Below are 114,165 nucleotides of genomic sequence, written 5' to 3'. Positions count from 1 at the left end.
CTGATCGGTCTGCGCGAGGGCCTGGAAGCCAGCCTCGTCGTCTGCATCCTGATCGCCTACCTGGTCAAGACCGGCCGCCGGGACGCCCTGAAGCCGATCTGGACCGGCATCGGGATCGCGGTGGCCATCGCGATGGGCTTCGGGTGCGTTCTCGAATTCGGCTCGGAGGAGCTGACGTTCAAGGCACAGGAGGCGCTCGGCGGGTCCCTGTCGGTCCTCGCGGTGGGCCTGGTGACCTGGATGGTCTTCTGGATGCGGCGCACCGCCCGGCATCTGAGGTCGGAGCTGCACGGCAAGCTGGACGCGGCCCTGGCCATGGGCACGGGCGCGCTGGTGGCGACGGCGTTCCTGGCCGTGGGCCGGGAGGGCCTGGAGACCGCCCTGTTCGTGTGGGCGTCCGTGCACGCGGCCAGCGACGGCACCCCGCGCCCGCTGGTCGGCGTGGCGCTGGGCCTGGCCACGGCGGTGTTGCTGGGCTGGCTGTTCTACCGGGGCGCTCTGAAGATCAACCTCGCCAAGTTCTTCACGTGGACCGGCGGCATGCTGGTCGTGGTCGCGGCGGGCGTGCTGGCGTACGGCTTCCACGACCTGCAGGAGGCCGGGATCGTCCCGGGTGTGACGGACCTGGCCTTCGACATCAGCGGCACCATCCCGCCGGACAGCTGGTACGGCACCCTCCTCAAGGGCGTTCTGAACTTCCAGCCCGATCCGACGGTGATCCAGGTCACGGTGTGGCTGCTGTACCTGATCCCCACGCTCGCGCTGTTCCTCTCCCCGGTAGGGTTCGCCTCCGGGAAGGGGAAGGTGAACGTACCTGATGACCAGGGATCGCAGCCCTCGCAGGCTCCGCAAGCGTGACCGGAGCGCGCTCATAGCGGCCTCGCTGAGCGCTTTGTCGCTGACGGCGAGCGGATGCGTGGTGGTGCACGGGGAGCGCGAGGTGCTCCCCGCCGCCACCCGTGCCGAGGCCGCGAAGGCGCTGAAGCAGTTCACGGACGCGTACAACAAGGCCGACAAGGCGTACGACAGATCCCTGGACGCGAAGTACGTCACCGGCGCGTTCGCCGACATCGACGGGGCCCGGTTGAAGGCCGGGCACGTGAACAGCCCGGGCGGCAACGCCGGGCACACGCCGCTGAAGCTGTCGGACGCGAAGTACACCATCGTCAAGAAGGCCGGCTGGCCGCGCTGGTTCGTGGTGGACGCCGCCGCCAACAAGGGCGGCGACGCGCGCTGGCTGTTCGTCTTCACCCGCGACGACCTGGCCAAGGCCTGGCAGGTGGCGTACGTGACGCTGGTGACCCCCGACAGCGTGCCCGAGTTCAAGAAGGACAAGGACGGCTGGGGCGAGGCCGTCCCCGCGAACTCCGCCTCACTGGCCGTCAGGCCGCAGGCGCTGAGCCAGAAGTACGCGACGTACCTGAAGAGCGGCGGGCCGGCCTTCGCGGACGGCACGCACACCAGCGGGTGGCGCGCGGACCGCGTCAAGGGCGCCAGGAAGCCGGGTCTGGTCACGCAGTACATCGACGAGCCGCTGACCAGCGGCGACTACGCACCGCTGGCGCTGCGCACGGCCGACGGCGGGGCGCTGGTGTTCTTCACCACGCACCACTACGAGAAGGAGACCGCCGCCGCCGGCACCTCCGTGCCCGTCCCCGGCAAGGACGTGCAGGCCCTGACCAAGGGCGAGGTCAAGCAGTCGCTGACGCTGGAGCTCGTCTCCAACGAGGTCGCGCTGGACCCGAAGGCGGGCGGCAAGGTGTCGGTGCTGGGCCGGATCCAGGGACTGACGGCGGCACAGGGCGGATAGCCCGCGCGCTCAGTGCCGCAGCGGCCAGGCCGACGCCGGGTGGCCGGGTTCCTCGCCGGCGTGGCGGGCGCAGGCGTCGGTGAGGGCCTCCAGCAGGCTCAGCGGGTCAGGCAGCGGATGCTCCGGGCCGCGTACCCAGCGCACGGTCCGGCCGTCGCCCGGCAGCCGGGCCGGCGGGACCAGCACGTACGAGCCCCGGCAGTGCCAGCGCAGGCCCGGGTGCTCGTCCATGGTCTCGGGGTGGCAGTCCAGCTCACACGGCCACCACTCGTCCTCGTCCTCGGGCGTGCCCCGGGTGAGGGCGAAGAACAGCATGCGGCCGTCGTCGCTCTCGGCGACCGGCCCGACCTCGACGCCGGAGCCGAGCAGCCTCTCGAGCGCCTCCCGCCCGGCCTCCAGGGGCACGTCCAGGACGTCGTGCACCATGCCGGTCGCGGTGACGAAGTTGGCCTGCGGCTGGTGCCGGGCCCAGCGCTCGATCTGGGCGCGGTCGGTGGTGGACTGCGTCTGCCAGGCGAACGACACCGGGTGCCGGGCCGGGGTGGGACAGCCCACGCGGTCGCAGGAACAGCGGTAGCCGGGCGCGGGGTGCGCGGCGGGCGCGAGCGGCAGTCCCGCTCCGGCGGCGGCCAGCAGCAGGGCCTCACGGCCGCCGTCGTCGGCGGTCTCCTTCGGGCGCCGTCCGCGCAGCCACTGGGAGATTCTGCCCTGCCGGCCGGACCGGCCGTGGAACGTCCCGCTCATCTATCCCCTCGCCTCGCCGTTGTGCGGACAGCATGCCCTATCGTCCCACCTTCCCGTGCTCCGGGGGGCATCCGGGGCAAGGCCGACCATGCGGTCAGCGCGGGGCGAGACCGTACAGCGCATAGTCGACAAGGGTGTCGGTGTAGCCGTGGGAGAGCGGCCCGGTGCGTTGCAGCCAGCGCTGGGCCAGCGGCGAGACGAACAGTTCCAGGGCGATGCGCGGGTCGATCCCGGCCCGCACCTCCCCCGTGTCCTGCGCGGCGCGCAACCGGTCGACGTACAGCTGGAGCTGGGGTTCGAGGAGCTTGCCGACGACCTGGCGGCCGAGCTGCTCGTTGACCACGCCCTCGGCTGCCAGCGCCCGGGCCGGGGCGTCGAAGCGGGGGTCGAGGAGTTCGTCGACGGTGGCCCGCAGCACCGTCTTGAGGTCGGCGGCGAGGTCACCGGTGTCCGGGACGCTGTACGGCTCCTGCCCGGCCTCCCGGGCCGTCTGCTCGCCCAGGTCCAGGAAGGCCTCCAGCAGGACCTCCGCCTTCGACGGCCACCACCGGTAGATGGTCTGTTTGCCGACCCCGGCCCGGGCGGCGATCCCCTCGACGGTCGTCTTCGGGTACCCGGCCTCCGCGACGAGGGCGAGGGCGGCGGCGTAGATCGCGCGACGGGACCTCTCGCTGCGGCGCGTGGCGTCGGGCGCTGGCTTCTTGACCATGGGTCGAAGCTAACAAGCGGCTATGACACCGGGTCGTGGGGCTCCTCCGGCGGCCACGCGTCGCCCCAGTCCGCGTCCCGTGCCGCCTTGTACAGGTCGCCGTGGCGTTTGGTGACCGTCGTCCGGCGCAGCTGCTCGTCGGCCTCGCACAGGTCGAGGAGGACCTGGCCCTTGCGGATCTGCGGGCGCCGGACCACGCGGGCGGGCGCCGGGGTGACGCCGGGCGTGCGGGCGGGGGCAGAGGGGAGGCGGGTGGCGGCGACGTAGCTGAACTTCTCGTCCTCGTACGCCAGGGAGCCGCCCTTGACCTGGCGGTGCAGGGAGGAGCGGCTGACCCGCGCGGAGAAGTGGCACCAGTCCGTGCCGGGCGCGATGGGGCAGGCGGCGCTGTGCGGGCAGGGGGCGGCGACCCGGAAGCCGGCCTCGATGAGCCGGTCGCGGGCCTCGATGACGCGGGCGTAGCCGGCCGGGGTGCCGGCCTCGACGATCACGACGGCCTGGGCGGCGTGCGCGGCGGCGTCGACGAGGGCGGCGCGGTCGGGCTCGGAGAGTTCGTTGAGCACGTAGGAGGCGGTGACCAGATCGGTGGGCTCGAGGGTGAGGGCCGCGCCGATGCGGGCGCGCTGCCAGCGGGCGTCCCGCAGCGCCGGGTGGGTAGCGGCGATCTCCCTGCCGAGGGCGAGCGCGGGCTCGGCCCAGTCCAGCACGGTCACCGGCCGGGGCCCGTCCCAGGTAGCGGTGACCGCCCAGGTCGCCGCGCCGGTCCCGCCGCCGACGTCGACATGGCTGCCCGGCACCCACCCGGGCACCGCGTCCGCGAACGCCGCCAGCGCCGACCGCACCGCCTCGAAGGTCGCCGGCATCCGGTAGGCGGCGTACGCGGCGACGTCCGCGCGGTCCCGCAGGATCGGCGCGTGGGTCGGGGTTTCACCCCGGTAGCTGGCGATCAGCCGTTCCACGGCCCCGGCGGCCTGTCGGGGCGGCAGCCCGTCGAGCAGACCGGTGAGGGTGGCGCGGAGTCTTTCGGCCGGGGTCAGGGGGTCGTTCACCCGGCGATTCTATGGCCGCGGACAAACCGCCCTGGCCAGATGGGTCGCCGCCGCTGCCCTGGGCCGGCTGTCCGGCGGCCGCCTGCGGGGATGGACGGTGTTGGCCAGGAGCACCAGGAACGTGTCCGTCGCCGGATCCAGTACGAGCGACGTCCCGGTGAACCCCGTATGGCCCGCCGCTCCCCGGCACGCGAGTTCCCCCATGAACCACGGCTGGTCGACGGCGAAGCCCAGGCCGGGCGGGGTCAGCAGGAGTTCGACGAAGTCGGGGCCGAGGATACGCGCGGGGCCGTAGGCGCCGCCCGCGAGGAGGGTGCGGCAGAAGACCGCGAGGTCCCGGCCCGAGCCGAACAGGCCCGCGTGCCCGGCCACCCCGCCCAGCGCCCAGGCGTTCTCGTCGTGGACGACGCCCCGCAGCATCCCCCGGTCCGCCTTGGCCCACGGCCGCCGCTGGTCCTCGGTGGCCGCCGCGCCCGGGCACGGCCCGAAGCGGGTCGAGGTCATCCCCAGCGGCCGGGTGATGCCCTCGTGGACGAGGACGTCGAGCGTGCGGCCGGTGACGCGCTCCAGCACGAACTGGAGCAGGAGCATGTTCAGGTCGGAGTAGAGGTAGGTCCCCGGTTGCCCGGTCGGCGCCTCGGCCCGCAGCAGCGCCAGCCGCGCGGTGTCGTCGGGGCAGTCGTACAGCGGCAGTTCGGGGCGCAGCCCCGAGGTGTGGGTGAGCAGCTGCCGTACGGTGATGCCGTGCTCGGCGGCACCACGGAACTCGGGCAGGTAGGCGCCCACCCGGGCGTCGATGCCGAGGGTGCCCCGCTCGATCTGCTGTACGGCGGCGACCGAGGTGAACAGCTTGGTGAGGGAGGCCAGGTCGAAAGGGGTGTCGACGGTCATCGGCACCCGTTCGGCGGGCGGCAGTTCGACGCCGGCGTCGGTCTGCGGGTCGTAGGAGACGTAGCGCACCGCCCAGCCGGCCGCCTCGCGCACGGCGATCACCGGCCCGCGCCCGGCCACCGCGACGACGCCCGCCGCCCAGGGGCGTTCCCCGGTGGTGAGGTCGCGGACCTCGCGGACCAGGTGGCCGAGTTCCGTGGCGTCGAGCCCGGCCCGTTCCGGGGTGTCGACGCGCAGTCTCGGTGCGCTCAGCTCTCCTCCCCCACTCTCGACGTCGCTCGCGCGGGACGACCCCCGCCCTCCGTCCCCGTACGTGTCTTCCAGGGTCGGCACATTCCCACGAAGCAGGCCAGCGCGACCAGTGCTCCGGCCAGCTGGACGACGGCCATGGGCACGGCGGTGTGCTCCCCGGCGACGCCGACCAGCGGCGAGGCGACCGCTCCGACCAGGAAGGAGCAGGTGCCGAGCAGCGCGGAGGCGGAGCCGGCGGCGTGCCGGGTGCGCAGCAGGGCGAGGGACTGGGCGTTGGGCAGGGTGACACCCATCGCGGACATCAGCACGAAGAGGGCGGCGGCGACGGGGGCGAGGCCGACGTGCCCGAGGGCGCCGGCGGACATCAGCAGCAGCGCGGTCGCGGCGAGGACGGTCACGGTCAGGCCGACGGCCAGCACCTTGTCCAGGCGGACCCGGCCGGCCAGCACCTTGCCGTTGACCTGCCCGGCGACGACCAGGCCGACGGAGTTCAGGCCGAACAGCAGGCTGAAGGTCTGCGGGGAGGCGCCGTATATCTCCTGGATGACGAAGGGCGAGGCGGATATGTAGGCGAACAGTGCGGCGAAGGCGAAGCCGCCCGCGAGCATGTAGCCGGTGAAGGGCAGGTCGGCGAGCAGGCCGCGCATGGCGCGCAGGGCCTCGGCGACGCCGCCGGCGTGCCGTTCGGCGGGCGGCAGGGTCTCGGGCAGCCGGAGCCAGACCACCGCGGCCAGCACGGCCCCCACCACCGTCAGCACCACGAACACGCCCCGCCAGTCCGTCACCCGCAGGATCTGTCCGCCGATCAGCGGTGCCACGATGGGCGCGGCCCCCGATACCAGCATGAGGGTCGAGAAGAAGCGGGCCATGGCCACGCCGTCGTACAGGTCCCGTACCACCGCCCGCGCGATGACGATCCCGGCCGCGCCGGCGAGCCCCTGCGCCAGCCGGCAGGCGACCAGGGCCTCGACGGTGGGCGCGAAGGCGCACAGGGCGGTGGCGACCAGGTAGACGGCGAGGCCGGCGAGCAGGGGGCGCCGGCGGCCCCAGCGGTCGCTCATCGGGCCGATCACCAGCTGCCCGAGCGCCATCCCGGCCAGGCAGGCGGTGAGCGTGAGCTGGACGGTCGCGGCGGGTGCGTGCAGGGCGCGGGTGACCTCCGGCAGGGACGGGAGGTACATGTCCATGGCCAGCGGGGGCGTGGCGGTCAGGCCGCCGAGGACGAGGACGATCAGCAGGCCGGTGCGGCGCGCGGCCGGGACCGACGGCTCCCGCGGTGCGGACCCCTGCCCCAGTTCCGGTGCCGACGCCGCCGCGTGCTCGCCCATGTGCCCCTCCCTCTCCGACTCGACCGCCACCTATGCTCTCAGCTCGTACACCATGCCGGTCGTACACGGTGCCGGGGATCACATGAGCGAGGGTGGGGATGGCGGAGCGGAGCGTGCGGTGGGGGATCCTGGCGACGGGCGGGATCGCCGCCGCGTTCACGGCGGACCTGGTGGATCTGCCGGACGCGGAGATCGTGGCGGTGGCCTCGCGGAGTGAGGAGTCGGCGCGGGCGTTCGGGGAGCGGTTCGGGATCCCGCGGGCGTACGGCGGCTGGGAGTCGCTGGCCGGGGACGAGGACATCGATGTCGTGTACGTCGCCGCCCCGCACTCGGCGCACCGCGCCGCCGCCGGGCTGTGCCTGGAGGCCGGGCGGAACGTGCTGTGCGAGAAGCCGTTCACCCTGAACCTGCGCGAGGCCGAGGAGCTGGTCGCGCTGGCGCGCGGGCGCGGACGCTTCCTGATGGAGGCGATGTGGATGTACTGCAACCCGCTGGTACGGCGGCTGAAGGCGCTGGTCGACGACGGCGCGATCGGCGAGGTGCGCACCGTGCAGGCCGACTTCGGTCTCGCCGGTCCCTTCCCGCCCGCGCACCGGCTGCGGGACCCGGCGCTCGGCGGCGGTGCGCTGCTCGACCTCGGTGTGTACCCGGTGTCGTTCGCGCACCTGCTGCTGGGCGAGCCGTCCGACGTGGCCGCGCGCGCGACGCTGTCCGCCGAGGGCGTCGACCTCCAGACGGGCGCCCTGCTGTGCTGGGACGGCGGCGCGCTCGCCTCGGTGCACTGCTCGATCGTCGGCGGTACGTCCGTCTCGGCGTCGGTGACCGGCTCGCACGGCCGGATCGACATCCCGTACGGCTTCTTCCACCCGGACCGCTTCGTGCTGCACCGCGACGGCCGCGACCCGGAGGAGTTCGCCGCCGACCCGGCCGACGGGCCGCGCAGCAGCCTCAGGCACGAGGCGAAGGAGGTCATGCGGGCGCTGCGGGCGGGCGAGACGGAGTCCCCGCTGGTCCCGCTGGACGGCACGCTCGCGGTGATGCGGACGCTGGACGCGATACGGGAGCGGATCGGGGTGCGTTATCCCATGGAGGTCTGAGGTGGTGTGACTCGTGGGCTGCGGGGCCATGAGTGCCAGGGGTTCTGCCGGGCAGTCGAAGATCGCGGTGGTGACCCGCGCCGGTTCCGGCATCGGGCGGGCGGTCGCCGTGGAACTGCTGCGGGCCGGATGGCCGGTGGGGCGGCGCCGGGAGAAGCCGGCGGGGACGGGGGCACTGGCGCCCTCGGGCGCCTCGCCGGCCGTACGCGCCGATGTGGCGCGGCCCGAGGAGGTGGCCGCACTGTTCGCCGCCGCCGTCGACCGCTTCGGGCGCGTCGACCTGCTGTTCAACAGCGCGGGCGTCTCCGGCCCCCGCGGGTGCCCGTCGAGGAGCTGTCCCACGACGCCTGCCGGCACGTGGTGGACACCAGCCTCAACGGGGCGTCCTGTGCGCGCAGGCGGCGTACCGGCAGATGAGGGAGCACAATCCGCGGGGCGGGCCGATCATCAACGACGGCTCCGTCTCGCGGAACTGCCTCCGGAGGCGAACGTGCGGTTCGCGACGGTCCTCGCGACGACGATGCCGTAGGTGGGTCGCGGCTGGGCGTCCCACGGTTCGTCAACTCCTCGACCCACACAAGCGGAATTTCAACGTCTGCGGTATTGCGGCCGATAGGGGGCCTATGCTCAAATTTCCTCCACCAGAGCTTCACATGTAGAACACTGGGGTTCCGTCGACCACACCGAGGGGGGAAGCGGCAGCCGTTCCACGGCACCGGAGTGGGGGTGGACCTCGCACGAAGGCGCGGGGTACGCACCGGTGGGTGGAACGGCTGCCGCTTGAATCGGCCTACGCCGACTGCTCCGCGTCCGGTCCGCCCCCGGCCGGTGCCGCCGTCCTGCGCCGCCGCAGCGCCCACGCCCCCGCACTGAGCAACGCGACCGTCCCCGCGGCCCCTTCCAGCAGCCGCCAGGCCGACGAGCCGCCCGAGCCCGGCGCCCCGGCGGCGGCCTCGGCGGCCCTGCGCGTCGGCGTCGGACTCGCGCCCGCCTTCGCGCCGCCCTCGCTGAGCGGCTCGACCAGCGTGCCGACCGCCTGCGCCGAACTCCCTTTGCCGAAGCCCCAGTCGAGCAGCGCGGCGGTCTCCTCGTAGACGGCGTTGCCGCCACTCTCGGGGTGCATCACCGTGACGAGCAGGGTGCGCCCGCCGCGCACGGCCGCGCCGGTGAAGGTGTTGCCGGCGTGGCTGGTGTAGCCGTTCTTCACCCCGATCAGGCCCTGGTACGTGTCGAGGCCCCACGCCCCCGTCAGCAGGCGGTCGGTGTTCTGGATCTGGAAGGTCTTCTTGCCGCCCGCCGGGAAGCCGGCGGTCCTCGTGCCGCAGTAGCCCCGGAAGTCGCCGTCCCTCAGCCCGTGCCGGGCGAAGAGGGTCAGGTCGTACGCCGAGGACAGCTGGCCCTTGTGGTCGAAGCCGTCGGGGCTGACCACATGGGTGTCCAGGGCCTGCAGGTCCTCGGCCTTGGCCTGCATCTCGGCGACCGTCTTCGCCAGCCCGCCGTTGAGGTGGGCCAGGACGTGCACGGCGTCGTTGCCGGAGCGCAGGAACACGCCCTGCCAGAGCTGATGGACGGTGTAGGTGATGCCGGGCTTGACGCCGACCAGGCTGGAGCCGGCCGGGACGTCGGCCAGGTCGGCGTCGGTGACCTTGTACTTCAGGTCGCGGTCCAGCTTCCGCAGCACGGTGTCCGCGAACAGCATCTTCAGCGTGGACGCGGGTGCCAGGCGCCGGTGCGCGTTGAACGAGGCGAGTACCTCACCCGTGTCGTGGTCGGCGACGAGCCAGGAGCGGGCGGTGAGCTTCCCGGGCAGTCCGGTGGCGCCGCGCACCTGGATCCCTGTGCGGGCCAGCCGCTCGCCGCCTATGGCCGTCGCGGCGGAGGCGGGTGCGGATGCCGACAGGGGAAGGGCGGCGGCCGTCAGACCCAGGGCGGCACGCCGAGTGAGCCGAGAACAATCACGCATCCCGGGACCGTACACCGAGCCCGTCAGAGGAAAACCTGACCCTCTACCCACTTTCTCAGGCCTGACACACGCCTGAAAACGCTCTACGGCCTGGGGACGGACACGACCGTCCCCAAGGCCCGGTCCGCCCCCGAGGCCGGCAGCTCGCAGGGCCCGAACTTCAAGTTCGGCGCCAAGCCGAGCGACTCCTCACAAGCCGGAGCATGTCGGGCGCGTCCTGGAGGACGTTGAGCGCGTGCTCGGCCGTGCAGTGCGCGCCCTTGGCGAAGACGGCGGCGCGGGCGGGGTCGTCGGTGCTCCAGGCGTAGGCACGGATGAGCCCCGAGCGTACGAACTCCTCGCGAGCCTCCCGGAATTCGGCCGCCTTTTCCGGACCCGCGTCGCCGCAGGTGCAGCTTGTAGGGCTTTGAAGGAGATACGCCCCCTCGGGCCGGTGTTCCACCTCGTGGTCCGGGTCGGCGACCTGGGCCAGCGTGACACCCGGCTGCCCCTTCGGGTCGCCCGGGCCCGCGACCAGACCTGCCGCGCAGTGACTTCGGCGTCGGCTTGGCCAACCCGAGCAGCCCGCGGAAACCGCCTGGCTGAGCCGACTGCCCGCGCCTTCGGTGGTCTGTGACAGCGCGGCGGTGATCGTCGGCAGCCGGATGCGGATCCGTTCGGCGATCTGGCCGGCCTGTTCGACCATCCGGGACCGGGTCTCCGGGCCGAGCTGATCCACCTGTCGACCGGTTGTCGACGGATTGTCGACGGCGACTGCCAACCTCGACCACATCGTACAGCGGGGTTCGGCGGTGACAGCGGCGTTCGCCTCCGCATCAGAACGGGGACCGAAATGGATGAGCAGAGCTACTGGGCCTACTGCCTGGCGGACGACACCTTCTTCGAGACACCGGACCGGATAGACGACGCCGGCAACCGGTTCGTTCTGGCGGACCGTCCTGTTCCCGGCGGCTGGCAGCGTGATGAATGGGACATGTGGGTCGGTCTCCACGCGCCCCACGCCGCCGCCCCCTCCCAGGGGTGGAAGATCCACGTTTCGGTGACCTTGGCCGAAACACCGCAGTGTCTCGACGCCGTCTGGGACTACTGCGTGGCGAATGCGATGAGTTTCAAGTTCCTGCGCAGCCGGGACGCGGTTCTGCTGGCCAACGCGAAATACGCGACGCGGGGCGCCAGCGGCAAACTCGCGACGCTGTACCCGCGCGACGAGGTGCAACTCGCCCACGCGCTGGAGACGCTCGGCGACCGGCTCGGCGGCATGACCGGTCCGTACGTCCTGGGTGATCTGCGCATCGGCGCTGGTCCGCTCTACGTGCGTTACGGGGCGTTCACTGAAATGTGGTGCCAGGGCGACGACGACCGACCGGTACTGGCCATCAAGGATCCGCACGGAAATCTCGTCCCTGATCGCCGGGCACCGGTTTTCACCGTGCCGGAATGGGTCCGGACGCCGGAGGTATTGGAGCCCCATCTGGAAGCTCTGCGCTCGGGTGGCGACGCGGCACTTCCTTACGAGGTGGAAAAGGCGCTTCACTTCTCCAACGCCGGGGGCATCTACCTCGCCAAGGATCGGTCAGGTGCACAGGTGGTGCTCCGGGAGGCGCGGCCGCACGCCGGCGTCGACCGGCACGAGCGGGACGCGGTGGCCCGGCTGGGCCTGGCGCGGACCGCGCTGCTCAGGCTCGCCGGGCTCGACTGCGTGCCTCGGTTCCTCGATTACCTCGTGGTGCAGGACCACCACTTCATGGTCGAAGAGTACGTGGACGGTATGACATTGCTGGAGGCCATCCAGAGTCACCGGCCCATGGTGCATCCGGCACCGGCTGCCGCGCAGATCGCCGAATACCGGACCTGGGCCGTCGAAGTGCTCGATCGGGTGACGCGGGCGCTGATGGCTGTGCACGCTCGCGGAGTCGGCTTCGGGGACCTGCATCCGCGGAACGTCCTGATCCGGCCGGACGGCCGGATCGCGTTCGTGGATTTCGAGTTCGCCACTGATCTGACCGACGAGGCGCCGCAGGACGTGGCGGTGCCGGGGTTCACCGCCCCGGCCGACGCGACCGGCGCAGCGGTGGATCTCCACTCCCTGAGCTGTCTTCGGCTCTACCTGTTCACAATGTCCAACCAGCTGATCGATCTGGACCGGCGCAAGGTCACGACGCTGGTCAGGCAGGCCTGCGAGACCGAGGGAATGCCCGCCGAGCTGGGCACCGAGCTGATGCGAACGCTGAACCCCGAAGGCACAGAGCTCGGGCGGGACGAGGCCGCCGAGTTCTTCATGCCGGAACACCCGTCCTGGCCCCGGATCCGGGATTCCCTGGTCGCGGGCATCCACGCCAGCGCCACGCCGGACCGCCCGGATCGGCTGTTCCCCGGCGGGCCCGCCCAGTTCCGCACCGGCGGTGCCGGGATCGCGCACGGCGCCGCGGGAGTACTCTTCGCACTCCACCAGGTCGGCGCCGCTGTACCGGAGGACTACATCGCCTGGCTGGTCCGTGCTGCCCGGGAATCACCCGGACGGCCACCGCATGGGCTCTACACCGGCACCCACGGCGTCGCCGCGGTGCTCGACACGCTCGGCAGACACGATGAGGCACTGGAGATGCTGAAGTCGGCCCGGCAGTTCGACCACCTGCGGTCTTCGACGAACCTCTACGCCGGGACGGCCGGCCGGGCGCTCAACCTACTGCACTTCGCGCACGTCACCGGTGACGACGAACTACGTGAGGCCGCCATGCGCGCCGGCGAAGACGCAGCCGACGTGCTGATGGGGCGGACGAAATGGACAGGTGACCAAGGCTTGTTGCGCGGGCCCGCCGGAATGGCGGTGCTCTTCCTCCGGCTGCACGAGGAGACCGGCGCATCCCGCTATCTGGATCTCGCCCACCGGGCGCTGCGCGCCGACCTCGATCGGGGCGAACTGCTTCCGGACGGGACCTTCCAGCTCCGGGACGGCCACCGTTATCTGTTCTACCTCGACGGCGGCAGCGGGGGTGTCGGGCTCGTCGTCCGGGAGTACCTGCGGCGACGCGACGATCCCGAGCTGGACCGGATCCTGGCCGGTATCCGGCGGGGTTTTTCGGTGCCATTCGTCTATCAGCCCGGGATGTTCAGCGGACGCGCGGGCATCATCGCGATGATCGCGCAACTCGGCATCGAAGAGGACGGTCCCGCGCTGCGGGAACACGTGCGACGGCTCGGCTGGCACGCCCTGGACCGCGGCGGAAACCTGGCGTTCCCCGGCGAGCAGCTGCAGCGCGTCTCCATGGACCTGGCGATGGGCTCGGCAGGCATCCTGCTGGCCCTGCACGCGGTGTACGAGGGTACGGCGGCGGTTCTGCCGCTCCTCGACCTGCGGTCGCCGACAGCCCAGCTAGTCAAGCGAGGGAGGTGAAAACAATGGCGTCCATTCTGGAATTGCAGAACCTTGCTGTGGTCGACGCGGTCGACAGCCGGAGCTGCTTCAGCTTCGAGTCCCCTAGCAAGACCAACTTCCGGTTCTGAGTTGCGTGGGAACGGCGCGGTTTGCCACTGCCGGGTGCAGTCGGCAAACCGCGTCGCCCTGCCGCGGTCGAGGAGGCATCGGCGTGGACGGCACGACGACCGGCCTTCCGCTGCGGAAGAACCGCGATTTCCGGCTGCTGTGGTTCGGCGGGCTGCTGGCGAACCTCGGTTCCCGGATGTGGACACTCGCCTTGCCGCTGCTGGTCCTTCGGGAAACGGGCTCCCCGGCCGAGGCCGGGCTGGTCGGTTCGGTCGCCGGCATCACCCTGGTCGCCACGGTCATCCCGGCCGGCGCGGTCGCGGATGCCGTCGAGCGCCGACGGCTGATGCTCGGCTGTGAGCTCGCCGGGGTGGCGGTGTCCGTCACGCTGGCCATGTCGGTTCTGGCCGGGAATCCGATGCTATGGCTGATGCTGTCGGCCGTCGCGGTGGTTTCGGTCCAGGGCCTGGTGTATCTCCCGGCGGCCAACGCGCTGCTGCGTGCGGTCGTCCCCGCCGGCCAGGTCGGCCCCGCCCTGTCCCGGTTGCAGGCACGGGAGGCCGGAGCCGCGGTCGCCGGCCCGCTGCTGGGCGGTCTGCTGTTCGGGGTTTCACCGGCGGTGCCGTTCGCCGCCATGGCAGGCGGTCTGCTCGTGTCGTTCTCGTGCCTGCTGGCGATTCGGGCACGGTCTGCACCCGGTCGGACAGAACGCCCGCTCACTCCGCGGCACATGGTGGCCGGACTGCGGTTCGTGTGGCGTCAGCGCTACGTGCGAACAGTCCTGGTCGTGTTCGGCGGTGGGCTCAACGCCGCGTTCGGCGGAGTCATGCTGGTGGCGCTCACCACGGGTGCCCGGACGGACCCCAGCGGACGTTCCAGCGGAGCGATTGTCGCACTGGCCGCCGTTGGCTCGCTCGTCGGTGCTCTGCTCGCGCCACGGCTTCGCGCGTTCGAGCACACCCGGTCCGCGGTGACCCTCTGCTGCTGGACGGCGGGCGTCATCGTGCCACTGCTCGCGGCGGTCACCGCGCCGCTGCTGATCGGCGCTTTGCTGGCCGTGGTCCTGTGCGTCACGGCAGTGGGCAATGTCGCGTTCAGCACCGAGCTGCTCCAGCTCACCCCCGAGAAGCTCACAGGCCGGGTGAGCTCCGCCACGAACTTGATCTCCATGGCGTCCCAGCCGATCGGTCCGCTGGCCGGCGGCCTCGTGGCCGACCGGTTCGGGCACGCGATCGCTTTCCTCGTGTTCGGCGCCGTGATCGTCATCGGTGCCGTCGTCCTGACAGCTTCGTTGCGGCACCACACCTGATGGCAGCAATGAGGGGTGCCGGTAAGAACTCTGTCCTTAAAGGCACCCCGGCTTGATCACCATCCCAGGCGCGACGGGTAACCTGGCCCGGCTGGTGGACGTCGTGGGACGGCAGTTGGTGGTCGGCGGGCGGGGCGGCAGCCTGGTCCTGGGCTACCAGGACAACAACTACGACGACAACGGGTACTACGCGCACGACAACGGAACCGGCGACCAGTGCCTCAACTCCGTGAACGCCTTCGTTCACATCGTCATCTCCTGACACACGCAGCGCAGTTGTCCGGCCGGTGGGAGCACCCGATCAGGTGCTCCCACCGGCCGGACCCGTTGCCGCCTCCCGCACCTGCAGCGGGGTACACCCGTACTCGCGCCGGAACGCCCGGTGGAAGCTGGTGACGTCAGCGAACCCCGCCGACACCGCCACGTCGATGACCCGCAGGTGTGACCGTGCCGGGTCCTGCAGCTCACGCCAGGCGTGCTCCAGGCGGCGGTGCCGCACCTCGGTGGCGTAGCTGCGCTGCTGCCCGGCGAAGACCGCGTAGAGCAGCCGCGCCGAAACCGCCAGGCGGTGGGCGGTGGCCGGCGCGCAGAGGTCGTCGTCGGTGAGGTGCTCGTCGATGTCGTCCAACGCGGCCCGGTGCAGCCGGTCGCCTCGCACCGCCGGGAGGTTGGCGGCGAGTGGCTGCTCCAGGGCCACGGCGATCAGTCCGCAGGTGTGGGCGGCCAGTCGCGCCGCAGTCTGCGGGGCGAGGTCGCCGCGGCTCAACGCGCCCAGCGCGTGCCGGACCGCGGCACCCACCCTGGCACGGGTGTCCACCCGGATCGCGGTCGGCACGCCCTGCCCGAGCTGGCTCTCCAGCAGCGGGCCGGGCAGGTACAGCGAGAGCTGTACGAACGCCTCGGGGAAGTCGAAGGCGAACGGTTCCGCGGTGTCGACCACTGCCAGGTCACCGGGCCGTAGCACGGTGGAACGGCCCTGCTGCGTCATCCCGCTGACCCCCTGCAGCTGGAGGTTGGCATAGTAGCCACGGCGCGGGGCGCGGTCGATGTCCCGGTCGGTGCGGCTGACCCGCTGGCGTTGGGAGTCGATCCTGGCCAGGCTCAGGTTCGCGAACTGCCACTGGGTAACTGCGCCGGTGAATCCGTTGCGCCGGTCCGACTCCGGGGTCAGCGACAGGAACGCCTCGCAGATGAGCTCGCGCCAGTCGGTGAAGCTGTCCACCCGCGCTGTCTGTCGCGCTGATCCGTGCTGGACCATCAGTGCCCCCAACCCCGACGTGGCGGGTCCACAGGCCGGCTCCTGCACAACGGGCAAGTGAACCGCGCAGCCCTTGCAACACCCGCACGCGCGGGATCGTACACCGTGGAGGGTACAGATCGAACGCCTGTGACCGTACGGGCAGCGGGAGTTGAGGGTGAAGCGTCGACGGGGAGGGGGATCGCCGGTGGCGACCCAGCAGGGCAGATTCGAGTTCAGGTTACTGGGCCCCTTGGAAGCGGTCGGGGACGGCAGGGCGATGCCGCTGGGCGGACCGCAGGTGCGGGGCGTGCTGGCCCGGCTCCTGGTGGATGTGGGGAGGACGGTGAGCGTGGCGGCGCTGGTCGACGAGCTGTGGGGGGAGCGGGCGCCGGGTGACGCGCACCGGACCGTGCGCACCTACGTCTCGCGGCTGCGCCGGGCGATGGCAGGTCCGCCGCGCGATGGCTGTGGGGAGGTGCTGGTCACCCGCCCGCCGGGGTACCAGCTGGCGATGGACCCGGAGGCGGTCGACGCGGTCCGGTTCGAGCGGCTCGCCGCCCAGGGACGCCAGGCCCTGGCCGAGAGACGCCCCGGGCCGGCTCACGAGTTGCTCACCGCGGCCCTGGCACTGTGGCGCGGCTCTGCCCTGGCGGAGTTCGAGGGCCTGTCTGTGGTCGGTTGCGAGGCGGTGCGGCTGGAAGGGCTCAGGCTCACCGTGGTGGAGGACCGCATCGAGGCGGCGCTGGCCGCCGGGCAGCACGGGCCACTGGTCGGCGAGTTGGAGGGACTGGTTCGCGCCCACCCGGTGCGGGAACAGCTCCGCGGCCAACTGATGATCGCTCTGTACCGGTCCGGGCGGCAGGCCGAGGCGCTGGGCGCGTTCGAGGACGCGCGGTCCGTCCTGGTCGACGCGTACGGGGTGGAACCCTCACCCCCGCTGGTCAGCATCCATCAGCGGATCCTCCGTCAGGAACCGGATCTCGGCCTGGGCGCTGTGGTCGCGACGGCCGCCCCCAGACCGATCGCCGACCTCAGACCCCCGGCCCCCGCCACTGCGCCCCGTCACCCTGCTCCCGCCGCCGCAGCCCCCACCCCTCGTCCGAAGCCGCCGCCATCGCCTCCACCCGGGCTTGATGTGATGGGTGAATGCCTCGGCCGGTGAATACGCAGAGTGATGACTGGCTCCCGGGTCACCGTCGCAATGTTTTTGCGTGTCTCTGAGCTCACCGGCCTGAACTGCCACGACATCGCCAGCGCGCGGGCGGCCAACCGGGACCTGGCCAGAGCGCTGAACCGACGCGGCTGATGTCGTGGTCACCGAGGCCGGTAGGTGGTGGCCGGCACGGAGACGGTGACCTGGTCGGGCAGGAGGCCGTCACCGTTAAGGTCTCCGCGGTTCAGGTGGCGTGCGTTCGGCGTCATCCCCACCAGGTCGAGGGCATCTTGCCTGGCCAAGGACGCGACGTACTCGACCCGCTGGGTATCGGCGGCCTCGAAGAAAGGGTCCAGTGCCTTGTGCAGGCGCTGTCCTTTGCCGGATCGATCGTGACCATCGCGGGCACCTGACCATGTAGCTCGGCCAGGTGCCGCTGGGCAGGACGTACCACGATCAACCGGCCGGTCGGGGCCCGCGCCGGGTCGTGCACCAAGCCCAGGTACTCCCGGATCCAGGAGCGATAGCGCTTCGCCGTCCGCTCCTCCACCGCAGGCCTGACATCCTCTGGCAAACCCGCCGCCACACGCACACGGACCACGACCATCGCCGGAACCTCGTCCAAGCCCGGGAAATAACCCAGCCGGGCACAAGACTTCAGCAACACCAGCAGCGCGAGGAGCATTCCAGGCGGCCATGGGTTGGCTTCACCGCCCACGCGATCTCAGCCTCGTCCGGTGTGAAGAACTGCGCCAACTCGCGTTCGGAGATGATCCGTTTGAACTGCGGATACGCCGTCCGCTCCACCGACGCCACAACCACACAGCCAATCACATGATCGGCAGCACACTACCTGTCCCAGGACCTACGATCGTCACGGATCGTCATGGCGCTACGGACACGCCCCGCAGCCAGGAGTTACACAGCGTGACCAAGTGGCCCGTTTCGCGCGCATCTCCTCCGCACCCCTTGTAGAGGTCGACGTGGTCGGTGCCGAGGCGGCGCAGGGATGCGGTGAGCGCGCGGCGGGCGTACTCCGGGGAGTCGTCGGCGCCGGTGAGGGGGCGGGTGTCCGCGTCGAAGACGTTGCCCCACTTGGTGGCGACGACCTCGTCCCGGCGCTTGCCGGGAGCGCGGCCCGAGGACGCCCTCGCTGTGCCCGGCGCCGTAGGTGTCGGCGGTGTCGAAGAAGGTGACACCGAGGTCGAGGGCGCGGCGGACGGCCCGTACGGACTCCTCGTCGTCGGCCTCGCCCCACCCGAGGGGCTGCCCGTCGGCGGCCTGCCACTCGCCGCCGATGGCCCGGGAATACAGCTGAGCGCGCTCGGCTTCGGCCGCTACTGCGTCCCCGTGTCCTGTTGCTCTCCTTGCGAAGGACGCCAGGAGTCGGAGCGCACCCGAAGGCAAGCCCTTGCGGCGGTCAGGCCTGCCCGGTCTCGAAGCGCGAGATCCGCCCGTCGTCCTCCACCACGAAGGTCCACTTGGTGCGCATCTCGCCCCAGGTGTCGTTGCGGTAGCGGGCGACGAGCGTGCGACCGCCGCGGGACTCGTTGTCGACCTCCATGTGCCCGCGGGAGGAGAAGATCTCCCGGTCGATCCATTCGGCGAGGTCCCGGTCGGAGCCGTCGTCGGACATGGTCGCGCCGGGGGCGAGGAGCGCCATGAAACCCTCGCGGTCATGGGCGTTGACCGCGTTGACGAAGGCCCGGACGGCCGGGTCGCTGAGCTTCGCTGTCTGAATCGTCATGCCAGTCAGAGTCACACCGCGCCGGGGGAGCCGCCACCCGAACGGCATCCCGGGGAGGCCCACCGGGTGTGGATGGTGCGACGGTGGAACCGCGTGGGGGACTGTTCCCGCCGACCGCCTGACTGGAGCGACCGTGACCTGTTACGACCGACGCGATCTGGGCCTTCTGCTGCTCCGGCTGGGTACCGGCGGAGTGCTGGCCGCCCACGGCGCGCAGAAACTGTTCGGCTGGTTCGGCGGGCACGGCCTGGAGGGCACCGGCCAGTTCATGGAGTCCGTCGACTACGCCCCGGGCAAGGCCGGCGCGACGGCGGCGGGCCTGGCCGAGACGGGCGGCGGCACACTGCTGGCGCTGGGCCTGGCGACCCCCGCGGCCGGTGCGGCGGCGGCCGGCGCGATGGCGGGCACGGCGGCGGTGCACAAGCCGAACGGCTTCTTCGCCCAGGAGGGCGGCTACGAGTACGCGGCGAGTCTGGCCCTGGCCGCGACCGGCCTCGCCGTCACCGGCCCCGGCCGGCTCTCCCTCGACCACGCGCTCGGCCACGTCTTCGACCGGGGCTGGATGGTCCCGGCGGCCCTCGGTGTGACGGCGGCGGCGACGGCCGTGGTGATCGGGGCGCGGAACAGGCGGCTGCAGAAGTCCAAGGAAGGCGAACAGGACCCCTTGTTCGAAGACCTGCTCGAGGACTGACGGACGGGCCGCATCCCGCGAAGCACATGGCAGGCTGCGGCCCATGAGCGATCAGGACCCGGACCTGTGGCCCACCATCGACGCCCTGTGGACCTGGCTGGCCGGCAACCGCCCGCACGACGGCGTGGACACCCTCCTCCTGCGCGTCCTGAAACTCTCGGAGGAGGTCGGCGAGGTCGCCCAGGCGGTGATCGGCGCGACGGGCCGGAACCCGCGCAAGGGGGTCACCCACACGTGGGGGGACGTCGAGGCCGAACTGTGCGACGTCGTCATCACGGCGCTGGTGGCCTTGCGCACGCTGACGCCGGAGGCGCGGGAGGTGTTCGGGGAGCATCTGGCGCGGGTGGCGGAGCGGTCGCTGGGGTCCTGAGGAGGCCACGACAGATGAGTGGGCCTGTAACGCCGAGGAGGAGGGCGGGACACGCGAAAGCCGCTGTGGCGCCGTCCTGCTTCCAAGCCCGGAGGGTCCATCCGAGAGGCCACGCGCCGCTCGATGGTGCCCTCGTCCAACAGCGGCTTGCGCATCTCGTACAGGGCCCTGGTCCGGCGCTTGGCCTGCAAGAGGCCGGGCACGTCGTGGTTGTTGTAGAGGTTGATCTCAACGGCTTCCCGTTCCAGCTTGGCGTAATTCCTGAACCACGCCGGATGCCGGACCCTGGCCTTGTTCGTGGCGTTCTCCACGTCCTCGACTGCGACCCTCAACAGCCCGCTCGCGTGGAGCACTTCGTCCGCCGCCTCAAAAAACTCCCGCTGCGGCGTCCGTCTCCCCCGCTCCAGCGACGAGCAGTATCGCCGGCTTGCAGCGATCAGTATCGGACTGCATCCGGTCGAATTTCTATATCACGACCTCCGGCATGCTCAACCCGGCACTCCTGCAGCATGCCCTGTCCGTTACCTCCGTCGACCGATTGATTTTCTCAACCGACTACCCCTTCCAACGGCCAACCAGAGAAGAAATCGATTCCTTCCTGAACCACTTCTCGTCAGACACGGAACGTCAACAGTTCTCGTCGGCCAACGCGGCATTTTTGTACGGTATCGACCTCCAGACCTCGATCTCGCTTGAGGACGCCGCAGAAGGAGATGCGGAGGGTGTCGCCAGCCCCTTCGCGGAAGCCGCAGCACTAGCTTTGCCGGGCCGGCAGCCCTGATTGTCGGGCGCCCGCAGCTTGGCGCTGTGCTACACCGATGAATTCTCCACGCGAATCATTCGACGGATGCTCGTGCGGGCGCCGGCCAGGTTGTCCAGAGCCTCTTGGAGCTGGCTGGTCAACTCGCCACGCGGCCAGGGGCCTGCTCCCGCTCGGTCTGCTGTCAAGCACCGGACACCTGGGGCTCTGCCTGGTGGAACTGGTTGGCCGGTACCGGCAGCCCGTAGTGCTCGCGAAGGGTGGTGCCTTCGTATTCCTCGCGGAACAGGCCCTTGCCGCGCAGGATCGGCAGGACGTGCTCGATGAAGCTCTCCAGGCCGGACGGCAGGGCGGGCGCCATGATGTTGAATCCGTCGGCGGCACCGCCCTCGAACCAGGTGATGATCGTGTCCGCCACCTGTTCGGGTGTGCCGATGAACTCGAAGTGGCCACGGCCGCCGCCGAGCCTTGAGATGACCTGGCGGACCGACAGCTTCTCGCGTACGGCGAGCTCGATGATCAGGTCGGAGCGGCTCTGCGAGCCCTCCAGCTTCGGTCTCGCGAGGATGAAGTCCGGCAGGGGCTCGTCGAGTTCGAACACCGACGGCTCGGTCTCGAAGACCGCGGCCAGCTGACGCAGTCCGTACTCCGGGACGCGCAGGTCGTCGAACTGCTTCGCCAGCGCCCGGGCCTCCGCCTCGGTCGACCCGATGTACGGGACGATGCCCGGCAGCACGATCACGCCGTCCGGGTCACGCCCCGCGGCCCTGGTCCGTGCCTTGATGTCGGCGTAGAAGCCGGCCGCGCGCTCGTACGTCTGGTGGGCGGTGAAGATCGCCTCGGCGTGGCGTGCCGCGAAGTCCTTGCCGTCCTCGGAGGAGCCGGCCTGCACGAGCAGGGGGTAACCCTGCGGCGGACGCTCGACATTGAGCGGGCCGGCCACCGCGAAGTGCGTTCCCCGGTGGTCGGGCCTGTGGAGCCGGGCGGGGTCGGCGTAGCGCCCCGTGGTCTTGTCGGCGACGACGGCCTCGGACTCCCAGCTGTCCCACAGTGCCTTGGCGATGTACAGGAACTCGTCGGCCCGGGCGTACCGCTCGGCGTGGCCCGGGCGGCCCACGAGGCCGAAGTTGGCCGCCTCGTCGGCTCCGGCCGAGGTGACGATGTTCCAGCCGGCGCGACCACCGCTGACGTGGTCGACCGACGCGAGCCGGCGAGCCAGGTTGTACGGCTCGTTGTACGTCGACGACACGGTCGCGATGAGTCCGATCCTGCTGGTCGCCTGCGACAGCGCGGTCAGCAGGGTGAGCGGCTCGAGCTGGCCCGGCGGCCGGAACTCGCCCGTGCCGGTGATCGCCGGGCCGTCGGCGAGGAACAGCGAGTCGAACTTGGCGCTCTCCGCCAGCTGAGCCAGTTCGATCCAGTGCCTGAGGTCGAAGTCCGCCCGCGGGTTGCTGTGCGGGAGCCGCCACGCCGCTTCGTGGTGGCCCGCCTCCATGAGGAAGGCGTTGAGGTGGAGCCGGCGTCTTGTCTGATCGCTCACGACTTGTCTCCAGTCCGTTCGTGGTGCGCCGGCTCAGCCGACCGACAGCTTCGAGCTGTCGTAGCCGGCCGGGAGGAGGTTGTCGGTGATCGACGAGACGTCGACCTTCTTGGTGATCTGGCCCGCCTCCAGGAAGGCGTCGGCGAGCTTCTGCTCCGCCGCGATGTCCGACTTCTCCACTGGGGTCACCCGGGTCTCGAAGGCCTTCAGGGACGCCTTGGCATCGTCCAGGGGGATGCCCTCCTCCTTGGCGAGCGCCTCCGCGTACTTGTCCTCGTGCTTGATCGCCCACGCGAACTCGTGGGCGAGCCGCTGCAGGACGTCCGTGAGAGCCGCCCGCTTGGTCTTGTCGTTCAGCGAACTCCCACTCGCGACGTAGTAACTGCTCGTCTGGTCGATCGGCGGGAGTCCCTTCGCCAGGATCCGCGCACCGTTCTTGACCGCGATCGCCGACTGCGGGTTCCAGATCGACCAGGCGTCCACCTTGCCGGTGTGGAACGCCGTGGCACCGGCCGCCGGGTCGAGGAAGACCAGCTTCACGTCCTTGGGGCCGAGGCCCACGCTCTTGAGCGCGTTCAGTGCCAGACCGTGAGCCGAACTGCCCTGCGGCACAGCGATCTTCTTGCCCTTGAGGTCCGCGAGTGTCTTCAGCGTGGAGCCCTTCGGCACGATGATGTTCTCGTTCGCCTGGGTGGGTCTGAGGGAACGGTTGACGGCGACGACCTTGAAGCCGTACTCCTTCGCGGCGCCGGTGATCGGCGGTACGTCGCCGACGCTGCCCAGGTCGATGTCGCCCGACGCGGCCGCCTGTACGAGCGGCGGGCCGTAGGTGAAGCGGGCGAACTTCACCTTGTAGGGCGCGTTGTCGAACACGCCGGTGATCTTCGCCAGCTCCTGGCTGCCGTCACCGCCGTTGTCGCCGATGGTGAAGGTGTACTTCTTCCACTCGGGGTGGCTGTCGGCGCCCGATCCGCTGGGGCTGCTCAGGGGAGCGGCGGCCTCCGACGTCGATGCGCAGGCGGTGAGGGTGCTCCCCAGGGCGAGCAGGCCGACGGCGGCGACGATTCGGGAGGATCTTCTGGACATGGGTTCTCACGTGCTTTCTGTGCTGTGGTGGGAGAAGTCGGTGGGTGCGGTGGGGGAGTCAGTGCTGGTTGGCCAGGCCGAGGTCTTCCAGGAGCGCGGAGCGCAGTTCCTCCCGCGCGATGCTCGCCTCGCGGTCCGCGGCCGACAGCTCGACGAGGTGGGAGGTGCCGATGCGTCCGTTGCTCATGACGACGACGCGGTCGGCCAGTGCGATCGCCTCGTCGACGTCGTGGGTGACGAGCAGCATCGCCGCGTGGTGCTTGCTCCGCAGCGCCCGCACGAGGTCGTGCATGCGCAGCCGCGTGATCGCGTCGAGCGCCGCGAACGGCTCGTCGAGCAGCACGAGTTCGGGCTCCGAGACCAGCGCCCGCGCCAGCGACACTCGCTGGGCCTCGCCGCCGGAGAGCTCCTTGGGCCATGCCTTCTCACGGCCCGAGAGTCCGACCTCGGCGAGCACGTCGAGGGCTCGCTGCTCCGCGTCGGGTCCGTGCAGGCCGAGGGTGACGTTGCGCAGAACCCGCTGCCACGGCAGCAGACGGTCGGCCTGGAACACGATCGCACGCTTCGCGGGGACCTCCACCCGCCCTCCGTCGGGCCGGTCCAGCCCGGCCAGCAACCTGAGAAGGGTGCTCTTGCCGCAGCCGGAGGGGCCCAGCAGGACCACCAGCTCCTCGTCGGCGATGGTGAGGTCCAGGTGGTCGAGGACGACCCGGTCCCCGAACCGGCGGACGACGTTCTCGGCGACGGCGCCGGCCTGCCGGCGGGGCCGGATGCTGTGCGCAGCAAGCGTGGCGCTCATGTTGCCTCATAACTGGGGCGCCACCGCAGCAGCACCCGCTCGAGAACCCGGACGAACTGGTCGGCGAGCAGACCGAGGAGCGAGTAGATCACCAGCCCCACGAAGACCTGGTTGGTCTGGAGGTAGGTCTGCCCTTGAGTGATGAGGAAGCCGAGACCTCTGTCGGCGTTGACCGTCTCGGCGGCGACGAGACCCAGGACGCTGTAGGCGAGGGAGAAGCGGAGGCCGACCAGGAACCCCGGCAGGGCTCCGGGCACCAGGACACGGGTCACCAGGCGCCAGGTGCCGGCGTCCGTCGTCCGCGTCATCTCGATGAGACGCTGGTCGACCCCCCGGATCGCGGCGAACAGGTTGAGATACATCGGGACGCCTGCGCCGAACGAGATCAGCAGCACCTTGGTGAGCTCGTCGATGCCGAACCACACGATCATCAGCGGCAGCACCGCCAGCAGCGGGATGGTGTTCAGCACCTGCACGACACCGTTGAACAGATACTCGCCGCTGCGCAGCAGACCACCGAGCACCCCGGTGACGATGCCCACCGTCAGACCGATGGCGAGACCGATGCCGGCCCGTTGCAGCGAGATGGCCAGGTCCGGTCCGAGGACGCCCTGCTGCCACAGGTCAACAGCGGACTTCACGATGGAGGTCGGTGCCGGGGCGTAGGTCTTCGCCAGCACTCCGGCCCTGGCGAGGACCTCCCAGGCGATGAGGACCACGAACGGAGTCGTGTAGATCCCCAACGGCCAGCGCAGGCGCTCGCGGAGCGTGCTGAACACCGTCTGGCGGCGGGCGTCGCGCGGCAGGAAGACCTCGAGCCCGCTCGTCGCGCGCGGCGTCTTGGCAGCCGACCCTACGGCCGGCACTTTGAGGCTGACCTCGGTCATCAGGCAGCCACCTCCAGCACTTTGCTGTAGTGCGAGGCGTCACCGAGGAGCGGCTCGCTGCGGCGGCCGTCTATGCCGACCGGCACATCTCCCGCGACCGTCACACGGTTGAGGCGCCGCGGGTGGTCGTCGTAGTTGTCCACCGCGTAGTGCTGGGTGATCCGGTTGTCGAAGATCAGCAGTTGGTCGGGAGCCCAGGTCCAGCGCAGGATGTTCTCCGGGCGGGTCACGTACGACTGGAAGATGCGGAGCAGATCGGCCGACTCACTGCTCGACAGGCCGACGATCCGCTTGGCGAACCCGCCGATGAACAGCCCCCGTTCGCCCGTCAGCGGATGCACCCGCACCAGGGGGTGCTCCGTCTCGTACGGCGTCGAGACGAAGACCTGGTCGTACTCCTTCCGCTGCGCCGTCGTGGCCTGAGGGCGCGCGTAGTCGTACTGGTTGGTGTGCACGACGCGCAACGAGTCCGCAAGGGCGCGCAGCGGCTCGGGCAGGTCGCGGTAGGCCGCGGCCACGTTCGCGATGAGCGTCTCGCCGCCGTACGGGGTGGTCACGAGGGACCGGAGCGTGGTGAGCTGCGGTGGGTTGGCCACGAAGGTGACGTCCGTGTGCCATTCGTTGGCCTTGGACGTCTCACTGTCCACGGCGAGCACGTTCGCCGTACCGTCGGCGGCAGGCACGTTCGGGTGGGCGGTTGTCAGGTCGCCGAACCACCCGGCAACGCGCTCCTGGCCGGCGTTGTCGAGGTGCACGTGGTCGAACACGATCGCCTTGTGCTCGTTGAGGGCATGACGGAGCGTCGTGATCGTCGAGGGATCGGGGGGCGCCGTGAAGTCGACGCCCTCGACGACCGCGCCGATGCGGCCTGTGAGCTTGCGGATGGACGGCGGCATGAGGGAGTTCCTCTCAAGGAATGGGGCGCACTGCCAGGTATGGAGAGTCGGCGTGAACGGGTGAAGGGCGGCGATGAACGGCCACGAAGCCAGTGACTCGGTCCGGTCGTGATGCGAGGGACCGACGACTACGCGAGGAGTGCCGGACGAAGGTCGAGCTGTGTGGTGGACGTCGTGCGACCGCACCGGTCAGCGCGCGCTGTGCGGGGTTTCTTGCGGAAATCCCGCCGGGCCCGCGCCACTTGCGCGACAGGCCTTTGGCCCATAGCTGATGGCACGTCCCCTCGCCGACCTCGAGTTGCGACGCGCGTACTTCTCCCCAGGGGGAGAGGAGGAGCGGAGAGAGGAGCGCGGGAAGAAGGCGGTCGTGCGGTCGATACCGCGGTACCTCGGGGAGACACCGCCGAGGCGGCGGCTTGGCACCGCCCCTTCCGAAGGGAGGCCTTCGCCGCGCACCCGCCGCTGCCGAGGGCCGCTCAGCGGATCAACGACACACTTTCCGGATCAACGACAACAGAACGCGCTGGAGACGTGCGCCAGGTCGATGTGGCGCCTCCGGGTCAAATCCACGCGCGGGGTCATGGAACGGGAGTTCAGCAGACGCCGACCCCGTCGGTCAATAAGTTTCGGACAGGTCTCACATTGCGGATAGCTGCAACTTCTCCGCCCTTGAGAACGGAGCAGCGGGGGCGGGGAGCGGTTGTCCGGTCGCTCGTCCACGGAGGTCGCCCCGGCTCGCCGTACAGCGCCACCTGCGAAGTCCCAGGTTCGGTGCTCGGCTTGTGACGGGTGGCCCGCTTCGCGGCGCGGTCGGAGACCAGCCCGGCGATGGCCCGGTGGGTCTGCTCGTACTCTTCGCGACGGCCAATGTATCGCTCCAGGGGGCGCCACTGCCGGTGCTCGGCGTTGGCGTGTTCGACGCAGATCCGACGGGAAGACTCGCGGCGGCGCATCTCGCGCCATCCATACCGTTCGCTCAGCGGCGCGTTGTCGATGTCCTTCGGTTTCCTCGGTGGGGCGCCGATCTGGTCAGGGAACGCTGATGGTGGTGGTATTGATCGCGTTCTGCTTACGTTTGCCGGAGATGAAGGCCCGTCGGCCGGGGCAGTGCGCCTTGGGCCGGCGGACCTGGGTCTCGGTGCCGTCGATCCGCAGCGTGACGTTCTCGGCCGCGGCGCAGGCGACCACGTCCTCCAGGGTCCGCAGCCGCAGGCCGGGCCGGTCGGGTACCGTGAGTCCGCGCTCGGCAAGCAGCGGGCGGATCTCCCTGATTGCACAGCCGATGGTGGAGGACCACACCTCGTAGATCACTGCCAATGCCTCGTGGGTCGGCCCGGTACGCAGATGGACCAGGGTTGCCAATACCCGGTCGGTGAAGACCAGTTCGTACTTCGGCCCGGCCCCGGGCTGCCGACGGCGAGCGCTCTGCCGCCGCTCGTGCCAGGCAGGATGCGACATGGCCGTGCGGGCTTGCTTGATCTTCACATCTCAAGAACCCGCGCGGCCGTCGTCATGTCACGGCCTGCGATCAATCGCGGTGGCCTCAGGTTCAGGGACCGACGTACTCGAAGACCCCGCCGTACGGGTGCCGCAGCACGGCGCGGTGGCCATTCGGTGTTGGGGAGGTAGCAACCATCACCTCGGCGCCTGCAGCCACCGCCTCCTTCACCGCTGCGTCCAGGTCTGCGACCGCCAGGGTGGCCGCCACGCCGGCAACTCGCTGCGCGGCCTCGTCCGGACCGCTGAACAGCAGGAAGGGGCCGACGCTTGCCAGGGTGACCCCGGCGAAGGCGAAACGGGATGCGGTGCTTCCGGTCAGTTTCTCGTAGAAGGGCACAGCCGCGTCCAGGTCCTCGACGCGCTGCCGCACGACCACTGATTCGATAGCCATGACCGACATCATCACACCATCGCATCGTCCGGCCCGACTTGGGTGCTGTCCGTGCTCGTGCATATCGACTCTGCGCCGACCAGGGTGCTGCTCGACGAGATGACAACTGCTGTCGCGACCTGCGTACAAAATCAGTCGCGGGTCAGCCCGTAAGTCCCCGCAGCAGCACGCAGTCGTCAGTCCCTGCGCTGCTGGGCATACCGGCGAGGAATGCGCGCACCTGCTCGGTGAGGAAGGCGCCGCCGGTCAGCTGCAAGGTCCCGGTTCGCCGGCTCGGTCAGAAATCTGGCGGCCAGGAGTTCCTGTTGAAGGCGTCGGCCCCCAGCTTCCGGTGTATGTCGAGGACGGAGGACACGGCACGGTCGGTGAGGAAGGCAGCTCCGAACACCGTGGGTAACCGCTCTTCCAGATCGGGTTGACCACCCTCGGCCAGCGTCCGCGTGATGTGAGCGCCCAGGATGTGCGCGAGCGGCTTCCCCGCGGGAAGGTTCAGCGACGTGGTGAGGCGCTTCTCAAGAGGAGTTGCGTCAGGTTCCGCCAGGCGTACGACATGGAAGTGGGGCACGCGGGAAGGGTCGAGGCCGTTTGCGTACATCTGCTCGACCAGCTGCTCGGAGCGGCCCGCGCCGCTGTCCAGCAGCTACGTACCTGCGGCGAGTCCGCGAGGAAGGACACCCGATTTCAGGGACTTTCAGCGCTGTCCGAGGGACTTCCGAGGGACTTTCCGCCGCCTAACGCGGCAAGCCCCTGAAAGATCGGAAAGGACCTCCGCTGCAGGTCAGAGGCCCTTTCCCAGGAAAATCCGGAGGTAGCGGCAGACGAGTCGGGCTGTACGCCGGGGAGAGCTACCGCAACGCTATGACCTGTGCAAACACGCAGGGAGGGCGCTCCTGTGGCTACCTTGATGGCTACGTGAGGAGACGCCCCCGCCCCGGAGCTGCCCGGACGGGGGCTTCGTCGTTTCAGGGTTCAGACGGTCTGCTCGATGTGCTCGAAGATGTCCGAGTCCGTCTCCTGCTGCCAGGTCGGCAAGTCGGCCCAGTCGGCGACGTATCCGGGCTTCGGGTCCTTGAAGTGCTTGAACATCTGGGCAGTCCAGCAGATCGCGACGAAGCGGCCCTTCTGCTCGCGGGTGAGCCGTGTGGCGTGCCCTTCGCTGATCCTGATGAGGTCGCGCACCTGTCCGTATACGGCGGCGGCAGCATCGCGCTCCCACTCGGGCGTCTCGTCCCACGGAGTGACGTAGCCGGGCTTCGGCTCACCGGGGTAGTGCTTGTTCACACCGGCGATCCACGCCTCGCGGAAGATCCGACCGTCACTCATGCACGTGTCCCTCTCGTCATGCGGTGCGCGAAAGCGCCGCGATTCGGTGATCCAGATCCGAGACTCGACCATCGGACATGAGCGGGGCAAGACGCCCTCGAAGTCCGTCCAGCTTCTTGCCGATGAATCCCGAGTTCGACCGGTCGGCCAGGCCAAGCACTGCCTCCGCGTACTGCACGACCTGATCGACGTCACCCCGATGGGCCCCGAGGACGGCAAGGTCGCTCAGTACGGCGGCGCGACGGCGCAGGGACAGCGGTTGGGCGAGGGCTGCGGTGAGGGCATCTTCCGCGAGGTCGGGACGACCGAGCTGGAGGTAGCAGACCCCTCGTTCCTCGGGGAGGCGGGAACCGTCGAAGCGGAGCCAGCCGCCGTTGTGGGAGTGGCCGTCGAGGGAATGCACCTTCTCGGCTTCGTCGAGGGCCCGGGCGCAGCCGTCGATGTCGCCCATGGCCGCGCACACCTGGGCCTGGACGGCGGCGACCCAGTGGCGGGTGGACAGTGCGCTGTCGCCCCGCCGGGCGATCCGGGAGGCCACCGCCAGCAGGGGCTGGGCAGCGGGCGCGCGGCGCGCGTACAGCTCGACGTAGGCGTGGCGGGTCATGGCACAGGCCCAGAGGTCGTGGTCACCACCAACATGGGCAGCGTTGGCAGCCAGCGTGTAGCACTGAGCGGCGTCGGTGTACCGGTTGGCGTCGAAGAAGAGTTCGCCGGCGAGCTGGTAGAGGTCGGCCGTCATCGTGCACAGCCGGGCCCGGTCCGCTGCGGTACGCGCCTCGGCCAGGCCCTTCGTCAGGACGTCGAGCTGCTTGCGGACCGCCGGGAAGACGGTCGGCTTTGAGTCCGAGAGGGTGAAGACCTGCCACAGGCTGCGGTGCAGCTCCTCCCCTGTCTCCAGGAGCGCCGCCACTGTGTGTCCTCGGGGGGCCTCGTCCGAACCGGGCAGGGTGACCAGCGCGCCCGTGACGGCGAGCAGGCCCAGGACATTGCGGCGCTTCATATCGTCATCATCACCGTGGAGGAGGGGTGGGGTGTCAGGAAGCACGGCGGTTTCGGCCGGCTGTTCTTCGAAGAGAAGCCCTTCCAGCTCGGAGAGGGTGGCTCCTAACAGGCTGGCGATCTTGGGCCGTTGGTGCGGTTGTGGGGTGGCCCGGCCACTTTCCCAACGGACCACGGTGGACGCGGCCACCCTAAGCGCCTCTGCGAATTCCTCCTGAGAGTAACCCCTTGCCACCCGCCGCTCGGCAAAGCGCCTACGCCTTAAAGCCATTGGACTCCCCTCACGAAGAGCACCTTCCCCACTCGCAACACCCGATGCCCGGAAAACGCCTGGGCAATGCGCGGGGTCCGCTCTGGGAGACGGTAACGGATCGTCGTTCACTGGTCACACGCCGCTCGGAGGTTGAAGGACCCTCCGGGCGGCTCCCCTGAGGCAGCGGGCCGCGCGCCCCGTCCCGTCCAGGCTGCGGCCAGCTGCTGCCCCAACAGAGAGGAGCGACCGCGTGACAACCTCCGAACTGCCCCGCAGGAACCCTGGCGCCAGCGGCCGTACGTACACGCCGCCGGAGCCCCAACCGGGTGCGCCGAGCCGGGCTCTGCGGGTACGGGCGGCCAGCGGGTGGGAGAAGTTCATGCACCGCAGCGAGACGCGTCAGGAGACGGAGACGTGAACCCGGTCGGGCCCGACGGCTACGAGCAGCACCCGCTCCTGAACATGAACGTCCGCGACGTCGCCTCGCGTGGGGAGGGCGTTCTCGTCGCCGTCACGCACGAGCTCCACAGCCACGGCACTGTCCGGGTCGCGCACATCCGGCCCGAGAGTGGCGTCGAGTGGACGACCGCGGCCGACAACATCCAGGCGGCTCGCCTCTGAGGCGGTGTCCACGGATCGCCGTCCGCACCGTACCAGCGCGGACGCAGAGCAGTGCCGGATCCCTCCCCCACCCCCAGCTCAGGGAGGGCCAGGAGGAGAACAGCCAGCTCTGCCCCCGTAGGGGCAAACGTTCAAGCCCCGCTCACCCCTATCAGGCCCTTGCCTGCGGGGACGTCCCGCGTCTGGGTGAGCGGCTTCCTGCACCACTCCACTTTCAACCCAAGGAGTCCCATGACCGCCTCCGTCGCACTCCCCGCCCCCACGCGGCCGTGGGGTGTGAGCCGACTCGCGCCCTACCCGACGACCATCCGCCGGCCCCACGCCACGGTCGCCATCGACCCCACGACGCAACTCGGGGTGTTCCGCGACCGCGCCGACCAGGTGGTCGAGATGGGCAAGCACGGCACCAGCTCCGGAACCGAGACCTCCACGACGACGAACTCGGACTCCAAGAACGATCAGGGTCACGATCAGGACAGCAGCCAGGACTGATGACCATGACCGAGGAGAGGCCGGTTCTGGTGGCCACCGAGGCGGACGACATCACCGCCGACATGGTGATCACCGAGCTCAACCGGCGCGATGTGCCGGTGGTCCGGTTCAACCTCGCCGACATCGGCGAGGGCCTCACGGTCTCGGCTCGGTTCGGCACCTGCCCGGCCCCTGTGGTCGGGCAGGTGCGCACCCCGTCGAGAACCGCCGACCTGACCCGCGTCCGATCGGTGTACTGGCGCCGCCCGGAGTGGCCGTCGTTCCCCCACCTGTCCCCGGACGACTCCCGTTTCGCGGCGGCGCAGGTCCGCTACGGGCTCGGGGGCACGCTCTACGCCTTGGACGGCCCGCTCTGGGTCAACCACCCGTTACGCATCGCCGCAGCCGACTACAAACCTGCTCAGCTCGCCCTCGCCCAGCAGCTCGGCTTCACCGTCCCGCCCACCCTCGTCACCAACGACCCCATCGAAGCACGCGAGTTCATCCGCACTCAGGGACACGCGATCTTCAAGACGCTGCGGTGGACCCCGTACACGCGCGACGGCATGCCGGTGACCGGTTGGGCCGACCCCGTCACCGCCGACGAGATCGACGACAGCGTTCGCATCACCCCGCACCTGTTCCAGGCCCGCGTGGACAAGGTCGCCGACCTCCGCGTCCTGATCGTGGGCCGGCACACCTTCGCCGTACGTATTGACTCCGAACTGCTGGACTGGCGCAAGGACTACAGCGTCCTGACGTACACCGTCGAACACCTCCCCGACAGCGTGGACAAGGCACTGCACGCCTACCTGGACGGCCTGGAGCTGGTATCGGGGAGCTTCGACCTCGCGGTGGACCGGGCGGGGGTCTACTGGTGGCTGGAGCTGAACCCCAACGGGCAGTGGGGGTGGCTGGAGAAGGAGACCGGCCTCCCGATGTCCGCCGCCTTCGCCGACCTACTCGTGCAAGGAGACCGCCGATGACCGACCCGGCATCCGAGCGGCGCCGCATGGCGGCCGTGCTCGCGAACAAGGGCATCCTGAAGTCCCCCTGGCTGCGCGGGGCCGTCGAGACCATCCCCCGCGAGCGGTTCCTCCATCCTGGAGTCTTTCTCGACGAGGGGCGGGTCTGGCGGCCCGTCACCGCCCTCGGCGCCGCCCCGGACGAGTGGCTGAAGATCGCGTATAGTATCGACACCCTCACCACCCAGCTCGACGGCCACCTCACCGCCGACCAGGCCCGCGAACCCGTCGTGGGTGTGCCCACGTCGTCTTCGACCGACCCGACCACCGTCATCGGCATGATCGAGGCCCTGGACCTCACGGCGGGACACCGCGTCCTGGAGATCGGCACGGGCACCGGCTACTCCACGGCCCTGATGTGCCACTACCTCGGCGAGCACAACGTCACCACGGTCGAGGTCGACCCGCAGGTGGCGGCACGCGCCGATGCCGCCCTGGAATCCGTCGGCTACTCGACGTGGACAGTGACGGGCGACGGGCTTCTCGGCCATCCGCACCGGGCACCGTACGACCGGGTCATCGCCACCTGCGCGGTGCGTCGCATCCCGTACACATGGGTCCGGCAGACGAAGCCCGGTGGCATCGTCCTCAGCACGGTCGGCTCCTGGCCCTGGGGAACCGGTCTCGCAAAGGTCACCGTTGGCGATAACGGCACCGCCGAGGGCGCGATCATCGGACGCTCCTCCTTCATGCAGGCGCGGTCCCAGACAGTGACGCCCTTGGCCGGCGACCTCTCTGCCCGCACCGCCTACGCGGACAGTAAGCGGCCCGCGCTGGTGTCTCCCCTCGTCCTGGAGGAGTGGATGCCCGCGTTCCTCGCGCAGCTCGCCGCACCCGGTGCGCAGTTCGTCCGCGCCACCCGCAGCGACGGCTCGCCCTTGCGGTACCTGTTCGATCCGGAGCGGGAATCGTTCGTCGAGTTCATCTCCGACGGCAAGAGTTGGACCGTCCGCCAGGGCGGCCCCGTGGCTCTGTGGGACGACATCGAACGCTCCCTTGTCGCCTGGCAGAACGCCGGGGCTCCGGATATCAATGCGGTGCGACTCCGCGTCACCGACCAGTCCCACGTGTACTGGATCGACGACTGCCCGTCGCTGCGCTTGGAACACCGGCTCACCTGAACCGCTACCCTCCGAGGGAGCTCCCCCCCCCAGCCCGTAGGAAGCACGATGGACGACGAACCACTCTCCGAATGGGTCAAGCGCCGTGACATGAAGATGGGACAGCTCCGCGCGGCCCCTCTCGTCCCTGGCAAAGGCCTGCAGGGGGCGCATCTGAATCCTGACGCACCCCGCGTGATCGAGCGATGGAACGGGCACATCTGGGAGTTCTACGGCTTCGCGGTGAACCTCGCCGAGGCACAGCGCATCCTGTACCCCGATAACAAGGTCGCCCCAGCCTCGGGGTCGGCGCCGAAGCTCGGTCCCGGAACCGGCAGGCACCGGAAGCCCCAGGCCCCGCGATAGTCCCGGCAACGAGCGTCATCCGCAATCCAGAAAGATCCCTGGCCAGGAGAAACACGTGACCAGGGGTCTTTCCCACCTCACCGACAGCCGACCCGAGCCAAACGCATCTGAAAATTGCTTCCGCCTAGTAGTGGACGAACGCCACAATGACGCCCGTGAGCGACGACATATCTCAGGACCTCTGGGCGCAGAGGGTCTACCTGACCTGGCTGGCACGCGATGCCCGCTATGCACTGGCAGCTCTGGAAGCCCTGGTCGAGCTCGCCCGAAGTGCTCCCGTACCGCCGACCGCTTGGATCTGCTTCGAGGACCTCCTCAGCTTCACCGGCAAGGTTTCCAGGATGCTGTGGCCCGTTGAGAAGAAAGGCAAGGGGCAGACCGACGAAGGCTTGCGGTGGCGGAAGGCCCGGGGCGCATATCTGCGAGATGCACTGCCGTGGAGGACGAGTCTCCTTTGGCGGCTCGGGAGGTTCGAAACGGTAGCGAACACTTTGATGAGCGTCTGGACGAATGGATCGTTCACCTTTCCCCGCCCAACACTTGAGGATGTGCAGGCTGGCGCTGTAACGGAGTTCCCTGCGCCTCCCATGCGGCTTGTCGATGCGCAGGCGGGGACGATTGCGGTGGACGGGGCCGGGCTGGACCTGAAGCTCATGGCTGGGGAGCTACACCGCATTCTGGCCAGAATCGAGGCGCTTGAGCCTTCTGCGGCCGCGTTGCCGAATCCCGAGCTGGCCGCAACATTGGCCAGCCTTCCGCCTGTCCCAGTCATCCCGTTTGACGCTCCGGCCCAAAAGCCTGGCGGTATCGAAGCGTGGCTGGACGAGCAGAAGCGGACCGATTCGCCAGGATCGCCACCCAGAACCTGGAGAAACACAGGCGTAGCCATAAAGAGTGAGCACGCCGCTCGCTCCGCCGCAAAAGGCCCCGGGCCAGGCAAGCACCTGCCGGGGCTCCCCGACTCGCCGACGCCCGAGGCATGGCTACCTTCGTGGCTACGTGCGTAGTCGCACGGTCCCGTTTGAACCGGTGCGGACCAGGGTCCAGCGAGACCCGCCCATACATGGAAAAAAGCCTCTGCCCTGCGTTTCTACTGGTCAGAAGCTCTGAGGGGCAGACGAGTCGGGCTGTACGCCGGGTTCTCCAGAAGCATCCTTCTGACCTGCGGCTTTGTGGGGCGAACCGGCTGTGACCTGCTAGGACGGGTTGCAGAGGCGATCGGAGGCAGTCAGAGGAAATCGCTCTGATTCGACCCCGGATCGACCCGGGTCGCTCAGAGGCAGCCAGAGGCAACCCCTCTGCTCCTGCCGCCTGAGCGGCCCGGGAGTCCGGAGTCGGACAGGCCGACGACTCCGACTCCTTCACGGTCTCCCCGGTCGAGCCGCGATGGGGATGCCTGCCTCCACCGGAGCCAGGCACACGAAAGCCTCCAGGACGGCCATCCTGGAGGCTCTTCGCTGGCACCGATTGGAGGTCGGTTCCGGACACCACCCGTGGTTTTAGCGGGCCCCGGTGGCGTCCATGTCTTTCGCGAGACGACCCCAGAATGCCATACGACGTACCCCGTTCGCAGCACCCACTGAAGGCTTCGCGTCCAGGAAAACCCCATCCAGAGGCAGTCAGAGGCGGTCACACCACGCCCCTGGGGCTTGCCCACCTCCCTCCGGCCGCCGCCGACCTGGTCCTCCTCGGAGACCTCACTGGCCGCTACGCCGCCGGCAGCTACAGCAAGCTCGGCCGTGACGGAGAGGTCGTACGCCGTGGTGACCGCCAGGGCGTGTCCGAGCACGGGCACCGTGTCACCGCCGCCATCGCCTGCCATGTCGCACGTTGTGGAGGAACTCTTGATCAGCTCACACAACTCCTCATGCACCCGGACCACGAGGGCGGGAGGCATCCGCAGTACATAGCGCAGCGCTCGGGCCAGGCTCGCGCCCTGTCGTACATCCGTCGGGTCTGGGACAGCGCCTGCGCAGCGGTCAGTAGCACGGCACGGGTCGAGTCACGCGAGCAGTCCTACGAGGACCTCGCGGCCCTGCGGGCCCGTATCGAGACCACCCCATGGCGCGGCGAACGAGGCAGGACCGCGCTGCGTGTGCTTCGTGCCCACCTGAACTTCGCGGAGATCGCCGGTGGCCGCCTGCACGCGGCCAGCGAACGTCAGACAGCTGAAGAGGCCGGAGTGTCGCGGCAGACCCTGCGGAAGGCCTACGAAACCGTTCTCAAGCCTGGAGGGTGGCTGCGCCGGCTGAAGGTCGGACGAGGCCGGGAAGGCTCGACCTGGTACCTCGGCGACGGGCCTGGTGCTGCCATTCAGCCATCGCAGTCTCGTTCTTGTACCACTCAGTTCCCCCCCGACCCGGCACTTGAGGAGTGGAACACCCCTGAGACGGGACTGTGTGCAGACGTCGATTCCTCCGTCATCGGCAGCCTCATGGGACACGACGCCTTCACGCACCACGCTCTGGGCAGCTCCGCTCTCGTGGTCATCGGTGCTCTGCATGCACGTCCCCACCAGACCGTCAGCGAACTCGTCGTCACAGCCTCCGTGTCGCGAGCGACCGCCTATCGAACCCTGAACCGGCTCCTGAGCCATGGCTTGGTCCACCACACCGGCGAGACCTGGTCCTTGGCCCCGAGGGCCCTGGAAGGCTTCGGTAACAGCCACCCGGACGCTGTTACCGACCTCCAAGTGACGCCTGCACACGGTTGGGACCGGATCGCCGACCAGTACGGAACGACAGGGACCTCCGCCAGCCGCAAGGCTCTCCACGCTGCTGAAAGGGCGGCGTACCGCAAGGCGCTGGAGGGCCTGGCGGAGCATCGGGCCAAGGCCCTGGTGGTGGTCCGTGATGGCCGTTCGGTGCTGGTTCCTGCCGTACGACCAGACGAGATCTCCGCTGAGTGGTACGGGCCGCACGGAGCCGTGACCAACCCAGCCACAGGAGTGGCGGACCCCGAGTGGCGGATCGCCACGGACGGCCGCTTGATCCTCATCACTCCGCGCGACGAGCGCTCATATGACGAGCTTGCCGCCGCCTACACCAACGCACTCAGAGAATGGGAGTTCGCCGCATGACGGATCAGCGCCCAGTACGGGGCGACCACGAAGTGCCCACCACTCCCGAGGCTTTGCGGAAGTGCTACGAGGCCGGATCCACCGTCCAGGAACTCGTGGTGATCAGCGGCCTTTCACACGGCACGGTCATCAATCGGCTCCGCAGCGCCGGGACGATGATGCGCACTTCGTGGGAGACGCGCCGGATGCGAGAAGCTCCGGCTCGTCGCCGCCTGGCAGCTCACCTGCGTCGACTGTACGAGCAGCACGGCGCCACTCTGGCGGAACTGGCTGCCGCCGGGGCCAAGACCAAGCGGGCCGCCCGTCAGCTGCTAATCGAGGCCGGCGGCAAACCGCGCACTGCGCAGGAGACGCTGCGCATTCGTTCCGCCGCCAGTGCCGCCGAGCGGCAGAAGCTGATGGCGGCACTTCGGACGAAGTACGAAAACGGTGCTGCGGTATCGGCTCTCGCTGCGGAGCACAACCTTTCCACCGCAACGGTCTACCGGCTCCTGCACCAGGCCAAGACGCGGATGCGGTCCCACGGTTCTGCTGGTCAGAGTCAGCACAGGCCCGTCCCGTGAACAACCTGACGCGGACGCACGATCGCCTCGCTCAGCGCGGCAAGCGAAGGCAGAACATACGCGGATCGCTGCATCCGGCCCGTCCTCCCCCGAAAGACCGGCGATCACGTCGACTTCCGGGTGCCTGCCCGTGACGGCAGGCACCCGGAGGGGCCTCTCGTCAGGCAGCTGCTCCACACAAAGCTTTGTGCCGCTGCCTGGCGAAAACCCTCAACTTCGCATTCTAGGAGTACAAGCACACGTGAACGAGTTCACTCGCCAGAAGACGCTGGCAGCAGCAAACACCAGCACCTGGGACGCCTTCGTGGTCGTCGTCGGAATGCTCAAGGGTGGCGCCGGCAAGACCACATCGGCCTGGTTCATCGCGCTCTACTACGCCATGGTCCTCGGACTGCGCACGCTGCTCCTGGACGCCGACGCCATCAGCCAGTCTGCCTACGACTGGTTCAAGGTCGCCCAGGCCGAGGGCTTCGAGGTCCCGGAGAACCTGGTGGTCGAGCGGTACCCGTTCGATGACATCGCCGAGTACATCCAGGCCAAGCGCGCCGAGTTCGGCGCGATCGTGGTGGACGCCGGCGGCGGCAGCGCCCGGATCTTCCACGAAGCTGTTACCGAGGCGGACCGGCTGATCGTTCCGGTCGCCCCCACCAAGATCGAGCGCCGCAAGCTCGTGGCCACCTTTGACGAGGCCGAGCGCGCCGCCGCACGCAACGAGCGTGACGTCACCGCCCACGTGGTGCTGGTCAAGGCGGACGATCGCACCAGCCTGCCCCGTAGGGCCAAGGAGAGCCTGCTGAACCCGCCGAAGGGCGAGGGGCTCGGCGAGGACCGTGACGGGCCGTTCCCTCTTGCGGAAACCGTGATCCATTCCTGGGTGCACTACATGGAGGCTTTCGGCGAAGTGCCGACCGAGCTGAGCGAGTACGCCGAGCTGATGAAGGAGCTGGACGCAGCGTGACCGAGAACAACGACAAGCTGAAGCCGCCGGCTCGGCGCCCCCGCCCGAAGGGCCACGTGCTCGGTGGCGCCAAGAAGACGGCAGCCGCGCCTCCGCCGCCGGCCGAGCTGACCCGTGAGCACCTGGATGCCGAGCAGGCCCACCCCGCCGACACCGACCTCGCGCCGCCTTCCACAGCGGACAGTGGCCTCTCGCCGCGGCCGACTGCCGACCGTGTTGAGTCGCCCGCAATAACGCACGAAGCGTCCGCGACGCAGGCTCCAGAGCAGATGCGGATCGCCGCACAGGCCGATGGAGGCGCCGGCCACACGTCGAGCGCGCCCCCTGTGGCCTCTCCTGCTGAGGCGCCGTCCGAGGCACCTGAACCCTCTCCTCAGCCTGTCCCGGCCGCTCCGCCTGCACCCGCGTATGGCTCCTCCGAAGTGGCCGTGCGGGAGGCTGCGTCGGCAGCACAAGGAACGTCATTCCCTATGAGGGCTGGAGCAGCAGCTCCCCAGTACGAGAGCGAGGCTGCTTCAGAGTCGGCATCGAATGATGGTGCACCGTGGACCCAGGGGGCGGGCCGTCCGAAGGACATCCCAGAAGCTGCCGCAGTCCTCAATCAGCGCCACATCACGCGAGAAAGCCTCGACGCATCGGTTCCTGCGGCGCTGAAGCTCAAGAAGCGGATCAAGCGCTTCGCGCTCGACAACGATCTCGACCACCTGCCCATCGGTGACATCGTCTGCGTGGCAGTGGACGAGTGGTTGAGCCGCCGCGGGTTCTGACGAACCGCCCGTCGATCGGGGCGACCCGCCAGCACGAAGGCTGGTCGCCCCTTCGGCGACTATTCCACTAGTCCACTAGGCGGCTAGCTATCCGCCTAGTCGCCTCCACGGGAGCCACTCCGTGCACAACCTCACTACCTATGCCGGCCAGCTACGTGCGGTTGCCGACGCGCTTGAAGCACAGTCTGAGTCACAAGGTGATCCGCTTGCTCCTCACCCGGACACCCTGAAGGTCATCAACAGCCGGCACACCAAGCGCGGGCAACTGAACTACGCCGTCCCTGATGTCCTTCAGCTCCAGCGCCGTATCCGCCGCTGCAATGCCGACACCGAGATACCCCACGGCGACATCGTCGCCCTGGCCCTAGACGCATGGCTCCGGGCCAAGGGCTACCCGCCTGATCCCAAGCAGCTCGGCAACAACACACCATGACGGAACACACCGGTCAACTCCCGCTGCCGGACATCGGCGAAAGGCGACAGACCCCGGCAGCCAGAGGAGAACAGCTGTCCCTTCTGGGACACCCGACACCGATCCGACTGCCTGCAGATCTCTGGTTGAACTGGCTGACTGACGACACCATCGTCGCCCGCTTCAAGGCCAAGTGCTACGTCCGCTCAGCGGGTCAATGCTGGCCATGGCTAGGCGCCGTCAGCTCAACCGGCCATGGATCATTCCGCGCCGCCAGCCTCCCAGGGCCGTCTCGCAGAGGCACGGTCCCAGCTCACCTCTTCGCCTACCAGTTGGCCAACGGCGTGGTCACCCGGACGGGATGGTCCTCCGCCGAGGATCCTGTCATCTGCCACACCTGTGACTTCCACGGCTGCACGAATCCCGCCCATCTGCGACTGGGGACAGCCGCAGAGAACCGAGCCGAGTGGTCGCGACGGCGGCACAATCCCCATGGTCCACTCGCAGACGTACGCGGGGCTGCCGGCCGAACACGAGCCATAGCTTCGGCGATCCTGGCGGGCCTCAAAGCCGGCGAATCGCAAGATCGCATCGAAGAGAGAATCCGTGCCGCGGAAGAAGCAGGAATCCCGCTGACCCTGTGGTGACATATCCACTCCTCTGGACTACGTCCAGGCAGACGGCCCGGCCTCGAAGTCCAACGCGGCCGGGCCCCTCCCTCCCACAGCAGAATCTGGGTGCCCGGCTGGCCGACGGTACCTGTGGCCGAGACACCGCTCGACGTCCACGTGCACTCCCGGAGAGCCCGCTCCGGTCCTCTATGGAATCGTGCTGGATTCGCAGAGCTGGGTGCCGGCCACCGACCCCCGCGCTCTGGGTAGAAGGATGCCCTGGGCCTCAGCGGCCTGGCCCGGACGTAACGTCCAGGGCACTGGACCCGTGTTGGTCAGCCACTCATTGGCCACCAACCGCTGTACCACGAACAGGCGCACCTGACGCCTCAGATTCCAGCCCAGCCCCGTGCACAGTTGGTTGCACGAGGGACCGTGGCCGTGCTCGGCTCGGAAGTCCACAGTGAACCTGGCCGCCAGCGGACCACGGTCTGGGTGCGTTTCCTTCCACTTGCCATAGGCGGCCTTCGTGTTCTTGGGGACGAACTGCGGGCGAGCAGGAACCATGAATGCCTCCGCGACCCGCTCCGCAGGCAGGGCGCACAGGGCGCAGTACTCAACCGCCTCTACGTGCCGGCGGAGAGCGGGCGTGGCTGCGGCCTTCCAGTGCAGCCAGGCATCAGCGCTGAACTCGAAGCCCCGCGCTGCCGGCGACATCGCTGCACCGTTGCTCTTTCGGTTCGTCGTCGCCGTTCGTTCGTCCTCGGTGGGGTGGCGCATACCCGATAGGTGTCGCACAGTCGGGTCGAGGCGACAACGGTCCTCGGACAGCTCAGCGAGGAAGCTCTTTCGCAGGAGGTCCGGCAACGCGGCCCGGCAGGCTTCGGGGAGGTTGGACGGGATCTGCCCGAGGAGCTTGGACGTGCTGTGGGCAGCGAGGAACAAGGCGGCCAGCCGAGCGGCTGGAGGAAGCTTCTTGACCGGCTTCGCGGCCAAGGTCCGTGTGGTCCATCCGGAGACTCGCGAGCGCGTGTTCTTCCCGAAAGGCAGCGGGTGGTCCGTCTCCCGGACGAGGTCGGGCACGGTGACGGGGACCGGCACGGCTGGGTCACCGTCGAAGAGCGCATCGTTCACCTGCCAGCCCAGGCTACGCAGGGCGTCAATGGCGCCGCGCGCGTCGTTCAGCCGCAAGGCCGACAGGTCCATACCCGTGAGGTTACCGACACCGCCGCGTGCCGCTCGGATGGCCACCACCACCGCGACAAGCTGCGCCTCGGGACCGGGCAGGTCGAGTGATGCCACGTAGCTCAACAGAGTGCGAGCCGCCTCACCTTGCTGACTCGTCAAGAGGAACGGCAACTGCTGCGGCTCTCCGGTCGAGCCGGAGCTGACCTCGCTGAGGGATTCGATCTTCGGCACGACAGGCTCAACGCTGGGCGAAGACCGACGTCACTGCGTATGGCTCGACCGGAGTATTCCGCTTCTTCCACCACTTGGCAGGAACACGGTCACGGCACGAGCGGCGGGGTACCCCGTCACGCCGCTTCGGGTGGCTGGATGCGAGTAACAGGATGTGCCCTGCGCCGACGCTCGCGTCGCCGACACGTGCCAGCCCGCACCAGATGGCCTCGCCAGGAATGAAGTGATACCTACGGCTGTGGCCGATCAGGGGCCGAGGCCGTAACTGGCCCGTCGCCGACCTCATCAGTCAACCGGCGACAGATTTGGTAAACACCCGTTGAGAGCCCATCTGCACGACTAACCTCAACCTGGCTGGGCGATTGGCCTAACATGGAGACGTTGGTCTAGTCCTCCCTAAGGATACGTGCACCCGTGCGAGGTCGCCTTGACGCGACCTGCTCCCGCAGTGATATTCACGTGCGTAGATGGCTGCTACTGTCCGTACATTCCTAGATCAGCTGAGACCTGACAAAGAGAGGAGGGCGGGCCCACGATGCCCGGTACCGGCGGTGACGAGAGCGCGGCGCCCCGCACGCTCGCGGAGAAGCTGACCGCCCTTCGCGAGGGACTCGCCCCCGAGGGTGGCAAGCCGCCGTCCTGGAACGCTCTGGCCCGCGAAATCTCGGAGCAGACCGGCGTCCCGATCTCGGGTCCGTACCTCTGGGAGCTGGCGACGGGCAAGCCCGGCACGAACGTTACGCTGCGCCACCTGAAGGCACTCTCTGACTACTTTCACCGACGCATCTCGTACTTCGTCGATGATGAAGTGGCCTTCGAGGATGACACCCAGGCACAGTTGGATCTCCTCCGAGAGCTACGGCGTCTAGGTGTCCGTAACATCAGGCTGCAGAACGCGGGGCCAGGCGCCGCCGATCGGGAGACCGTCCAGGCGCTGCTCGCCCGACTCCAGACACTTGATGTCCTCGGCGACGAAGGTGTGCGCGAGGTCGCTTTGGGAGCCAGCGCACTCAGCCCGGAGCAGCGGAAGATCCTTAGCGACCTCGCCGGCCGGCCAGGCCTCTTGGGCGCGCTACCCCACATAATGGGACTTCTTGAGGCTGCCCAGCAACTTACCGAGGAACAAATCACCGCCGCCGCGAACATTCTGAGGCAGCCGGACCTGCTTCTCGCCACCGCGGATGAGAGCGTGCGCGAAATCGCAACGAAATGTCACGAACTGCTGCCGTCCAGTCGGCAGGCACTTTTGCCTGTGATTGCACAGCTCCAGCACCTGGAAAGCGACAGGAGCTAGGCGACATGGAAAAGCGTCTCGCGTACGCCGTAGGATTTGTGGCAGGTTTCGTCAGCCCTTGCTTTGACGGTAGGGCCCCAGGCTGAGGTACTGGGCGATCAGCTCACGGGGCAGTTTCGGCATCAGCCAACTCGCCGCCTCAAGGGTCGCCTTCTCTTCTGCATCCAGCACCATATGCCGGTCATCACCATCTTTGTTCGGTCGCTCTGAGAGCGGCCCAGCAGATACCGGGTGAAAGATCAGCATGCCGTCCTGCGTCTCAAGCCACACACCGCTTTGAGTAGTGGCCCGATGATCTATATCGCTTTGAGAGCGGTGTACCAGGTATCCATCGCTCAGCTGATCGCCACCGTCTTCGATCGGCTCAGTGCTTTGCTGGGATTCCAGGGTTGACTGCGACTCCCTGGAGAACGCTTCGTTCCGGAATGCCAGCTGGCTTCCTCCCGGCATCACCATCGCTATCGCCCCCCGTGGTCTCTGTAGGCCAGTCTCCACGACGTCGGTACGCACCCATTCCCGCTTGTGGCACACAAGTGTCCTACGGCAGCGGATCGCACCTGCAATCGGCCGCCGACAGTCGCCCAGCGTTCGACTCCGGGCGCAGCGTCGCGCGGCTTGAGTGTCGATCGACGCTCCGTCGATCTCACCCTGCCTGCTGATTCCTACCTTGCAAATATGCCTTAGTCAACGCGGAAATACCCACAGTCGTGACGACACGACTCTTCTCTCACCCAGTAAGAGCCGAGTCCGCCACCGTCTTCTCAGACAGTGAGAATTCAAGGCGGATTCTCACTGAGTGAGAAGCTACGTGAGCCTATGCCCGGCCGATGGCGGCCGATACGCGTGTCATAGCCTGGAGCGGCCAGTTAGGATCAACCTTCCCGAGGAGAAGCGTGCGCGCGATCAGGATGGAGCGGTTCGGTGACCCAGAGGTCCTCCAGCTGGTCGAACTTCCGGACCTTCAGCCAAGGAGCGGTCACCGTCTGCTCCAAGTGAGCCGAGCAGGCGTGAACTACGCCGACATCCATGTGCGGAATGACAGCTATCTCGCCCCGGTGGCACTCCCCTACATACCCGGCAACGAAGTGATCGGCCGTACCTCCGATGGTGAGCGCTTCGTGGGGCTGACGCGTGGCGGTGGCTATGCGGAACAAGCACTCGTTCACCGCCGCACCTCCTGGGCAGTGCCGGACGATGTGAGCGACGAGCAAGCACTTGCACTGTGCTTGCAGGGCAACTCTGCCTATCACCTGCTCGCCACAGCTGCCCAGGTGAAGGAGGGTGAGACCGTCGTGATTCCCGCTGCGGCCGGCGGTCTCGGTTCGCTTGCGGTCCAGTTGGCTAAGAACATGGGCGCCAGGGTGGTCGGCCTGGCCAGCACCACGGAGAAACGCCAATTGGTCCAGGAGCTGGGGGCAGACGCTGTCGTCGACTCCACCAGCAGTAATCTGGCCGCGGAGATAACCGAATCGGCCGGCGGCCCAGTTCAGGTGGCCCTGGAGATGACTGGGGGTTCAACCTTCAAGGCCCTCGTCTCCGCCCTGGCCCCTCGTGGGCGTCTCGTGGTGTACGGCTACGCTTCCGGGCAGATCAGCGACATCTCCACCAGGGTGCTGATGGAGCGGTCGATCACCGTGGCGGGATTCTGGCTTCCGCATCTCTACAGCGACCGGAGCGCCCTGTCGACCAGCATGAGCGCGCTGTTCGCAGCTGTACGTGCTGGCTCTCTCCGCCCCGTCTTGGGGCCTGTGTATCCCCTGGGGGAGGCCGCTGTCGCTCACACCACCCTGATCGCTCGTTCCCATGTTGGGAAACTCTGCTTGGATCCCACCCGGTAGAGCTGGCAGTCAAGTTACCGTCAAGTTAACCTCCCGACGGAACAAACGTGCGACGCGATGCGTCGTTCAAGTAGTTAATCGCATGAGGCGCTTGGTGGGCCGCGCCCCAGGGGTGCGGCCCACCCAACGGGAGGTGGCGACTGCATGACCGGCAACGAGACCTTGAACAGAGAGGGGACTCCCACCCGCCCTGGCTCCCGGCTGGTGGACAGGTTCATTCGTGTTCAGCAGGCCTTCGCGGACCTCGGGGGCGGGGCCCATGGCACAGGTGAACTCGCCGAAGCTGCCGGCTTGGACGACTCCACGACGTCACGCATTCTCCAATCTGGCGTGCACCAGGGGGTGTTCGAGCGAGTCGGCCGCAAGTACCGCCTGGGTGCGACTGCTGCCCAACTCGGCCTGCACGCGCTTGCGCACACCCCCTCCAAAGACGAGACGACGCATGAAACTCTGGAGGAGTTGAGAGAGGCGACCGCCGGCGGTCTGGTCTTCCAGTACATGCTGGCCCCTTTCGCCGGAGCACAACGCGCATGCATAGACATGGCCGTTGGTGACTCTGACCTGGTAGAGCTTGGCATGACGGCTCGCGACATCCTCAGCGTCACACGCTCACTTCGCACTGGCGCCAGCGGTCGAACCATCCTCGCCTACTTGCCTCGACCGATTCAGGAAACCGTGTTGGCAGAACCAGTCCCTGAAGAGGCCGGACCCGGTGTCTACCGAGACCGTGACGCGCTACTCGCGTCGCTGGCCGACATCCGCGACTGCGGATACGCACTCGGCTACCAGGAATGCATGCCCCTCTGGAATTCCTGTGCGGCGCCTATCGCTTGGGGGCAAGCAATCATGGGAGCTGTTCTGCTGCTCAAGCCGGCAAGTGCCATGCCAGAGGCGCCTCCCAGCGCCATTCAAGCCACACAAGCAGCAGCTGCGAAGATCAGCGCTCGGCTGAGCCATCTCTCGGAGCCCTTGTCGATGATGTACGGTTTCTGACTCGCCAACACGACTGTCGTCGAGCGGCAGACGAGTCGAGCTGTACGCCGGATTCTGTCACCCGGTCACCTCACGGCGGCCGGGGAGACGGCCATCCATCTAGGACCAGCGTTACCGCTGGCCTCCTGCGGTCTACCCGCGGACTCGGGCGGGCAGCCCTCGAACGTCCGCGCAGAGCGCTTTTTTATAGCACTCCTCTTGACCTTGCTCCGGGTGGGGTTTACCTAGCTGCCCAGGTCACCCTGGACACTGGTGGTCTCTTACACCACCGTTTCACCCTTACCGAGGGCCGAAGCCCCAGGCGGTTTGCTTTCTGTGGCACTGTCCCGCGGGTCACCCCGGGTGGCCGTTAGCCACCACCCTGCCCTGTGGAGTCCGGACGTTCCTCGGGAAGCCCCCTGGGGGACTCCACGCGGCCGTCCGCTCGGCTCGTCTGCCGTACGGCCATGCTAACCGACCAGACGCCGCCGGCGGCTCTCTGACCCTTCGGACATGATCACGCTGTCCCAGCACTCCGACTACATCCGCTGAGCAGCTCCGCCCTCGCCGACCGAGAGCAGCCCTCGGAATATCCGGGCTCCGTAACAGCGATCGGACCAGGCGACCACGTATTGCGACACCCCGCTCCCGGCCAGGAGATTGTGAGGGGGTGCGGCGGACTGTGCGCAAGGTCGTTCCGGAACCTTTTTTCGCCGCTCCTTCGTCGCGGTGAAAAAAGGTTCCGTTCCTCCCCTGCGCTTCGTCCGGCACCCCCTCAAAATCTCTTTTTGCCGGGAGGGGGAGGGGGCGGTCCTCCGGCTTGGCTGGTCGGGGGGTGGGGGTGGTCGGCCGAGTGCGGACCGGTTGACGGGAAGGGCGGAGCGAGCTGTCGTCCGCCATACGGCCGTCGGTAGCGGGTGCGGGTAGCGGGTCCGATTCCCCGTAGTTGATGAGGTTGGGGTTGACTCCCCCACCCAAAATAGATAGATTTACCTATGTCGGAGGGGGGCAGGGCAAGCCCCCGACACTCCCACCACCAACCACAAGGAGACGGTCCGTGGAACTCGTTCCCATCTCCCGACTGGGCGCCGAGCTGCGCACGCAGGCCCAGCTGGAAGTGCAGGTCACCGACGGCGAGCGGCAGCTGGTGATCGTCCTGCCGAGCAGCCTGGACCAGCTGTGGATCACCCCCGGCCACAACAGCGGGCGGCCCCGGCTCTTCTGGCGGCGCCGCACCTTCCTCGGCACCGCGACCGACGAGTCCGGCTACCTCGACTGGACCGCCGACCCGGCCCCACTGATCCGCTTCGTCATCAACTACGCCTACTCCCGCAGCCAGGTCGCACCCCAGTACCAGCGCGTCCTCGACGCTCTGCGCGGGCGGGGCCTCGACGCGGAGCTGGCGCACGCCGACGGCGGCGGCTTCCAGATCCGCATCGGGCTGCCGGACCTGACGTACCTGCTGATCGGCGCCGACGAGACCCTTCCTCCCCGGCTGGAGCAGGTACAGGGCTGGCACGTCGAGCACTACGGCCCTGAGGACCACATCGCGGTGGTGTACGACTCGATGCCGCACAACCGCGCCCGGGGCGCCAGTCTCGGCGGCGCCCACGTGGACGTGATGGCTGACCACGTCGCCCGGTACGTCGCTAGCGTCATGGCTCGCTACGGCGGCCGTCACCCGCTGGGCGCGCCGGTCCGTCTCCAGCAGGACGCCACCTCCCCCGCCACCGTCGCGTGGCTGCTGGAGGAGCTGGTCCGGCTTCCGCGCCACCACGGCGAGCTGGCCAACGACGGCGGCGCGCTGATCACCATCGCGCGCCGGGACGGCAGCGACCCGGCGACGGTCGAGGTCCCGGCCGTCGTCGTCAACCGGATCAGCGCCCTGCTGCTGGCCGAGGTCACCGCCTGCCAGACCTACGGCGGGTAACAGCTTCCGCCGAGCTGATCGCACCAACGTGCCGGGCCCGGAGGGCAACCGGGCCCGGCACGCCGACTCCACCACCGCACGGCGTGCAAGGACGGACCTTGACCATCACCTTCACCGACATCTTCTGTGGCGCTGGCGGCGCCAGCACCGGCCTGGTCAACGCGGGTTGGGAGCTGAAACTGGCCGCCAACCACTGGCAGACCGCGATCGACACCCACTCGGCGAACCACCCGCAGGCCGAGCACGTCTGCGCGGACGTCTCGAACTACGACATGCGCCGCCTGCCGCGCACCGACGTCCTCTGGGCTTCTCCCATCTGCACGGAGATCAGCCCGGCTGGGGGCCGCCGCCGCAGCAAGAAGGTCAGCGGGCTGACCGAGGAAGAGCTGCGCTCGCTGCCCGATGCCGCGTTCGAGCGGACCCGCGCGACCGCCTACGACGTCATCCGCGCGGTCGAGGTGCACCGGTACAAGGCGGTGCTCATCGAGAACGTCACCGAGTTCGCCACCGACTGGATCCTGTTCGACTGGTGGCTGAGCGGCATGGTCAAGCTGGGCTACAACTACCAGATCGTCTGCGTCAGCTCCGCGCACGTCGGCGACGAGCTGAACCCGGCCGCCCCCCAGTGGAGGGACCGCCTGTACATCGTCTTCACCCGGGTCGGCATGCGCCTTCCGGACGTCGCCCCGCGGCCCCTGGCCCGGTGCGAGGAGTGCGACGAGGACGTGTACGCGCGGCAGACCTGGCGGCCGGGCCACACCGAGACCCGGATCGGCAAGTACGGCCAGCAGTACGACTACACCTGCCCGAACCACGACACCGCAGTGATCGTCGAGCCCTACGTCCGGCCCGCCTCCGACATCATCGACTGGACAAACCTGGGCACCCGGATCGGTGACCGCAAGCGCCCCCTGGCGCCCACGACCATGGGCCGCATCGCCGCCGGTCTGGAGATGTTCCCCGACGATCCCTCGATCGTCACCGTCAACCACGGCGGACACGACGGCCGCGCCTTCCGCCCAGACCTCACTCCGTTGCCGTCGCGCACCGTCAAGATCGGCGAAGGGCTCGTCGTCCCGCCCGGCGCTTTCCCGCACGCCACCACGGCGGACCTGGCCGCCCCGCCGTTCATCGTCGAGTTCCGCAACCACGCCACCGCCGAGCGCGTGGACCGGCCCCTGGCCACCGTCACCGCGGGCGGCAACCACCACGGCCTGGTGATCCCCTTCAGGAAGGGCTCGGTCCCCAAGCGCACCAGCGAGCCGCTGCACACCCTGTCCACCCGTGACTCCGCCGGTCTGCTCCGCCCGGCGGTGAAGATCGAGGACTGCCACTTCCGGATGCTCCAGTGGCGTGAGCAGATGAGCGCCCAGCGCTTCCCCGAGACCTACATCGTCAAGGGCCGCAGCAAGGCCGAGAAGACCATGCAGGCCGGAAACGCCGTCAGCTGCAACGTCCCGCAGTGGCTCGGCCACGCCGTCAGCGCCGTCATGTAACCACCCGCAGGCCGCCCCGCCGGGGGCGGGGCGGCCTGCCCAACCCCTTGCGAGGAGATGACCTCATGCGATCGCCCCGCCCCCGCCGCCCGCGCCCGCCGAAGACGGCCACCGCCGCCGCCGTCCGCGCCCACCTCGAATCCAAGGGTTGGACCCTGGCCACCGTCGGCGGCCGCGAGTGCCAGCTCGACGAGCTGCCCAAGTCCGGCCACTTCACCGTCCGCGACGAAGACCACAACGGCACGCCGACCGTCATCCTGACCTGCTTCACCGAAGAGTACGTCTACGACCTGTACTGCATGGTCGGACAGCTGAAGGAAGCCGGATACGCCAGCGAGGAGCTGGAGTTCGCCGACGCCACGCGCATCCGCGCGGCGACCAGCCAGGAGATCGCCGACCGCGCCGCCTACCAGGCCCAGCGCGTCGCCCCGGTGCTCGCCGCGATCCTCCCCGAGCGTCCTAAGCAGCCCAGCGAACTGCTGGCGCTGCCCGACGCCCTGTTCTGATCCCACGACGACAGCCGCGCCCGCGGGGAGGGCAACCCCGTGGGCGGACGCCACCAGGCCGGCTGGTTCGGGTGCAGGCCGTGCACGGAATCCCGGTGTCGGACCGGGCGATGGGTATGGTGCAGCTGGTGGTCAGCGAGCTGCTGACCAACGCCTACAAGTACGCGCCCGGCCCGTGACTGCTGGACCTGGAGGTCAGCGCGGCGCCGTGGAGATCAGCGTGTGTGGGACACCGATCCGACGCTGCCGGGCGCCCGCGCCGCTGACCCAGACCGGGTCGGGCAGCACGGCTTGGAAATTGTGATCGATGTACGCCGCAGTTTCGAGGTGCGCCGCGAGCCAGTGGGCCAGCGCATCAAGGCGACCGTCACGCTAGCCGACGACCCGGACGGACACCCGGCGGGCTGTCTGCTGTGACGGCCTGCTCAGTGCCTGCTTTCGGTCTCTTCCCGTAGAACGCCTGACGGTCCCAATGACAAGGTCACAGTCCGTTTTGGCAGCCGCGAACACGACGGCATGGCGTCTGATCGACAGCCCTTGTCCATGGCAGTCTGCGGACCAGCACGATGGCTTGAGGCCCGGAGGTAGACCGCTCGTGGCGGCGAAGATCAACCCCACCGTCAGGAGACGCCGTCTGGGAGCCGAGCTGCGCCGGCTTCGCCAGGCCAGTGGGCTGAAGAGCACGGAAGTGGCCGAGCGGCTCATGGTCTCCCAGCCCAAGATCAGTCACCTGGAGAACGGCCGCCGCACCATCAGCCCCCGCGACGTGCGCGACCTGTGCACCATCTACGGGGTGACGGACCCGCAGGTCATCGACTCACTGATGCAGATGGCCAAGGAATCCGGGCAACCGGGCTGGTGGCACGCCTACGGCGACATCCCCCAGAGCGTCTACATCGCCCTGGAGACGGACGCCACCTCCCTCCACACCTACGAATCCATGGCGATCCCCGCTCTGCTGCAGACCCCCGCTTACGCCGACGCGGTCATCGGGGAAACGATCCCCCAGCTCACCGCCGAAGAGGTCGGCACGCGCCTTAAGGTGCGGCTGCGCCGCCAGCACCGGATCTACGACCCGGCCCATCCACTGCGCCTGTGGGTCGTCCTGGACGAATCGGTATTGCGCCGTGTCGTCGGAAGCCCGGACGTCATGCGGGAACAGCTGGAGCACCTGAACGCACTCGGCGCCGAGCCGCACATCACGGTGCAGGTCCTCCCCTACACAGTGGGCGCCCATCCGGGCCTGTCAGGACAGTTCTCCATCCTGCGGTTCGCCGACAGCTCCGCGGCGGCGCCGGTGGTGTATCTGGAGCGGTACACCAGCGACCTCTATCTGGATAAGCCATCCGACGTGCAGCATTACAGCGTGCTGCACGACCACCTTCAGGCCCAGGCCCTCAGCCCCGACAGCAGCCGCGACTTCATCACCGACGTCACCAAGACATACATCGACGCGGCAAGCCACCCCTGAGTGCGGCGACGGCCGGTGAGCGATGGATCCGCCGACAGGCTTCGCCGGCGGTGGAAGAGTGGTGTTCAGGGCTGCGATGTGGGCCGTGGCAGGGGCCAGGTGATGGCCCTGATCTTGAGAACGATCAGTCCCGTTGGGCTTCGCGGGATGCTGGCTGACCGCTTCGGCGGGTGATCCGCCTGGTCATGAACGTGATCGCTGCCCAGGTGATGAGCGATTCAGAGTGCTAGATGAGCCGTTCGTAGTCGCGTGCGTGTCGGCGGGCGTGCATGATCCACTCTGCGGCCACCCGCCTGCGCAACTAGGGCCTGTCCGGCCGATCTTGAAACTCCAGAAGAGCGGACGCTGGCCCCGCCGCCACAGCAGCCCGGTAGCTCTCATCCACCAGGCGAACGAACACACGGTCACGGCGATCACCAGCCTCCATGGTGCGGCGCCACCCGGGCCCTTCGCGTTCCCACTGCTCCCGCGCGATCTCCCCGCGGAAATGCCCGTCGAGTTTCACCACGAGCTTCTCGACGGACAGATGGCCGATGCGGAATCGCTGCAACAGCTCTCCGAGAGCGAGAGACGTGATCAGATGCTGCTGATGCCGCTTCAAAGTCACCGGCGCAACGGGCGGTGACCATGCCTGGAGCAGATTCGGGTCGCTCAGCGCGAGCGTCGCAAGCTGGAGATGGCTGTCCCTGATGGCCTGCTCGTTGCTCGTGCGCGCCTGCCGGACCTGGTAGAGGAGCGAGATAGCCACACCGGCCAAAGCGATGGCCGAGAGCACGACGGACACAGCCCCGTACGTCTGGCTGATGTCACTGAGCTTCCCCCAGTCCGTGCTCGCCGGAGCCACAGCTGCCAGTACGAACGGTGTGGAAACGATCAGCCCCAACAGTCCGAGCCCTAGAAGGCCGTACGCCAAGGCCGTCCGTACCCATGTCGTGTGCTGCGCCCTGCCGCTACCAGTTGTCACACGGTCCCCCCGAAACACTGACTGCCGGTTCGCTGACCAGAATGAAGCTGGCGCTGACGCCCGACAAGAGGCACTCAATCCGGCCCCCACATGATCGGCCGGACAGGTCCTAGCGGTCCCGGCATGTCCCCGGCGTACGCCACCCCGCCCCGGCCGTGCTGCGAGGCGCTGCCCGCCGTCGTCAGCAGCACCCTGCTCACCCTCACCAACCTGTGGCGCCACCAGAGCTGGGCCGCCATCAGCGCAACCGTCCCCATCCCCACCGACGACTTCCCCGCCGCGATCGGCCCCGCCAAGTCGAACAGACCGCCGCCACCGTTCACCTCCTGCTCGCCTCCGGCGGGCGCCGCCCCACCAGGCCGTGACCTTGAGGCGGCGGCGCACTTGGTCGCCACGAGCCGCCGCCCAATCGACAGCGTCACCCAGCATTGACTCCCACTCCCTAATAAGATAGATTTACCTATGTCGCTAAGGGGTGCAACTCCCCGGGCGTTCACGTCCCGGCAGACGGCAGGGCAAGCCGCCGCCGGGGCTCTCCACCCCAACGAAGGGACGTACATGTCCGACACCACATTCCGCCGGGCGGCCGCGGAAGAGGTCAGCTTCGCCCGCTGGAGCGCCCAGGCGCTCGCCGTCGCGCGCGATCTGCGCGTGCTGCCCTCCCGCCCGACCTTGCCCGCCATACCGGAGCAGACCCGCGAGGACGCTGAGATCGAAGCGCTCGCCGTCCACCTGGGCATCCTGGCGCCACACCCGGCCGCACCGAGCCGGCCGACCGCTGCGGGGGGCGCGCGATGACGACCGCCCAGATGTCGCTCTTCGAGGAGCCGACCCTGACCGCCGACGATCCGCTGGGCCTGCTGCGCAACGCCGACCTTGTCGTGCTCAACTCAAGCGGGGGCAAGGATTCTCAGGCCATGGTCTCCTACGTCGCCGGGCTGGCCGCCCAGGTCGGCGCGCTGGACAAGATCGTGGTCGTCCACTGCAACCTCGGCCGGGTCGAGTGGAGCGGCACCCGCGAGCTCGCCGAGCTGCACGCACGGCACTACGGACTGCGCTTCGAGGTCCGCAGCCGCCAGCAGGGCGACCTGCTCCAGCAAGTCGAGGAGCGCGGCATGTGGCCTAGTGCAAGTGTTCGATACTGTACCGCCTACCACAAGCGGGACTTGGTCCGGCAGCTCATCCGCGGCTTCGACGACCGGTACGCCGGTTTCTGGCGCCGGGGCATCGTGCTGGACTGCCTCGGCATCAGGGCGGCGGAGTCCTCAAAGCGCAAGGGCAAGCTCCCGCTGACGCAGGACTCGGCGCTCACCACCCGCGCGCGGTCCGTGTTCACCTGGCTGCCCATCCACGGGTGGTCCGATGAGCAGGTCTGGCAGCAGATCGCAGAATCCGCGCTGCCCTACAGCCCGGTCTATGACCAGGGCATGAGCCGCCTGAGCTGCAGTTTCTGCGTCTTGGCCGGTGAAGGCGATCTGGTGTGCGCTGCCCGGCTGCGGCCGGAGATGGCCGCATCCTACGCCGACCTGGAGGAGCGGATCGGACACCGCTTCAAGGCCGACCTGGCGATGGCCGACGTCGTCGCCCAGGCCCAGGCGCTCGGGCCGATCGCCCCGCAGCCGCGCGGGACGGCGATGCGCCGCCACCTGGGCGACGAGGCGACCGACGCCTACCTGCGCAGGCTCGCGGCCTGACCCACCGGGCGGGGTGGTGCATCGGCACCACCCCGCCCCCGGCCGCAAGGCCGCGCGCGATCTCCCTATGTCGAAGGGGCCTGGTCGCCCCTGAACTCCAGCGAAGGAGAAGCATGTTGAGCGACGACGGATCCGCCGCCCAGGACCGCCCGGCCCGCGGCGACATGCCGGACTCGGCAGGCCCCTGGCCGGACCACCGGCCGGACTGCGCGGGTGGCTGCGCTGGCCGCGGCTACCGCTACGGCTCCAACACCGACGAGCATCCGGAGGCGTGCACCGGCCGCCCGTACCGCTTCCGTGTGCGGGGGGTGCGCTACGACTCCTGGGACGTTCCGCACGTCACCACGCTGTTCTGCACAGACGACGAAGCGGAGGCCGCCCCGTACCGAGACATGGGCCCCGAGCAGGAGGTCTGGGTCGAGGACCGGGACTTCGTTCCCCCACCGTCGCCGCCCGCAGCCCCGGTCAGGGACGACGGTCCGCCGTTCTGACCGGCCCGCCGGCCGGAAAACCGCACGCCCACGGCCCGGCGGCGCGACAGGCCGCCGGGCCCTTCATCAACGAGAGGACCCATCACTCATGGCGATAGCAGCCGCCTCCCCCGAGGCGCAGATCGCGCGGGCGACCGCCGTCCTGCACCGCTACCTGACACTGGGCACCGGCCCCGCAGAGCAGGACCCCGTCGTGCGCGGGCTGGCCGCCGCCCGCTGGTACGCCACGGACACAGGAACCCGGCTCGGCGTCCCGCCGCTCCACGGCACCGAGGAAGCCGAGGCGGAATCGGTCCTCACCCTCCTGTTCGCCGACGTTCTGCTCTACGCCGATACCCGGCAGCTCGACCCCAACGAGCTGTGGCAACGGCTCTGGGCGCTGTACCGCAACTTCGACCCGTTGCTGCCTCCCGCGGCGTCTTTGGCCGAGGCGGACCGGGAGGCCGTGCGCGAGGTAGTCGCGCGGCTGCTTGCGGACCTGCTGCTGTGCAGCGACCGGCTCGGACTGGAGAGCCAGGAGATCGCCAACCAACGGCCACATCGAGTACCTGAACGTCGTAGAAGCGGAGTGACCCTCCGCGTCAACCCGGTCGGGCCTGACCGACCGGCCCGGGGCGGTGTCCGCCGCGCCCGCGCCGGGCCGCAAGCGCAAAGTGGGCCGGCGGTTACGAGCCGAAGCTCGTACCAGCCCCGCCGAAGCGTGCTGGCTCGGGCAAAACCGCCGGCCCTTCTCCACCACCAACGACGAGGCCACATCAGGTCTCCCGCTGGCAGCGCCCATCAGTGTACGGCTCCAGATACGACAGGATGAAACCACCATGACTACGACGAGAGAGCAGTTCGAGCATCGGCTCGCCGCGCTGCACGACCCCTGGGTGACCCGCAAGCAGCTGGAACACCTCGGTGGCGTTTCACCGAAGACGATCCGCAACTGGTTGGAGGCCCACCCCATCCCCGAGGCGAAGACCCGGATCGGCCCCCGCAACACCCAGCTCATCGACAGGCAGACGGCGGCGGAGTGGGTCCGCGCGCGGCTCTTCGGAGGCAAGGAGGGGACCACGGACGTGCCGTCCGGCCCGCGCCTGGCGGCCGGACCGCGCCCCATGACGCACGCCCCCGGCGAACGGTGGCGCCGTGTCGAGATCGCCCGTCTACGCGGTGTGACCCCGGGCGCCATCGGCAACCTGGCCCAGGCGTACGCGAACCACCCGAGGCACCCCTTCCCGCCCGCCGCCGAAGACAACACCCGTGACGCGGCCGCCGTCGCCGCGTGGTTCGCCTGGTACGACACCGAGCGTCCCGGCTACAGCGGGAAGAGCGCAGACCGCGCGGACACCTCGCAGGCGCCGACCGGGAGGGTCGCCGAGGTCGCCGATCTGCTGCGCATCGCCATCGCCCAGGGCACCGACGTGGCCACCGAGACCGTCGCGGCACGGCTGGAGGTCTCACCCGACGTCGCCACCCGCTACCTGTCGCAGGCCGCCCAGGTGGTGATGCCCGAGCACGGGCTGATCGCCCGCAGGCAGGTCCCCGACCTGCTCCCGGCCGCCGTCCGCGACGCGCTGACCCCAGTGCAGCGGCGCGAACGGGTCAAGACCCTGTTGCGGCGCCGAGCGGCGCCGACGCCCGTTCTCGTCGTCGGCGGCACGGAGTACTACCGGCGCGCGGAGGTGGAGGCTCTGGTGACCTCGGCGTGAGGGCGGGGGTTTGTGCCATTGGGGGTGGGTGACGGTACGGGGGGCCGCTGCCGTCGACGGCCCGGCCGAAGCGTCGGCCCGCGCTGCGCGGGCCCGGGTGGGCCGGCTGTGGTGGGGGTGGGTGGTCAGGGTGCGGGTGGTTCCCCCTCCCGGCGGGGAGATTGTGAGGGGGTGCGGCGGACTGTGCGCAAGGTCGTTCCGGAACCTTTTTTCGCCGCTCCTTCGTCGCGGTGAAAAAAGGTTCCGTTCCTCCCCTGCGCTTCGTCCGGCACCCCCTCAAAATCTCTTTTTGCCGGGAGGGGGAGGGGGCGGTCCTCCGGCTTGGCTGGTCGGGTGGCGGGGGTGGTCGGCCGGGTGCGGCCCGGTGGGCGGAGGAGTGCGGAGCGGTGTGTCGTCCGCTGCGCGGACGCTGGTGGCGGGTATGGGTCGGTGGGGCTCAATTCCTGGTGGTTGGTGGGGGTTTGGGGTTGACTCCCCCACCCCAATTAGATAGATTTACCTATGTCGAAAGGGGGCAGGGCAAGCCCCCGACACTCCACCACCAATCGCGCGCGGGATGTGCGCGACGAGCCAGGAAAGAGGCCCGCACATGTATGCGGTGAGCATCGGAGAATTCGTCAAGGTCAAGAATCCGGAAGCCAAGAAGGCGTACCGCTGCGTTAAGCGCACCAAGTACACCACCGATGACCCGTCCCGGATCGCCGAAGACGCCATCGCCATCCTTCGGAATGCCGGGAAGGGAATGCGTTTCTCCGGCATGGAGGAATTCGGAGATTCGCACGGCTTCTGGAACGACGATCACGAGTGCCCGGACGACGGCCCCTCCGACGAGTGCGAGCGGCTGGAACTGGAAAAGTGTCGCGACTGGATCGAAAAGCGGGTCCGCGAACTCGGCATTGGCGACGAATCGGAGGAGCTGCACCTCGGACTGGAAAACGGCTTCACCGAGTTCGTCATCACCGGAATGTGAGCGTCGGCATGGACAGCCTCGAAAGTCTCTTCTGCCACTTGGAGGACATCGCGACGCGCGCCGAGGACTTGGCGAAGTCGCCGAACCTGGACGATGACGAACTGCACGACGTGCACTCGCTGTGGGACACGGCGATCACCGCGCTCCAGGATCTCGGCGTGGCGTACACGCAGCGCGACGGCAAGCAGGTGGTGACCAAGCCGGAGCGGCCGGCGCGCTGGCGCATCCTGTTGAGCCTGGTCGCGTCCGCCCTCAACCAGCTGAACGCCGAGGAGTACCCGGCCGATGTCCAGACCGGCGGTGAACTGGTCGGCGCACGGATGCGCTGGCGTCCGCGCATCCTGACGTACCGCTGGGCTTCGGCGCCCTACGTCATCCGCGAGCCGGAGAAGGGCAAGAAGGCGACTCGCTGGGTCGTGGCCGACTCGAAGTAGAGCCAGACCGGTGCCCGGCCCGCCGCCGGGCACCGGTCGGAGCACCACCCCCCTCCACCGTCCGGGGGCAGGGCAAGCCCCCGGACACTCCACCACCGACTACGCCAGGAAGCGAGGCATGCTCATGCACTCGGTGAGCACCGGCGACTGCACCCTTCCCCACGAGCAGCGAGCCCTTGCGTGGATCGCGCTCCACCGCGAGGTTCCCGCCGAGTGGCCGCCGGAAGATCGCCGCGAAGAGCGCCGGTCCATCCGGGAGGACATACGCGAGCGGTACATCGCGATCGGTCGCATCGCCGAGGACGCGGTGAAGACCGCTTACGAGCAGGGCCGCACCGTGCTCGGCCTCAGCAACGTCGAGGACGGTGAGCCGATCCCGTGGACGGTCATCACGGCCGACCTGCGCAAGGCATGCATGACGGAGTTTCACCAGACGCCCTACGGCACCGTGCTGCTCGACATGGGCTGACCCCCGTTGCCCGGCCGTACGCGCCGGGCACCGCCCGAACCGGAAGGCACCTGACCACCACGGCGGGCGGAGCCACCGGTGTGTCCTGACCTACATGAACGGGAGGAAACGACATGACCGACGAGGAACGTGAGCGCGACCTGGACGACGCGCTGTGGGACGGGCGCGGGATCCGGATCACGGAGGACGGCCCGGTGATCGATGCGGAGGCAGACGACGAGTGACAGCTGGTACCACGAGAACGGCGAACCCGGCGCAGGCGGACGTGCTGCGGCAGTGGGCTGCGGACGCCCGCCATGAGGTGGAGGTCCAAGCGAAGGCCACAGCTGAGGCGGCCGAGCTGGAACGGCGGACTCACCACCCCGATCCGTGCAGCTGACCAACGAGAAAGAGCAGTTGACTCCCCCCACTCCGATAAGATAGATTTACCTATGTCAGAAGGGGGCAGGGCAAGCCCCCGACACTCCACCACCAACCCGAAAGGAACGCAGAGGCGATGGCCGCAATCGACCTGGACGAGACCACCCGCATCGTGCCGGTCTTCGACCCGGTGCTGCGCACCCTGTCCGTGCAGCTGTGGAAGAGCGGCCAACCGGCCGGAATCCACGGCCTGGTCGAGCACTTCACCCACCCCGACGACGTTCTCGACACAATCGACGAGTTCCTGGAGCAGTCCGGTGTCAGGGCGCTCACCGAGCACGAGATCGGCGTGCTCGCCGGTGAGCTGATCATGGCCAAGGGCGGTCCCGACGCAGCCATCCTGATGATGGCCCTCCAGAACCCGGAGTCCTTCCTCATCTGGTGACCCACGCCAGCCGGGGCGGCGCGCGGATGCGCCGCCCCGGCCCCCGCCCCGGAGCCACAACGCGGGTTCGATCCCGCCGTGGCTCCGGGCACCGCCGAGGGACAGGGCAAGTCCCCGGCGGCTCCACCACCAACAACACCATCACCGACACCGCGAAGGAGGCGTGGGACATGCTGCGCGATCCCGAAGCGTTCCCGCCCGTGTTCGAGGTCCGCACTGGCAGCGAGGCCACCGTGGAGGTGGACCTGATGGACGACACGATCCGTCCGGCCAGCGGCCACCCCGCCGGCGACTCCGGCACGGACCTGTTCATCGCGGCCTACCTGGCCACCTACCCGCACCCGCTGCCCGGCCTGGACACCACCACCGCCCGCATCGTACGAGCCGACCAGCTCCGCCAGGGTGACGTGATCCTGGGGTCTTTCCAGCTGGACGACCAGCAGCCCGGCCGCGCGACGTTGCAGGCACACATCCCCCGGTACGCCGACCCCTCACCGGCGTGCGGGCGGTGCAGCCCGGACTGCGCCATGTTCACCATCTCCGCGCAGCACACAGGACGCACCGCGCTGCACATCACCGCCATCGGCCTTGAGGTCACCGACCCCGATGACTCCGGGGACGAACCCTTCAACCTCGACGACTTCGCCGACACGCTCTACCTGATGATCCCGCACCCAACCCGCCCCCAGGAGTAGCCGTAACCCGACCCTTCCCCCTCACGGGCCCCCGGAGAGCGCTGCCACGGCGCCGTCGGGGGCCCGGTGCCGTGCAGTCGCGCTCGGCGCCGCATCCTGTCCTGGATGCGAGGTACTGTCACGCATAGCCAGCGCGCACAGCATCGCCGCGCCCGAGGGAAAGGGGAGCCCATGACGCGCAGCAGGATGACGGAGACGCCGATCGAGGATCTCGACCTCGACTGGATCGGCATGACGATCGAAGTGGACACCCCGGACGGCAGCCAAGTCGGGTTCCGCCTCGCGCGCTACGAGAAGACCACGCGCGACGGCGAACCGCTGTGGATCCTCTTCAGCGCCGACCACCCGTGGCGCACCGAAGTGACCTCGGGCGCGAAGATCCGGTGGATACACCGGCCGGCCGATCCTGGCCGACCGACAGGGCACTACCTCCCCCAGCAGCAGCACACCAGTCCGGTGACAGCTCCTCCGGCCGCGCCCGCACCGGGTCCGCTCAGCCCGAACTCCTGGGTGACTCCACCGGCGCCTGGAACCCGCTAACCCGCGCCGGACGCACCGCAGCCCCCGACCTGGACCGGTAACAGCCAGGTCGGGGGCCTCGGTGCGTCTGCGTCACCCGGACAGGACGGCCGACCCCTCTGCCGCAGCGGATGTCTCGTCGGTCGGCACCGGAGACGGCGACGGCACCGACGGCGACGGCGGCGGCGCCACGGTGGGCGCTGTCGGCGACGGCGATCCCGGGTCAGACGGAGTGCTCGCGGCGCCGTCCAAGGTCGCCTTGATCTCGCGGACCACCGCCTCGGCCACACCCAGGCGCTCCGCCACGGACCGCACACCCGTGAGCGCCAGCATTTTGCCCACGACGTCGGTCATCTGCTCCCGGAGCTTCCCGGTCTCCCTCTCCACCTCCCCGCGCACCTTCTCGGTGTACTTCCTGATCTTCTCGTCGGCCGCGGATTCCTTGTCGGCTATCTCGTCCTCCGCCTCGAACCAGGCGGTCGCCAGGTCCTCCAGCTGCTGCTCGCGCTGCCGACGCTCCGCTGTGCGGGCCCGAGCCTTTTCCCTCGCCTTGAGCTGGCGGGTGGCCCTCCGCTCTGCCATGGATGTCCTCCCCATCAGTAGGTGCATGGCCATTGTGGTCCCCACGCAGCGCCCGATGCCACGGCGAGTTGACCAGCCGTCGGGCCGGACCGCCGCAGGCCGGGGTACCCGGACGGCCCGGACCGGCCCTTGTGGATAACCAGAACGGCGCGGTTGTCCCCAGGGGCGCTCAGGAGAGCGCCCCTGGGGACAACCGCCGGCGCTGCGCGGACCGCGCCAACGGCGCGGCCGGGATTGCTCGTTGGCCGGCTCGTTCCTCACCTTCCCCAACTCACTGCACCCGACCGCGCCGTTGGCGCGGTCGAAGCTCTTGCATTCACAATGACACAAGGTAGGCTGAGCACATGATGACCATCCACAAGCTCAGCGCTGGGGATGGTTACCTGTACTACACACGTGAAATAGCCACCGGCGACGAACGCCGGTCGAGCAAGCGTGAACTGAGCGACTATTACACCGCCGAGGGCAACCCGCCCGGCGTCTGGGTCGGCGGCGGGACCGCCGAACTCGGTGTCCGAGGCACCGTCACCGAGGCTCAGATGAAGGCGTTGTTCGGTGAGGGACTGCACCCGGACGCCGACCGGATCATCGCCGACGCCCAGGCCCAGGGGCTCAGCCCTGCGGCCGCGACAAGGCAGGCCAGGCTGGGCCGACGGTACTACCAGTACGAGCAGACCGAAGGTCCGCTCGCCGCTCGGATCCAGGACGCGATCCAGGATTTCGAGAAGCGCGAGGAGCGCGAGGCGACCGACGCCGAGCGCAAGCGCATCCGAGGCCGCGTCGGGGCAATGGCCTTCCGAGAGGACTTCGGCCGGGCCCCGAAGGACGCCGAAGAACTCAGCCGCTACATCAGCGCCAACACCTCCTGCGACCGCCAGGCGGTCGCCGGCTACGACCTGGTCTTCCGCAACAAGTACGGCTCCGTCCTGTGGGCGCTGGGCGACGAGGAGACCCGTCTTGAGGTGCAGGCTGCCCACGATCAGGCCATCGTCGAGACCCTTGCCTGGATCGAGAAGAATGCCCTGGCGACCCGCACCGGCATCAACGGCATCGCGCAGGAAGACGTGCGCGGCGGCCTGATAGCCGCCCGCTACCGGCACTACGACAGCCGCCGCGGCGACCCGCTGCTGCACGACCACGTCGTCGTCGCCAACAAGGTCCGCGGGCTGGACGGCAAGTGGCGCAGCATCGACGGAAAGCTGCTCTACGCGATGGGAGTTGCAGCCAGCGAGCTGTACAACCAGCGCGTGGTCGAGGAGCTGTGCCGTCGGCTCGGGGTGCAGGCAGAAGAGCGGGAGGTCACCCCCGGCAAGCGGCCCGTGATGGCCATTAGCGGCCTTGACGACGACCTGATCGAGGCGTTCTCCAAGCGCGCCCAGGACATCCGCAAGGACCTGGATAAGCTGCTGCAGGAGTACCGGCGCCGGTACGGCAAGGAGCCGGATACCAGCGCCCGCATGGCGCTCATCCAGCAGGCCGCGCAGATGTCCCGGCCGCACAAGAAGAAGGCCCGCGCGCTGTCGGATCTGCGTGCCGCCTGGCGCGAGGAAGCTATTGCGCTGTTCGGAGCCGCGCGGATCGACGGCCTGCTGGACCACCTGCGCGCCATCGCCCGAGGCTCGGCCACGGATGAGGACCCGGCGGCAGCGGTCGACGTCGAGCAGGCCGCGCGGGACGTGCTCCAGGTAGTCTCCTCCGAGCGCGCGGTGTGGGGTGAGCGGCACGTGCTCGCCGAGGCCCGGCGCCACGTTCTTCGCCTGACCCAGGGCCGCGGTGACACCTGGGGACTGGCCGAGCGGATCACCCGGCAGGTGATCGGACACGGCTCGATCGACCTTACTCCCCCGGACCTCCACAGGCCCTTCGCGCCGCTGCAGCGCGCCGACGGCAGCAGTATCTACCGGCGCCGCGAGTCCCGGCTCTACACCTCCAGCGAGGTCCTGGCAGCGGAGTCACGTATCCTCAACGCCGCGCGCACCTCGGTCATCCCGGCGCTGGGCGCCGACCGCTTCGCCGCCGTCGCCGAGCGCTTCGACGGGCCCCCGCTCAACCCCGGCCAGCGGCGCCTGGCCCAGGCGTTCGCCTGCTCCGACAAGCTGGTCGTCGTCGGCATCGGCCCGGCCGGCTCCGGCAAGACCACCGCGCTGCAGCTGGTGCGCGACGCCGTTGCCGTCGGCGGCGGCCGGCTCATACCCCTGGCCCCCTCCAGCCGGGCGGCGAAGGTCATGGAGGATGACCTGGGCACCGTCGCGCACACGATGCACAGTTGGCTCGCTCAGCGCGACCGGCTCGCCGAAGGACGCCGGGTCAAGGACGCCTTCCAGCTCCGCCCGAGCGACGTCATCATCGTCGACGAGGCGGGCATGGCCGGAACCCGCAACCTTGCCCGGATCGTCGCCGAAGCCGAAGCGGCCGGCGCCCTGGTCCGGCTGATCGGTGACCCCGCGCAGCTCGGCGCGGTGGAGTCCGGCGGCGCCCTGCGGCTGGTGGCCCGCGAGGTCGGCGCGGTGGAACTGGAGCAGCTGCACCGCTTCCGCGCAGAGGGGGAGGCGGAGGCCACCTTGGCCCTGCGCGACGGCGATCCGGCCGACGCATGGACCTGGCATCTCGCCCAGGGCCGGATCATCGGCGGCGCCCCGCAGGAGATGCTGGACTCCGTCTTCGCCGCCTGGCAGACCGACACCGAGGCCGGCCTGCACTCGCTGATGATGGCCGACGACACCGATGCCGTGCGCGAACTCAACCTGCGTGCCCAGGCGTTCCAGATCGCCTCCGGCCGCCTGGACCTGACCCGCTCCACCGCCCTGCGTGACGACCTGCAGGCGGCCGTCGGCGACCTCATCGTCACCCGGAAGAACCAGCGCCGCCTGACGGTCAACGGCGGCCTGGACTTCGTCAAGAACGGCGACCAGTGGCGCATCGAAGCCCTCGATCCGGCGGGCAACGCCACCGTCCGGCACACCGGCCACGGCGGCCGCGTCGTGCTCCCGGCCTCTTACCTGCGACGGCACGCCGAACTCGGCTACGCCTCCACCGTGCACCGCGCGCAGGGCCTGACGGTGGCGACCGCGCACGGCCTGATCACCGCCCGGACCAGCCGCGAGTCCGCATACGTCATGGCCACCCGCGGGCGCCTGTCGAACCGGCTGCACGTGGTCGCCGACGAGGGCCAGAGCATGCGCGACGTCCTGGACACCGTCGCCCACAGCAGCCGCGGATCCATCTCCGCGCACGAGACCATCCAGGCCGAGCAGGACCGCGCCTACAGCATCGGCCAGCTGGCGGCCGAGTACACCGACGTCCACGCCCGCGCGGTCAGCCACCGCCTCAAGAACCTCGCCCGGCGCGTCCTGGGCGGTGCGGCCGAGGCGTTCATCGACTCCGACGCCTGGTCGGCGGTCGAGCGCTCGCTGCGGAAGGCCGAGGCCGAAGGCTGGGACGCCGCACGGCTGCTCGCCGCCGCGTACGCCGAGCGCGACTTCGCCGACGCCGAGGACGTCTCCGCGGTGCTGTCGTGGCGCATCGACGCCCAGGTCGAAGAGGGCCGCGCCGCCGCCGAACGCGCCGCTGCCCGGGAGAGTGAGCCGGGCCGCAGCCGTCCGCTCAAGCACCTCGACGAGCAGCTGCTCGACCGCCTTCTTCAGCGCGCCGAGCAGCTGCGGCGCGAGGCGCTGGAGGAACTGCACCGCGCCGACGCGGCGGTGGCCGGCCAGCCCCGCCACGTCGTCGTGGACGGCCTGCCGCACCCGGCGTGGCCGCGTCGGCCGCACGGGCATCTCACCCGCGCCGACCTCGCCGCCGCCATCTCCGATGCCCGGCGCCGCATGCGCCGCGCCGCCCTCGAAGGGGACCACGTCGCCGAGCGTGCCGCCGCCGCGGAGCACGCCATGCTGCGCCGCGAGCAGAAGCTGCGGCGTGACATGCGTCCGCTGGACCGCATGCGTGAGGACTGGCAGCGCGAGCGGAGGCGCGGCGCCAGCCATACCGCCCGCCAGCCGGTGGAGGTCACCCGCCGCGAGCTGACCGCCAACCTGCACCGGCAGGACGAGGCCCGCCAGCGGCTGCGCCGCGCCGAGATCATCGCTGAGCGCATCCGTGCCGAGCGGCGCCTGCGCGACCAGCTCCCCGACGGCCCCGCCCCGGTGCCGGACAACTCCGGTCCGCTCCCGGACTGGCTGGCCCCCTCGGCCGCCGTACGGGACGCCGACACGCCCGAAGCCTGGCGCGCGCACCTGGTCGAGCGCCGCATCGTGCTCTCCGAGCGGCTGGAGCACAACGGCGCGCTGCTGGCTGCCGATCCGCCCGCGTGGGCGCGCGTGCTCGGCCCTGTCCCGCACACCGGCAGCGAGCTGCGGACGCTGTGGGAGCGCACCGCCGCGCTGGCGGACGCCTGGCGGGTTCGGCACGGCCTGGACGACTCCGTTGAGGGCATTGGCGAGCAGCCCGAGGATCCCCGCGACGCCCACGCCTGGGCGATCTTCCAGGAGCGGATCGACGAGGTCGGCCGGCGCACCCGGGCGTGGGCCGCCGCCCGCGCCCGGCCGGACGATCCCGTCTCCGGAATGCGCATCGCCGCACGCACCGCGGAGAACTTCCACTTCCGTCTGCTGGAGGCCCGCTTCACCGACGCCGACGACCGGCAGGCGGTCACGGCCGCCGCCGCGGCGTTCGCCGACGTCGCCTTGCGCCTGGTGCTGAACAGCGAGGATCTGCCGGAGGAGTGGCTCCAGCAGATCCCCGCCCCCGACGAGCAGGACGAGGAGCAGAAGGCCCAGTGGCGGCAGCTCGTAACCGCCTTGGCGGTGTGGCGGATGCTGCACCAGACTGACGCGGACGACCCCCTTGGGGAGAGCCCCGAGGAGGCCGAGCTGCGCGCGCAGTGGACCGAGCTGCACGACGCCCTGACGCTCTTCCAGCGCTCGCGGATCCAGCAGCGGCTCGCCGAACTGCGCGCCCAGCGCGAGCGCGAGCGCGCCCGTCGTGGCCTGCCGCCGACCGCCGGCCCGGCCACCGGTCGGGCGTCCGCGGCCCCCCGTCGAGCCCGCCAGACGGCCGAGGACGAGCAACAGCGCCAGCAGCGCCCCGGACCTGGTCTGGGCCCCCGCCGGGGCCCGGGAAGCTAAGAACGAAGGAGAGGAACGATGGAGGACCAGCCGACCGACGGCCTCAGCCAGGAGCAGCGCGGACAGCTCGCCGCGTGGCTCGCCGAGCGGCAGGCACGCATGGCCGCCCTGGGGCACACCCCGGCCCCGGAGGGCACCTTGGATGAGCGGCTGCGCGCCATGGACGCCGCCTTCGAGGCCAGCCCCGACCGGGACGACGAGAAGGCGCAGGAGAACCACGAACTTCGCCGCACCGTGGCCATCTTGGAGGAGGCCATCCGCGCCCTCCTGGGCGGTCAGCTGCCCATGCCCGGTGCGGCGGCGGCCCCGAACTGAACGGGGTGCTGCCTGGTTACCGGCGCACGCCCTCCGAACCCGGCGCCTGGCCCGGCCGGTGCATCTGCCACTCCTCTTCCGCCTGAGCGTGCCGGCGGGCGGAGGGCGTGGCAGTCAGCCGCTCGGCCACGCGCTGGGCCTGGGCTGACTTGCTTCCGGTGCTCTGGATCTCCCCCGCCACCGCCCGGCGCACGGCGGCCTCCTCCGCCCGCTGGCGGGTTGTCAGCCGCGCGCGGCGGCGCATCTCCTGGTTGATCCGCTCCACCTCGTCCGCCGCCGCCTGCGCCTGCCGCATCTGCTCATCAAGGTTGTCCGGCAGCTCCTGGCCTTGGGCGGCAGCCGCCGCCGCGCGCTCCAGCTCGCGGCGCGCGTCCACGGCCTTCGCCACCGCCTCGCCGCGCACGGTGCTCAGCTGCGGATAGCTCAGCATCGCCAGCTGTCCCGCGCCGGCCACCCGCCTCAGCGACACCTGCGCTTCCTGCCGGGTCATGGCCTCCAGCCCGACCGCCAGCCGCGGCTCCACGCGGTACACGTCGTGCTGCTCGGACACCAGCCGTTCTCCCCAGGCCAGCATCTCGGTGCGCGTCTGCGTCGCGCGCACGGCGTCGAGCCCGTAGACGGCGAACGCCTCGTCCGGCACCTCGGCAGCCTGCGCCAGGCGCAGATACAGCTGCTCGGCGATGTCCGCCTCCGGCACCCCGCGCACCTGGGCGATGCCCGTCACGTAATCGGAGATATAAGAGTCCACCGCCTCCGGCCCCAAATGCTCGCGCAGCGTGGCCAGATCCACGTAATCCTTCGCGAGGGCCCGCTTCTGCGGCGCTTCCAATTTGTTGTAGAGCAAATCACCGATAGCCGCGACGGGTATTCCGTTGACAATCTCGGGCTCGAAATAGTGGTCCATCCGAACCATCTGCACGCTCACCGTGCCGTGCTCCGGATGGCTCACCCGAAAGTCGGCGTTCTGATCGCACCGCGCCAGCGGATGGAAAGCCCCGGTGCGCGTCACCTCGACCTGATAGCCCCTCTCGCGCAGCGCCGCGAACACCGCGGCCCGCACTGAATCCGCGTCGAGGATCTTGTAGGTGAACAGGTCGATGTCGTCCGACTCGCGTGCTCCGCGCACCCCGTGGACGTGCAGCGCCAGGCTGCCGGACAGGTGGTAGCCGCGCGGGCCGCACACGCCCAGCACGATGCGGGCGACCTCCAGCTTGGCCTCGCGGTTCACCCGCCACCTCGCGACGCCTCAACCAGCTCCGGGAACCGGCCCTCCCACACTCGCAAGATCTGCGGCGGCGCCAGCCGCTGCGGCCACAGCTCGCGCAGCAGGCCGCGATTGAGCAGCGCCGCCTGGTCCTTGGCGCTGCCGTCCACCAGCACCCGCTTGTACAGCGTCACCCGCTGCCAGGCGCTGGACAGGTCCACCCGCGGGCCCAGCTCGGCGTCGACCAGGTACACCGGCAGCTCCACCACGCCGCCGTCCGGACCGGCCAGCGAAGCCAGGTCGCTGACCACCTGGAAGCCGGAGTACAACAGCCAGTCACTGATCTCCGGATCCGCCAGCGCCTCCGCGATGTCGGAGGCGACCAGGCCCTCGCGCCCCGCCTGCTGCATCATGGCCTGCTCCGCCGCCCTCGCCCGGCGCACCCGCTCGAAGTTCGGCCGCGGCGTGATACCGCCCATCTCCTGTCCGCCTCTTCCCAAAAACGCTGCTGTCTGGATCTCTGCCGGATGCCCTACGCGTCGTAGAGGCGCCCGGCCCGGCGGAGCGCTCCGCCGCCGGTGGCCTCCTCGACCGGCACTGCAGGGCCCTGGGGGACCAGCTGCCGCACCCGCGGCGCGCTCTGGCCCGGCTCGGGTGTCTCGACCCACCAGCGCCCGCCGTCGTCGCACCACACCCGCGCAGACGCGCCGCCGCCGGCCGTTTCAGCGGCCACCGGCCGCTCAGTCTCCGGCACCACCGGCACCACGGCGGCCACTCGCCGCCCGTTGCGCGTCAGGTACGTCACCTCGCCCAAGTAGGCAGCCCGGTTGACGAGTTCGCCGAGCTTGCCCCGCGCCGCCTCGATGCCTTGCTCCCTGTCACCTACGTCACCCATGCCGTGCACCCTACTCCGAGAAACCTTAAGGTCCTTCAGGATAGGGTGGGGTCCACAGCGTTTTCTTGGCAGCAACGGCCCCTGGTTTTGGAGGACTTGATGAGCGATCGTCCAGCCACCTTGCCCCTCGGCCGGACCGGCACCGCCCGCCCGGCGGCGAGGCACGGCCGGGCGGCGAGGCGGATAGCCGCCCCTCTTCTGATCGCCGCGGCGCTGGCCACCGTCAGCGCGTGCGGCGGACCCGGCGCAGCGCACCCCTCTTCCTCGCCGAGCAGGGCACAGGGCACGGGAGCGCCGCCGGTGCGGCTGCCGGTCCCGGACGGGTTCGACACCTCCCGCGGCTGGAGCACGAAGGCGAGCCCGGAGACCCCGGACGTCCAGGCCGGAGCTAGCGGCTTCCCGCTGGTGGCCATCGCGCCCCGCAGCAACCTGGTGGTGCAGGCCGCCGAAGACGGCTCCCGCGTGCAGGCGTACGACCTGGCCACCGGCAAGGTCGCCTGGACCTTCACCCCTACCACGCTGAGCGACGCCCGCACCGGCGTCTTCGTCACGACCGCCGGTGGCCGCGAGCAGGTCCTGCTCGCCCGGCAAGGCAAGACCAGCGGCGACGGGCTGAACCAGTCCGCCCCCACCACCACGGTGGACATCATCCCCGCCGGCTCCCCCGCCAAGGCGACCGCCGCCCACCATCTCGACCTGCCCGTCCCCGCCGACCAGGCCCTGTCCTTCGCCACCACCGACAGCGGCTTCCTGGTCGGCACCGCGGACCACGGCACCTACAGCCAGGCCACCGTCGTCGACCCGGCCACCGGCACCAAGCGTTCCGTCACGGCCAAGGACATGACGGTACCGGGCTGCGGCGGGTCCACCTGCACGCTGAGCGCCACGCCGGCGTTCGCGACCTCCGCCGGCGTGGTCTCCACGTTCCAGCAGACCACCGGCTGCGACCAGTGGGGCAACGGCAAAGGCCAGCCGTGCACCACCGGCTTTAAGGTCGGCGACGCGTGGACGAGCACCACCACCGCCCCCAGCGGCATGCACACCGGCATCCCCCTGGCCGTGACCGGCAAATATCTCATCGCCGCCTGGCACGCCAGTGACGCCCAGACCGACCAGCCCGCCCTCAGCGCCGACTCCAAGACCACCTTCACCGTCCAGGAGCTGGCAACCGGGAAGACGATCGCCTCGGTCAGCTGCACCTCCGCCGATCAGCTGACCTTGCAGCCCGGATCGGCGCAGAGCTCCACCCGCACTTCCGCGAACGGCCGCTACCTGGTCTCCGGACAGACCGCCTTCGACCTCAACTCTCGTACCGGCCGCTGCTACACCAGCTCGGCGAACAGCAAGGGGATCGACTTCACCGCCGTCGGCGACGACGGCACCGCCTACGGCCTGATCCACACCGGCGACAGCACCGACGCCTCCAGCCTGTACGGACGGCTGCCGATCGCCCCGGACGGCACGGACAGCACCGAGCAGGGCGCCCGCGTTGACCTCGCCTCGGGCAGTGCCAAGGCGCTGTCCGAGGCAGCCGAGGTCCCCATCTACCTGGCCGCCTCCGACGGCGTCTTCCGCACCGGCGACGTCCTGGCGGTCTACCCCCGCCGCTGAACGGCGCCCGCCACTGGCCCCGAGCACTCCCTACCTGCGCCCCGGAGTGCTCGGGGCATTGCGCTGCTGGCGGTTGTGGATCTCCTCCTGCGAGTGCCGCTGCGGACGCTGCTCCTTCTCCTTCTTCGGGCCCTTGGCCGCCGAGCCCTTCGCCGCCGGGCTTTGCGGCTGCGCCGACGGCCGCTGGGCTGCGGCGGTCGCCTTCACCGCCGCCTGCCACGCGCCCTGGATCACGTCCTCCGGCAGCGCCGCGCCCTTGGCGGCCGCGTGGACACGCAGCGCCGCGAGGAACGGCTCGGCCATCAGCGCCCCTTCCTGCGGCGGCGCCACCTGTGTCTGGCGCTTGTCGGCCAGCTTCTGCGCCGCCGCCCGGGACTTGTCGGCCAGCTCCAGCAGCATCTCGGCCCTACGCCGTTCGGCAGGTGTGGTCGCCGCCGCAGCGGCGAGCCGACCCCGATCGCGCAGCCGCTCCGCCTGCGTGGCAAGGGCCTGCTCGGTCAGGGTCCGCTGGTCCGGCGCCTCACCCTGCCGCTGCTGCGGCTGCTGAGGGGCCGATGCTGTGGCCGAAGCGTCGGGGGCACGGCGGCGCTGCGGCAGCGCTGGCGCCTGAGCCTCCGTGGGCTCCGGCGCCGCTACGGGGGCCGCCGACTGTTCCGGCTGGGCCGAGGCTTCGGGAGCAGCAGCGGTCGGGCGCGCCGCCTCGGCAGGGCCGTCGGTGGTCGCGCGCAGCTGCCACCGGTCGCCATCCTCGCCCCGCACATAGGCGTAGCCCTCGCCGGCCAGCATGGCGGGCACCTCGCTGCCCCGGCCGTTCAGGTAGAGCTCGACCGCCTCGTTGGCCCGCTGCCCGGCCTCGGCCCGGTCGGTCTGCCCCCGCACGACGCGCTGGTTCTCCCGGAACAGCAGGCTGATCACGTCACCGCGGGACAGCTCCCCGGCCGCCTGCGGCTCGCGGGGCAGGGCGGCGCGCACCTCGGCGAACCACCGGCTGCGGAACGGCTCGTGCTCGGGGTTCCAACGCGGCCCCGGCTCCTGCCCGGCAGCCTGGTCCGTGACCTGTGCCTGCGGGGCCGGGCGGTTGGTGACCTGTTCGCCGTCCACGGCGGCGCTCTGGACCTGCTGGGCGGCCGGCTCGGGGTCGTAGTAGGTGCCCAGCGGGGTGGTCTGCCCTTCGGGGAGGTAGCCACGCAGGTGGGAGATGTGCTCTTCGGCCGCGTGGTGCAGCACGCGCAGCGCGTTCCACCGCAGACCGTCGCGGTTTCCGCCGCGGTCCAGCCGGTCCAGCAGCGTGCGGATGCCGTGCGAGATCACCTCGACGGTGCGCACCCACAGCATCCGCCCGGTGCCCAGCGTGGTGTGGTCCGCGGACAGCCGGTGGACGCCGAGCCAGGCCCGGTCCATCACCTGGCGCGCGGACTCGAACGCGGCAGTGACGCGCCGCCACAGCGGGTGCTGCGCGAGGTCGCCAATCTGGTCGGCCGCCGTGTGATAGGCCTGCTTGATCGTCTCGAAGCCGCGCTCCATCAACGCGCGCACCCGGCCCGGCTCGCGGCTGGCATCGTCCTCACCGGCGGGTCGGATGTTGATCCGGGAGGCGAGCCACTGCCAGGCCCCGCGCAGCTGGTCGGCCAGGTCGATGCGCTGGTCGGGCGGCAGCAGGCCGGTCAGCCGGTCGGCCCGGGTGGCAGCGGCACGGTGCAGCCGCCACACCGCCCGCCAGGCGGCGGTGTCCCGCTGCCCGCCACGGTCCAGCCGCCGGGCCAGCGCGAAGGCGGCGTGCGAGATCACCCGCGCCGTCCGGGCCTGGATCGTGCGGTCCAGGCCGTGGACGCGCACATCGCGCACCAGCCCCTCGGCGTAGGTGCCCACCGCCTCGCGGACCGCTGCACGCAGGCCCTGGGCGGCGTCGCGGACCTGACGGATCGTCTCCCACTCCGGGGTGCCCCAGTAGTAGCCCGCCTGGTCCTGGGCCGCGCCGACGGCGGCGTCGAGTTCGGCCGCGTCGGCCGTGTCGACCGCCGGGTTCTGCGAGCGGGGCAGGATCGGGTCGGCGTCAATCCCGCGCAGGGTCCGGTCCAGCTCCTCACGCAGCACTGCGTACCGGGCGTTGAGCCGCCGTTCGTCCTCCTCGCTCAGACGGCGTGCGGGGGCCGCGGCCGCTGGCGCGTCCGGCTCGGGGCTCTGCTGCTCGCCGCCGCTGCGGAGCACGGCGATGATGCTCTCGAAGTGCTGGTCCAGGTCGTCTGTGGCGGACTGGCTCAGGTCGTCCGCCTCCGAGGAGCGTGGCTCCTCCGTCGTTGCCTCCGGCTGCGCCACCGGCTCCTCCTCGGTCGTGTCGCGGGCAGGCTGAGTGCCTGCGGCGGATTCATGCGAATCAGCGGGCTGCGCGGCGACCTCCGCCTCCGCCTCGGGCTCATCGACGGCGTCGAGCTCTGGCGGGTACGGCTCGTCTTCCCGGCGCCGCACGCCTTCTTCGCCGTCCAGCTCCCACTCGTCGCTGCTGTAGACGACCCCGCCGACCACCAGGTCATCACCGATCACGTCGCGCCAGAAGTCGAAGTCGTCCTCGACGCCGTCGGCTTCGGTGGCCAGGTCGACGCCGTCGGCCTCCACCGCCTCCGGCTCCTGCGGCACGTCGGCGGGCGGGACCTGCGCAGCCGGGGCTGCGGTGACAGCTTCCGCCGGCGCGGGCGCGGCCGGCTGCTGGGCGGCGGTCGCTTCCAGTCGCCCGGCCTGCTCCCGGGCCTGAGCGATCACTGCCTGCAGCAGCCGACGGTCGGCGACCGAGGCGAACGCTCGGCGCTCGTCCATCGAGCGCCCGGCCAGCGTCGCGGCCGAGATCAGTTCCTGGTAGCTGCGGGCGATGGCCTGCGGATCGGTGCCGCGCAGCCCGGCGCGAGATGCCGTGCGCCAAGCCTCCTCGATCTGCGCGGCCTCGTTCGCGCCCGGCACGCCGGTTTCCTCGCGCAGTTCCCGCGCCTCGGCCAGCATCGCCCGCCCGGTGTCGCAGGCCGCCCATGCTTCGTAGACCCGCCGCAGTTGGGTGAACTCGTGCAGGAAGGAATCCCTGTCCGCGTACGGCAGCGGGGGTGCGCTGGCGCTGTCGTCCGGGCCCGCCTGGTCGGCAGCGGGCGCGGCAGTATCCGGTGCGTCGGCGGACGGCGTGGACTCCTGCGCCGTCTCCGCCTCGTTGGCACCGCGCTCGGCGTTTGCCTGCGTTTGCGGCTCCAGGGCTGCGGCGGGTTCCGCGACAGGCACCTCAGCGGCAGCGGGGACTGCCTCGGCTTCGGCGACCGGCTCGTGCGGCGCGGCGGGAACGTCCTCGACGGGGGCGCCCTCCATGCCGTCAGTACGACCTTGGGCGCCGGGATCGGTCGGCACGTCGATGAGGCCACCGAGGGACTGCGGCAGCATCAGCGGCTGCACCTGGACGTCGAGGTCGGTCCACTGCGGCCCGGACCACACGTACGGGCGCCGTTCGCCGCCTCCCAGCAGCAGCTCCCCGGGGATGGAGATCCGTCCCTCCTGTACGGCGGCGGGGCCGCCCGCGACGAACAGCAGCCGCTGCGGCGAGACCTGCCAGAAGGCGTCCCCCGCCTGCACCTCGTGCAGGGGCTTGGTGCTGGTGTGGCGCTCTGGCAGCACGGCGTACAGGCGCCGGATCCGCTCCAAGGACGCTTCCTCGGCGGCCCGTTCGTTCGCGCTATCCGGGTCCACCAGGTCGTCCAGGCTGATCAGCCCGTCGTCCGGCTCCTGGGCCGACAGCCGGTTCCGCGCGATCAGGTCCTCGGCCGTGCCCTCCTGGTGTGCCCGCAGCGACTCGCTGATGAGCGTGTCCTTCAAGGAGCCGAGCAGGTCGCTCACTTCCTGGAGCGCTGCCCGGAACCGGCCGCGCTCACCGATGGCGGTGAAGGCGTCCTCGGTGCGCCGCAGTGCGTTGCCCGTGCGCCACGTCATCTCGACGAGCTCCCGGCGCAGCGGGGTGAGAGCCGGGCGCAGCCAGGTGACCGCTCGGGACCAGGGGATCTTGCCCGCGCGGACGGGAGTGCCGTCCACGGAGACCGTGATCTCCAACCCCGACCGGGAGGAGTAAGCGCTCGCCATCTCCTGTCCCTGCTCGTTGCCCGGCCCGGCGGGCATCGGGAAGAACCAGTCGTACATCTGCGGGTACCGCTTCTGGCCGCTGTCGAGATCGAAGATGAGCTGTCCGAACTCGTGGTCGGAGATCCGGCCGAGTGCTGCGGCGATGTCGCGGTCGGCCAGCGGCTCGGGCGCGGCGGCCTCGCCGTCGGCGGGCGGCGCGTCCTGCTGCGGTTCACCGGCCTGCGGCGCGGCCGCGGGCTGCTCGCGGTCGGCGATCGCGCGGCGCAGTTGCGCGTACTCGTCCACCACCTCGGCGTTCCAGCCGATTTCGGCCATCAGCTCCCGCGCCACGTCCAGCTGCACCTTGACGGGCGTCAGTGCTGCGTCCAGGTGCGGGAACAGCTCGTCGTCCACCGTGGTGGACCCGGCCAGTCCAACGACCTGGTCCAGCGCGTCGCGCACCGCGGCCAGCTTGAGCTTGCGGCTGCGCGCGGTGCGCTCGGCCTCGTCGAGCGTCTGCAGGACCAGCACCAGCGCCTCGCGGACGAAGGGATTGGTCAGCTCGGGCAGCCGGTTGTCGGCCGTGAGCTGCTCCTCCAGCGTGGCCAGCAGCTGCGGGTCGCCCGCGTTCGGGGTGATCAGCGCGTTGTAGTGCTCGGCGGCACGGTCAGCGATCTGCCCGATCCGCTGCCGCAGCTCGCCGGCGACCTCTTCCACAAGGGCGCGGGTGGCGGCGTCGTCCTCGCCGAAGCCGTCCAGGGTGTGCTGGAGGTTGAGCAGGAACTGGTCGAAGGGGTGGTCCTGCTCCCACACGATCCGCGCCCGGCTGAAGCCCACGGCCTCACTGATCTCGCGGGCGAGGTTGGGAATCGTGCTGGTCTGCCCGCGGCGGGTGCCGGCCTGGGCGCGGCGACGGATCTTGTCGTGGTCCCACGGCAGGGGGGCCGGCCGCGCGGCAGCGGCCTCCTCGCCCGCCGCCTCCGCTGGTGCGCCCTCAGTCGGCTCGGCGCCGGTCGACTCGGGGTCCTGGGCCGGTGCGGTGCTGTCCGCGAACAGCGACGGCTGCTCATCTGCGGTCTGCGCAGCCGCCTCGGGCACCGCCGGTGCCGTCTCAGGTATCTCCGGCTCCACTGGCTGGGGCTGGGGCCCGATGTGACCGGAGATGATGCGGTCGCCGAATCCGTCGATCAGGCGCTGCCGGTCTGCGGCGTCCGGGCCCTGCCGCTCCGGGGCGGCGGCCGGGGCCGCTTCCTGCGCGGCGGCCGGTGCCGGCTCCTCCCGCTGGGCATCCTCGGGCAGCTCCAGGCGGCGCAGCTGCTCGTAGGCGGCCGGAACCGCCAGGCGCAGCACCTCCTCACGGCGGGCGGTGGAGCCCAGGTAGGTCCAGATCAGGTGCTCGTTGCCGCCGTCGGTGACCAGGTCGTCGGCGGCCCGCGCGAAGGCCAGGGCGAAGTTGTCCTGGTCGTTGACGTGCGCGGCGCGCACCAGCCGGTCTTGCTCGGCGGCGGTCTCCACCAGCCAGGCCGCGATGTCCTCCGCGGCCGGGGCCATCGAGTCGCGCAGCGCGTCGCGCACCGCCGCGGTCAGCCCCGCGCGTGCCTGCTGCGCGTTCCAGCAGGGCGCGAGCGCGCTGCCGGGCAGATGCGTCGACAGCCAGGTGGCGACCTCCTCGTCGGAGACCAGCGACTCCCCGGCCGACGACGGGCGGACCAGCGCGGGCACCGGCGCCGTCACGGGCAGGGACACCCCCGGCAGATCCGCTACGGCCAGATCGGGCACGGGCCGTTCGTGGCGCGAGCCGTCGGCTTCGACGGCAACCGCCAGCTGGCCCTGACCGTCGGCCGACAGGCTGACCGAGACCAGCGGGCCTTGCACTCGTTCCGGCGCCGCACCCACTTCGGCCGACGCCTGCTCCGGCCGGGCCACCGCCTCGGTGACCGCCACTGCGGCGGGCTCCGCCTCGGGGGCGGGTTGTTCGGCCGCGGCCTGCTGCAGTGCGGCCGCGACCGCCTGCTGTGCGGCGGCGGGCTGCGGTGGCAGTTCCTCGTCGAGGCTGTGCACCCAGCCCAGTGAGCCGATCTCCAGGCGCTCCTTGGCCCGGGTCACCGTCACGTAGGCCAGCCGCAGCTCTTCGGCCGCGGGCAGGACCAACTCCCCGTTCTCGTCCTCCGACGGCTGCGGGAAGTCCGGGCCGATGCGCACCCGGTCCCACTCCCGGCCTTTGGCCTTGTGGGCGGTGGAGACCACCAGCTCCGGGCGGGTCTCCTCGTCCTTTGCGTCCTCCGGCACCAAGTCCCCGATCATGCCCAGCAGGCCCTCGGGGCTGTAGCGGTCGACGAGCCGGACGAACATCTGCAGGGACTTGTCGTCCTCGCTCTCCGCGTACTCTCGGACCTCGTTCCAGCTCTCGAACGCCTGCAGTTCCGGGTGCTTGGTGCGGCGCCCGCGTTGCAGGTCACGCGCCGCCTTGGCGATTTCTTCGATGTCGCGGCCGCCCCCGACGAGCGCCACGCGCTTGCCCGCCTCGAACCCGGCGAACACCGCGGCGATCGCGCCGACGTTCGTGCGGGTGAGCACCGCGTCGGGCTCCTCGACCGGACCGAGGGTGGTGTCCAGCGCGGGGTTGCCCTCCAAGACCAGGTCCGAGCCCAGCAACTGCAGGTAGGCATTGCCGACGGCCGCGACCTCCGGCCCGAACCGCCAGCTCTGGGTGAGCGGCAGGACCTCGTCGGCCGGCCAGTCCTTGAGCGCGTCGATCGCACCGCGGAACTCGTAGATGCTCTGGTTGCTGTCCCCGACCACGATCGTCTGGGTGTCCTGGTCCTGGATCACCTTCTTCAAGACCGGGTTGATGTCCTGCGCCTCGTCGAACAGGATCACGTCGTAATTCAGCCGCGGATTGGTCAGCGCCCACAGCTTGAGGTAGTCGTCGTGGCTGAAGTACAGCTTGTTGCTGCTCGGGTCGGCGATGTCCGCCCACGCGCGGCGGGCGACCTCCAGCAGCTCGGAAGCGGCCGGGCTGGCCGCCCAGCTCTGTCCGAGGTGCTGCGTCCCCAGCTCGGCGTCGGCGCTCTCGCGGAACCGGCGGATGGCCGACATCACGATCCGCGCCACGTCCTCCGGCTCGATGCCGCCGCCCTTGTACTTCAGCGGCTCGCGCAGGTCCAGGGCCTGGGCAACGTCCTTCGGGCGGCGCGCGCCGCCGTTGCGCCCGGCCTTGGCGATCTTGTCGCGTAGCGGGGTGTTCCGCAGCGCGGCCCGAGCGAACGCGTGGGAGGTGTCCGCCGTGACGTTGCGCGGGAACTTCCGCTTCGCCTCGTCCGCGATGCTGCGGTTGAACGCGACGTAGACGATGCGCTTCTCAGGCATCCGCCGGGTGACCATCTGCAGCGTGGAGGTCTTGCCCGTCCCGGCGAGCGCCTGGACAGCGATGTCCCGCCCGGCGAGAGCGGCGTCGATGATCTTCTGCTGCTGCTCGGTGGGCGGGTACTCCGTCGCCGGGGCCGCCGGCGCGGTCGCCGCCCGCTCATCCATGGTCCGCAGGTAGGCGCGGATCTCCTCCACGACGCGGTCGCGGTCGGCCGCCCGCCCCTGGTAGCGCCAGCGACCCTCCCGGAAGGCGAAGCGGCGACCCCTCTTCAGCAGATCGCGCAGCTCCGCTTCCTGCTCCCAGTAGCCGGAAGCGCCAGTACCGGTGACGAAGGTCTGCCCGCCATCGGTGACGATCTTGATGCGGCTGGACCACGGTCCTGCAGCCTCTTCCGGCTCCGTGACCGTCACACTCTCCTCCTGCTTGGGCTCCTCGGTGATCGGAGCCTGCTCGGCCGGCTCCAGCTGGTGCTCCTGGGGGGCCGCGGACTCCTCGGCCTTCGGGGCCTGAGCAGCGGCCTGCAGCTCGGCGGCGGGTTCCGGCGCGGGCAGTTCCAAGCCGAACGCCCGCGCGGCCTCGGCCGCGATCTCCTCGGGCGTCGCGCGGCCGAGCAGCAGGTTGCGCGGGACATCCCAGGAGTAGACATCATCGCGTTCGACGGAGACGGTGCCGTCCTCCTCGCTCGCGCGCAGCGCAGCGAGGGTGAGGGTGACCAGACCTGCCGGGCCGTCCTGGATGTCCAGCACCTCGCGCGGCAGGTACTCGTCGTCCGCCTCGAACCAGATCCGGTCCCCGACCCGAAGGTCATCCGTGTACGCCTGCCCGTCCGGGGCCGGGCGGCGGCCGGGCCGCGCCTCCGTCAGGTTCCAGACCAGGACGGCCTGGGACTTCTCGGCGTCCAAGCCTCGCTCCTGCTCGAACAGCACGCGCTCGCGCAGGACCAGGCGGTCCAGCTCGTAGCGGTAGCCGCCCAGGGCGCTGGACAGGGAAGGGTTCGACCAGTCGATGGGCGCCCCGAGGTGGTCCCGCAAGGCGGCCAGCCGCTCGGAGAAGGCGAGCGCGTCCTCGCGCGAGCGCAGCCCGCCCATGACGTTGAGCGCGGTCTCCAGCCCGGTGTTGAGCAGGTACGCGTACTCATCCACCCGGCCGAACTCCATACCGCTGCCCGCCGCCCGCAGGCACCACTCGGCGCCCTGCACCGGGTCGAAGTCGGCGTAGGCGGCCTGCTGAACCATGGCGAACTGCCCGTTCGGGGACAGCTCGAACGAGGCGTGGTCCGCCATGCGCTCCAGCTCACGCCGGTCACCCGGTATCGGGGCGGCCTTGAAGTGGGTGCGCAGCTGACCGGTCGTCGCAAAGCGCCGCACCGGCTGCGCGGCCGACTCGCCCAGCGGCAGCGCGAGGCGGGCCTGGTGCGCCGGCAGCGTCGCCAGCTGCTCGACGTTCGCCCACGGGACCGGCGCGGACAGCGGCAGCACCCGGGCGTCTGCCATGGCCAGCAGATCGGCAGGCAGAAAGCGCCCGTTCAAGCTGGTGGACACCAGGTTGTTGTGGGGGACGATCTGAGCACCGCGCACGATCGGGTCGTTGCCGTCGGCCGCGTCCACCTCCAGTGACTGCAGCAGCAACAGCACGTCACGGACCTGCCCGTCCGGAAGGTTCAGCGTGGTCACCACGGCCAGCCGCGCATCCTCGGCCGGGAGCGGGTCGGCGGGATGAGGCAGCGCGTCCAGATGCTGTTGCGTCAGCGGAGTCCCGGTGACGGTACCGCCGGGCTCTGGTGCGCTCGGCCCGGCAGCCTGCCTCTCTTCCGGCTCCGGCTGCTCGGCCGGAGCGTCGGCGAACAGCGTGTCCTTCTCGGCGGGCGCGGACGGGTCGAGGATCTTCCGCAGCATCTGCTCCGTCGGCGTGCCCGCCTCGATCGCGGGAGCCTTGACGTCCTGCTCGACGTCGGCCAGGCGCGGGCGGGCAACCGAGCGGCCAGAGTAGTGGTGCGCGACGGAGCGCTGCGCGTTGTAGGTGTAGTTCCCCCTGCTCAGCTCCCACACCAGGGTGTAGTGCCGTGGCCCGCTGGCGGTCTGCGCGCGCAGCGTCAGCTGGTAGTGCGGGGAGGAGCGCTCCGACCAGCGGGCCCACTGCCCGGCGACCTCCCACCCGTTGGCCCGCGCGGCCTGCTGGATGTGCTCCGCCCGGCCCGGCGGCTGCGGGGACTCGGCCGCGGCAACCGGGACCTCGTCGGCGGCCACCTGCTCCTGCGCGCTCATCGGGGCCTGCTGTGCTGCCTCTCCCCCGCGGCCGTCGGCCTGCACGGCCGCGGCCGGGCCGATGGCCGCGTACACCTCGTCGAAGACCTGACGAGCGGACATCTCGATTGCCTCGCGGTCGCCGTTGGCGACGAAGTAGTCCTCGAAGCGGCTGGCGACCAGGTCTTCGGTGGGGTTCAGGCGCGCGTGCCGCAGCCACTCCCTGAACCACGCCTGCAGCTCCCCGACCGGCGTGGGTTCGGCGAACCGCGCACGCACCAGGTCATCGGCCAGCGCCACCCGTACCGCCAGGTCGCGGGCGTGCTGGACGGCCCGCTCGCTACTGGCGGCGATCAGCGCCTCGACCTCGGACCGCTGCGCACGCCTGGTCTCCTGCTCGTCCGGCTGGCCCGGCTGCTCATCGGCCGCGCGAACGGTCTCCTGCCGGGCCGCGCGCGCCTGCTCACGGCGCCGCTGCTCGGCCTGCGCCGTCTCCTCGGCCACCCGATCGGTCAGCACCAGCCGCACGATGTGCTGCTCGCTGTCCGCGAGAAGCTGTGCCAGCAGCTCACGGCCGGCCGGCGGCACCCAGCCGCGCTCCAGCTCCCGCGCCAGAGCCCCCGTGGCCATGAACGCCTGCCGGTAGGCGTCGACGGCCTGCGACAACGGCACCTCGCCGCGGTGGGCGGCGCGCCCGGCCTCCACGGCCGCCTCCCACCGGGCGTCGAACTCCCAGCGCAGGGTGTACCGGTCGTCTTCTGCGCCCGACACCAAGCGGGAGTCAGCCGGGACCGCGACGATGTCCCTCGGGTGCGTACGGGACATACCAGCCCTGTAGTAGCCGTCGGCGGCATCCTTCGGTCCAGTGATCACCAGCGTTCGGTGCGACAGCCGCCGAGACTCCGCCCACCGCTTGAACCCCATGCGGACCACGTCGCCCGGCTTGAGGGCCGCAGCGTCATTCGAGTACGTGACGAAGCCGTCGGGCACCTCGACCTTCGCCGGACCCCGGAACCACGCCTCCTGATCCTCTGCTGGCACCACCTCCGCCTGCGGTGAGCCCGGCAAATGTTCGGTCAGCTGCTCGGTCAGCAGGTGAAGACGCTCGACAGCATCGAGCAGCGCCTCGCCCGTGTACGGCCCGTCCACCAGGGCGTCCGGTGCCCCGGTGCCCTGCTGCTGCGTCGGCTCCGCCGTCGGTGCCTCGGCCGGCGCGGACGGTGCCGACGGTTCAGTCGTGGTGCCCGCGCCGGGGGTGGCGAACAGGCGCTCCCACAGTCCTTCCTGCTGAGCGGTCGCGGTGATGCGGGAGGCCAGCAGGGTCGCGTATTGCGTCATCGTGCGGAAGTGACGCAACGCCACCGGGGCGCGGTAGCGCTCCTCCTGGAGGTTGTGGGTGAGCGTCTGCGTCGCGCGGGCCAGCTCCGTGCAGCGGCGGACCACGTCGTCGGCGGGGTGGGCGAAGGGGTCGCGGCCGCTGCCGACCGGGCCCTGCCGCAGGTCCTCCAGCGCCCGGTGCACCGCCTCGCCGTCCGGGCGGGCGCCGACCCCGCGCGTGATCAGCCGCTTACCCGCCGGAGTGTCCTGCATCCGCCAGTAGCCGGCGAACATCTCCTCGAAGTCGGCCGTGGCCTCTTCCTTGCTGGCGTAGGGCTCCCCTGCCGGAATGACGACCTGCGGCCCGGCCTGCTCCGGCGGCTGTTCGGTCATCCGGTAGGTCCGGCCCAGGCGGCTGAGCTCGTCGACCAGCTTGCGGACATGGACGTCCCGCGTGGTCTGCACCATGCGCCGCGGCAGGTACCAGAAGTTCTGGTTGTGGGAGAAGCGGAAGCCGTGCCGGTCAAGGGCGGCGCGCACTGGGGCGTCGCGCTCCTCGTTGGTGGTGCCGCGCACCACGGTGCCGCGGTAGTGGTGCTCGATCTCCAGAACGCTGACCCCCGCCCCGGTCTCGGGGCCGGTGGCCGGCTGGGAGGCGGTCTGCGGGCCTGCCTCGGCCCGCAGCTGGTCCTGCCGCCGGGCCAGGGCGGCGCGCACCTCGGTCACCGCCTGCGGGTCGTCGGCGCTGGCGCGGCAGGCGGCCGCGTGCTCGTAGCTGGCCCGCACCAGCCGGGTCAGCGCCTTGCCGTCGTCCGGGCTGCGGTAGGTGCCTTCCTGCAGGCTGAGCACCAGCGCGTAGGTGGCGTGGGCGAGTTTCGTCGTGCGGCGGGTGACTTCCTCCAGGGTGCCGTCGTCGGTCGTGGCCCACTCGGCGGCGTACAGCGCCTGCCGGATCTCCTCCATCGCCGTGCGCGCGCTGCCCAGCGCGGCGTTTGCTGCCCGGCCGGTCCGCTCCGTCAGGTCCCGGGCGGTCGCCGTCTCCTGCCATGCCTCCCACGCTGTGGTGATCCGCTCCACCCCGTCGGCGAAGGAGCGGTCCGGGCCGTAGGCGGTGGAGCTGGCCGCCGCCAACTGGTGGGCGGCAAGGGCCTGGTGGTGCTGGTAGGCGCGCTGGGCCACATCGCGCAGCACCGTGCGGCTGACGGAGTCCTCCGCCTCCCCGGCCGCGTCCAGCGCGTAGGAGACGACCTGCATCCAGTCGGTCAGCGCGCTACCGATCGCGGTGTCGGGGGCCTGGCGGATGTTCCACATCGCACCGCGCAACTGGGCGCTGGCTTCCTCGCCGCTGCTGCTGTAGACCGCGGGCCAGCGGTCGTAGGTCTCAAACAGCAGCTGCCGGGCGAAGGTGAGATGGTCGCTGCCGGAGTACGGGGCCGGCCGCTCCTTCAGCGGATCGTTGCGCACCAGGACCGACCAGGCGTCGGCGTCCAGCGCGGAGGCGTCCAGAAGCATGTCGAACAGGTCGCGGCCAGTGGCGTGCATCCGCCCCAGGTGCCGCTCGGTGCGCTGGGCGAGCCGGGCGGCGTGCTCGGCGACCTGACCGTCCGTCGCGTCGGCGAGCCGGGATGCGACGGTGGCCAGCCGGTCGTAGCGGGCAAAGACGTCCGCCGGTGACAGCTGCTCGCCGCGCTCGACGTCCGCGCTGGCCTCGGCGAACTCGCCCAGCACCGGGCTGGCGCCGCCGGGCCCCGCGGCCTCCAGCGCTTCACGCAGGTTCCTGATCGACTCACCGACCAGTTCCCGGGCGGCCACCAGCTCTGCGCCGTCGGCGTACTGGTCGAGCAGCACCGCCAGCCGCTGCGCCTGCGCCAGCGTCGAGCCCGGCGCTTCCTCCCTGACCGGAGCCGGCTCGGGCTCGGCCTCGTCCGCCTGCGCCGCTCCAGCCGCTACAGCCTGCGCGTCCGCTTCGTCTGCCTCAGCCTGCTCGGTGTCCTGTTCGGCGCCAGGCGTGCCCGGCACCACGGCGTCGGGCCTGGTGCCGGTGGGCGTGCCGGTGCTGACGGATGCGGCATTGGTGATCTCGAAGCGGATGCCGTCCGGCCCTGACAGCACGATGCCCTCCGGGTTCTCCTCCACACTCATACCGTCGGCGATGAGCTGCGCGATACCGGCCGCCAGGTCGACGCCGTTGACCGGACCGGTGCGCACGCCCTGGGGGCCGGTGACCGCGTACTGGTCGAAGATGGACAGGCCGGGGATGAACTCCATCGCCTCGTCATCCGCGACGGTGATCGGCTCGTCGGTGTCCCACCACTGCTGGAAGGCCGTGCTCTCGCGGTCCTCCACGGTCGCGCGGTAGCGGGCGGCGTGGTCGCGCAGCGCGTAGGCCACCTCCCAGGTGCGCCTGACCACCTCCGGGCCGCGCTGCTCCCGGTCCCACTGCTCGGCGACCTTGCGAGCCAGGTCGGCCGCGGCCTGGAGCACCTGCCAGTCGGCCACCTGCTCCAGCCCCAGCAACCGGCCACGACGGGCGTCCTGGAACTGCGCGAGCATCAGCTGCGCAGACGCCGCCAGGCTGGCCTCGGCGTCGGTGCCATCGGCCAGGCGGGAACCGAACTCCTGCTCCCACGCCCTGTACCCCGCCAACGCGGCATGCTCTGCGGCCCAGTACTCGGCGCGGTCGGCGTAGGGCTCCTCCGTGGCCTGCTGCCCGGCCCGCTCACCCGAGGCCTCCGCCGGCCGCGCGCTGACAGCATGGCGCTCCGCCGGGGTGTCGTCCTCGTACAGGTCCTGGCCGGTGGCCTGGTTATCGATCTCGGCATCGAGGCGGGCCTGTTCCGCGCGGGCGCGGTGGAGTTTGTCGAGCTTGGTGAATGGCTGGTCGACCAGCTTCTGAGCGCGGTCGATCTCCTGCTTCAGCGCCTCCACGGCGCCCAGCAGCCGGGTGTGGATGTCACCGAGCCGCTCGCACAGGTTCTCCAAGCGGGCCACCAATCCGAGTGGCGGCTTGGTGTCACTGATGAGCCCGGCGACATCGTCGATGGTGTAGGTGGCCTGGGGGATGTCCTGCAATCCCCGGATGCGGAACTCGATGTAGTCGTGGACGGAGTTGATGCGAGCCTCGAACTGCTGGCCGCCCACGGTGGCCACGTTCTCCCAGCGGCTGACCGACCCGTGCATCATGCGCTGGATCAGCGCGATCTGGGTCCGCAGGGCGGTTGCCGCCTCGCCGCGCTTGGTGACGACTGTGCCGTTGGGCAGCTCCATGCGGAAGGCGTCGCCCTTGGTGTCGGTGCGCACCGACAGGGCTCGCGCCACCAGGTCGGCCCGCTCCTGGGCCTTGGCCAGGGTTTCGTCGGCGGTGTCGACCACGTTGCGCAGGTGCTTGTGCGTGCGCTGCCAGCTCTTGTAGGCCGCCTCCAGCTGGCGGACCTCCTCGTCGGCCTGCAGCTTCTTCAGCAGCAGCGGGTTGCCGGTCGCGATGGCTTTGATCTCGCCGTATTCGAGGTAGTCCTTGCCCAGGTCGCCGTCAAGCGCCTGGTCCTGCTCGTCCAGCTCACGGCCGGTGCGGACCTGGTCGATGAAGCGTGCCTTGCGCTCGACAGTCTGCCACATGAACGCGTCAAAGGAGCCGGCCTTGGTCCACCGGTAGATCTGGACGGGGACGCCCTGGGTGAAGTGCTGGTTGAACTGCCGGATGATGCGACCCTCGCGCTGGGTGACGTCGGAGGGCCGCCAGGGGCAGTCCAGATGGTGCAGCGCGATCGCCCGGTCCTGGACGTTGACGCCGACGCCCATGGTGTCGGTGGAACCGATCAGCACGGCGACCTTGCCGGCGCGGGCGTCGGCGAACAGCTTTTCCTTCTCCTCGGCGGTCTGTGCGTCCTGGGCGTACCGGATCTTGTCCTCGGGGATGCCGCGCTTGACCAGCTCGTCGCGCAGGTAGTCGTAGGCGATGAATCGGCCCTGCTTCTTGGCCTCCTCCGAGGCGGTCCCACGGTCGGCGAACACCAACTGGAGGGCGCCGGTCAGCTCGCTGGGATTGCCCTCGCGGTCGGTGTAGCGGTGGTTCTTGTACTGCTGCCAGATCTGGGCGATCTTGTCGGCGGCGGCATCCAGCTTGCCGGGACCGTCAGGGGTCATGCCGACCATCCGCAGGTCCATAGCGGCCAGCCGGCCGTCGTTGCTGATCTTCAGCAGGTTGTCCACGGAGGCGTCGACCTCGCGGGCGCGCACGGCCTCCGCACGGTCGGCGATCTCCGCCATGTACTCGCGGTCGGCGTAGGTGGCGGGGACAACAATGGTCTCGCTGGTGTAGTCCGGGACCGGCAGGTTCAGATCGTGCTTGGTCTTGACGTCCGCCATGGACTTCCACAGCTGGCTGAACGACTTGGCGTTCCGGAACCCGCCGATCCGCTCCTTGATCCGCGGGATCCCCTCCGGGGAGATCTCCGGGGCCATGGTCTCCGCGAGGTACTGCGCCTGGAAGGAGGAGAACGCGGATATCTCGGCGGCTTGCAGAAGGTCCGGGCGGAAGTAGTCGAGCATGACGTACGCCTGCGGCATCGCGTTGGGGAACGGGGTTCCCGTGGCGCCGAGGCCGACCTTGCGGCCGTACGCCTTGGACATCGAGCGCAGCTTGACCTTCAGGTCCTTGGCCTGTGCGGAGACTGGCAGCGACAGCTCGGAGTTGTTCGCGCCGACCTCGCCGTTAGCGAAGTCCTGGACTTCGTCCACGGCGATGAAGTCGATGCCGGTCTGCTCCCACGAGATGCCCGTCGTGGTCTGCTTGACCAGGTTCTTCTCGGCACGCTGCGTGTGGCGCTTCAGGTCGCCTTGCAGCTTCTTGATGGTGTTCTTGGAGACGGGCCGCCCGTTGGTCACGGCCGTGGCCGCGTCCAGCGCATCGGCGATCAGCGGGTCGCCGCCGGGGTTGAGGGCCGGGTCGAGCGCCTGGTCGCTGCCGGTGAGCGCCTTGTGGATGCGGGCCCGGTACTCCGCGGTCTGGTCGGCGACGAACTGGGCCTGTCCGCGCCCGGACATCGGGATCCGTTTGAAGAGGGACTGGGGCAGGATGACAGCGTCCCAGTCGCCGTTGGCGATCTGCGCGACGTACGCCGCGGCGGTCTCCTTGGTGAACTCGCTGCTGTCGATCGCCAGCACGCGTGCCTGCGGATAGGCCTTGAGGAAGTCGTTGCGGAAGTCGTTGACCGTGGAGTTCTTCACCACGATCGAGGGCTTGTTCACCATGCCCAGGCGCTTCATCTCCATGAGCGTCATGGCGATGGTGTAGGTCTTGCCCGCGCCGACCTCGTAGTCGAAGAAGGTGCCGTACGGCTCGGACAGCGCGCGGGCGACGCCGGCGCGCTGGTGCGGCAGCGGGGTGATCGCCTCCGACAGGCCGGGGAACGTCAGGTGCGAGCCGTCGCCCTGGTAGGGGACGTAGCTGTTGTAGAGCCGGTTGTAGGTGTCCAGGACGTCCTTGGTGCGCTCGGGGTCCTGCCACAGCCAGTCGGCGAACAGCCGGTTGAGTTCGTCGGCTTTCGCGATGGCCTGCTCGGTCTGGTCCGCCGCCCACCGCTTGCCGTCCCGGATCTCCTCCGGGGTAGCGTTCTCGTCCGGCTTGGGCGGTTTGACCACGAGGGTGGCCCGGCGCAGCATGCGGGAGAACAGCTCGACGGCATCCCGGCGCACGGTGCCGTAAACCTTTGTGGCCGCCCGGGATTTACGCACCGCCGTGGGAGCGTCGACCTCCCAGTCCGCCCCGGAGGTGCGGGTCACGGTGACGGCCTTTGTCTGCAGCAGCTGCTGGATGAACTGCTCGTAGTATTTGGGCGCGACCCAGGTCGCGCCGATCTCGACGTTCTCGATGTCCCCGGGCTGCGCGTCGGGCGGCAACACGCGGCGCAGCGCGGCGACGTTGGCCTGGAGGGAGTGCTGGGCCCGGGATTCCTCCGGGACCATCCGCAGGATCTTCTCGGCCTGCTCGATCTTCTCGCGGACATTCCCGCTCAGGTACTCGGCGGCGGGCACGAGCCGCTGGCTGCCCGGCTCGTTGAACACCAGCTCGCCGAGGGCGTCGCGGGCCTCATCCAGCGACTCCATGTCGAGCAGGCGGGCGATCTCGCCGAGCCTCACCTCGCCGTAGGTGTTCAGGCTGATGGCCAGCGCGTCCTGCGGGGTCTCGGCGCGGGTCTGCTCCGCCTGCGGCTTGGTCACCGCCCGGGTGAAGATCGCCGACTTCTTGGCGGTGCGCGACTCCTTGTCGTAGACCTCCAGCGCGTACACGCCGGCGGCGTACGGGTCGGTGCGGAACGCGCCGTGCGCGCTGCGGCGGTCGCGCCGCTCATTGCGGCCCTCGCGGTCGTTGAGGAATCCGAACTTGGCGACGTAGGCGTCGTAGTGGGCGTTGAGCTGCTGGCGCAGGGTGGTGGCCAGCTCGTCCTGCCCGGTGGATTCCGCGCTGAGCAGGTCGACGTAGGTGTCGCGCAGGCGCAGTAGCGCGCGCAGTTCCTCCACGGCGTTCTTGAACACCGGGCGGTCGGCCAGCTCGCCGCCGACGACCTGGAGGAACGTTCCGTCGCCCTGGTCGATGAGGGTGCCCTCGAACCGCTGGAGTTCCTCCCCGAACATCTCCTGCGCTTCGCGCATCCGCTCGGCGCGCTGCTCGACAGCCGCCCGCTGGACGGCGTCCGGTGAGGCGCTCATCGTCAGGCCCGTCTCGTGGGCCTGACGGGTGATGGTCGCCAGTGCCTCGGTCAGCGCCTCGGTGAGGTCGGTGCCCTCCTTGGGGCGGACGGTCAGGTCGTCGCGGCCGTACTGGGTGCTGGTCAGCCCGATCGTGCCCAGCACCATTTCGGGGTGCTTGGCGAAGTAGGAGTTGACCAGCACGCTGTGCTCGGCGTCGACCTGCACCGGGGAGAGGCCCACCCACTCCGGCGGCGTCTCCGGGGCCTTGCCGTCGCGGCGGCGCAGGATGAGCACGTCGGTGACGACGTCCGTGCCCGCGGCCCTTTGGTGCGCGCCGGCCGGCAGCCGCACAGCGCCGACCAGGTCCGCCCGGTCGGCGATTTCCAGCCGGGCGGTCTTGCCCATGGAGTCCAGGGTGTAGCGGCTGGTGATCACGGCTACCAGGCCGCCGGGCCGGGTCAATTCCAGAGACTTGACGATGGCGTAGTTGTGCAGGGCGAGCCGCAGCGGGTTGTGGACGGGATCGGTCGGGGCGATCTCGTCGAAGGGCACGTTGCCGACGACCGCGTCGAAGAACCCCTCGGGCAGGCGGGTGTCCTTGAAGTCCTGCGCGCGGATCTCCGCGTCCGGGTACAGGGCGGCGGCGATCTCGGCGGTGACCGGGTCCAGCTCGACACCGGTCATCCTCGCCCCGGGCGGGGCGAAGGCGAGGAAGTTGCCGCTGCCGCAGCCCGGCTCCAGCACACGGCCCTCGGCGAAGCCCAGGTTGCCAAGGGCCTGCCAGATCGGCTGTACGAAGGCGGCGTCGGTGAAGTGCGCGTTGCGGGTGGTGGCCTCGGCCGCGTACCACTCCTCCTCGGTGAGCAGCGACCGCAGCTCCGCGCGCACCCCGGCGAACTCCGGCTTGCGCGGGTCGAAGACCTGCCAGGCCGCTCCCCACGAACTCCACCGTGCCAGCACCGCCTGCTCGGCCTCGGTCGCGGGCCGCTTCTCCTCGCGCAAGGTGTGCAGGACGCGGATCGCGGCGATGTTGGCTCGGATCCGCGCCAGCGGCCCGGACGGCGCGAGGTCGTCCTGGCTGCGCGGCCGAAACCGCGGCCGCTCCACCTCCGCCGGCTTCGGGACGGGGGCACGGCGCAGCGCAACGTTGGCGACGTCGACGGAGTACGGCTCGTCGTCGCCGTCGATGTCCTGCACCAGCAGCTGCCCGCCGGTGTGGTCGACCACCACCGCCTCGATCAGGTCGTCGGCGTCGTCTTCCGTCTCCTGGGCGGCGGAGGCGTCCACGGCCGGCTCGTAGCCCGGGAGCTGGAAGGCCCGGTAGGCGATGAGGTCTCCGGGCTGGAAGTCCGCGACATCCCTCGGCGCCGGCTCCCAGACGGCAGCCTCCTCCGGCTGGGGCGCGCTGGGGCTGGGCCGCCACAGGCGCGGGTCGTCGTCCCCGGCGGGGGCCGGGCCGCTGGTGACCTCGGTGACCAGGGCCAGCTCCGCCGCCGTGAGCGCATCGCCGTCGTCCGCCCCGGCGGGCAGGCTCCCCCGCTCCAGTGCCTGCCAGAGCCGGTCGAAGAGGTCTTCGGCCCACTGTCGGTGCACCAGCACCTGAGGGGAGGCGACCTCGTGCACCACGCCGTCGGGCCCCACCCGGACCAGCAGGTAGCCGTCGCGCTCGGTGTAAGCGGCCTGCGGGTTGTCGACGCCGATGGCGTAGAGCCGGTACTGCCACGGCCCGGCCTCCGGGCTGGTCGAGGCGCGGAAGACGATCGCCTCGGAGGCAGCCTGGGCGTCCAGGTCGGAGAGCTGTCGGGGGGGCTGATACATCGCGATCCTCCACCACGTCGCGGCACGGTCGATCTGGTCCGGGGGTGGGCGGGGCGCTACACGTTGCGCCCCCGGGATCGCAGGTCCTCCACCGAGGTGCCGAACAGGCGCAGGAAGGACGGCGTCATGTAGTCCAGGACCTGCCGCAGCTGCTCGTCGGTGAGGTCGTCCAGGGTGGTGGTGCCGTCGACCAGGGCGTCGGCGGTGGAGCTGACCCACTCGGTGTGCTCCTGGACGTGCTGCATGCGCGCGGCGAACTGCTCGTCGCTCTCCAGCAGCCCGTCGTCGGCCTCGGCTTCCGCCGCGGCCTCGGGCTCGGGCGACAGCCGCACCAGCTCGCCCAGCACCTCGTACTCGGCGCGGGCCTTGAGCATCCCCAGCCGCCCGACGCGCTGCTCGTGGGTCTCGTCCGCCGGCGGCTGGTCGTTGATCACCATCTGGTCCCACAGGTCGCCGACCTGCTGCTCGACCTGCTCACCGAGGTTGGTGAAGAAGGCCATCGGGTCGGGGATGGCGGCGTAGCGCTTGGGCAGCCACCGCCGCCAGTAGGCGCGCGCCTCGACGCCGTACCGGTTCATTGCCATCGCGATCTCCTAGGGGTTACTCGCCGTCAAGTGGGGTGTCATCGTCTCCGGACTCCTCGCCCGGCGGATCAGCGGAGTCCTCGCCGTCCCCACCGGCCTCGGCGCTCGTGTCGTCCTCGGCGGGGGCGGGTTGGGCGGCGAGGATCGTGGCGAGGTACTTCTCGTCGCCGTCCCACTGCTCGCGGTGGCGGTCCCGGTGCTGGCCGTTGCGGCAGGTGCCGACCCACAGGCGGCCGATCCGCTCGATCGCGCGGGCGAGAGCGTCCTGCCACAGGTACGGGGCGGACCCGGCGTCCTCACCTTGGGCGTAGGCCGACTGGTGGGAGGTCCACAGCGCGGTCAGCTCCTCGACCACGGCGCCGTGCTGCCACCAGCACTGCCGCGGGATCTGGTCGTTGGTCACCTCGTAGCGGTCGGCCATCCAGATGACCCACGCGACGAACTCGCGCCACAACGCGGCGCGTTCGGCCTCTTCGAGGTCGTCCCAGCACACCGGGGCGCCGGCGACGCGCTCCTCTTCCTCCTCGCCGTCTCCGCCTGCGCCGCTCCCCGCCCCGCCTGCGCCCCCGGCGGCGTCGCGGTCCTCCTCCAGGATCTTCAAGCGTTCGGCTTGCAGCACCAGCTCGGCGTTCAGCGAGACGATCTCGTCGTTGATCGTGGCCAGCTGCTTGAACAGGTCGTCAAATCCGTTAGCCATCGGCGCGGCCCGCCTTGCCCAGCGTCACCCGGCGGCCCGCCACGATCTCGCGGGCCTCCCGGGTGGCGGCCTTGATCTCCTCCGCGCGCGGTCCCTCGTGGGCGCGGGTGAAGCGGACGAGGGTCGCCGGGGTGCGGCGGTGGAAGACCAGTCCGCCCCGCTCGGGGATCATGCGGATGTCGGCCGGCTCCAGCACCGCGCGGCGCCGCAGCGAGGTGGACACCGACACGCGGTCGCCGTCGTCGGAGATGGAGGCGACGTCCTCGTCGAACTCACCGGCCAGCGCCGAGTACGCCTTGAGCTCTTCGGGGTCGGAGATGCCACCGAGAAAGATCTTCACGGTTCCGGCCGCGTACATCTTGCGCACCCCCAGCTGCCCCCACCGCTCCTCGGCCTGGGCGTAGGACTGCAGGACGGCCATGATGAAGATGTTCTGCGAGCCCGAGACCGACATCAGGCTGGGGATCTCCGGCAGCGGGGCGACGTTGGCCAGCTCGTCGAGGAAGCAGCCCAGCGGGATGGGCAGCCGGCCGTTGGGAGCCCGCCCGGCGATCGCCTTGGCCGTGTCGAACAGCGCCTTGGCGAAAGCGGCGTTCAGCGGCGCGAGCGCCGAGCCCTCCTCGTCTTCGCCAATCAGGAACAGCGTGCCGCCCTCGGTGAGGTACTTCTCGATGTCGAAGACGTCCGCGTCGCCCTCGGGGGCGAAGATCTCGGCGACCTTGTCGTCGTACAGGGCGATGAAGGACTGCTGGGCGGTGCGCCAAGTGGCGCTGCGCTCCTCTTCCGCCGCCGCGTGCTGGCCGGCCAGGGCCTCGGCGAGGGCGTGTTTGCCCTGCAGCGCGAGCAGGTCGACGGCCTCCCGGTTGTCCGGGTCGGCCGCCCAGCTGAGCACGTCGGACACCGGGCGCTTGTTCAGCGCGGCGGCGTGCAGCCAGCAGGTGATCAGCGTCTTGGCGTTGAGGGAGAAATACCCGCCGTTGGAGGTGCCTTCCTCGCTCTTGGTGGTGGCGACCAGCGTCTCGGCCCGCTTGCGGGCGATCTGGTAGCGCTCGCACCCGGCGGTCAGCGGCCACCGCAGCTGGTTCGGCCAGCCGGACAGCCCGGTCGGGTCGAGCACCCACACCGGGCCGTGCTTCTTGCGCAGCACCGCGGTGTTGTAGAGGACGTCGGTCTTAGAGCTGGTGGCCAGCACCGTACCTTCGAAGTCCAGGATGCCGGGCAGGATGATCTGGCTCGTCTTGCCCTCACGCGGCGGCGCGACCAGGACCAGACTCTCCTCGATCGTCACCCACAGGCGGATGTCCGTGGGGTCCGAGGCCCCGATGTTCACCGCGACGTGCCGGATCGTGATCGAAGCAGGGTCCTTCTCGTACATGATCGGCCGCAGGGAGGCGGCCCGGGCCAGCGCCTGCTTCTCCCCCATCGCCTTCTCCAGCTGCGCGGCGGTGGCCATGCCGTCGGCGCCGTCGGCCCCGCGCCGCTTCCACCGCCAGTAGCCCTTCCACGCCCCGTAGCCGGAGCCGGCCAGCAGCACCACGAAGCAGGCCCAGAAGGCGACGGGCCCGCCGACCCCGCTGCCGGGCCAAACGGTTGCCGGGTCGCCGGGATGGGTCAGGACCGCGAGGATGCCGCTTCCGGCGGCGTTCCAGCCGACCGCCGCGGGCCGGCCGTGCTGCAGCAGCCCGGAGAGCACCGCGGACAACCACAGCAGCGCGGTGAGCACGAACGCGCCGATCAGGGGGATCACCCAGAGCGCGTCGCGGCCCAGCCGCAGCCGCACGGCGGTCTTCGGGACAGCGGCCTTGGGCATCATGCGGCGGCCCCTTTGCGCAGACGGACCATCGGCGCGGCGGGCGGCGCGGCCTCGGAGCCGGCCTTTTCCGTCATGCGCCGGTTGGTGTCGGTCAACCGGATCTCGGTCGCCGTGCGGATGTGCTCGACAAGGTTGATGCGGGAGCCGACCTGCCAGATCGCCCGCCCGGGGGCGCAGATGTTCGCCCCGTCCGGCAGGGACTTGCGGGCCCAGGAAGTCAGTCCCAGGTAGTCGGAGGTCTTCTCGGCCTCGTCCCTGTCCAGGTGGTAGACCACGCGCGTCGCGGTCAGTTTGAGGATCGCGGCCGCCTCCGGGGCCTCCTCCAGGACCAGGTCGGCCAGGTGGTGCAGGATCGCCCAGAACGACAGCCCGAGCCTTCGCCCGTAACGGACCAGCTCCTCGAACAGGCGGGCGACGGGGCGGTGGCTGAGGATGTGCCAGGCCTCTTCGACAATCAGGGTGCGCTTGATGTTGTCGCCGGGCTTGATCCAGCCGAAGCGGACCCACGGGCCGATGACCGCCATGAGCAGCGGCATGGCCTCACCCTCGCGCGGCAGCCTGGTCAAATCGAAGACGATCAGCCGGGCGTCCAGGTCGATGCCCTCGCTGGTCGGACCGTCGAACAGCCCGGCCAGGTCACGGTCGGGGTTGCACAACTCGTCCAGCGCCAGCGCGGCCGGCTGGCCCCACTCGATCAACTCCTGCGGGGTGACCGGCTGCTGGCCGAGCAGGGCCTGGCGCGGGGCGGTGAGCGCGTCCAGGACGTCGGAGAGCACCGCCACCCGGCCCTTGGCGCGGGCCGCGGCGGAGGCCGCCTTGTGGGCCTCGGCAAGGGCGAACTTCGTCTGCGACGACAGCGGCCCGCCGGCCAGGATCTCCATCATGGACACCAGCACCTTGAACTGGTGCTCGGCCGGGATGCGCGCGTCGAGGGGGTTGATGCGGATGCCCTCGCTTGAGTCGGCATCCCCGTAGACCAGGCGGATCGGCGTGATGCCCAGCTCCCGCGCGATGCCGTCCCACTCGCCGCTGCCGTCCTCGCCCTGGGCGTCCAGGATGCAGAAGTTTCTGTCACGGAAGCGCAGCTGACGCAACACGTAGGTCTTCTCCAGCGCCGACTTGCCGTGACCGGACTTGCCGAGCACCAGCACGTGCGGGCTGGGCAGGCGCACGCGCGCCTTCGGGTCGTACAGGATGAACGGGTCGAAGATGTACGCCTTGCCGCTGTAGGCCTCCCGGCCGATGATCACACCGCGCGGGTCCATGCTGGCCGCGCCCACGGCCGGGTACAGGCCGCAGGCATTGGTGGAGGTCGAGCGGATCGCCCGGCGCCTGGTCTGGGTCTGGGTACGCAGCATCTCCAGCACGGCGATCAGCGCCCTTCCTTGAGCAGGCCGCCGCTGAACGGCAGCGTGTTGGCGAAGGCCCGGTGGTGCTCCTTGTCGCACCACTCCAGGCGCAGCCCGCTGCGGGTGGCGGCGTTGCGGACGGTGTCGGCATCGCGGCGCAGGCCCTCGCTGCTGGGGGAGGTGACGGTCACCCAGCCGGCCAGGCGGATACCGGCCGCGCCGTTGGCGATCTCCTGCATCGTGGACAGGGACGCCTTCTGCGCCTTCTGCTCGCGCGGGTCCTCGATCTTCCCGGCCCGCTTGTCCGCCTGACCGAGCTCGTTGGTGGCGTCCGCCATCGCCTCGGTGATGGCCTGGTCGGTGGGAACGAGGTCCATGGTCACCGACATCGAGATGATGACGTCCTGGACGTAGAGCAGTAGCGGGGCGAGGAAGTTGATCCCGACCGGCAGCACCGGCCACTCCTTGACCCAGGCGGTGCGCGAGTGCCACGCGTCGGGGGAGGCCTCCCAGCTGCGGGAGACCATGTGGTCGGCCGGGCGGGCGTCCAGCTCGGCGGGCCAGGCGGTGACCCGGTCCATGCCGGTGGTGTCGTCGATCCAGTGGCTCGGGTCGTAAGCGTGGTGCAGGTAGGAGGCGAGCGCGGCCTCATCCAGGTTGCGCACGTGCCGCAGCTGGCCACGCGCGAGGGAGCGGATGAACGACTCGATTTCCTTGCCCAGGGTGACCGCGTAGCCCTCGTGGAGGGTGTTGTAGCGGCGGGCTTCGGCGACGAGTTCGGAGGTGTAGGGGATGCCGAGCGCGAGGATGAGCCGGCGGTCCTCGGCGGTCACGGCGACCTGCCGGACCAGCTCGCCGTAGGAGTGGTCCAGCCAGGCCGGGGCGTGCGGGTCGCGGCGCGCGGCCGCGTCCCGCACGTGCGCGTTGGGGTCGGTGGGGATGATCCGGGCGATCCACTGCAGGCGGCGGATCCGCCCGCCGCCGTCCGCCGTGGACTTCAGCAGGAACTCGTACGCCCGGATCAGCGCCTCCTTGTCGTCGGTGTCCAGGCTCCCGAAGTCCCGCATCGCCTCGACCTCGACCGCCGCGGTGAACATCAGCTCGTGCGGCTGCAGGAGGATGGCGATCTGCCCGAACGCGGTGCGCGCCGAGATCCACTCCATGTCCTGCGGTACACCCGGCGGCACGTCGATGAGCACCCGGCGGCCGTCGACCATCCGGCCCGCGGTCGGCGCCTTCGACCGGTACAGCAGCGAGCCGTCGCGCAGCAGCTTCTTGTAGGTCCGGTTGATCTCGAACCACTTGAGGTAGGTCCGCCCCTTGTACGGGGCAAGCGTCGCCCAGGCACAGCTTCCTGCGATCACCGAGAACGCGATGAGCTTGAGAACGACGCCGCTCAGCACCCAGACCAGGATCATGCCTCCGACGAACCCGACGCCTAGGACGAGTTGTTCGTCGGCCTCCAGCTTCCGACCGAGCAAGCCGCGTGGCCGCGGCCTCGGGAACGTGAATGTACGCATCGAACAAATTCCGATCGGGGAGTCGGTCATCGCGGCTGATCATCGGCAGGTTGCGGTGCTGGCTCCTCGGCCGCCGGCTCGGAGGGCGGCCATGACGGCGGTGCAGCCGCCGGAGCGCCGACCCCATCGCCGCCTCCAGCGGTGTGGTCGTGTGCGGGCGTGGCGTGAGGCGGCATGAGGTCGGTGGAGACGCCCGCCGGGCCACCGGGGCTCGACTCAACCGTCCCTGATCCACCCGCAATGGCTCTGCCCTCACCGGTCTCCGGACCGCGCGATGGCGTGTCCGGGGCAGCGGGGGCTTCGTCGGCGGTGCCTTCGGTGGCGCCCTCCACGGCCCGGTCGGCCGCCTTTTCGGCCTGCCCTTTGGCCATGTCGACGCCCTTCTCACCTGCCACGACAGCCGCGCCGACCCCGGTGGACGCCGCTGCGGCCTCCGCTCCCGCAGCTTCCTCCCCGACGCCGGTCTCTACCTCAGCGCCACCGCCGTCACCGTCGCCATCGGCGCCTCCACCACCGACTGCGGCAGAGCCGTCGCCTCCGCCGCCCGATGCGCCGCCAAACCGGCTTCTGAGCTCACCGAAGGTGTCACCAACCTGGCTGCCGAGGTTCTGCGCCCGGCCTTTGAGGTCGTCGCGGGCCTGGTACATGTGCTGCAACTCGTCCCCGACCAGCGGCAGGTACTTCGCCAAGGAGAACGGCAAGAACAGCGCCAAGAAGAGCAAGGCGAGCGCGGTAAAGACCGTTCCGAACGCCTGGACGACCGACACGTCCCCGTGGCCGCTGGTGGACAGCATGCCTGTGGCCAGGGCGATCGTGGTCAAGGTGACGTACTTGCTGGCGATGACGGCACCCATGACGCCGATCCACCGCTTGGTGTGGTTCCACAGGCTCTTGTCCACCAGCCCGCTGAACACTGAAGTGCCGAACACCAATCCCGCCAGAATTAGCGCGTTGCGAACGATCAACTCCAGCCACACCCCGGCGACAGCGGTGAGCATGCACATCGCCAGGAAGATGACGATGACCGCGCCGCCTGGAATCGCCATCAGCGCGGCCATCCCGGCGGTGACGGTGACCACCATGCTCGCCGCGTCCCCGGCGACCGGTGCGAACATCGCCTCGGCAGCCTCGTCGAACAGCTCCGTGACGTAAGCAACGGCGGCTGGTGCCAGAGCCGAGACCACCACCGAGATCAAAAGAAAGCCGATCGACTCACCCAACGCCTGCAACGGCGGGACTCCTTGCAGAGCACGCTTGGCCGCGGCGATCAGCCAGAGGATCACGGTAAGCACGGTGGAAGCAGCGAACGCCATGCTGTACGTGCGCAGGAAGCCCGGGTTACCCCAGTCGATCCGGGTGGTCGACAGCAGGGCTTTGATCATCTGCGTGAACAGCGAGGTCACCGCGTTGTTGAAGAACTGCGCGATGTACCCCAGCGGGTCACTCATGAAGTCGACGGCCTTGTTGGTGGCCTCGACCGTGTGGCAGATCTTGTCCGCGAATGGGATGTTCTTACACGACCAGTCGCTGAACTCGTTGGCGTGCGCCTGCCTTGCCGCGAAGAGCACCTGGAAAGTGGTCGTTAGCCCAATCAGTGCAAGGATTCGCGTACGCAGGCGCTGCCTCCTCTCAGCCGATATATGGAGGCGCATCGAACTCCTGATCAGCTGTGCGGAAGTCGTTGACCGAGCTCGGTTCGCTGCCGGTGGATACCGGCGTCGGACCGTTCACCGATGTGACTGACGCAAGCTTCCAATCCTCCTTCTGCCACTGGAGAGTGAGTGTGTAGGTGGTCCAGGACGCCGAGACGGGAAGCGGCGCCTTGTCGCTGGTCGTACCGATCAGCCCGGCCATCCAGACCTCGACAGTGGCGACCTGGTCGGTGTAGCTGACGGTCTTGGTGCCCATGGCCGCAGCCCGTGCCACGAGGCCGGCGGCGTTGACGTCGCCGATGCCGAGCGAGGAGAGCACCTGCTTCATGCCGGTGTCGTCGTTGTCGGTCAGCCTGTCGCGCGCCTCCGATGTCGCCATCGCGGCGATGATCTTGTGTCGCGTAGTCGTGTCGGTGAAGTACTTCGCCGAAGACCGGGCGATCTGATAGTTGACCGCGGCCTCCACCGCGCCGGCCTGGGAGTGGGGATAGCCAACCGGAACGCCGTCGACCATCTTCAAGGCGGAGGTCTGCGGATTCCCGCCTGCACCGCCAGTGTTCTTCCCCGGCGCCGCACCGTGCGTCGGGCCGGGGCTGGAAGTGCGGCTCGGGTCAGTAGAACTACCGCTCCGATCGAGGTTGACCACGACGGCCAGGGCGAGCAGGACCAAGAACAGCCCGCCGGCGACCGCCGCGCCACGCCACCAGGGCTTGCTGGTCTGTGCCGGTCCGCTGCTGTCTCCGCCCAGCGTCTTGGTACCACGGCGCGGGGGTGGGGAGTTGCGTGTCATCTCAGATCCCCATGCCGTAGACGATCGTGAAGATCGTGCCGAGCGACCCGACGACGAACGCGCCGATCAGGGAACCGCCGACCTCCTTCTTGCCCTTGGAGACCTGCGCCACATCGTGCTGGCCCTCACCCACCTTGATGTGGAAAGCGCCGAGAGCCGCCCGGCCCAGCAGCGCGAGTACCACCCCAGCCATGATCGCCTGAATCACAGTGCGCGCCGTATTGCCCAGTGCGGCAAACGGCCCCCAGTCCGGGGCTATCCCATTGACCAGATTCCCGATGCTGCCGTTGGCGGCCAGCGTCACCACATGGTGCGCGACAGACATCGTCACTCCTTCCACGTCCTCGCGTCGCGGAACTGGGCCAGTACGGACCGAATCGGCCTCAACGTACAGACACCCAGGCTTGACAACAACTGTTTATAGACCTGACGACGGGCTAGGGTACGCCTACGATCACCCGTTCGGTAGCCGAGGCCCACCGGTGGCGCCTCGGCCGAGTTCTGCGCGAGGTAGGTGCATGCCAGAGAGGCCCACCGCCGAAGACCCACGAGTAAGACTTGACGTGGCGCCAAATACGCAGGTCAGAGCATGCCTAATGCCCGACTTTCTGACCGCCGAGGAAGCTGCTGACTGGCTGCGGACAACGAAGGGTGCAGTGATGGCCGGCCTCCAACGCGGCGAGATCCCCGGCCGCAAGGTCGGCGGTGAGTGGCGCATCAGCACAGCCGCCGTCCTCGCCCTCTTTGGCGGGGCGGTGCCGGAGGTCGGCACATCTTGATAGCCGACGGGAGGTAGGTAATGCTCTACTTGACCCTGTCATTCACATCTGTTTATGACGGGAGGTCGGGTGAAGGCCGTTCGCAACGTCGCCATCGCGGTATTCGCGGCGTTCATGTCGGTGATGGCGCTGAGCACGTTGGTCGTGGCCGGGGCGACCGGCGAGGCCAACGCCCAGACCTGCAACGGCGGTCTGCAGCCCGTCGGCAACGGACAGAGCGGCCCTGGTTCGGCCGGCGACCCGGTGAAATTCGACGGATCGACCCAGCCCACCGATTCCCAGGTCATCGTCCCGCTCGACCCACAGGGCCCGCAGACCCATGCGACGTGGAGCGCTGCCCGGGTACGCAACGCGGCCACGATCACCAACGTCGCTCGAACCCGGCGTCTCGCCCCGCGCGCCGCGGTCATAGCGGTGGCCACGGCAATGCAGGAATCAAGTCTCGACAACCTCGACCATGGCGACCGGGACAGCGTCGGCCTTTTCCAGCAACGCCCGAGTCAGGGATGGGGAACGGTCGCCCAGCTGACTGACCCAGTCTACGCATCCGGCAAGTTCTACGACGCTTTGCTCAAAGTCACTGACTGGCAGACCAAGCCCCTGACCAAAGTCGCCCAGTCCGTCCAGAGAAGCGGAACCCCTGACGCATACGCCAAGTGGGAGCAGGACGCTGGCGCTCTCGTCGCCAAAACGTGGGGCACCCATGCTGTGACCTCGGTGTCCACCGGATGCGACAGCGACGGCAGCGATGACCCGGCCGCCCACTTCACGGCGAAGAACCCCCGCACCCCAGCCCAGGCGATCAGCGCGGCTCGCCGGGCCGCCGGAAGCACCGGCTGGTATCGGCGATGCGACAACTTCGTTGCCCAGGCCTACGGTTGGCGAAACAGCGGATCAGTGACCGCCAACGCGCATTGGGCCCGCTTGGTCGACATGGGTCTCGCCCACCCCGGCGACAACAACCCGCCGGCCGGCGCGTTGCTGTTCTACGACACCGGCGAGTCCGCTGGCCACGTCGCGCTGTACCTGGGCGACGACATGGTCGCCAGCAACGACGTCTTGAGCGCCGGGACCATCGGCATCGTTCACCGCAAGGACATCACCGACGGCACCTGGCGCCTGCGCTATCGGGGCTGGGCCGAACCCGCCTTCCCCGACGCCGGCGGCACCAGCACGATCTGACCCCTCTCTCGAACAGGATGGAGTAGACGCCATGAACGCCACCGACGCGATGGTCCAGGTTCGCATCACCACCGACGGCACGTGCTTCATCGATGACGAGTTCTTCGCCCCACCGCCGGGCGCCTCGCTCAACGAAGCCGTCCTCTCCCATCTTCAGCTGGAGGCCGCAGCTCTCGAAGCCCCTGTCCGCGCCGTCATCCATGACGAGCAGGCTCACTACACCCTGGCCATCCAGGTCAACAGGGACGGCACCAGCGAGCCGCTCTCGGACGACTCGGCCAAGGCACAGGGGGCTGCGCAGGTGGGCACCCAGGTGGCCGCACCACCAGGCCCGTCCAGCACCCAACCCCCCGTCGCATTGCCGTGGGACGAACCTCTCGCTCCGGACCGTCCGTTCGAGCCGCTACCCGAGCCGTACCGGTCACGGCTTGAAGGGATCTGCGCCACCGCCAGAGTGGGGCGCTTCCCAGAGGCCGCCACAAGCGCAGATGAACTCATAAGCGAACTGACCGCGCAATTCGGCCCAACTCACCTGTACACGCTGGCTGCCGGAAGCGTTCGCGGCGACTTGGCATGGCTCATGCGCGACGACCGTTACGCTCTACAGATTTGGATCTTCATCGCCAGGGCGTGGCACAGTCTCCTCGGACCGACGCACAAGACGACCATCCGCGCCGTCGGCAACGCAGTTGGCTGCTGGCGACGCCTCCCCCGATCCCACTCCCTGACTGAGGCGGAGGAGATCACCTCTCTACTACAAGAGATTCCCATCCCCCAGGCCGAATCCAACCTCAACGCCATCCGTCAACAGCTTCGGCGCCTTGCCGCTTCTCGATGAAGGAGAGGAAGCAGTGAACCCGATCCGCACCGGTCGCACCATCCTCTTTACCCTTCCATACTTCCTGATCACCACCGGCATACTCGTAGCCGGTGCGAAGGTGAGCACGCCCGGAGGTGGCACCGGAGCGCTTCAGGCCCTCGCCGTCGCCGCCGTGGGGGCGCTGTGGGCATGTGTTCGCGCGCGCCGGTAGACGCGTATGTCGACCAAGCCTCGTCGGTTGCGCTACGCACGCCCGTGACCGGTTCCTCGTCTCGCTGCTGGCGGTCACCGGGATACGCATCGGCGAGGCCCTGGGCTGCGGCGGGAGGACATGCACTTCCTGCCCGACTCCGCCCCGCTGGGCTGCCGGATCGAGGGCCCGCACGTGCACGTGCGGCGCCGGTTGAACAGCAACCACGCCTACGCCAAGTCGCGACAGTCGCGCTGGATTCCGGTCGAGGTCGGCACCATCACCCTGTACGCCGAGTACCGCTACGAGCGCGACGAGATACCGGAGGCGCAGACTGCGACATGGTGTTCGTCAACCTCTTCCGCGGCCCGCACGTCCTGCTCTGTGTAGCTCATACGGATTCCTCATTGAGCCGATAGGATGAGCGCACAGGGTAATCAGACGAATGCACTCCGTTTGATCTCCAAGGTGCGGAAGAACACGCGGAGTCGACGCCGTGCTGGGGTGAACAGCGTGGTTTCCGGGTCAAGTCGCAGACAGGCTGCACCCTTGTGAGTGGCAGCAGTGCGTCAGCCCTGGCGGGCGTCGCGGAGCGTCGCCACCAGCAGTTCCGGATCCCCGCTGTAGACGATCACGTCCTCGTCGTCGTCCGGGGGATCGAAGCGGGCGAAGAAGTCGTCGAGGGCTTCGGGAGTGACGGTGAGGGCGTTGGCGTCCTGGCGCTGGTTGCGTTCGGCCAGGCGCCGCAACAGCTCGTCGCGGTCGGCGGGGAGGTGCACAACCAGGGGATGGCCGCCCGCTTCGTGGGCGGCCTGCCGCCAGGCGTCGCGCTCGCTGCGGCGCCACAGCCCGTGGTCCAGGACGACGTCCTTGCCGGCAGCCAGTTCCTTGACGAACCGCTGGCGGATCGCCTCGACCACGGGCCGTTCCCGCTCGAAGTAGGTGTGCTCGGGGTAGTCCACGCCGTAGCGGCCGTGGAGGCGGTGTACCTCCTCGTCCACGGACAGCCGGGTGAAGCCGCGGGCGGCCAGGGCCTGGGCGACGGTGGTCTTCCCGGAGCCGGTCAGGCCGGCCAGGAGAACGGCGAGGGGCACGTGCTCATCCCTTTCCGCGCGGAGCTGCCTGCGAGCATGGCCATTGTCGGTCAATCCTGGCCGCTGTAGGCGTACGGCCGCCAAGCGGTGACGATGCCGCGGGCCTCGGCCAGCCAGTTCGCCGCCAGCCGGGCCAGGCTCACGCGGCGGAAGGCGAACCGGGGGTCGCTGGTGTTGATGCCGCCGCCGTGCTCGCCGAGGTGGGCCAGCAGGCGGCGGGCCTCGGCGAGCCGGGCCGGGGAGGCGGTCTGCCAGGTGCCGTCCGCGGAGCGGGCGGCCCTGCGTTCGATGTCCTGCCGGACGCCGTCGCGCCACTTGAAGTGGTGCACCGCGCAGATGCGGTCCGGATCGGGGCGGTGGCCGGGAGAGCGGTGGTTGCCGGAGGCCACGGCGACGTCGTGCCGGGCCAGGACGATCTTGCGCGGGTCGGCCTGCAGGAGCCGGTGGGTGAGGTGGCCGCCGAGCGGGTAGGCGAGGTCGAGTCCGCCTTCGGGGCGCCAGCCGGTCAGGCGTCCGCTGGCGGTGACCCGGTCGAGCATCAGTCCGCCGACCACGCGGTGGCCGGTCTTGTGCGCGTGGGTGATCACCTGGTGCAGTGGGCCGGGGTACTGGTGGAACTCGTCGGCGTCGGCGAGCAGGTGCCAGCCCGGTCCGGCCCGGTGCCGCAGGGCGTCCCGCAGTTCGACGTTGGTGTGCTCGTGCCAGGGGCCGGTGCTGATGTGGGCGGGGGTGACGCCCACCTCATGGGCGGCGGCCTGGAGTTCGTGCCGGCGGATCTCCGAGACGTGATCGGGGAAGTGGAAGGCGATCAGGAACCGCTCGATGCCCAGCTGGCGGTAGTGGCGGACCCAGGCGGTCAGCAACGGCGGCTCGACGGGTCCGATCACGGCGATCAGGGCAGGCGGTGTGCTCAGCATCGGGACTCCTTCGTGGTGAGGGAGGCGAAGGTGCGGGTGAGGAGGTCGGCCTGTTCGGCGGCTGTGCGCATGCCCAGCCGTGCCGGGGCGTCGGGGCCGGGCAGTTCGGGCGGCTGACGGATGACGGTGTGCAGGGCATCGGCGAGGGCGTCCGGGTCGCCGGCGGGGAAGGTCAGGACCCAGGGCTGGCCGTGCAGGCGGGCGGCCAGGGCCGCATCGTTGTCGGAGACGATCAGCGGGACGCCGAGGCGGGCGGCGTCCATCACCAGCCCGGATTCCTTGCCGACACCGGGACGCCGGGCGACCAGAGCGGCGTCGGCGGCGGCGTAGACGAGCCGCAGCACGCTGTCCGTGACCGGGCCGGGCACCGTGTGCAGCCGCAGGCCGGGCAGGGCCCGCCATCGCTGGAGGACCTGCTCATCAAGGGGGCGGCCGGTGACCACCAGGTGCAGCGGTTCCTTCAGCCGGGCCAGGGCGGCATCGATGGTCTCGATGTCCTTGTAGGGCCACCAGCCGCCGACCAGGCAGACCACGGCGTCGGTGGCGGGGATGTCGAACGCGGCCCGTCCGCCGTCGCGCTCGGCGTCACTCAGGCGGCGGCCGTCATCGACCGCGTAGGCGGCCACCACCGCGGGCAAGTCGGGGAAGGACGCGGTGAGCTGGTCGCCGACCGCACGGGTGGGGGCCAGGGCGATCACCTGTTGCTCGCCGCGGCGGGCGAGCCGGCCCAGCCACCGCACGATGGTGTCCTCAGTGGTGGCCTGCTCGTGGACGAACCGCAGATGCGGCTGGCCGCCGAGCAAGGCGGCGGCACCGTGCAGGGCCTCGCTCGCGGTCAGGATCACCACCGCGTCCGCACAGGGCTCAAGGCGGCGGGCACTGCGCAGGGCGGACGCTTCGGTCAGGCAGCGGGCGATCAGCGTGAGCTGGTGCGGCCACCGTCGCACCCGGCGGGGCCAGCGGCGCGAGCGGAAGACCCGCTGTCCGGCCGCAGAGAACCCGGCCGCCGCGCGGGCGGCGGCCAGCAGCACGGCAGCACCCCAGCCGGCCGGTGCGGTCACCAGCCGGGCACCGGCCTCGCGCAAGGCTCCCACCGCCTCGGCCGCGACTCCGTACGGGGCGATGACCACACTGCCGGGCCTGGCCCAAGCCAGGGCCGACAGCGTGCGCTGCGGGTGCCCGCCCAGGCGGTGAGCATGGGGCTCGATGAGGACCAGCGGGCCGGTCACCCGGAAACCGCCTGGTCGCCGTGAGCGGCGGTGAAGCGCTCCCGCAGCCACACAGGGTCATTGAGCTGGTCGAACTGCTTCACGTCCCGCACGGCCTCGCGGGTGAAGGCGACACCTTCCCGGGCCCCGGCGGCGGCGTAGGCGGCGAACTCGCCCTCCCGGCTGGCCGTCCAGGCCTGAAGGCGCTGACGGGCATCGTCATCGGCCATGCCGTACTCGCTGCCGCGGGCGAGCATCGCGCACTCGCGGAAGCCCGCTTTCCAGGCGTGGAACGGGCTTTGGTTGAACCGGGTGATCCCCGCCCTCTGGGGAGCGAACTCGATCCGGCCGGGCAGCGCGGCCAGCACGTCCACGGCCTCGCCCATCTCGCGCAGGGCACTGCGGCGGATCAGCTTCAGCCCGCCGTAACCGTAGGACAGGCCGTTGACCGGGTTGACCGCCTGCCACACCCGCATGGACACCCCCTCGGCCAGCGGCTCGACGCCGGAGGCGTCGAACCCGTTGTCGATGGCGAAGTCACCGTCGGCGAGGAAGAACTGCTCACGGTCGACGACCTCGGCGCACAGCCGGTAGGCCCGGCGCATCCCGTGCACGCCGTGCAGGCGCTTGACCGTGCCGCCCAGCGTCCGCTGGAGCCGGGAGTGCAGGGAGTTGGCCATCGGCTCGTCGTACGACAGGAAGACCGCGTCGAACAGGGTCACGCGACGGCCTCCAGGTAGCGGGCCGCGACCAGGGCGGGGGTGAAGTCTGCGGTAGAGGCGTGCGCGCGCTTGGCGTGCACGGCGTGGAACTCGTCGTCCGTGGCCAGGCGTTCGGCCAGGGCCACGGCCTCCTCGGCGGTGGTGAAGCACAGCTCGGGGTCGATGTGCTCGGCGAGCCAGCCCAGACGGGGCGAGATCACGGGCAGGCCCATGCCCTGGCAGTCGATCACGCTCATCGACCACGGGCATCCGGGCCTGAACGGGGCGATGCCGAAGCGGGCGCCGGCCAGCAGGGTCTTGTAGCGGACGCGGTCGCCGCGGTCGGAGACGACCTGGACGTGCGGCAGCGCGGCGAGCTTCTCGCGCATCTTCTCGGGGCTGTCGTCCAGGCCGGTGCGTTCGGTGCGGCGCCGGCCGAACAGGTCCATCACCCGCAGCCGGATAGTGCCCGTGGCGGCCAGCTCGCGGGCCAGGGCGACGAACTGCTCGGTGCCGTAGTGCGCGTACAGGCGGTGGTTGTAGATGCCGATCGCCCCTCCGGTTCCGTAGGCGGCCGGGGCGGTGGCCGGGTCGCGGACCAGGCGCTCGTCCCTCGGCGCGGGCACCACCCGCAGCTTCTCACCCAGGTCCACGGTCATCCGGGCGGCAGCGGCCGACACCCAGGAGGCGGCCGTGGAGGAGTGGACCAGCACCCGGTCACAGGCGGCCAGGCCGGCGGCGAACGCCAGCAGCACCGGCCTGCCCAACCCCGCGTCGTTCAGGGACGGATCCAGCAAGAGCTGGCCGCCGCCGTTGAAGGAGAACGGCAGGTAGTGGCAGTACCCGGCCAGCAGAGCATCGGACCGGGCCTCCAGCAGGGCGGTGCGGACGGCCGGCGCCTCCTCGATCTGGTTGGCCACCACCACATCCGGCCGCGTCTGACGGATCAGCGCCACCAGCTCGTCGATGTCCGCCGAGAAGCGGGCACGGTACTTCGTCCCGGGCACCCTGGTCTGGTGGAAGCCGCAGCGGTCGTCCCCGGCCGGGGCCGGGGCGGCGACGGTCACCTCGGCGCCCGCGTCCGCCATCGCCGGGGCGAGCAGATCCGCGAAGATCCACCCCGAATCCGCCGACAGCCGGTCGGGGTTGGAGATGTTCAGCAGGTACAGCACATGCATGTCGGTGTCGCCCTCCCTCGTCAGCCCGGACGGATCAATCCGGGTCGGTGAGGGAAGGAAACCGGCGACGTGAGGCGTGACGGGATGATGAACTGGGATCACTCACGGTTCATTCATGCTCACTGACGATGACGCGGGGCGGGGCTTCGATGGACGCGCAGGGCAAGGAGATCACCGTCGAGCAGGCGGCCCAGGACTTCGCGGCCGAACTTGCTCACTGGCGGGAAGTACGCGGCATGTCCAAGCGTGCACTCGCGCAGGCCATGGGCTTCGACCCGTCCTACATCAGCCACATGGAATCCGGCCGCCACAAGCCCAGCGAGGAGTTCGCCCGCCTCGCCGACGAGGCCCTGAACGCAGGCAAGGCGATCTGGCGGCGCTGGTGCGACTACGAACAGGCCAAGGCCCGCGAAACGCGGGCCAAGCGCCCGGCCGCGGCACCGCCGGCCCCGCGCGCGGCCGAACAGCCGTATGCCACAGGATCCGCCCTCATCGTTGAACACGACGCTGCCTGCCTGAAGTACGACGGCCGCTCCTACCGGCTCACCATGCGCAGACTGCTTCGGAACACCGGCACCGAGCCGGTGACCCGCTACCTGATCCGCATCAGCGTCGACCGCTACCCCGGCGATCCCGAGCGGTCCAACGCCCACTACCGGGCCCACCCGCTGACCTGGGATGAACTCGACCTCACCGCCACCTGCCGGGGCGAGGCGATGCGCTGGCAGGCCAAGCACGACCGCGACGCCTTCAAGGAAGTGTGGCTGCTGTTCGACAACGAACATGGCCGCTTCCCGCTCTATCCCGGCGAGTCCGTGTGGATCGAGTACGCCTATACCGTCGGCGACGAGAAGTGGGGCAACTGGTTCCAGCGAGCCGTACGTCTGCCCACCGAGCAACTGGAAGTCCAGCTCGTCTTCCCCGCCGCCCTCGACCCTGTCGTCTGGGGCACCGAGACCTCCATGACTGCCGAAGCCTCCCCGCTGCGGACCCCACCCGTCCGCAGCGACGACGGTGAACTACGACAATTCACATGGATCACGACCACACCCGCGCTGCATGCTCGGTACCGTCTTGAGTGGCGGTTTCGGGCACGACCCGAACGCGAGACCGACCAAGGGGAGTTCAGGTGATTGACGTGCGGCCCAGCCAGCGAATGCGAGACCTTGGAGTCGTCCAGCACGGCGCCGGCATCCTCGCCGAACCGGCCCGCGCCTTCGACCTGCCCGCCGAACGCGAGGAGGCCGAGCGCATCACCGACGAGCTGTTCGCCGCCATGGAACGGATCGGCCAGGTCCACCCCTTCGCCAAGGGCATGGGCATCGCCGCCCCGCAGATCGGCATCGGCCGCGCGGCGGCCGTCGTCCAGCCGCCCGGCGACGCACCCGCGATCATCCTGCTCAACCCGCGCATCACCGACCGCTCCGACGCCATGGACGAACAGTACGAGGGCTGCCTGAGCTTCTTCGACGTCCGCGGCCTCGTCCCCCGCCCCCTGAAGATCACCGTCGAGACCACCACCGTGACCGGCGAAACCGTCACCACCGTGTACGAACGCGGCCTCGCCCGGCTCGTCCACCACGAGATCGACCACCTCGACGGCCTGCTATACACCGCTCGCATGGGGACCGGCGTCGATCCCATTCCCGTGGAGGAGTACCGGCAGACCGGCCGGGCGTGGGCATACGACAGCGCCTGACCATCCCAGACCCGTATCCGACCGAGCGCCAGCCGTCAGGGTACGGATCAGGCTTTCGACTGTCCCTGCGTCACCTGCTGCAACCAGCCCCGGGTGAACCGCAGAGCTTGCTGCAACTGCTCTGCATCGGCCTTCATCAGCCTCTCCACCCCGATCTCCTGGCGGATCGCTCCACGGACGTCCCGTCGCGACAGCCCCGTGGCTGCGACCAACTGCCCCGTCAGATCGGTCAACGCCGAGTACTCCTCGGTACCCTCGGGCGGCTCGTACGGCACAGCACGGCTCGGCACCCGCTGCACGCACGGATGGCAGAACGCCTCCCCAATCCCGTCTTCCGCCGGTAGGTGACCACAGTCCGCACACACATTCCCGGCGCAGTTCAGGCACTTGGGATTCGCGGGCTTCCGGGATTCCCCCGCCTGCACCCATTCCGTCGGCTCGCACTCCCCGGTGCACCGCAACGGATCACTCGGGCCTTCGGACAGCATCCGGCGGACAGCAGGATCAGACAGATCGAAAGCGTTGGGTCGCATGTGCAGCCAAGGTAGCCAGGTGGCCTCGCCCTTGCACATGCCTTATGTGCCTCACAGGATACGCACCGACTACCAGGGGATTCGCTTGACAACCCTAGGTAATCATCGCGGCCGCCCGCAACAGCTCCATGTCCGTGACTCGCCGGCTGGCCTCCAGTCGCGACACGGTCGATGCCGAGCAGCCGATACGGTCGCCGAGGTCCGCCTGCCGCCACCGCCGGTGCCGACGCCCCAGACGAATGAGGCCGCCGGGATCTTGATCCTTGACCAAGTCCTGGGCTTCCTGGGAGGTCCAGATACCTAACTCGGCGGAGGCGAGCATCAGCCCTCCCACACGGCCACGGTTTGGGGCTCAACCGTACGGAGACAGGCTGCCGCCGTCGAGAGCGTGTGCAGAATCTGCAAACGAGACGACAGGCGCTGGAGGACGTGGAGGCCCACGGAGGTACCGAGCGCTGCGAGGAGCGCCAAGCCGTCCTTTCCATACTCCCGCGCGACACGGCAGGATCGCGACCATGAGAATCCTCGTGCTTGGCGGAAGCTGGTTCCTGGGCCGCGCAGTTGCTCAGGACGCCTTGGACCGTGGGTGGGACGTGACGGTCTTCAACCGCGGCATCTCCGGAACCCCGCCGGAGGGCGGCCAAACGGTTCGAGGTGACCGAACCGTCGCCGAAGACCTGGCCCGGCTGGCCGGCGCAGGCCCGTGGGACGCGGTGGTGGACACGTCCGCGTCCGAGATGGCACCGCGTGACGTTCTCGCCGGCGCCAGCGCTCTGGAACCGGTTGCTGGCCGGTACGTATACGTCTCCACCGTGAACGCGTACCGCGGATGGCCGAGTGAGCGCCTGACGGAGGACTCCGAAGTCCTGGACGGCCCGCCGGATGCCGACGCCGATTACGGGCGCCTACCGGACGACTGGGACGGTCCGGACTGGTACTACGGCAGGCAGAAGGCGGGCGCGGAGCGGGCCACCACCGCGGCGTTCGGCGAGGAACGCGCGGTCATCCTGCGGCCGGGAGTCATCCTCGGGCCAGGCGAGTACGTCGGCCGACTGCCCTGGTGGCTCAGCCGTGCCGCCCGCGGGGGGCGAATGCTCGCCCCGGGCGCCCCGGACAAGCCCATCCAGCCGATCGACGTCCGCGATGTTGCAGCTTTCGCGCTCGACCAGGCGGCGGCCGATCACGGCGGCGCATACAACTGCGTCGCGCCGATCGGCCGGGCGACGATGGGCGACTTCCTCACGGCCTGTGTGCTGGCCACGGGCGGTGACGCTCAACTGGTCTGGGCACCCGACAAGTTGCTGCTGGACCACGGTGTGCAGCAGTGGACAGAGCTTCCGTTGTGGCGGACACACGCCGGCGTCTGGAAGATCGAGTCGACACGGGCACAGGCGGCCGGGCTGGTGTGCCGCCCACTGTCGGAGACCGTGACGGATACCTGGGCGTGGCTCCGCGACGGCGGAACGCCGGTGGAGCATCCCCGTTGGGCCGAGCACGGGATCACGCCCGAGAAGGAGGCCGTGATCCTGGCCGCGCTCGGCCGGTAGTGCTCAGGCTTCGAGTGCCAACGGGCTCTGCGCCCCAAGCCTTCGCGCCGGGGACAGGGCGCTGAACTCCTCGATCTGCTCGGCGAGAGCAAGGGCCGCTGGCGCGCCTCGGAACTCGGGGCGCGTCAGCTCGATGCGGGCGGCGATCAACCGCTCCATCATGCCCGAGCCGCGCCAGCCGGGCGCCACCTCGAAGACCGGGTTCAGGGCCTCCTGGGCCCCCTCTACCTCACCGCGCATCAGCCGGGCACGGGCCAGGTCGATGGCGGCCGGGCCCGAAACCACGATCGGCACTTCGTCCTGCGGACGGTTGCCGAGCAGGGTGAGGGCCTTGGTGGCGAACTCCTCTGCGTGTGCGGGGTCGCGTAGGAGCAGGCACGTCGTAGCGTGGCTCATGGCGGTGCGAGCAGCGTCGAACCCGAACTCCCCGCCGATGTCGTCGTGCAGCTCGTCACGGTGTCCGCTCGTCTGCTCCAGAGCAGCCCGGATGGCGCGCTGCGCCTGGTCATCGGCGCGCAGGTGTCCGTGCGCGCGGGCTTCGATGGCGAACAGGCGACGGCGGGCGGTATCCCCCAGCCCGCCGAACTGCTGAGCGGTCTTCGCCAGGCGAACGGATTCGCTGGGGCGCCCGTCCCAGAACGCCATGAACGCCAGCATGCCGTAGGCGTACGCCTGCGCCGGGCCGTGGTCGATCGTCTTGCCGTACTGCGCGGCCGTACGTGCGAAGGACACGGCCGGCGCCAGCGCTCCCAAATCGAAGGAGACGGCGGCGAGCAGCGCACTGGCCCGCGCGGCGGCGTAGTAGAGCCGGGTGTGCTGCTCGGGGGCCCGGGTGCGTTCGAGGTCCACCTGCGCACGCTGGAGCAGGCCATGCGCTTCCCCGAAGACTTCGGCCGGGGCCTTGCTGCCGTATCCGCGGGCCAGCGCCAACAGTTCGTCGTCGAGTTGGTCAAGGGTCAGGTCATCAAGGCGCAACGCAGCGGCTTCACCGGCGTGAGAGGCGGCGTCCCGAGCGGTCATCAGCATTTCACTTTCGCTAAGCACAGACGGAGAGGGAGCCCACGTTGAACCCTGACGCTCGTCCGAAGGCTCATCGGCAGCGGAGCGCAGCAGGTCCCCGATAGGCCGCTGGAACATCCGCTCCAGAACACGGGTCGTTGGAGCGTGGGGTGCCGTCTTGACGCCACCGACCGTCAGCAAGCGCTCGTAGTGTCGCGACCCAGGTGGCGGGGCCACCTTGTATCCCTCACTCCGTAACGCCTGTGCGACGCGCGCGTACTCCTCGCTGAAGGCCGTGTGAGGGCGGATGCCCCGTCTGGTCGCCAGCATGAACAGCACCGTGCGCGGCCGCTCCTCGTCCATGTCCCCTCCGGAATCGGATCCCTCCCATGGGATACCGCGTCGGTCCCGCATTGGAACTGCCCCCTGTCAGAAGGCGGCAAGAAGTCATAGCGAAGTCATCGTGTCACTCGAAAGGACAGCCAGAAGTCATACCCGCGACATAGTCACAACCCCGCTCGTCGCACAACGCTAAGTGCCCGGATCGCGACGAGGAGGAGTCAATGGGAACGGCTACGGCGCCGAGCACGACCCTTCCGGCCGGGAGCGTCTTAGCCGGCCAGAAAGAAGCCTCGCTTCGTCCGAGCCCCCGCATCCTCAAAGAGGACGCCATGGACACGGCCTTCTGCATCATGCAGCGCGCTCCGGGACAACCGGTGCCGACGCGAGATGCCCGCCGGGTGCCAAACATGCGGCGCATCGCCCGCGCCCGCCTGAACCTCTGCGGCCTGACCAGCATGGTCGAGCCGGTGACGACCATCGTCTCGGAGCTGGTCACCAACGCCGTCGTGCACAGCGGCGGTACGGAGGTCACCTTCAGGATGCAGCTTCAGGACGGCCTGCTGTACGTGGCCGTGGGCAGCAACGGGCCGGGGTCGACCAAGCCCACCGTGCAAGCATCCGACGCCGACGCCGAACACGGGCGCGGACTCCAACTCGTTAAGCACATGGTCGAGGAGTCCGACGGAGCCTGGGGCGTCAACGACCAGGGGGCCACGACCACTGTGTGGTGCCTGTTCCCAACGAAGGAAGGGGATCAGTGACCTCCACCGTCAGACGCGGTGACACCGACGCCGCCGAACCGCGTTGGAACCTCCCCGTAGCGTTCGCCCAGCTCCTGGACGCGAAGTCCGCAGAAATGGCGCTCTGCGGGGAGGTCCGGTACCGCCTCTCCAGCATGGAGAGCTGCACCTTCACCGAGGTGCGCGACGGCCCCCCGGGGCACGCCTGCCCCAGCGATGAAGGCGTCCGTGCCCCGACCGATGCCTCGGGCGTCAACACCGACGGAACAGCGTCCGGGTACTCCCTCTCCCTCGACAAAGGACCTTCCGCCTTGCGACAAGTCGCCCCGCCGATGCCGGTTTTACGGCAGGCCCCCACCATCAGCCTGTCGGGGGACAGTCGTGCCGTAAGCCGGGCCCGTGCGATCGCCCGATCCTCCCTGACGGTAATCGGCTGGCAGGGGTCCGTCCACGCTGCCACCGAAGTCCTAGGCCGGCTCGCGGCCAATGCTGTCGAGCACGCAGTGACGGACCCCCGAGGTCAGAAGGTGGCCGTCGCTCTGAAGATCAACGAACATGACCAGCTGGTCATCGACGTGCACGATCCAAGCCCCCACTTCCGCGACTTCGAGCACGCCCTCGCGGGCGAGCAAGGGCGTGGCCTCTGGGAGATGCAGCGGCTCGGCGCGCATGTCACCTGGTTCCTCCCCGCTGACGGCAACGGCAAGGTCGTACGCGCCACGATGCCCCCGGGACTGGTGGAACCATGACCACCGCCTTCACGACCTCGGATGACTTGATCAACTCGACCCACCCCGCTCAGCCGGCCGACGATATGGCCGACCTCGCCGAGCTGATCCGTACCCTGCTCGATGTCACGCGGGGGCGGGACACCCGCGTTCGGCTCGGTGGTGGCCTCTTCGACGTCGTGATCACCGGTGGCGGATCGCAGGGCCACGTCGTGGCCACCATGATGGACCAGATCCAGAACGGCTGTGGGCCCGTCATCGCAGATCCCGACAGCGGCTGGATGTACTGGCTCGTACCCCCCGGGTCGTCCAGCAGGTGGGAACCGCACCGCCACGCCGTGTGCCTCGGAGCCCCCCACACCATCACACTTCCCGCCATGAACCACCAAGCGCCGCCCGGCCCGTACTGGTTCCGACCGTCCGCAAGCGATCGTCTCGTACCAGTCAGGCCCTTGCGCGAAGCCGTGGCCCAGCTCCGCCCCGAGCCCGCCCCCCACGCCGCGCTCGATGCTCACCTACGCTCCACGCCCTGAACTCCGCGCCTTCGGTGTTTCCTCCTACATCCCCCACGGGGAAAGGCCGGGGGCGCGGCTCATACCCGTCCGGCTGCCGGGTGCCCGTGCTCGCCGGCAGCCGGGCGTTCCAGGCACCTCATCCCCCTCCAGCCCGATCACCAGTCACGAGACCATAGAAGGCGCACGCGTGCTTTCACTTCCCACCGTCCCGGCCGCGCTGCCGTCGCCGCCACCGGGAGACATCGTCGTCGGAGCCTACTTGCGCACACTGCGCAGGGACTCGAACAGGACGGCCGTGGACATCGCGAAGGTCCTGCACCTCAGCCTGTCCGCTGTCAGCCAGATGGAACGGGCGGCCAGCCCGCTCGCGCCCAGCCGTGTGCGCGCCATGCTTCGACTGTATGGGCTGCGCGACGAAGGGGAGATCACGGTCATCCAGCGGCTGCTGGCGGACCCCCGCGATCCTCAGCGCTTCCGGATGTTCGACAACGCCCGTGGTGCGTACGACCGCCTGGCGGCGATCCAGCGCAGCGCGACCACGCTTCGCTCGTATACCTCGTACCTTCTTCCACGGCCGTATCGGACGCCCGGATACGACCAGGCACTCAGGCAGTCGGGGGCCCCGAGGGACGTGGGCGCCCGGCGCGCTCCACTAGGACACGTCCCCCCTCGACCTGGCGACGGTGCACACTTCACCCTCCTCCTCGACGAGGCGGTGCTACGCCGCCCCATCGGCGGGCACCGAGTGATGGCCTGCCAGCTGGAATACCTGCTTGAGCTGATGGAGGCCGAGCGGGCCCGCATCCTCGTCGTGCCGCCAACCAACGAGATCCCACCGCTCGAACCCTCGATCACCGAAGTGGCCGTTCACGGCCACCGTCTCTACGTGGCTGACCAGCCCGTCGGAATCGAGTACCGGTCTGGCGACGGCTACCCGCAGATTCTGCGCGACTGGCTGAACGAGGTCGAGCGAGCATGCGCGGCCAGCGACAGCCACGACCGCATCACACGCGCCCGGGACGCTCTGTGGAGCCGAGCGGCCGCTGAACCGGTCGTCAGATGACAGCCGCCGACGCGGGCGGCAGCAATCACAACGAGACGGTACTCGAACCCTTGGACTTGAGAGGACAGCGTGCGAAGCTCCTGGACGAAGCAGCCGGTCTATGACCGGGACAGACCGAGTCGTACCGCACCCCTGGTGGTCAACTTCGACTTGGACCAGCTCAAGGTGGGCGAGAACTGGGTCGTAGTCGGCCGCAAGGACGGTTACGACATCCACGGTCGGAACATCGCGCCGGGCGACGGCTGGTGCAGGGCGATGTACGCGCCGGAGTGCGCCTGGCCACGGGGAGCCGACCTTTGCGTACTGGTCGAGTGGCATCCGTGCCTCAAGGCCGGATCGAACTGGGCCGTGCGCCTGGAGGCCGTG

At 69.8% G+C, this 114,165-nt stretch carries 99 protein-coding genes, 1 other RNA gene and 6 pseudogenes (2 of these 106 running past the window's edge); 58 read left to right on the top strand and 48 right to left on the bottom strand.

Going from position 1 to position 114,165, the window contains the following annotated elements:
- Both efeU and ACIBBH_RS00800 read left to right on the top strand, forming a co-directional pair.
- Window positions 1-858, top strand: partial view of an iron uptake transporter permease EfeU gene (gene efeU, locus ACIBBH_RS00805; RefSeq protein WP_399400510.1) — the 3' portion only. Its footprint begins 15 nt before the window's first position; 858 of the gene's 873 nt are visible here — the last part of the coding sequence; its start codon lies beyond the left edge, outside the window; its stop codon occupies window positions 856-858.
- Complete coding sequence (locus ACIBBH_RS00800; protein ID WP_399400508.1) at window positions 818-1,810, top strand: hypothetical protein; 993 nt, start codon at window positions 818-820, stop codon at window positions 1,808-1,810. The genes efeU and ACIBBH_RS00800 overlap by 41 nt, the downstream gene beginning before the upstream one ends.
- Window positions 1,811-1,819: 9 nt before the next feature.
- On the opposite strand, the gene ACIBBH_RS00795 is transcribed toward ACIBBH_RS00800, so the two are convergent.
- From ACIBBH_RS00795 to ACIBBH_RS00775, 5 genes are all read right to left on the bottom strand, one after another.
- Window positions 1,820-2,554 (bottom strand): bifunctional DNA primase/polymerase, encoded by a 735-nt coding sequence (locus tag ACIBBH_RS00795; protein ID WP_399400506.1) that lies wholly within the window; start codon window positions 2,552-2,554, stop codon window positions 1,820-1,822.
- A gap of 94 nt (window positions 2,555-2,648) precedes the next feature.
- Window positions 2,649-3,263 carry a TetR/AcrR family transcriptional regulator gene (locus ACIBBH_RS00790; RefSeq protein WP_399400504.1) on the bottom strand — a complete coding sequence of 205 codons (615 nt, stop codon included), beginning with the start codon at window positions 3,261-3,263 and terminating at the stop codon, window positions 2,649-2,651.
- Window positions 3,264-3,283: 20 nt separating this feature from the next.
- The gene (locus tag ACIBBH_RS00785) at window positions 3,284-4,312 is read right to left on the bottom strand and encodes a small ribosomal subunit Rsm22 family protein (protein ID WP_399400503.1); all 1,029 of its coding nucleotides are present in this window, start codon (window positions 4,310-4,312) and stop codon (window positions 3,284-3,286) included.
- A 9-nt stretch (window positions 4,313-4,321) separates the two neighbouring features.
- The gene (locus tag ACIBBH_RS00780) at window positions 4,322-5,527 is read right to left on the bottom strand and encodes a serine hydrolase domain-containing protein (protein WP_399401448.1); all 1,206 of its coding nucleotides are present in this window, start codon (window positions 5,525-5,527) and stop codon (window positions 4,322-4,324) included.
- On the bottom strand, window positions 5,452-6,783 hold the full coding sequence (locus ACIBBH_RS00775) for a multidrug effflux MFS transporter (RefSeq protein ID WP_399400501.1): 1,332 nt from the start codon (window positions 6,781-6,783) through the stop codon (window positions 5,452-5,454). Before ACIBBH_RS00775 ends, ACIBBH_RS00780 begins: the two co-directional genes overlap by 76 nt.
- 98 nt (window positions 6,784-6,881) lie before the next feature.
- On the opposite strand from ACIBBH_RS00775, the gene ACIBBH_RS00770 reads away from it, so the two are divergent.
- A complete protein-coding gene (locus ACIBBH_RS00770) occupies window positions 6,882-7,880 on the top strand; it encodes a Gfo/Idh/MocA family protein (protein WP_399400499.1) in 999 nt (332 codons plus the stop codon).
- A 28-nt stretch (window positions 7,881-7,908) separates the two neighbouring features.
- Window positions 7,909-8,362 (top strand): annotated as a pseudogene (locus tag ACIBBH_RS00765) (SDR family oxidoreductase); the annotation flags it as partial.
- 308 nt (window positions 8,363-8,670) lie between these two features.
- Here the strand turns inward: ACIBBH_RS00765 and ACIBBH_RS00760 are convergent.
- Window positions 8,671-9,843, bottom strand: coding sequence for a D-alanyl-D-alanine carboxypeptidase family protein (locus ACIBBH_RS00760; protein WP_399400497.1), 1,173 nt, complete (start codon window positions 9,841-9,843; stop codon window positions 8,671-8,673).
- Window positions 9,844-10,036: 193 nt separating this feature from the next.
- Window positions 10,037-10,228, bottom strand: a pseudogene (locus tag ACIBBH_RS00755) (aldo/keto reductase); the annotation flags it as partial.
- A gap of 447 nt (window positions 10,229-10,675) precedes the next feature.
- Here ACIBBH_RS00755 and lanKC point away from each other — a divergent pair.
- From lanKC to ACIBBH_RS00740, 3 genes are all read left to right on the top strand, one after another.
- Window positions 10,676-13,237, top strand: coding sequence for a class III lanthionine synthetase LanKC (gene lanKC / locus ACIBBH_RS00750; protein ID WP_399400495.1), 2,562 nt, complete (start codon window positions 10,676-10,678; stop codon window positions 13,235-13,237).
- Between the two features lie 193 nt (window positions 13,238-13,430).
- A complete protein-coding gene (locus ACIBBH_RS00745; protein ID WP_399400493.1) occupies window positions 13,431-14,636 on the top strand; it encodes an MFS transporter in 1,206 nt (401 codons plus the stop codon).
- A 52-nt stretch (window positions 14,637-14,688) separates the two neighbouring features.
- A complete protein-coding gene (locus tag ACIBBH_RS00740) occupies window positions 14,689-14,898 on the top strand; it encodes a hypothetical protein (RefSeq protein WP_399400491.1) in 210 nt (69 codons plus the stop codon).
- A gap of 39 nt (window positions 14,899-14,937) precedes the next feature.
- Here ACIBBH_RS00740 and ACIBBH_RS00735 read toward each other — a convergent pair whose 3' ends face one another.
- On the bottom strand, window positions 14,938-15,858 hold the full coding sequence (locus ACIBBH_RS00735) for a helix-turn-helix domain-containing protein (RefSeq protein ID WP_399400489.1): 921 nt from the start codon (window positions 15,856-15,858) through the stop codon (window positions 14,938-14,940).
- Window positions 15,859-16,126: 268 nt separating this feature from the next.
- Between ACIBBH_RS00735 and ACIBBH_RS00730 the strand changes: the two genes are divergently transcribed.
- Window positions 16,127-17,038 (top strand): BTAD domain-containing putative transcriptional regulator, encoded by a 912-nt coding sequence (locus tag ACIBBH_RS00730; RefSeq protein WP_399400487.1) that lies wholly within the window; start codon window positions 16,127-16,129, stop codon window positions 17,036-17,038.
- Between the two features lie 152 nt (window positions 17,039-17,190).
- On the opposite strand, the pseudogene ACIBBH_RS00725 reads toward ACIBBH_RS00730, so the two are convergent.
- The 3 genes and pseudogenes from ACIBBH_RS00725 to ACIBBH_RS00715 form a co-directional block, all read right to left on the bottom strand.
- A pseudogene (locus ACIBBH_RS00725) lies at window positions 17,191-17,501 on the bottom strand (methyltransferase type 11); the annotation flags it as partial.
- Between the two features lie 496 nt (window positions 17,502-17,997).
- A pseudogene (locus ACIBBH_RS00720) lies at window positions 17,998-18,343 on the bottom strand (aldo/keto reductase); the annotation flags it as partial.
- Between the two features lie 106 nt (window positions 18,344-18,449).
- Window positions 18,450-18,776, bottom strand: a complete 327-nt coding sequence (locus tag ACIBBH_RS00715) for a nuclear transport factor 2 family protein (protein WP_399400485.1) — start codon at window positions 18,774-18,776, stop codon at window positions 18,450-18,452.
- Window positions 18,777-18,909: 133 nt separating this feature from the next.
- Between ACIBBH_RS00715 and ACIBBH_RS00710 the strand changes: the two genes are divergently transcribed.
- Window positions 18,910-19,467, top strand: coding sequence for a DoxX family protein (locus ACIBBH_RS00710; RefSeq protein ID WP_399400483.1), 558 nt, complete (start codon window positions 18,910-18,912; stop codon window positions 19,465-19,467).
- Between the two features lie 43 nt (window positions 19,468-19,510).
- Complete coding sequence (locus tag ACIBBH_RS00705; RefSeq protein ID WP_399400481.1) at window positions 19,511-19,837, top strand: MazG-like family protein; 327 nt, start codon at window positions 19,511-19,513, stop codon at window positions 19,835-19,837.
- A 107-nt stretch (window positions 19,838-19,944) separates the two neighbouring features.
- On the opposite strand, the pseudogene ACIBBH_RS00700 reads toward ACIBBH_RS00705, so the two are convergent.
- A pseudogene (locus ACIBBH_RS00700) lies at window positions 19,945-20,148 on the bottom strand (Scr1 family TA system antitoxin-like transcriptional regulator); the annotation flags it as partial.
- A gap of 173 nt (window positions 20,149-20,321) precedes the next feature.
- Here ACIBBH_RS00700 and ACIBBH_RS00695 point away from each other — a divergent pair.
- Window positions 20,322-20,618, top strand: coding sequence for a hypothetical protein (locus tag ACIBBH_RS00695; protein ID WP_399400479.1), 297 nt, complete (start codon window positions 20,322-20,324; stop codon window positions 20,616-20,618).
- A gap of 163 nt (window positions 20,619-20,781) precedes the next feature.
- Here ACIBBH_RS00695 and ACIBBH_RS00690 read toward each other — a convergent pair whose 3' ends face one another.
- The 11 genes and pseudogenes from ACIBBH_RS00690 to ACIBBH_RS00640 form a co-directional block, all read right to left on the bottom strand.
- Window positions 20,782-22,137: an LLM class flavin-dependent oxidoreductase gene (locus tag ACIBBH_RS00690; protein ID WP_399400477.1), complete on the bottom strand. Its 1,356-nt coding sequence runs from the start codon at window positions 22,135-22,137 to the stop codon at window positions 20,782-20,784.
- Window positions 22,138-22,170: 33 nt separating this feature from the next.
- Window positions 22,171-23,223, bottom strand: coding sequence for an aliphatic sulfonate ABC transporter substrate-binding protein (locus ACIBBH_RS00685; RefSeq protein WP_399400475.1), 1,053 nt, complete (start codon window positions 23,221-23,223; stop codon window positions 22,171-22,173).
- A 58-nt stretch (window positions 23,224-23,281) separates the two neighbouring features.
- Window positions 23,282-24,022, bottom strand: a complete 741-nt coding sequence (locus ACIBBH_RS00680) for an ABC transporter ATP-binding protein (RefSeq protein ID WP_399400473.1) — start codon at window positions 24,020-24,022, stop codon at window positions 23,282-23,284.
- Complete coding sequence (locus tag ACIBBH_RS00675; RefSeq protein ID WP_399400471.1) at window positions 24,019-24,909, bottom strand: ABC transporter permease; 891 nt, start codon at window positions 24,907-24,909, stop codon at window positions 24,019-24,021. Before ACIBBH_RS00675 ends, ACIBBH_RS00680 begins: the two co-directional genes overlap by 4 nt.
- The gene (locus ACIBBH_RS00670) at window positions 24,909-25,805 is read right to left on the bottom strand and encodes a TauD/TfdA dioxygenase family protein (RefSeq protein ID WP_399400469.1); all 897 of its coding nucleotides are present in this window, start codon (window positions 25,803-25,805) and stop codon (window positions 24,909-24,911) included. Before ACIBBH_RS00670 ends, ACIBBH_RS00675 begins: the two co-directional genes overlap by 1 nt.
- Window positions 25,806-26,834: 1,029 nt before the next feature.
- Complete coding sequence (locus ACIBBH_RS00665; protein WP_399400467.1) at window positions 26,835-27,290, bottom strand: transposase family protein; 456 nt, start codon at window positions 27,288-27,290, stop codon at window positions 26,835-26,837.
- A 64-nt stretch (window positions 27,291-27,354) separates the two neighbouring features.
- The gene (locus ACIBBH_RS00660) at window positions 27,355-27,696 is read right to left on the bottom strand and encodes a VOC family protein (protein WP_399400465.1); all 342 of its coding nucleotides are present in this window, start codon (window positions 27,694-27,696) and stop codon (window positions 27,355-27,357) included.
- Between the two features lie 277 nt (window positions 27,697-27,973).
- Entirely contained in the window at window positions 27,974-28,261 is a 288-nt protein-coding gene (locus ACIBBH_RS00655; RefSeq protein ID WP_399400463.1) for a hypothetical protein, read from the bottom strand.
- A gap of 404 nt (window positions 28,262-28,665) precedes the next feature.
- Entirely contained in the window at window positions 28,666-29,019 is a 354-nt protein-coding gene (locus ACIBBH_RS00650) for a hypothetical protein (RefSeq protein ID WP_399400461.1), read from the bottom strand.
- A 16-nt stretch (window positions 29,020-29,035) separates the two neighbouring features.
- Complete coding sequence (locus ACIBBH_RS00645) at window positions 29,036-30,019, bottom strand: hypothetical protein (RefSeq protein WP_399401446.1); 984 nt, start codon at window positions 30,017-30,019, stop codon at window positions 29,036-29,038.
- A gap of 93 nt (window positions 30,020-30,112) precedes the next feature.
- Window positions 30,113-30,289, bottom strand: a pseudogene (locus ACIBBH_RS00640) (multiprotein-bridging factor 1 family protein); the annotation flags it as partial.
- Between the two features lie 232 nt (window positions 30,290-30,521).
- On the opposite strand from ACIBBH_RS00640, the gene ACIBBH_RS00635 reads away from it, so the two are divergent.
- From ACIBBH_RS00635 to ACIBBH_RS00580, 12 genes are all read left to right on the top strand, one after another.
- Window positions 30,522-30,689 (top strand): hypothetical protein, encoded by a 168-nt coding sequence (locus ACIBBH_RS00635; protein WP_399400459.1) that lies wholly within the window; start codon window positions 30,522-30,524, stop codon window positions 30,687-30,689.
- On the top strand, window positions 30,686-30,892 hold the full coding sequence (locus tag ACIBBH_RS00630; RefSeq protein WP_399400457.1) for a hypothetical protein: 207 nt from the start codon (window positions 30,686-30,688) through the stop codon (window positions 30,890-30,892). Before ACIBBH_RS00635 ends, ACIBBH_RS00630 begins: the two co-directional genes overlap by 4 nt.
- Before the next feature lie 231 nt (window positions 30,893-31,123).
- The gene (tgmA, locus tag ACIBBH_RS00625) at window positions 31,124-31,384 is read left to right on the top strand and encodes a putative ATP-grasp-modified RiPP (RefSeq protein WP_399400455.1); all 261 of its coding nucleotides are present in this window, start codon (window positions 31,124-31,126) and stop codon (window positions 31,382-31,384) included.
- Between the two features lie 5 nt (window positions 31,385-31,389).
- Window positions 31,390-32,349, top strand: coding sequence for an ATP-grasp ribosomal peptide maturase (gene tgmB, locus ACIBBH_RS00620; protein WP_399400453.1), 960 nt, complete (start codon window positions 31,390-31,392; stop codon window positions 32,347-32,349).
- The gene (gene tgmC / locus ACIBBH_RS00615; protein WP_399400451.1) at window positions 32,346-33,509 is read left to right on the top strand and encodes an ATP-grasp peptide maturase system methyltransferase; all 1,164 of its coding nucleotides are present in this window, start codon (window positions 32,346-32,348) and stop codon (window positions 33,507-33,509) included. The genes tgmB and tgmC overlap by 4 nt, the downstream gene beginning before the upstream one ends.
- Window positions 33,510-33,557: 48 nt before the next feature.
- A complete protein-coding gene (locus ACIBBH_RS00610) occupies window positions 33,558-33,854 on the top strand; it encodes a DUF6087 family protein (protein WP_399400449.1) in 297 nt (98 codons plus the stop codon).
- Between the two features lie 155 nt (window positions 33,855-34,009).
- On the top strand, window positions 34,010-34,861 hold the full coding sequence (locus tag ACIBBH_RS00605) for a hypothetical protein (RefSeq protein WP_399400447.1): 852 nt from the start codon (window positions 34,010-34,012) through the stop codon (window positions 34,859-34,861).
- 860 nt (window positions 34,862-35,721) lie between these two features.
- Entirely contained in the window at window positions 35,722-36,933 is a 1,212-nt protein-coding gene (locus ACIBBH_RS00600; RefSeq protein WP_399400445.1) for a hypothetical protein, read from the top strand.
- Window positions 36,930-37,496 carry a helix-turn-helix domain-containing protein gene (locus tag ACIBBH_RS00595; RefSeq protein ID WP_399400443.1) on the top strand — a complete coding sequence of 189 codons (567 nt, stop codon included), beginning with the start codon at window positions 36,930-36,932 and terminating at the stop codon, window positions 37,494-37,496. Before ACIBBH_RS00600 ends, ACIBBH_RS00595 begins: the two co-directional genes overlap by 4 nt.
- Window positions 37,497-37,737: 241 nt before the next feature.
- Entirely contained in the window at window positions 37,738-38,454 is a 717-nt protein-coding gene (locus tag ACIBBH_RS00590; RefSeq protein ID WP_399400441.1) for a ParA family protein, read from the top strand.
- A complete protein-coding gene (locus ACIBBH_RS00585; RefSeq protein WP_399400439.1) occupies window positions 38,451-39,221 on the top strand; it encodes a hypothetical protein in 771 nt (256 codons plus the stop codon). Before ACIBBH_RS00590 ends, ACIBBH_RS00585 begins: the two co-directional genes overlap by 4 nt.
- Before the next feature lie 121 nt (window positions 39,222-39,342).
- Window positions 39,343-39,654, top strand: coding sequence for a hypothetical protein (locus tag ACIBBH_RS00580; protein ID WP_399400438.1), 312 nt, complete (start codon window positions 39,343-39,345; stop codon window positions 39,652-39,654).
- Between the two features lie 797 nt (window positions 39,655-40,451).
- Here the strand turns inward: ACIBBH_RS00580 and ACIBBH_RS00575 are convergent.
- Window positions 40,452-41,663: a hypothetical protein gene (locus ACIBBH_RS00575; protein WP_399400436.1), complete on the bottom strand. Its 1,212-nt coding sequence runs from the start codon at window positions 41,661-41,663 to the stop codon at window positions 40,452-40,454.
- Window positions 41,664-42,198: 535 nt separating this feature from the next.
- Between ACIBBH_RS00575 and ACIBBH_RS00570 the strand changes: the two genes are divergently transcribed.
- The gene (locus tag ACIBBH_RS00570) at window positions 42,199-42,957 is read left to right on the top strand and encodes a hypothetical protein (protein WP_399400434.1); all 759 of its coding nucleotides are present in this window, start codon (window positions 42,199-42,201) and stop codon (window positions 42,955-42,957) included.
- A gap of 51 nt (window positions 42,958-43,008) precedes the next feature.
- Here the strand turns inward: ACIBBH_RS00570 and ACIBBH_RS00565 are convergent, their stop codons facing one another.
- Complete coding sequence (locus ACIBBH_RS00565; RefSeq protein ID WP_399400432.1) at window positions 43,009-43,413, bottom strand: hypothetical protein; 405 nt, start codon at window positions 43,411-43,413, stop codon at window positions 43,009-43,011.
- Window positions 43,414-43,964: 551 nt separating this feature from the next.
- On the opposite strand from ACIBBH_RS00565, the gene ACIBBH_RS00560 reads away from it, so the two are divergent.
- The gene (locus tag ACIBBH_RS00560) at window positions 43,965-44,795 is read left to right on the top strand and encodes a zinc-binding alcohol dehydrogenase family protein (protein ID WP_399400430.1); all 831 of its coding nucleotides are present in this window, start codon (window positions 43,965-43,967) and stop codon (window positions 44,793-44,795) included.
- 144 nt (window positions 44,796-44,939) lie between these two features.
- Window positions 44,940-45,788, top strand: coding sequence for an IclR family transcriptional regulator C-terminal domain-containing protein (locus ACIBBH_RS00555; RefSeq protein WP_399400428.1), 849 nt, complete (start codon window positions 44,940-44,942; stop codon window positions 45,786-45,788).
- A gap of 27 nt (window positions 45,789-45,815) precedes the next feature.
- Here the strand turns inward: ACIBBH_RS00555 and rnpB are convergent.
- An RNA gene (gene rnpB / locus ACIBBH_RS00550) (RNase P RNA component class A) lies at window positions 45,816-46,220 on the bottom strand.
- Window positions 46,221-46,824: 604 nt separating this feature from the next.
- Between rnpB and ACIBBH_RS00545 the strand changes: the two genes are divergently transcribed.
- The 5 genes from ACIBBH_RS00545 (at window position 46,825) to ACIBBH_RS00525 (ending at window position 51,170) form a co-directional block, all read left to right on the top strand.
- Window positions 46,825-47,697: a hypothetical protein gene (locus ACIBBH_RS00545; RefSeq protein ID WP_399400426.1), complete on the top strand. Its 873-nt coding sequence runs from the start codon at window positions 46,825-46,827 to the stop codon at window positions 47,695-47,697.
- Window positions 47,698-47,795: 98 nt separating this feature from the next.
- A complete protein-coding gene (locus ACIBBH_RS00540; protein WP_399400424.1) occupies window positions 47,796-49,193 on the top strand; it encodes a DNA cytosine methyltransferase in 1,398 nt (465 codons plus the stop codon).
- Window positions 49,194-49,258: 65 nt separating this feature from the next.
- Window positions 49,259-49,699 (top strand): hypothetical protein, encoded by a 441-nt coding sequence (locus ACIBBH_RS00535; protein ID WP_399400422.1) that lies wholly within the window; start codon window positions 49,259-49,261, stop codon window positions 49,697-49,699.
- A gap of 222 nt (window positions 49,700-49,921) precedes the next feature.
- A complete protein-coding gene (locus tag ACIBBH_RS00530; protein WP_399400421.1) occupies window positions 49,922-50,116 on the top strand; it encodes a hypothetical protein in 195 nt (64 codons plus the stop codon).
- Window positions 50,117-50,294: 178 nt separating this feature from the next.
- Window positions 50,295-51,170: a helix-turn-helix domain-containing protein gene (locus tag ACIBBH_RS00525; RefSeq protein WP_399400419.1), complete on the top strand. Its 876-nt coding sequence runs from the start codon at window positions 50,295-50,297 to the stop codon at window positions 51,168-51,170.
- A gap of 301 nt (window positions 51,171-51,471) precedes the next feature.
- Here ACIBBH_RS00525 and ACIBBH_RS00520 read toward each other — a convergent pair whose 3' ends face one another.
- Window positions 51,472-52,053 (bottom strand): DUF6082 family protein, encoded by a 582-nt coding sequence (locus tag ACIBBH_RS00520; protein WP_399400417.1) that lies wholly within the window; start codon window positions 52,051-52,053, stop codon window positions 51,472-51,474.
- 204 nt (window positions 52,054-52,257) lie between these two features.
- Here ACIBBH_RS00520 and ACIBBH_RS00515 point away from each other — a divergent pair, with 204 nt between their 5' ends.
- From ACIBBH_RS00515 to ACIBBH_RS00460, 12 genes are all read left to right on the top strand, one after another.
- Window positions 52,258-52,566, top strand: a complete 309-nt coding sequence (locus ACIBBH_RS00515; RefSeq protein WP_399400415.1) for a hypothetical protein — start codon at window positions 52,258-52,260, stop codon at window positions 52,564-52,566.
- A 126-nt stretch (window positions 52,567-52,692) separates the two neighbouring features.
- Window positions 52,693-52,932, top strand: a complete 240-nt coding sequence (locus ACIBBH_RS00510) for a hypothetical protein (protein WP_399400413.1) — start codon at window positions 52,693-52,695, stop codon at window positions 52,930-52,932.
- Window positions 52,929-53,828, top strand: coding sequence for a phosphoadenosine phosphosulfate reductase family protein (locus ACIBBH_RS00505; RefSeq protein WP_399400411.1), 900 nt, complete (start codon window positions 52,929-52,931; stop codon window positions 53,826-53,828). Before ACIBBH_RS00510 ends, ACIBBH_RS00505 begins: the two co-directional genes overlap by 4 nt.
- A gap of 113 nt (window positions 53,829-53,941) precedes the next feature.
- On the top strand, window positions 53,942-54,319 hold the full coding sequence (locus tag ACIBBH_RS00500; RefSeq protein WP_399400409.1) for a hypothetical protein: 378 nt from the start codon (window positions 53,942-53,944) through the stop codon (window positions 54,317-54,319).
- Window positions 54,320-54,407: 88 nt separating this feature from the next.
- Window positions 54,408-55,130 carry a hypothetical protein gene (locus ACIBBH_RS00495; protein WP_399400407.1) on the top strand — a complete coding sequence of 241 codons (723 nt, stop codon included), beginning with the start codon at window positions 54,408-54,410 and terminating at the stop codon, window positions 55,128-55,130.
- Window positions 55,131-55,137: 7 nt separating this feature from the next.
- On the top strand, window positions 55,138-56,016 hold the full coding sequence (locus ACIBBH_RS00490; RefSeq protein WP_399400405.1) for a hypothetical protein: 879 nt from the start codon (window positions 55,138-55,140) through the stop codon (window positions 56,014-56,016).
- 589 nt (window positions 56,017-56,605) lie between these two features.
- Complete coding sequence (locus ACIBBH_RS00485; RefSeq protein WP_399400403.1) at window positions 56,606-56,986, top strand: hypothetical protein; 381 nt, start codon at window positions 56,606-56,608, stop codon at window positions 56,984-56,986.
- Between the two features lie 8 nt (window positions 56,987-56,994).
- Window positions 56,995-57,420 carry a hypothetical protein gene (locus tag ACIBBH_RS00480; protein WP_399400401.1) on the top strand — a complete coding sequence of 142 codons (426 nt, stop codon included), beginning with the start codon at window positions 56,995-56,997 and terminating at the stop codon, window positions 57,418-57,420.
- Between the two features lie 118 nt (window positions 57,421-57,538).
- The gene (locus ACIBBH_RS00475; protein ID WP_399400399.1) at window positions 57,539-57,889 is read left to right on the top strand and encodes a hypothetical protein; all 351 of its coding nucleotides are present in this window, start codon (window positions 57,539-57,541) and stop codon (window positions 57,887-57,889) included.
- Between the two features lie 496 nt (window positions 57,890-58,385).
- Window positions 58,386-58,694, top strand: a complete 309-nt coding sequence (locus tag ACIBBH_RS00470) for a hypothetical protein (protein ID WP_399400397.1) — start codon at window positions 58,386-58,388, stop codon at window positions 58,692-58,694.
- Window positions 58,695-58,864: 170 nt separating this feature from the next.
- A complete protein-coding gene (locus ACIBBH_RS00465) occupies window positions 58,865-59,389 on the top strand; it encodes a hypothetical protein (protein WP_399400396.1) in 525 nt (174 codons plus the stop codon).
- 171 nt (window positions 59,390-59,560) lie between these two features.
- Window positions 59,561-59,929, top strand: a complete 369-nt coding sequence (locus ACIBBH_RS00460) for a hypothetical protein (protein ID WP_399400394.1) — start codon at window positions 59,561-59,563, stop codon at window positions 59,927-59,929.
- 72 nt (window positions 59,930-60,001) lie between these two features.
- Here ACIBBH_RS00460 and ACIBBH_RS00455 read toward each other — a convergent pair whose 3' ends face one another.
- On the bottom strand, window positions 60,002-60,490 hold the full coding sequence (locus tag ACIBBH_RS00455; protein ID WP_399400392.1) for a hypothetical protein: 489 nt from the start codon (window positions 60,488-60,490) through the stop codon (window positions 60,002-60,004).
- Between the two features lie 344 nt (window positions 60,491-60,834).
- Here ACIBBH_RS00455 and mobF point away from each other — a divergent pair, with 344 nt between their 5' ends.
- Together mobF and ACIBBH_RS00445 are read left to right on the top strand one after the other, a co-directional pair.
- On the top strand, window positions 60,835-65,613 hold the full coding sequence (gene mobF / locus ACIBBH_RS00450; RefSeq protein WP_399400390.1) for a MobF family relaxase: 4,779 nt from the start codon (window positions 60,835-60,837) through the stop codon (window positions 65,611-65,613).
- A gap of 18 nt (window positions 65,614-65,631) precedes the next feature.
- Entirely contained in the window at window positions 65,632-65,928 is a 297-nt protein-coding gene (locus tag ACIBBH_RS00445) for a hypothetical protein (RefSeq protein WP_399400388.1), read from the top strand.
- Window positions 65,929-65,944: 16 nt separating this feature from the next.
- On the opposite strand, the gene ACIBBH_RS00440 is transcribed toward ACIBBH_RS00445, so the two are convergent.
- Genes ACIBBH_RS00440 through ACIBBH_RS00430 form a run of 3 tightly spaced genes read right to left on the bottom strand, consistent with a single transcriptional unit; the run spans window position 65,945 to window position 68,027 of the window.
- A complete protein-coding gene (locus tag ACIBBH_RS00440; RefSeq protein WP_399400386.1) occupies window positions 65,945-67,156 on the bottom strand; it encodes a nucleotidyl transferase AbiEii/AbiGii toxin family protein in 1,212 nt (403 codons plus the stop codon).
- Complete coding sequence (locus tag ACIBBH_RS00435) at window positions 67,153-67,611, bottom strand: hypothetical protein (protein ID WP_399400384.1); 459 nt, start codon at window positions 67,609-67,611, stop codon at window positions 67,153-67,155. Before ACIBBH_RS00435 ends, ACIBBH_RS00440 begins: the two co-directional genes overlap by 4 nt.
- Before the next feature lie 53 nt (window positions 67,612-67,664).
- On the bottom strand, window positions 67,665-68,027 hold the full coding sequence (locus ACIBBH_RS00430) for a type II toxin-antitoxin system prevent-host-death family antitoxin (RefSeq protein WP_399400382.1): 363 nt from the start codon (window positions 68,025-68,027) through the stop codon (window positions 67,665-67,667).
- Window positions 68,028-68,126: 99 nt separating this feature from the next.
- Here ACIBBH_RS00430 and ACIBBH_RS00425 point away from each other — a divergent pair, with 99 nt between their 5' ends.
- Entirely contained in the window at window positions 68,127-69,638 is a 1,512-nt protein-coding gene (locus ACIBBH_RS00425) for a hypothetical protein (protein ID WP_399400381.1), read from the top strand.
- A 30-nt stretch (window positions 69,639-69,668) separates the two neighbouring features.
- On the opposite strand, the gene ACIBBH_RS00420 is transcribed toward ACIBBH_RS00425, so the two are convergent.
- The 9 genes from ACIBBH_RS00420 to ACIBBH_RS00380 form a co-directional block, all read right to left on the bottom strand.
- Window positions 69,669-89,159 (bottom strand): UvrD-helicase domain-containing protein, encoded by a 19,491-nt coding sequence (locus tag ACIBBH_RS00420; RefSeq protein WP_399400379.1) that lies wholly within the window; start codon window positions 89,157-89,159, stop codon window positions 69,669-69,671.
- 56 nt (window positions 89,160-89,215) lie between these two features.
- Window positions 89,216-89,743: a hypothetical protein gene (locus tag ACIBBH_RS00415; RefSeq protein ID WP_399400376.1), complete on the bottom strand. Its 528-nt coding sequence runs from the start codon at window positions 89,741-89,743 to the stop codon at window positions 89,216-89,218.
- 16 nt (window positions 89,744-89,759) lie between these two features.
- Entirely contained in the window at window positions 89,760-90,440 is a 681-nt protein-coding gene (locus ACIBBH_RS00410) for a hypothetical protein (RefSeq protein ID WP_399400374.1), read from the bottom strand.
- Entirely contained in the window at window positions 90,433-92,253 is a 1,821-nt protein-coding gene (locus ACIBBH_RS00405) for a type IV secretory system conjugative DNA transfer family protein (RefSeq protein ID WP_399400373.1), read from the bottom strand. Before ACIBBH_RS00405 ends, ACIBBH_RS00410 begins: the two co-directional genes overlap by 8 nt.
- A complete protein-coding gene (locus ACIBBH_RS00400; protein ID WP_399400371.1) occupies window positions 92,250-93,611 on the bottom strand; it encodes an ATP/GTP-binding protein in 1,362 nt (453 codons plus the stop codon). The genes ACIBBH_RS00405 and ACIBBH_RS00400 overlap by 4 nt, the downstream gene beginning before the upstream one ends.
- A gap of 14 nt (window positions 93,612-93,625) precedes the next feature.
- Window positions 93,626-95,122, bottom strand: coding sequence for an SCO6880 family protein (locus ACIBBH_RS00395; RefSeq protein ID WP_399400369.1), 1,497 nt, complete (start codon window positions 95,120-95,122; stop codon window positions 93,626-93,628).
- A 26-nt stretch (window positions 95,123-95,148) separates the two neighbouring features.
- Window positions 95,149-96,690, bottom strand: coding sequence for a hypothetical protein (locus ACIBBH_RS00390; RefSeq protein ID WP_399400367.1), 1,542 nt, complete (start codon window positions 96,688-96,690; stop codon window positions 95,149-95,151).
- 61 nt (window positions 96,691-96,751) lie between these two features.
- The gene (locus ACIBBH_RS00385) at window positions 96,752-97,564 is read right to left on the bottom strand and encodes a hypothetical protein (RefSeq protein ID WP_399400365.1); all 813 of its coding nucleotides are present in this window, start codon (window positions 97,562-97,564) and stop codon (window positions 96,752-96,754) included.
- A 1-nt stretch (window position 97,565) separates the two neighbouring features.
- Entirely contained in the window at window positions 97,566-97,889 is a 324-nt protein-coding gene (locus ACIBBH_RS00380) for a hypothetical protein (RefSeq protein ID WP_366837082.1), read from the bottom strand.
- 271 nt (window positions 97,890-98,160) lie between these two features.
- Between ACIBBH_RS00380 and ACIBBH_RS00375 the strand changes: the two genes are divergently transcribed.
- The 4 genes from ACIBBH_RS00375 to ACIBBH_RS00360 all read left to right on the top strand — a co-directional run bounded on the left by ACIBBH_RS00375 (window position 98,161) and on the right by ACIBBH_RS00360 (window position 100,925).
- A complete protein-coding gene (locus ACIBBH_RS00375; protein WP_399400363.1) occupies window positions 98,161-98,343 on the top strand; it encodes a helix-turn-helix domain-containing protein in 183 nt (60 codons plus the stop codon).
- Between the two features lie 69 nt (window positions 98,344-98,412).
- Entirely contained in the window at window positions 98,413-99,525 is a 1,113-nt protein-coding gene (locus tag ACIBBH_RS00370) for a hypothetical protein (RefSeq protein ID WP_399400361.1), read from the top strand.
- A 31-nt stretch (window positions 99,526-99,556) separates the two neighbouring features.
- The gene (locus tag ACIBBH_RS00365) at window positions 99,557-100,363 is read left to right on the top strand and encodes a hypothetical protein (RefSeq protein ID WP_399400359.1); all 807 of its coding nucleotides are present in this window, start codon (window positions 99,557-99,559) and stop codon (window positions 100,361-100,363) included.
- Between the two features lie 313 nt (window positions 100,364-100,676).
- The gene (locus ACIBBH_RS00360) at window positions 100,677-100,925 is read left to right on the top strand and encodes a hypothetical protein (RefSeq protein WP_399400357.1); all 249 of its coding nucleotides are present in this window, start codon (window positions 100,677-100,679) and stop codon (window positions 100,923-100,925) included.
- Window positions 100,926-101,104: 179 nt separating this feature from the next.
- Here the strand turns inward: ACIBBH_RS00360 and ACIBBH_RS00355 are convergent, their stop codons facing one another.
- From ACIBBH_RS00355 to ACIBBH_RS00335, 5 genes are read right to left on the bottom strand one after another with little or no spacing between them, the layout of a single operon-like run.
- The gene (locus ACIBBH_RS00355) at window positions 101,105-101,629 is read right to left on the bottom strand and encodes an AAA family ATPase (protein WP_399400355.1); all 525 of its coding nucleotides are present in this window, start codon (window positions 101,627-101,629) and stop codon (window positions 101,105-101,107) included.
- Window positions 101,630-101,679: 50 nt separating this feature from the next.
- Window positions 101,680-102,546: a glycosyltransferase family 2 protein gene (locus ACIBBH_RS00350; RefSeq protein ID WP_399400353.1), complete on the bottom strand. Its 867-nt coding sequence runs from the start codon at window positions 102,544-102,546 to the stop codon at window positions 101,680-101,682.
- Window positions 102,540-103,775 carry a glycosyltransferase gene (locus ACIBBH_RS00345; protein WP_399400352.1) on the bottom strand — a complete coding sequence of 412 codons (1,236 nt, stop codon included), beginning with the start codon at window positions 103,773-103,775 and terminating at the stop codon, window positions 102,540-102,542. Before ACIBBH_RS00345 ends, ACIBBH_RS00350 begins: the two co-directional genes overlap by 7 nt.
- Window positions 103,772-104,476: a hypothetical protein gene (locus ACIBBH_RS00340; RefSeq protein ID WP_399400350.1), complete on the bottom strand. Its 705-nt coding sequence runs from the start codon at window positions 104,474-104,476 to the stop codon at window positions 103,772-103,774. Before ACIBBH_RS00340 ends, ACIBBH_RS00345 begins: the two co-directional genes overlap by 4 nt.
- On the bottom strand, window positions 104,473-105,633 hold the full coding sequence (locus ACIBBH_RS00335) for a glycosyltransferase (RefSeq protein ID WP_399400348.1): 1,161 nt from the start codon (window positions 105,631-105,633) through the stop codon (window positions 104,473-104,475). The genes ACIBBH_RS00340 and ACIBBH_RS00335 overlap by 4 nt, the downstream gene beginning before the upstream one ends.
- 128 nt (window positions 105,634-105,761) lie before the next feature.
- Here ACIBBH_RS00335 and ACIBBH_RS00330 point away from each other — a divergent pair, with 128 nt between their 5' ends.
- Entirely contained in the window at window positions 105,762-106,766 is a 1,005-nt protein-coding gene (locus tag ACIBBH_RS00330) for a helix-turn-helix domain-containing protein (RefSeq protein WP_399400346.1), read from the top strand.
- A 23-nt stretch (window positions 106,767-106,789) separates the two neighbouring features.
- The gene (locus tag ACIBBH_RS00325) at window positions 106,790-107,332 is read left to right on the top strand and encodes a peptide deformylase (protein ID WP_399400344.1); all 543 of its coding nucleotides are present in this window, start codon (window positions 106,790-106,792) and stop codon (window positions 107,330-107,332) included.
- Between the two features lie 47 nt (window positions 107,333-107,379).
- Here ACIBBH_RS00325 and ACIBBH_RS00320 read toward each other — a convergent pair whose 3' ends face one another.
- The gene (locus ACIBBH_RS00320; protein WP_399400342.1) at window positions 107,380-107,565 is read right to left on the bottom strand and encodes a hypothetical protein; all 186 of its coding nucleotides are present in this window, start codon (window positions 107,563-107,565) and stop codon (window positions 107,380-107,382) included.
- Between the two features lie 394 nt (window positions 107,566-107,959).
- A complete protein-coding gene (locus ACIBBH_RS00315; RefSeq protein ID WP_399400340.1) occupies window positions 107,960-108,187 on the bottom strand; it encodes a helix-turn-helix domain-containing protein in 228 nt (75 codons plus the stop codon).
- A gap of 193 nt (window positions 108,188-108,380) precedes the next feature.
- Here ACIBBH_RS00315 and ACIBBH_RS00310 point away from each other — a divergent pair, with 193 nt between their 5' ends.
- Window positions 108,381-109,412: an NAD-dependent epimerase/dehydratase family protein gene (locus ACIBBH_RS00310; RefSeq protein ID WP_399400338.1), complete on the top strand. Its 1,032-nt coding sequence runs from the start codon at window positions 108,381-108,383 to the stop codon at window positions 109,410-109,412.
- Window positions 109,413-109,415: 3 nt separating this feature from the next.
- Here ACIBBH_RS00310 and ACIBBH_RS00305 read toward each other — a convergent pair whose 3' ends face one another.
- Entirely contained in the window at window positions 109,416-110,774 is a 1,359-nt protein-coding gene (locus ACIBBH_RS00305) for a hypothetical protein (RefSeq protein ID WP_399400336.1), read from the bottom strand.
- Window positions 110,775-110,974: 200 nt separating this feature from the next.
- On the opposite strand from ACIBBH_RS00305, the gene ACIBBH_RS00300 reads away from it, so the two are divergent.
- The 5 genes from ACIBBH_RS00300 to ACIBBH_RS00280 all read left to right on the top strand — a co-directional run.
- Window positions 110,975-111,514, top strand: a complete 540-nt coding sequence (locus ACIBBH_RS00300; protein ID WP_399400334.1) for an ATP-binding protein — start codon at window positions 110,975-110,977, stop codon at window positions 111,512-111,514.
- Window positions 111,511-112,242: an ATP-binding protein gene (locus ACIBBH_RS00295; RefSeq protein WP_399400332.1), complete on the top strand. Its 732-nt coding sequence runs from the start codon at window positions 111,511-111,513 to the stop codon at window positions 112,240-112,242. Before ACIBBH_RS00300 ends, ACIBBH_RS00295 begins: the two co-directional genes overlap by 4 nt.
- Window positions 112,239-112,754 (top strand): hypothetical protein, encoded by a 516-nt coding sequence (locus tag ACIBBH_RS00290; protein WP_399400330.1) that lies wholly within the window; start codon window positions 112,239-112,241, stop codon window positions 112,752-112,754. The genes ACIBBH_RS00295 and ACIBBH_RS00290 overlap by 4 nt, the downstream gene beginning before the upstream one ends.
- Complete coding sequence (locus ACIBBH_RS00285; protein WP_399400328.1) at window positions 112,729-113,799, top strand: Scr1 family TA system antitoxin-like transcriptional regulator; 1,071 nt, start codon at window positions 112,729-112,731, stop codon at window positions 113,797-113,799. The genes ACIBBH_RS00290 and ACIBBH_RS00285 overlap by 26 nt, the downstream gene beginning before the upstream one ends.
- A 135-nt stretch (window positions 113,800-113,934) precedes the next feature.
- On the top strand, window positions 113,935-114,165 hold the start of the coding sequence (locus tag ACIBBH_RS00280; protein ID WP_399400326.1) for a hypothetical protein. It continues 495 nt past the right edge of the window; 231 of the gene's 726 nt are visible here — the first part of the coding sequence; its start codon is at window positions 113,935-113,937; its stop codon lies off the right edge, out of view.

Source organism: Streptomyces sp. NPDC051636 (assembly GCF_044453765.1).
Lineage (GTDB): Bacteria > Actinomycetota > Actinomycetes > Streptomycetales > Streptomycetaceae > Streptomyces.
Note: the sequence above shows the minus strand (reverse complement) of the source record. Positions and strands in the feature narration are given on the sequence as shown.

Excerpts from the sequence above, each read along its gene's own strand:
- ACIBBH_RS00800 (WP_399400508.1), top strand. The coding sequence starts at position 818 with ATGACCAGGGATCGCAGCCCTCGCAGGCTCCGCAAGCGTGACCGGAGC.
- ACIBBH_RS00795 (WP_399400506.1), bottom strand. The coding sequence starts at position 2,554 with ATGAGCGGGACGTTCCACGGCCGGTCCGGCCGGCAGGGCAGAATCTCC.
- ACIBBH_RS00790 (WP_399400504.1), bottom strand. The coding sequence starts at position 3,263 with ATGGTCAAGAAGCCAGCGCCCGACGCCACGCGCCGCAGCGAGAGGTCC.
- ACIBBH_RS00775 (WP_399400501.1), bottom strand. The coding sequence starts at position 6,783 with ATGGGCGAGCACGCGGCGGCGTCGGCACCGGAACTGGGGCAGGGGTCC.
- ACIBBH_RS00770 (WP_399400499.1), top strand. The coding sequence starts at position 6,882 with ATGGCGGAGCGGAGCGTGCGGTGGGGGATCCTGGCGACGGGCGGGATC.
- ACIBBH_RS00760 (WP_399400497.1), bottom strand. The coding sequence starts at position 9,843 with ATGCGTGATTGTTCTCGGCTCACTCGGCGTGCCGCCCTGGGTCTGACG.
- lanKC (WP_399400495.1), top strand. The coding sequence starts at position 10,676 with ATGGATGAGCAGAGCTACTGGGCCTACTGCCTGGCGGACGACACCTTC.
- ACIBBH_RS00715 (WP_399400485.1), bottom strand. The coding sequence starts at position 18,776 with ATGACGATTCAGACAGCGAAGCTCAGCGACCCGGCCGTCCGGGCCTTC.
- ACIBBH_RS00705 (WP_399400481.1), top strand. The coding sequence starts at position 19,511 with ATGAGCGATCAGGACCCGGACCTGTGGCCCACCATCGACGCCCTGTGG.
- ACIBBH_RS00695 (WP_399400479.1), top strand. The coding sequence starts at position 20,322 with ATGCTCAACCCGGCACTCCTGCAGCATGCCCTGTCCGTTACCTCCGTC.
- ACIBBH_RS00685 (WP_399400475.1), bottom strand. The coding sequence starts at position 23,223 with ATGTCCAGAAGATCCTCCCGAATCGTCGCCGCCGTCGGCCTGCTCGCC.
- ACIBBH_RS00680 (WP_399400473.1), bottom strand. The coding sequence starts at position 24,022 with ATGAGCGCCACGCTTGCTGCGCACAGCATCCGGCCCCGCCGGCAGGCC.
- ACIBBH_RS00675 (WP_399400471.1), bottom strand. The coding sequence starts at position 24,909 with ATGACCGAGGTCAGCCTCAAAGTGCCGGCCGTAGGGTCGGCTGCCAAG.
- ACIBBH_RS00670 (WP_399400469.1), bottom strand. The coding sequence starts at position 25,805 with ATGCCGCCGTCCATCCGCAAGCTCACAGGCCGCATCGGCGCGGTCGTC.
- ACIBBH_RS00660 (WP_399400465.1), bottom strand. The coding sequence starts at position 27,696 with ATGGCTATCGAATCAGTGGTCGTGCGGCAGCGCGTCGAGGACCTGGAC.
- ACIBBH_RS00650 (WP_399400461.1), bottom strand. The coding sequence starts at position 29,019 with ATGAGTGACGGTCGGATCTTCCGCGAGGCGTGGATCGCCGGTGTGAAC.
- ACIBBH_RS00645 (WP_399401446.1), bottom strand. The coding sequence starts at position 30,019 with ATGAAGCGCCGCAATGTCCTGGGCCTGCTCGCCGTCACGGGCGCGCTG.
- tgmA (WP_399400455.1), top strand. The coding sequence starts at position 31,124 with ATGACCGCCTCCGTCGCACTCCCCGCCCCCACGCGGCCGTGGGGTGTG.
- tgmB (WP_399400453.1), top strand. The coding sequence starts at position 31,390 with ATGACCGAGGAGAGGCCGGTTCTGGTGGCCACCGAGGCGGACGACATC.
- tgmC (WP_399400451.1), top strand. The coding sequence starts at position 32,346 with ATGACCGACCCGGCATCCGAGCGGCGCCGCATGGCGGCCGTGCTCGCG.
- ACIBBH_RS00610 (WP_399400449.1), top strand. The coding sequence starts at position 33,558 with ATGGACGACGAACCACTCTCCGAATGGGTCAAGCGCCGTGACATGAAG.
- ACIBBH_RS00600 (WP_399400445.1), top strand. The coding sequence starts at position 35,722 with ATGCACCCGGACCACGAGGGCGGGAGGCATCCGCAGTACATAGCGCAG.
- ACIBBH_RS00595 (WP_399400443.1), top strand. The coding sequence starts at position 36,930 with ATGACGGATCAGCGCCCAGTACGGGGCGACCACGAAGTGCCCACCACT.
- ACIBBH_RS00570 (WP_399400434.1), top strand. The coding sequence starts at position 42,199 with ATGCCCGGTACCGGCGGTGACGAGAGCGCGGCGCCCCGCACGCTCGCG.
- ACIBBH_RS00565 (WP_399400432.1), bottom strand. The coding sequence starts at position 43,413 with ATGGTGATGCCGGGAGGAAGCCAGCTGGCATTCCGGAACGAAGCGTTC.
- ACIBBH_RS00555 (WP_399400428.1), top strand. The coding sequence starts at position 44,940 with ATGACCGGCAACGAGACCTTGAACAGAGAGGGGACTCCCACCCGCCCT.
- ACIBBH_RS00535 (WP_399400422.1), top strand. The coding sequence starts at position 49,259 with ATGCGATCGCCCCGCCCCCGCCGCCCGCGCCCGCCGAAGACGGCCACC.
- ACIBBH_RS00515 (WP_399400415.1), top strand. The coding sequence starts at position 52,258 with ATGTCCCCGGCGTACGCCACCCCGCCCCGGCCGTGCTGCGAGGCGCTG.
- ACIBBH_RS00510 (WP_399400413.1), top strand. The coding sequence starts at position 52,693 with ATGTCCGACACCACATTCCGCCGGGCGGCCGCGGAAGAGGTCAGCTTC.
- ACIBBH_RS00505 (WP_399400411.1), top strand. The coding sequence starts at position 52,929 with ATGACGACCGCCCAGATGTCGCTCTTCGAGGAGCCGACCCTGACCGCC.
- ACIBBH_RS00500 (WP_399400409.1), top strand. The coding sequence starts at position 53,942 with ATGTTGAGCGACGACGGATCCGCCGCCCAGGACCGCCCGGCCCGCGGC.
- ACIBBH_RS00495 (WP_399400407.1), top strand. The coding sequence starts at position 54,408 with ATGGCGATAGCAGCCGCCTCCCCCGAGGCGCAGATCGCGCGGGCGACC.
- ACIBBH_RS00490 (WP_399400405.1), top strand. The coding sequence starts at position 55,138 with ATGACTACGACGAGAGAGCAGTTCGAGCATCGGCTCGCCGCGCTGCAC.
- ACIBBH_RS00485 (WP_399400403.1), top strand. The coding sequence starts at position 56,606 with ATGTATGCGGTGAGCATCGGAGAATTCGTCAAGGTCAAGAATCCGGAA.
- ACIBBH_RS00480 (WP_399400401.1), top strand. The coding sequence starts at position 56,995 with ATGGACAGCCTCGAAAGTCTCTTCTGCCACTTGGAGGACATCGCGACG.
- ACIBBH_RS00475 (WP_399400399.1), top strand. The coding sequence starts at position 57,539 with ATGCTCATGCACTCGGTGAGCACCGGCGACTGCACCCTTCCCCACGAG.
- ACIBBH_RS00470 (WP_399400397.1), top strand. The coding sequence starts at position 58,386 with ATGGCCGCAATCGACCTGGACGAGACCACCCGCATCGTGCCGGTCTTC.
- ACIBBH_RS00465 (WP_399400396.1), top strand. The coding sequence starts at position 58,865 with ATGCTGCGCGATCCCGAAGCGTTCCCGCCCGTGTTCGAGGTCCGCACT.
- ACIBBH_RS00460 (WP_399400394.1), top strand. The coding sequence starts at position 59,561 with ATGACGCGCAGCAGGATGACGGAGACGCCGATCGAGGATCTCGACCTC.
- ACIBBH_RS00455 (WP_399400392.1), bottom strand. The coding sequence starts at position 60,490 with ATGGCAGAGCGGAGGGCCACCCGCCAGCTCAAGGCGAGGGAAAAGGCT.
- mobF (WP_399400390.1), top strand. The coding sequence starts at position 60,835 with ATGATGACCATCCACAAGCTCAGCGCTGGGGATGGTTACCTGTACTAC.
- ACIBBH_RS00445 (WP_399400388.1), top strand. The coding sequence starts at position 65,632 with ATGGAGGACCAGCCGACCGACGGCCTCAGCCAGGAGCAGCGCGGACAG.
- ACIBBH_RS00435 (WP_399400384.1), bottom strand. The coding sequence starts at position 67,611 with ATGGGCGGTATCACGCCGCGGCCGAACTTCGAGCGGGTGCGCCGGGCG.
- ACIBBH_RS00430 (WP_399400382.1), bottom strand. The coding sequence starts at position 68,027 with ATGGGTGACGTAGGTGACAGGGAGCAAGGCATCGAGGCGGCGCGGGGC.
- ACIBBH_RS00425 (WP_399400381.1), top strand. The coding sequence starts at position 68,127 with ATGAGCGATCGTCCAGCCACCTTGCCCCTCGGCCGGACCGGCACCGCC.
- ACIBBH_RS00420 (WP_399400379.1), bottom strand. The coding sequence starts at position 89,159 with ATGTATCAGCCCCCCCGACAGCTCTCCGACCTGGACGCCCAGGCTGCC.
- ACIBBH_RS00415 (WP_399400376.1), bottom strand. The coding sequence starts at position 89,743 with ATGGCAATGAACCGGTACGGCGTCGAGGCGCGCGCCTACTGGCGGCGG.
- ACIBBH_RS00410 (WP_399400374.1), bottom strand. The coding sequence starts at position 90,440 with ATGGCTAACGGATTTGACGACCTGTTCAAGCAGCTGGCCACGATCAAC.
- ACIBBH_RS00405 (WP_399400373.1), bottom strand. The coding sequence starts at position 92,253 with ATGATGCCCAAGGCCGCTGTCCCGAAGACCGCCGTGCGGCTGCGGCTG.
- ACIBBH_RS00400 (WP_399400371.1), bottom strand. The coding sequence starts at position 93,611 with ATGCTGCGTACCCAGACCCAGACCAGGCGCCGGGCGATCCGCTCGACC.
- ACIBBH_RS00395 (WP_399400369.1), bottom strand. The coding sequence starts at position 95,122 with ATGCGTACATTCACGTTCCCGAGGCCGCGGCCACGCGGCTTGCTCGGT.
- ACIBBH_RS00385 (WP_399400365.1), bottom strand. The coding sequence starts at position 97,564 with ATGACACGCAACTCCCCACCCCCGCGCCGTGGTACCAAGACGCTGGGC.
- ACIBBH_RS00380 (WP_366837082.1), bottom strand. The coding sequence starts at position 97,889 with ATGTCTGTCGCGCACCATGTGGTGACGCTGGCCGCCAACGGCAGCATC.
- ACIBBH_RS00375 (WP_399400363.1), top strand. The coding sequence starts at position 98,161 with ATGCCCGACTTTCTGACCGCCGAGGAAGCTGCTGACTGGCTGCGGACA.
- ACIBBH_RS00365 (WP_399400359.1), top strand. The coding sequence starts at position 99,557 with ATGAACGCCACCGACGCGATGGTCCAGGTTCGCATCACCACCGACGGC.
- ACIBBH_RS00360 (WP_399400357.1), top strand. The coding sequence starts at position 100,677 with ATGCACTTCCTGCCCGACTCCGCCCCGCTGGGCTGCCGGATCGAGGGC.
- ACIBBH_RS00350 (WP_399400353.1), bottom strand. The coding sequence starts at position 102,546 with ATGCTGAGCACACCGCCTGCCCTGATCGCCGTGATCGGACCCGTCGAG.
- ACIBBH_RS00335 (WP_399400348.1), bottom strand. The coding sequence starts at position 105,633 with ATGCATGTGCTGTACCTGCTGAACATCTCCAACCCCGACCGGCTGTCG.
- ACIBBH_RS00330 (WP_399400346.1), top strand. The coding sequence starts at position 105,762 with ATGACGCGGGGCGGGGCTTCGATGGACGCGCAGGGCAAGGAGATCACC.
- ACIBBH_RS00325 (WP_399400344.1), top strand. The coding sequence starts at position 106,790 with ATGCGAGACCTTGGAGTCGTCCAGCACGGCGCCGGCATCCTCGCCGAA.
- ACIBBH_RS00315 (WP_399400340.1), bottom strand. The coding sequence starts at position 108,187 with ATGCTCGCCTCCGCCGAGTTAGGTATCTGGACCTCCCAGGAAGCCCAG.
- ACIBBH_RS00310 (WP_399400338.1), top strand. The coding sequence starts at position 108,381 with ATGAGAATCCTCGTGCTTGGCGGAAGCTGGTTCCTGGGCCGCGCAGTT.
- ACIBBH_RS00305 (WP_399400336.1), bottom strand. The coding sequence starts at position 110,774 with ATGGACGAGGAGCGGCCGCGCACGGTGCTGTTCATGCTGGCGACCAGA.
- ACIBBH_RS00300 (WP_399400334.1), top strand. The coding sequence starts at position 110,975 with ATGGGAACGGCTACGGCGCCGAGCACGACCCTTCCGGCCGGGAGCGTC.
- ACIBBH_RS00290 (WP_399400330.1), top strand. The coding sequence starts at position 112,239 with ATGACCACCGCCTTCACGACCTCGGATGACTTGATCAACTCGACCCAC.
- ACIBBH_RS00285 (WP_399400328.1), top strand. The coding sequence starts at position 112,729 with ATGCTCACCTACGCTCCACGCCCTGAACTCCGCGCCTTCGGTGTTTCC.